The organism is Streptomyces sp. NPDC005483 (assembly GCF_040606035.1).
Classification (GTDB): domain Bacteria; phylum Actinomycetota; class Actinomycetes; order Streptomycetales; family Streptomycetaceae; genus Streptomyces.
Genome location: NZ_JBEXEA010000008.1, coordinates 171,140 through 286,482, shown reverse-complemented (window position 1 = coordinate 286,482; position 115,343 = coordinate 171,140). Strand labels below are relative to the sequence as shown.

Here is a 115,343-nt window from a genome sequence, read left to right as displayed (position 1 = left end):
GTCCGTGACCCTGCTGCCCGCCCTGCTCTCCCTCATCGGCATGCGCGCCCTGAGCCGACGCGAGCGGCGCCGCCTCGCCGAGCACGGGCCCGAACCCGAACTGCCCACCGGGTTCGCCCACCGCTGGTCCGCGTTCGTGGAACGGCACCCCAAACTGCTCGGCGCCATCGCCCTGGTCGTCATCACCGTCCTCGCCCTGCCCACCCTGGGCCTGCGGCTCGGCACCTCCGACCAGGGCAACGACCCGCGGTCCGCGACCACCCGGCAGGCGTACGACCTCCTGGCGGACGGCTTCGGCCCCGGCGTCAACGGCCCGCTGACGCTGGTGACCCATGTGAACGGCGCCGAGGACAAGCTCCTCCTCGACAACCTCGACGCCACCCTGCGCACCACCGAGGGCATCGCGTCCACCACCCCGGTGACCTACGACACCGGCGGCGACCTCGCCTACTTCACGATCGTCCCCGAGTCGGCACCGCAGTCCCAGCAGACCAGCGACCTCGTGGACCGGCTGCGCACCGAGGTGCTGCCGCGCGCCGAGACCGGCACCTCCCTCGACCTCCACGTCGGCGGGATGACCGCCTCGTACGACGACTTCGCGGACGTCATCGTCGGCAAGCTGCCCCTGTTCGTCGGTGTCGTCATCGGCCTGGGCTGTCTGCTGCTCCTGCTCGCGTTCCGCTCCGTCGGCATCCCGCTGAAGGCGGCCGCGATGAACGTCGCCGCCGTCGCCGCCGCCTTCGGAGTGGTCGTCGCGATCTTCCAGTGGGGCTGGGGGAGCGAACTGCTGGGACTGGGGCGCGCGGGCCCGATCGAGCCCTTCCTGCCGGTGATCATGGTCTCGGTCCTCTTCGGTCTCTCCATGGACTACCAGGTGTTCCTGGTCAGCCGGATGTACGAGGAGTGGCTGGAGACCGGCGACAACCGGAGGGCCGTCCGCGTCGGCCTCGCCGAGACCAGCCGGGTGATCAACTCCGCCGCGGTCATCATGATCTCCGTCTTCCTCGCCTTCGTCCTCAGCGGTGACCGCGTGATCGCCATGTTCGGCATCGCGCTCGCCGCCGCCGTGGCCCTCGACGCCTTCGTCCTGCGCACCCTCCTGGTCCCGGCCCTCATGCACCTGCTCGGCGGCGCCAACTGGTGGCTGCCGGGCTGGCTGGAGAGCCGGATGCCCCGCATCAGCATCGAGCCCCCCGAGTGCCGTGCCGCGCATGAAAGGCTGGACGAGGTCGTGCAGGAGCTGGAGAAGGAGCGGGACGAGGATGTACGCGATATCGCTGGGTGACGACAGGGCGGAACTGCGGCCCCTGGAGCCTTGGCACGCGGAGGAGTTCCTGGCCAACCTGGAGCGGGGCCGCGAGTTCATCGGACAGTTCATCCCCTTCGGCTCCCAGGCCGTCGACGTGGCCTCCGCGCGCGAGACACTCCAGCGGTACGCCCGGATGCGCGCCGACGACACCGGCGGCTACCACGGCATCTGGCTGGACGGAAAGCTCGTCGGCGGTGTGCTCGCCCTGAACTTCGACGCCGAGCAGGGCAACTGCGAGGTCGGCTGCTGGCTGGAGCCCGCCGCGACCGGCCGCGGACTGATCACCCGCGCCATGAGGGTGCTGATCGACTGGGTGGTCGAAGAACGCGGCATCCACCGGATCGAATGGGTCGCCGCGTCCGGAAACACGGCCAGCATCAACGTCGCCCGGCGCCTGGGAATGACCCGCGACGGAGTCCGCCGTCAGGCCCACCCCTATCGTGGCGTACGGCACGACCTCGAGGTGTGGTCGATTCTCGCCCCCGAGTGGCGTGAGACACGCGCGCGAGCAGCCCGGAACGATCATTAAGACCCCTCTCAGACAGGATCCGTACGGTGCCCGACATGGGAACGAAGACAGCTGACGAGACCGGCGCCGAGACGGGCGCCGAGGCCACGACCGACGAGCAGAAGGTGAGTGTCGCCAAGACCGACGAGGTGACGGAGGCCGAGGACACCACGGCCGACGACGAGATCACCGCCGATCACGAGGACGAGCTGCCCGGGGCCGCCCAGGAGGAGGGCCCCACCGGCGTCGGCCAGGGCGCGGGCGCCGTCGTCTCCGCCGCGCTCGGCCTGGTCTCGCTCACCGGCAGCTGGATCGGCACCGTGGCCGCCGCCCGCGAGACCCTCGTCGGACAGCTGCAGACCTCGTCCACCGCGACCGTCGCCAAGCAGGTCAAGGAGGTCTACGGCGACGCCTGGCAGACCACCGCGCTCTGGGGCGGCCTCTTCGCGCTGCTCGCCCTGGTCGTCGGTGTCGCCGTGCTGGCCCGGCCCGCCTTCGGCGCCCCCGGCAAGCCGCAGGCCGTGTGGATCAAGTCCGTCGCCTGGGGCGGTGTCGCACTCGGGGTCATCGGCCTGCTCCTGGCCGTCCTCAAGTACACCGGCCTCCTGCTGGACCTGCCCTCCGCGGGCTGAACAACCGCAGGTCACGAGGGGTCTTAGGGCATCCGTAGGTACCTTACGGAGCCCCTGAGGCCCCTCCTGCGCGTCTAAGGCCCCCGCGGCCCCCGAAGATGCGGAACTCTCCCGATGTGGCGGACCCGCCTCGGAGACGAAGGTGGAGGCATCGCAGAAAGCGAAGCCCGAAACCGACTCCGACAAGGACGACGCCATGTATCCCGAGTACGAGATCTCCCAGTACCGGTCCACCGAACTCATCCGCCAGGCCGAGCACGAGCGCCTCGTCCGCGAGACCCTGCGCGGCCGCCGCGCCGCCCGTCGTGAAGCCGCCGAACGCACCGCGGAGGAGGCACATACCGACCGCCCCCGGCGGCACCGGTTCCTCCGCACGGCGTGAGCGCCCGAGGGAGGGAGGACGGCCGCACGGCTCAGCCCCTCCCCGCGGTCACCACCGCTACCGTCCTCCCCGCGACCGGGGCCGGTCGGGAAACCGGGCCCGCTCCGAAAACGGGTGACGTGGTGTCGGACCCGCGTGTAATGCTCGGGCCCGTGGAGACCAGGTCCGTCAGTCCCGTGTTCGTCGGCCGCACCGAAGAGCTGAACAGCCTGAACGAAGCGCTCGCCCGCGCCGAAGCGGGCGAGCCGCAGGCGTTGTTGCTCGGTGGCGAGGCCGGGGTGGGCAAGACCCGGCTCGTCGAGGAGTTCGCCACCGCCGCCTGCCGGCAGGGCGCGGTCGTCGCCCTCGGCGGCTGCGTGGAGATCGGCGCCGACGGACTGCCTTTCGCGCCCTTCTCCACCGCCCTGCGCGCCCTGCGCCGCGCCCTGCCCGAGGAAGTGGCCGCCGCGGCCGCCGGTCAGGAGGAGGAACTGGCCAGGCTGCTGCCCGAGGTCGGTGAGGCGATCCCCGCCCGGGGCGCCGGCCGGCACGACGAGGAGAGCCTGGCCCGCCTGTTCGAGCTCACCGCGCGCCTCCTGGAACGCGTCGCGGCCGAGCGCACCGTCGTCCTCGCCCTGGAGGACCTCCACTGGGCCGACGCCTCCACCCGCCACCTCCTGGCCTACCTCTTCCGCACCCTGCGCACCGGCCGCCTGGTCGTCCTCGCCACCTACCGCGCCGACGACATCCACCGCCGCCACCCGCTGCGCCCCCTGCTCGCCGAACTCGACCGCCTGCGCACGGTCCGCCGCATCGAACTCGGCCGCTTCAACCGGGACGAGGTGAGCCGCCAGATAGCCGGGATCCTCGCCACCGAACCGAACCCCGCCCAGGTCGACGAGATCTTCGAACGCTCCGACGGGAACGCCTTCTTCGTCGAGGAACTCGCCGTCTGCGCCACCGAGGGCTGCGGCACCGGCCTCACCGACTCGCTCCGAGACCTGCTCCTGGTCCGCGTCGAGGGGCTGCCCGAGAGCACCCAGCGGGTCGCCCGGGTCGCCGCCGAGGGCGGCTCCACCGTGGAGTACCGGCTGCTCGCCGCCGTCACCCGGCTCGCCGAGGACGACCTCATCGAGGCGCTGCGGGTCGCCGTGAACGCCAACATCCTCATCCCGGCACCCGACGGCGACGGCTACCGCTTCCGGCACTCCCTGGTCCGCGAGGCCGTCGCCGACGACCTGTTGCCCGGCGAACGCTCCCGCCTCAACCGCCGCTACGCCGAAGCCCTGGAGGCCGACCCCACGCTCGTCCCCGCCGACGAGCGGGTCATGCGCCTGGCCAGCTACTGGTACCACGCCCACGACGCCGCCAAGGCGCTCCCCGCCGTCCTCGACGCCTCCGTCACCGCCCGCCGCCGGCACGCCTACTCCGAACAACTCCGGCTCCTGGAACGCGCGATGGAGCTGTGGGACACCGCGCCCGAGGACGTCCGGGCCGCCCTGCGCCCCGTCGACTACACCGAGGTCTACCCTCCCTGCGGCTGCGACCCCGCCACCACCCCGCTGCGCTACCTCGACCTCATGGCCGAGGCCGCCGTCGCCGGCCGCCTGGGCGGCGAACGCGAACGTGCCCTGAAGATCACCAAGCGGGCGCTGCACCTCCTGGAGGACGACGGGGACCCCCTGCGCGCGGCCTGGTTCTGGGTCCAGCGCTCCCACCTCGTCCAGGGACTGACCCGCGGCGACGGCTGGGCCGAACTGGCCACCGCCGAGGACCTGGTCCGCGGCCTGCCACCCTCCGAGGTGCACGCCGAGGTCCTCGCCGACGTCGCCCACTGGTCCATGATCCACATCCCCGGCCCCGAGGCCGTCTCGGCCGCCGAGCGCGCCGTGGAGTACGCCCGCATGGTGGGCGCCCGCGAGATCGAGATGAACGCGCGGCTCACCCACGCGGGCCTGATCGTCGAGTCCGGCGGCGTCGAGACCGGGCTGGCCGAGATGTTCGAGATCCTGCGGCAGACTCTCCAGGACGGCATCTCCGCCGTCGCCAGCCGTGTCTACGTGAATCTGCCCAGCGCCCTCGAAGCCCTCGGGCGTTCGCGGGAAGCCGTGCCCGTCCTCGAAGAAGGGATCGGCTACGCCCGGAGGTTCGGCCTGTCCGACAAGGAGGCCTGGATCTGGGGCAACCTCGCCGAATCCCTCTACGCCCTGGGCCGCTGGGACCGGGCCGCGGAAGCCGCCACCCAGGCCGAACTCGTCGGCCAGAGCGCCAAACCCCGTGGCTTCCACGCCGCCACCCGCTCCCAACTCGCCCTCGCCCGTGGCGAGCTGTCCGAGGCGGCCCGCCAACTGGCGGCCGCGCGCGGCTACTTCGGCACCCACGACAAGGCTCCGCAACACGAGATCCCCCTCTGTGAACTGGCCATCGCCATCGCCGCCGCCGAAGGCCGCCTCCTGGACGCCCGCGCCGAACTCGAACGCGTGCTGGACTCCGGCTTCCCGCCCGGCACCCAGCGCTACGCCTGGCCACTGCTCCTCACCGCCGCCACCATGGAGGCCGACAGCCTCGGCCTGCCCGTCGCCGAACCGGGCCGCACGAAGGTCCTCGACCGCATCCGGGAGGCCGCCAAGCCCCTCGCCACCAACGCGCCCGTCTGGCTGGCCCATGAACGCTGGCTGCGCGCCGAACTGCTGCGCGCCGAGAGCGCCGACACCCCCGACCACTGGTGCGAGGCCCTCACCGCCTTCGAGCCCCTGGAACGCCCCTACGCCCTCGCCCGCGTCCGCCACCGGCTCGCCCAGGCCCTCCTGTCGGCACCCGGCGGCGCCGAGCAGCCCGAGCGCGACCGGGCCACCGAACTCCTGCGTCTCGCCCACGCCGCCGCCGACCACCTCGGCGCCCGGCCCCTCGCCGACGCGGTCACGCTGCTCGCCCAGCGTGCCCGCCTCGCCCTGACCGCGGCCCCGGCGCACGACCGGGCCGACCCGGTCCGCTCCCTCGGCCTCACCGGCCGCGAACGCGACGTCCTGCGCCTGGTCACCCTCGGCCGCACCAACCGCCAGATCGCCGAGGAACTCTTCATCTCCCCGAAGACGGCCAGCGTCCACGTGTCCAACATCCTCGCCAAGCTCGGCGTCTCCGGACGAGGAGAGGCGGCGGCGGTCGCGCACCGGCTGGGACTGTTCCCCGCGGCGGCTCTCCACGCGCCGATCACGGAGTGAGGCGTACGGTGTAGGAGACCGGCAGGGGAGGCCGCATGTTCAACATGTTCGAGGAACTGTTCGCACCCGGCCGCAAGCACACCCATGACGAGCAGAAGCGGCTCGAGCTGACCCGTGAGGACGTCGGCGACGGCGACCCCGGACGCGGACCGATAGATCTCACGTCCGGGAAGGTCGTCGTCCGCCGGCCCGAGCCGGGCGAGGACGCGGGCGAGGACCTGGACGAGCGTCCGGCTGCGTCCGGCTAGCTGACCTGTATCTCCAGGATCTTGTCGTCCCCTGCCTTGGGGCTGCCGCGGCCGTCGGTGTTGCTGGTGACCAGCCACAGCTTGTCCCCGCCCGCGGAGACCACCGTGCGCAGCCGGCCGTACTCCCCCTTCAGGAACGCCTGGGGGTCGGCCGAGGCCGCGGTGCCCTTCAACGGGACGCGCCACAGGCGCTGGCCCTTCAGACCGGCCATCCAGATGGAGCCCTCGGCATAGGCGACACCGCTGGGGGAGGCGTCGTCGGTGTGCCACTGGGCGACCGGGTTGTGGAACTTCTTGTCGTCCGACTTGCCCTCGGCCGTAGGCCAGCCGTAGTTGTCGCCCGGCTTGATCGCGTTCAGCTCGTCCCAGGTGTCCTGGCCGAACTCCGAGGCGAACAGTCGCTGTTTGGAGTCCCAGGCGAGGCCCTGCACATTGCGGTGCCCGTACGAATACACCGGGGAGTCCGGGAACGGGTTGCCCGGGGCCGGGTCGCCCTCCGGGGTGAGCCGCAGGATCTTGCCGCCCAGGGACTCGCGGTCCTGGGACAGGCCGGTGTTGCCGCTCTCACCCGTGCCCGCGTACAGCATGCCGTCCGGGCCGAACGCGATCCGGCCGCCGTTGTGGATGTAGCCCTTCGGGATGCCCTTGAAGACGGTGTCGGGGGCCCCGAGCTGTTCGCCGGACGCCTTTTGCTCGTCGTAGACCATCCTGACGACGCGGTTGTCCGAGGCGGAGGTGAAGTAGGCGTAGACCATGTGGTCCGAGGCGTAGTCCGGGGACAGGGCGATGCCCAGGAGGCCGCCCTCGCCGGCTGCGGAGACGCCGGAGACCTGGCCCAGCTCCGTCTTCTTGCCGGACTGTCCGTCGACCCGGGTGATCGTGCCCTCGTCCCGTGAGGAGACGAGCAGGTCGCCGTCCGGGAGCGGGGCGAGGCCCCAGGGGGTCTTGAGGTCCTCGGCGACCGTGCGGACCACTTTCACCGAGCCCTTCGCCGGCGGGGTCGCCTCCGCGGCCTGCTGAGTGGGCGACGACCCCGAGGCCGTACCGCTGGACGAGGCGGTGCCCCCTCCGTCCGGCGAGCCGCCGCCCCCTCCTCCGCCGTCGGAGGAGCAGCCGGCCGTCAGCAGGAGCGTGGTCGCGGCCAGCACGGCCGTCACAGCTCGACGATGCACGATCTTGGTCCCTTCGAAGCGGCGGGTTCTACCTGTCATACACCGCTCGCCCCCCGCAGGTTCCCGATCTCCGGGACCCGATGCGCGCACCGCTTCCCGCAAAGCGCGTGACTCGTGTGCCGGTCGGGGGCTGGGATGTCGTGGCGCGGGTGCTGTCGTGGGGCTGAGGGTCCCGTAGCCCGTAGCCCGTAGCCCGTAGCCCGTAGCCCGTGGCCCGTGGCCCGTGGCCCGTGGCCCGTGTGCCGGTCCGCCAGTCCCGTGGCCCCGGCGCAGTCAGCCGGCTCCACGACCCTCATGTGCCGTGGCCTGCCCCCTCGATCCCACCCCCCGTGCCGCGGGCTGGTCCCCCGACCCCAAGCTCCCCAGTGCGGCCGCCGGCTCGCAGACGCGCGACCCCGGCGCAATCAGGGGACCCGTCAGTCCCACGACCCCTGCGCCGACGGCAGCTCCGCCACCTCCGAGAGGTCCTGCGCGGTCAGCCGCAGTGCGGCCGCCGTCGCGTTCTCCGTCACCCAGCGCTCCTGCTTGCTCCCCGGCACCGGGACCACGTGGCTGCCCTGCGCCAGTACCCACGCCAGCGCCACCTGGGCCGGGGTCACCCCCTCCCCGTGCCGGGCCGCGATGCGGCGCAGGCCGGAGACGATCGGCTGGTTCGCGGCCATCATCTCGGCGGTGAAGCGGGGATGGCGCGCACGGACGTCGTCCGGTTCGAAGCCCTCGCCCGGGGTCAGGGTGCCGGTCAGGAAGCCGTTGCCGAGGGGCATCGCCGCGAGGAAGCCGACACCGCGCTCCGCGCACCACGGCACCAGCGTGTGCAGAGCCTCCGGCGACCACACCGACAACTCCGCCTCCACGGCGCTCACCGGGAAGACCTGCTGGACCCGCCGCAACTGCCGGATCGTCGCGTCGTACAACCGTGTTCCCGAGCGGCGCCCACCCCGCGCCCCCATCGCGCACAGCCCCAACGACCGTACCTTTCCGGCCTGTACGAGCTCCGCCATCGCCCCCCAGGTCTCCTCGACCGGAACCTCGGGGTCCTCGCGGTGCAGTTGGTAGAGGTCGATCACATCGGTCTGTAGCCGCCGCAGCGACGCGTCGCAGGCTCTTCTCACGTAGCCGGGGCGGCCGTTGGCCACGATGTGCTGCTCACCCACCAGCAGACCGACCTTGGTGGACACGAACGCGTCCCCGCGCCGCTCCTTCAACACCCGGCCCAGCAGCAGCTCGTTGGTGAACGGGCCGTACATGTCGGCCGTGTCCAGCAGCGTCGAGCCCAGATCGAGCGCCCGGTGCACGGCCCTGACCGACTCGTCACCCCGCTGCCGCGACCCGCTGTAGGCCCAGCTCATCGGCATGCACCCGAGTCCGACGGCTCCCACCGCGAGTGCCGCCGCGCCGATCGTCCTGCGCTCCACCTGCTCGTGACCCTCCCTCTTCCGGCCCCCAACCTAACCTCTGGGCTCCCGGGCACCTGACATAGCCTCCAGAGCATGAGTGCTGACGTGTGGCTTCCCATCCCGCCCGACGACATCGAGGGGCTCCCCGAGGGCCCCGACTACCGCTTCTGGAACGGCCAGGAGGACTTCCCGGCGGACCCGGCCGACTGCGCGTACTACGTCGTCCCCTACATGAAGCCCCTGGACGTGGTCCTGCGGCCGATGCCGCACCTGAGTTCCGTCGAGGTCGTACAGACGCTGTCGGCGGGCGTCGACAACGTGACATCGGGCCTGAAGCACCTGCGTCCCGGCGTGCGGTTGTGCAACGCCCGCGGCGTCCACGAGGCGAGCACCGCCGAACTCACCCTCACCCTGGTCCTCGCCTCGCTGCGCGGGATCCCCGACTTCGTGCGGGCCCAGGACAAGGGGGAGTGGCGCGGCGGGTTCCACCCCGCCCTCGCCGACAAGACCGTCCTCATCGTCGGCTACGGCTCCATCGGCTCCGCCATCGAGGACCGGCTCGTGCCGTTCGAGATCGCGCGGGTGGCGCGCGTCGCGCGCTCCGCGCGCACCACGGAGCGCGGCCCCGTGCACCCCCTCGCCGAGCTGCCCGCCCTGCTCCCGGAGGCGGACGTCGTGATCCTGTCCACGCCCCTCGACGAGACCACGCGTCACCTGGCCGACGCCGAATTCCTTGCCCGTATGAAGGACGGCGCGCTCCTCGTGAACGTCGCCCGCGGCCCCGTCGTCGACACCAAGGCGCTGCTCGCCGAGCTGGAGACCGGCCGCATCACCGCCGCCCTCGACGTCACCGATCCCGAGCCGCTGCCCCAGGGCCACCCCTTGTGGCAGGCGCCGGGCGTACTCGTCAGCCCCCATGTCGGAGGACCCACGTCGGCGTTCCTGCCGCGCGCAAAGCGCCTGTTGGTGGATCAGTTGAACCGTTATGTGAACCAGGAGCCCTTGCGCAACGTGATCCTTACGACGGGACCGGGCGGCGCGTGACGCGTACGAAGCGCGCTGTCGGGCGCGGGCGCGCAACAGGCGTGTAATCCGTTTCCGGTACCCTCCGCAATCTTTCGGACGCGTTCCGTGCTCACATCGCCGCTGGTCGTCACGGAGCGTAGAGGAACTATGTCCCTGAGTGACGAGACTGGTGTATCGTCCCGACAGGGGCTGCGCCGCGCACCGTTCGGCGCCGGGGATGGACTTTGCAGACTGTGAGGGGGGCGACGGGCGATGCACGGCCTATGGACCAACGATCCGACGCGGCGGGACAGCCGGCTCCGACCCTGGCACGCGGCCGCGCGCAGACGCGGCCACCACGCCGGTCACGGCGGTCACCACAGCCCTCATCACCGCAGGCACAGCAGCCGCAGGAGGCATGCGCACCCGGCGCACCCGGACCCCCGGGACCCCGGAGCGGCGCGGACCGGGAGGACCCGGTGAGCTCGCCCCCGTCTCCCACGACCGCCCTCGACGGAGCGCTGCGGGTCCGGCCCGCGAAGGGGGCGCTGCCCTCCCGGCCGCCGGCCGCCCGTGGCGGGTCGACGCTGGTCCACCAACTCCTTCTCGCCGTGGTGTGCGCGGGATACGCCATCGGTGCCGCGCTCGACTGGGGCTCGCGCGAAGTGGCCCTGGTCATGGGCGACTTCGGACTGAGTGCCGCGGCGGGCACCGCCGCCGTGTCCTGCTTCGTCTACGCCCGCAACCGCCGGGTCCGCTTTCGACCCGCCTGGCTGCTCTTCGCGCTCTCCTCGACGATGGCGTCCCTCGGCAACCTGATCTGGGGGTGGTACGAGGTCGTCCTGGACCGGGACGTGCCGGACCCCAGCTGCGCCGACCTGTTCTTCCTCTGTTTCGCGCCGCCCGCCATCGTGGGTTTGCTGGTCCTCGCCAAGCGGCCGGTGACAAAGGCGGGCTGGGTCTGCCTCGGCCTCGACGCCTGGCTGATCGGCGGCTCGCTGCTCACGCTCTCGTGGAGCCTCGCCCTCGCCCAGGCGGCGAAGTCCGAGGGGCCGAGCGTGGCGCACACCGCGCTGTCCCTGGCGTACCCGCTGCTGGACATCGCGCTCGTCAGCATGGTCCTCGCACTGCACTTCCGGCGCTCGGCGGTCAACCGCACCGCGGTGAACACCGCGATCGGCGCGCTCGCCCTGACCGTGATGTGCGACGCCCTGTTCACCTCGCCGCTGCTGCACAACAGCTACCGCTCCGGCCAGCTGCTGGACGCCGGCTGGTTCGCCGGCTCCCTGCTCCTCGCCTACGCCCCCTGGGCCGCACCCCGGCGCCCGGAGGGCGAGCCGCAGCGGCCGGCCGGGCACACGCGCGTGGTGCGCGAACACCTGCCCAGACAGCGGTTCGGGATCCAGCACCACCCGTCCGCGCAGGGAGCGCAGGGCGGTGACCACGGCCGGTATCCGACCACCCGGCCCATCACCGGGTCGCTGGCCGCCCTCACGCCGTATCTCGCCGCCGCGGTCTGCACGCTGGGGATCCTCTACAACGTCCTCAACGGCCGCAGCGTGGACCGGGTGGTGCTGCTCACCGGTGGCACCGTCGTGCTCGCCCTCGTGGTGCGCCAGGGCATCATGCTGCTCGACAACATCACCCTCACCCAGGAGCTCGCACAGAAGGAGAACCACTTCCGCTCCCTGGTGCAGGGCTCCAGCGACGTCATCATGATCGCCGCGCCCAACGGCATCCTCCGGTACGTCTCCCCGGCCGCCGCCGGTGTCTACGGCCGCTCGGCCGAGGAACTCGTGGGCACGGAACTGGCGGGTCTCATCCACCCGGAGGACCTGGGCTGCGTGGTGCACGAGGTGCGGCGCTTCCTCGCCGCCAACCCCCTCGAAGAACCGACCACCCGCATCGAGTGCCGCTTCCGGTCCGGCGACGGCGGCTGGCTCAACGTCGAGTCCACCGTCAACCGCCACCACGGCGGCCTCATCTTCAACAGCCGGGACGTGACCGAAAGAGTGCGTCTGCAGGCGCAGCTCCAGCACAACGCCGAGCACGACCCGCTGACCGACCTGCCCAACCGCGCCCTGTTCACCCGGCGCGTCCAGCAGGCCCTGTCCGGACGCCGTTCCTCCGACCGCGGCACGGCCGTCCTCTTCATCGACCTGGACGGCTTCAAGGCCGTCAACGACACGATCGGGCACCAGGCCGGGGACGAACTGCTCGTCCAGGCCGCCCGCAGACTGCAGGACGCGGTCCGGTACGGCGACACCGCCTCCCGGCTCGGCGGGGACGAGTTCGCCGCGCTGATCGTCGGGGACGGCACCCGCGACCGCACCGCCCGCGAAGGAAACATCCTGGAGCTCGCCGACCGCCTCAGGGTCACGCTCTCGCAGCCCTACCTCATCGACGGCAACGATGTCCGCGTCGCCGCCTCCATCGGTGTCGCCTTCGCCGAGCCCGGCCTCGGAGCGGGCGAGATCCTGCGCAACGCGGACCTCGCGATGTACCGCGCCAAGGCGGGCGGCAAGGGCCGCGTCGAGCTGTACGCGCCCCAGATGCAGCAGGACGTCGTACGCAAGGCGGAGCTGGCCACGCGCCTGCGTGCCGCGCTGCACGACGGCGAGTTCGCCCTGCTGCACCAGCCCGTGGTCTGTCTGGAGGACGGCCGGATCACATCGGTCTCCGCCCAGGCGCGCTGGCGCTCCTCCCAGGGGGTGCTGTTCACGCCCGCGGAGTTCCTGCGGGTGGCCGAGGACAGCGACAGGACGCAGGAACTGGGCCGCTGGATCCTGGAGGAGGCCGTGGAAAAGGCCGCCGAGCGGACCGCGGCCGGGCTCACCGTGCCCGTGGCGGTCCGGATGAGCGCCCAGCGGCTGCTGGACCGCTCCCTGCCCCTGGGCTCGGTCGAGGCGCTGCTGACCCGGCACGGGCTGCCGTCCGGCTCCCTGGTCATCGAGCTCTCCGACGCCGACCCCCGGGTCTCGCTGGACGAGCTGGAGCGCCGGCTGACCGCGATCCGGCGCGTCGGCGTCCGGATCGCCCTGGACGGCTTCGGCAGTGGCTACGCGGCGATCACCGCGCTGCGCAAGCTCCCTGTGGACGTGCTGAAGCTCGACCGCAGCCTGGTCGAGGGCGTCGTGGAGTCCGCCAGACTGCACAAGATCACCAGTGGGTTGCTCAGAATCGCCGGGGACCTCGGGCTGCAGTCCGTGGCCGACGGGGTGGACCTTCCCGAACAGGTCGTCGCCCTGCGCGCGATGGGCTGCACGCACGGGCAGGGCATGGCGTTCTCGGGGCCGCTGGACGAGTACCGGCTGCGCAGGGCGCTGGCTTCGGGGCACTACCCGGTGCCGCACGGCCCCGCCGAACCCGCGTTCGCCGGGGGTGGTTCGGGGGTGTACACCGGAAGCATGACCGCGGTACTCGGTGGTGGGACGACCCTCCGCTCACATAATGAGACTCCCGTCCCACCCACTTGACAGTGAGTGCGTGCCGGGGGGAGGGTCAGTCTCATGCGCACCCGAATTCTCGTACTTGGAAAGCGCGTCGGCTGACGCTGAGCCACAGACCGCTCAGCGATCCCCACCCGGCGCGCTCCCCTCGCTTGCCTTATGGCACGAGGGGTTTTTTGTTGCCCAGCCTCCCCACCTCAGCTTCACACCCTCAGCATCGAGAAGAGAATGACGATGACCGAGCAGGCCACCGGGGCCCATCCGCAGCCGCGGCCCCGATCCGGAGGACAGCAGTCCGCCCCCGAGCACGTCACGGGCGCGCAGTCCCTCATCCGCTCTCTCGAGGAGGTCGGCGCCGAGACGGTATTCGGGATCCCCGGCGGTGCCATCCTTCCGGCGTACGACCCGCTGATGGACTCCACCCGGGTTCGGCACGTCCTGGTCCGTCATGAGCAGGGCGCCGGTCACGCGGCCACCGGTTACGCGCAGGCCACCGGCAAGGTCGGTGTCTGCATGGCGACCTCGGGCCCCGGGGCCACCAACCTGGTCACCCCGATCGCGGACGCCCACATGGACTCGGTGCCGCTCGTGGCGATCACCGGCCAGGTGGCCTCCAAGGCGATCGGCACGGACGCCTTCCAGGAGGCGGACATCGTCGGCATCACCATGCCGATCACCAAGCACAACTTCCTCGTCACCAAGGCCGAGGACATCCCGCGGGTCATCGCGCAGGCCTTCCACATCGCCTCCACCGGCCGTCCCGGCCCGGTCCTGGTCGATATCGCCAAGGACGCCCTCCAGGCGAAGACGGCGTTCTCCTGGCCGCCCGTCATGGACCTGCCCGGCTACCGCCCGGTGACCAAGCCGCACGCCAAGCAGATCCGCGAGGGCGCCAAGCTGATCACCCAGGCCAAGCGGCCCGTCCTCTACGTCGGCGGCGGTGTCATCAAGGCCGGCGCCACCGCCGAGCTGAAGGTCCTCGCGGAACTCACCGGAGCCCCCGTCACCACCACCCTGATGGGGCTCGGCGCATTCCCCGACAGCCACCCGCTGCACGTGGGAATGCCGGGCATGCACGGTGCGGTCACCGCCGTCACCGCGCTGCAGAAGGCCGACCTGATCGTCGCCCTCGGTACCCGTTTCGACGACCGCGTCACCGGCAAGCTGGACAGCTTCGCCCCGCACGCCAAGATCGTCCACGCCGACATCGACCCGGCCGAGATCGGCAAGAACCGCGCCGCCGACGTGCCGATCGTCGGTGACGCCCGCGAGGTCATCGCCGACCTGGTCCAGGCCGTCCAGAAGGAGCACAGCGAGGGCCACAAGGGCGACTACAGCGCCTGGTGGAAGGACCTCTCCCGCTGGCGCGAGACCTACCCGCTGGGCTACGACCTGCCCGCCGACGGCTCGCTCTCCCCGCAGCAGGTCATCGAGCGGATCGGCCAGCTCGCCCCCGAGGGCACGATCTTCGCGGCGGGTGTCGGCCAGCACCAGATGTGGTCCGCCCACTTCATCCAGTACGAGAAGCCCGCCACCTGGCTGAACTCCGGCGGCGCCGGGACCATGGGCTACGCGGTCCCGGCCGCGATGGGCGCCAAGGCCGGCATGCCCGGCAACACCGTCTGGGCGGTCGACGGCGACGGCTGCTTCCAGATGACCAACCAGGAACTCACCACCTGCGCCCTGAACAACATCCCGATCAAGGTCGCCATCATCAACAACGGCGCCCTCGGGATGGTCCGCCAGTGGCAGACCCTCTTCTACAACCAGCGCTACTCCAACACCGTGCTGCACAGCGGTCCGGAGGACATCAACCCGGACGCGAAGGGCACGCGCGTGCCGGACTTCGTGAAGCTGTCCGAGGCGATGGGCTGCGTGGGTCTGCGCTGTGAGCGCCCGGAGGACCTGGACAAGGTCATCGCGGAGGCGAACTCCATCAACGACCGCCCCGTCGTCGTCGACTTCATCGTCCACGAGGACGCGATGGTGTGGCCGATGGTCGCCGCCGGCACCTCCAACGACGAGATCATGGCCGCCCGGGACGTCCGCCCCGACTTCGGCGACAACGAAGACGACTGAGAGCCGTAAAGGAAGCAGATCATGTCCAAGCACACGCTCTCCGTCCTGGTGGAGAACACCCCGGGCATCCTCGCCCGGATCGCCGCCCTGTTCTCCCGCCGCGGGTTCAACATCGACTCGCTCGCGGTCGGTGTCACCGAGCACCCCGAGATCTCCCGGATCACCATCGTGGTGACGGTGGTCGAGGAACTGCCGCTGGAGCAGGTGACCAAGCAGCTCAACAAGCTCGTCAACGTGCTGAAGATCGTCGAGCTGGAACCCGGCTCGGCCGTTCAGCGCGAACTCGTTCTGGTGAAGGTGCGCGCCGACAACGAGACGCGCTCCCAGATCGTCGAGATCGTCCAGCTGTTCCGCGCCAAGACCGTCGACGTCTCCCCGGAGGCCGTCACCATCGAGGCCACCGGCAGCGGCGAGAAGCTGTCCGCGATGCTGAAGATGCTGGAGCCCTTCGGCATCAAGGAGCTGGTCCAGTCCGGCACCATCGCGATCGGCCGCGGCGCGCGCTCCATCACGGACCGCTCGCTGCGCGCACTCGACCGCAGCGCGTAAGGATCGGTAGGGGCGGCTCCGGGCCGCCCGTATACCGAGACCCCGAAACCTCACCTCAGCCCGCCGTCATACGGTGGGACGCAACACCTGCACACAAGGAGAGAACCCAAAGTGGCCGAGCTGTTCTACGACGCCGACGCCGACCTGTCCATCATCCAGGGCCGCAAGGTCGCGGTCATCGGTTACGGCAGCCAGGGCCACGCCCACGCGCTGTCGCTCCGTGACTCGGGTGTCGACGTGCGTGTCGGTCTGCACGAGGGCTCCAAGTCCAAGGCCAAGGCCGAGGAGCAGGGCCTGCGCGTGGTGACGCCGTCCGAGGCCGCCGCCGAGGCCGACGTCATCATGATCCTGGTCCCGGACCCGATCCAGGCCCAGGTCTACGAGGAGTCCATCAAGGACAACCTGAACGACGGCGACGCGCTGTTCTTCGGCCACGGCCTGAACATCCGCTTCGACTTCATCAAGCCGCCGGCCGGCGTGGACGTCTGCATGGTCGCCCCGAAGGGCCCGGGTCACCTCGTCCGCCGCCAGTACGAGGAGGGCCGCGGCGTTCCGTGTATCGCGGCCGTCGAGCAGGACGCGTCGGGCAACGCCTTCGCGCTCGCGCTGTCGTACGCCAAGGGCATCGGCGGCACCCGCGCCGGCGTCATCAAGACGACCTTCACCGAGGAGACCGAGACCGACCTGTTCGGTGAGCAGGCCGTTCTCTGCGGTGGTACGGCCGCGCTGGTCAAGGCCGGTTTCGAGACGCTGACCGAGGCCGGCTACCAGCCGGAGATCGCGTACTTCGAGTGCCTGCACGAGCTGAAGCTCATCGTCGACCTCATGTACGAGGGCGGCCTGGAGAAGATGCGCTGGTCGATCTCCGAGACCGCCGAGTGGGGCGACTACGTCACCGGCCCGCGGATCATCACGGACGCCACCAAGGCCGAGATGAAGAAGATCCTCGCCGAGATCCAGGACGGCACCTTCGCCCGTGAGTGGATGGCCGAGTACCACGGCGGTCTGAAGAAGTACAACGAGTACAAGCAGCAGGACTCCGAGCACCTGCTGGAGACCACTGGCAAGCAGCTGCGCAAGCTGATGAGCTGGGTCGACGAGGAGGCGTAAGCCTCAGGCCACGGGGCCGGAGCGGACTGCTCCGGCCCCGTTGTCCAACCCGTCGCATCACGGACGGGTGATCCTTCCGCAGAGGCGCAAGACGACCTCCGCCGCGCCACTACACTGGCGCACAACATACGCGTCAGGCCCACAGCGTCGTGCGTCTTCCACGCGGCCAGTACCCTCCACCGCCTGCGGCCGTCGGGACGGCCGTCCGCACGCAATGGACTTGTGAGGACTCACGTGAGCTCGAAACCTGTCGTACTCATCGCTGAAGAGCTGTCGCCCGCGACTGTGGACGCGCTTGGACCGGACTTCGAGATCCGGCACTGCAACGGAGCGGACCGAGCCGAACTGCTCCCGGCCATCGCCGACGTGGACGCGATCCTGATCCGCTCCGCCACCAAGGTGGACGCCGAGGCCATCGCCGCCGCGCACAAGCTGAAGGTCGTCGCACGAGCCGGCGTCGGCCTGGACAACGTCGACGTCTCCGCCGCCACCAAGGCCGGCGTGATGGTCGTCAACGCCCCCACCTCGAACATCGTGACCGCCGCCGAGCTGGCCTGCGGTCTCCTCGTCGCCACCGCCCGCCACATCCCGCAGGCCAACGCCGCGCTGAAGAACGGCGAGTGGAAGCGGAGCAAGTACACGGGCGTGGAGCTGGCCGAGAAGACCCTCGGTGTCGTGGGTCTGGGCCGGATCGGCGCGCTGGTCGCCCAGCGCATGTCCGGGTTCGGCATGAAGGTCGTCGCCTACGACCCCTACATCCAGCCCGCCCGCGCCGCCCAGATGGGCGTCAAGGTGCTGTCGCTTGACGAGCTGCTCGAGGTCTCCGACTTCATCACCGTCCACCTGCCCAAGACCCCCGAGACGGTCGGTCTCATCGGCGACGAGGCGCTGCGCAAGGTCAAGCCGAGCGTGCGGATCGTCAACGCCGCGCGCGGCGGGATCGTGGACGAGGAGGCGCTGTACTCCGCCCTCAAGGAGGGCCGGGTCGCCGGTGCCGGTCTCGACGTGTACGCGAAGGAGCCCTGCACGGACTCCCCGCTGTTCGAGTTCGACCAGGTCGTCGCCACCCCGCACCTCGGTGCCTCCACCGACGAGGCGCAGGAGAAGGCCGGTATCGCCGTCGCCCGCTCGGTGCGCCTCGCGCTCGCCGGTGAGCTGGTGCCCGACGCGGTGAACGTCCAGGGCGGTGTCATCGCCGAGGACGTCAAGCCGGGCCTGCCGCTCGCCGAGCGCCTCGGCCGGATCTTCACCGCGCTCGCCGGTGAGGTCGCGGTCCGCCTCGACGTCGAGGTGTACGGCGAGATCACCCAGCACGACGTGAAGGTGCTGGAGCTGTCCGCCCTCAAGGGTGTCTTCGAGGACGTCGTCGCCGAGACGGTGTCGTACGTCAACGCCCCACTGTTCGCGCAGGAGCGCGGTGTCGAGGTGCGGCTGACGACCAGCTCCGAGTCGGCCGACCACCGCAACGTCGTCACCGTGCGCGGCACGCTCGGCAGCGGCGAGGAGGTGTCGGTCTCCGGCACGCTGGCCGGGCCGAAGCACCTCCAGAAGATCGTCGCGGTCGGCGAGTACGACGTCGACCTGGCCCTGGCCGACCACATGGTCGTCCTCAAGTACGAGGACCGTCCCGGTGTCGTCGGTACGGTCGGCCGGATCTTCGGCGAGGCCGGTATCAACATCGCCGGTATGCAGGTCTCGCGGGCGATCGCCGGTGGCGAGGCGCTGGCGGTCCTGACCGTGGACGACACGGTTCCGGCCGGGGTGCTGACCGAGGTCGCCGAGGAGATCGGGGCGACGTCGGCCCGTGCGGTGAACCTGGTCTGACGCTTCACGACAGGAGGCTGGGCGGACCGAGAACTCTCGGTCCGCCCAGCCTCTTCCCATGCGAGTGATCATGCGAGTGACTGCTCAGGTTCCGGCTCCGGTGTCTCCTCGCGCACCTCGACTCCTCGCAGAGTCACCGCCGCCAGGGCCGCCGCCCCGACGAGCAGCACCGCCCCCGTGATCGCCGCCCCCTGCATCCCGCTGGTGAACGCCTCCCTGGCCGCCGTCGCGAGCCCCGGGAAGCGGTCGGCCACCGCCAGCGCCCCGCCCAGCGTCTCGCGAGCCACGTCCGGCGCCGAACCCGGCATCTCGTGGCGGTAGACCGCCGTACCGATGGAGCCGAGGACCGCCATGCCGAGCGCGCCGCCGAACTCCGCGCCGGTCTCCATCAGGGAGGACGCCGACCCGGCCCGCTCCACCGGGGCGCTGCCCATCGCGAGGTCCGTGATCTGGGAGATCACGGCGACGATGCCGACGGCGAGCACCCCGCACGCGGTCAGGACCAGCCACATCGAGTCCGTGCCGGTGAAGGCCAGCAGCGCGTAGCCGACCGCGCCGATCACGAAGCCCGCGGTGATGACGTGAGCGCGGTCGACGCCCTTCTGCACCAGTGAGGTCGCGAACGGGGCCGCGGCGCCGATCGGCACCGAGGGCAGCAGCGCCCACAGGGCCGCCTCCAGCGCACTCTTGTCGAGCACCGACTGCAGGTACTGGGTCGTGAAGTAGGCCGAGCCCATCATCGCGAACGAGGAGATGAGGTTCAGGGCGACGGAGGGGCCGAAACCGCGGCCGCGGAACAGGGCCGGGGAGATCATCGGGTTCGCGGTCGTGCGCTGGCGGTGCACGAAGAGGGCCGCGAAGAGCAGGCCGACGGTGATCGAGACGACGTACCGGACGTTCCACCCCTCGGACGGGATCTCCTTCAGGCCGTAGACGACGGGCAGCACCGCGGCCATCGAGAGGGGGACGCTCAGCCAGTCGAAGCGGCCGGGCGCGGAGGCCTTGGACTCGGGCAGCAGGATCGGGCCGAGGACCAGCAGCAGCACCATCGCGGGCAGGTTGACCAGGAAGACCGAACCCCACCAGAAGTACTCGACCAGGACGCCACTCATCACCGAGCCGAGGGCGATGCCGGCCGTCATCACTCCGGACCAGATGCCGATCGCCTTCGCGCGCTGGCCGGAGTCGGTGAACATCGTGCGGATCAGCGCCATCGTCGACGGCATCAGGGTCGCGCCGCCGATGCCGAGCACCGCGCGGGCGGCGATGAGCATCTCGGCGCTGTTCGCGTACGCCGCCGCCAGGGAGGCCGCGCTGAACGCGACCGCGCCGATCAGCAGCAGCCGGCGGCGGCCGATGCGGTCGCCCAGCGTGCCCATCGTCATCAGCAGGCCGGCCAGGACGAAGGCGTAGATGTCGAAGATCCACAGCTGCTGGGTGCCGCTCGGCTTCAGGTCGGCGCTGATCGCGGGGATCGCGAAGTAGAGGACGGAGACGTCCATCGAGACCAGGAGCAGCGGAAGCATCAGGACGCCGAGTGCGGTCCATTCGCGGCGGCCGGCCAGGGCATGGGCGGGAGTCGGGTTCGTCATGCCGTTGACTATACGGGCGTATTAAACGCTTGTCTATGACGCTTGTATAAATCGCTTGTCTAGATAGGCTGAGGGCATGGGACATCGCGAGGATCTGCTCGAAGGCGCCAAGCGCTGCCTGCTGGAGAAGGGGTTCCTGCGCACGACCGCGCGGGACATCGTCAAGGAGTCGGGGACGAACCTGGCTTCCATCGGCTATCACTACGGGTCGAAGGACGCGCTCCTGGGCCAGGCCTACATCGCGTTGGTGGAGGACGTGTCCTTCGAGGGGGGTGACGGATTCACCAGTGCACCCGGCTCGCTGGAGCGGTTCCGGGAGGTGTGGGCGAACATCGTGGACACCATGCGGGGGCCCGGCTCGATGTGGCGGCTCAGCCTGGAGGTCATGGGCATGGGCGACCAACTGCCCGAGGTGCGCGACCAGTTGGTCCGTGCCCAGCGTGAGGGCGGGCGTGGCCTGGTGGCCATGCTCATGGGTGTGCCGGAGGAGGAGGTGACGGACGAGACCGCCGACACGCTCGGCCGGTTCTATCTGGCGCTGATGACCGGGCTCATCGGCCAGTGGGCCTTCGACCCGAAGAGCGCGCCCGACGCGGACACCCTCACCGAGGGCCTGCGGCAGGTCATCGAGGCCGCCACGCGCGGGTGACCGCCCGTCCGCGTCTTCGGCACCCGGTCCGTTCGGCGGCGCCGGAGCCGGCAGTCGCAGTCGCCGTGCGTGGGCGGCCGGCTCAGGCGCTGGTCGCCCTGCGGATGGCGGACGCGGTGTCGGGGGACGTGAGGGTGGGTTGGTAGTCCCGTTCCGTCCACGGCCGGCCGGCCGAGACCCACACGCTCCGCGCACCGACCCCCTGCGCGCCACGGATGTCGGCGGCGGCCGAGTCGCCGATCATCCACGAGCCGTCGAGTGGGGCGTCGGCGACGGTGGCCGCCGCGTGGAAGATCTCTGGTGAGGGCTTGCGGTGGCCGACCGCCTCGGAGATCACCCAGCCGTTCACGAGCCGGTCGAGACCGGTGTTGCGGATCTTCGTCTCCTGTTGCACGGTCCGCCCGTTGGTCACGATCACGCAGGACCAGCCGTCGGCGAGAGCCGCGACGAGCGTCTCGCGGACCGGGTCGGACAGCGTGACCCGGCCGGCCGCGCCCCGGTCGAGGAAGTCCCGGGCGTCGATGCCGCCGTACCGCTCGGACAGCGCGGTCGCGACCTCCCGCCGCGGTGTGTGACCACTCGCGTCGACGGTCAGCAGCCAGTCCAAGTCCCCTGCGGGCAGCCGGTGTTCGGCGAGAAAGGCGCTCGCGGCCGCGCGGAAGGCGGCGTCCCGGTCGACGAGGGTGTTGTCGAGGTCGATCATCAGCAGACGCATCCGGGAGATTCTCGGTGACGAGGTGACAAGGTCGCCAGTACGGGTTGTCCATGGCTCGCCGAGGGCCTATAGCCGTGCCCCCTTGAGCACCATGTGCAGCAACAGCCGGTCCTCGCCGTCGTCCAGGTCCAGGCCGGTGAGCTGTTCGACGCGGGACAGGCGGTAGTAGAGGGTCTGGCGGTGAATGCCCAGTTCCGCGGCGGCGCGACCGGCCTGGCCCGCGCAGTCCAGGTAGACCTCGGCCGTACGGGCGAGTTCGCGGTGGGCGGGGGAGAGGAGGGGGCGTACGGCGGGGTCGTGGGCCGTCTCCGGGGGCAGCGCGGTCAGCAGACGGTACGGGCCGATGCGCGACCACTCCACGACCGGCCCGAACCCGGGTTCCGCGAGCGCGGCCCGCGCCGCGGCGGACGCCTCCTGCCAGGCGGGGGCCAGCTCGGCGAGGCCCACGCGGGCGGCGGCGATCCCGGCGGCCACGGTGCCTCGGGCCGCCGTGTCCCGCGCCGCGCCTGCCGTCCCGCGTGCCGCGCCCGGGGTGCCCTGGGCCGGCCCGGTGTCGGTTCCGCTGCCCGGCCGGTCGCTGCTGCTGCGAGCGCCACCTGGTCGGTGTGGGGTGCTCGGGGTGTCCTGGACCGACCTCGTGCTGCTTCCGCTCCCGGGCGGGCCGCTGCTGCCGGCGCCGCCCGGCCCGCTGGCCCCGCTCCTGTTCGCCCTGCTGTCGTCCGGTCCGCCGCCCTTGCTTCCGGCCGACCGGCCACCGTCGCTCCCGCCCGACCTGCCCGCGCTCGACTCGCCGCTGCCGTGACCGCTCGCGCCCGCTGTCGCGCCGTGGACGCCCTCGCTGCGGCCGCCCGCGCTCCCCTTCCCGCCGTAGGCGCCCCCGCCGCGACCGCCCCCACCCCCACCCTCGCCATGAACACCACCGCCCCCCTCCACACTCCGCGCCCGCTCCAGCAACCGGGTCGCCGCCGAGCCCGCCGGGGTCAGGGTGTCCGTCGCGCGCAGGCGTACCAGGACTGCCAGTGACTGGGCCGAGGTGCCCCACGGCACCGTGCACAGGGCCGTCGCGTGCGGGACCGTACGGGCCGACGGGGCGTCGTCCGGGTCGGTGGACGGCCACGGTGCGACGCACACCACGGCGTACGGGCCGTCGCCCCGCGAGCCCAGGGCCGTGCGCAGCGTGGCCACCGCCATGTCCGCCTGCCAGCCGGGCTCGGCGGTCAATACCGCCCGCAGCTCCCGGCTCAGGTCGGCCCCGTGCTGCGCCTCGTCCGCGAGCAGCGCGCCGATACGGGCCGTGACCCGCATCGCCGCGTCCAGTTGCCGGTCGGTCGGGCCGGGGTCGGAGTCCAGGAGCCAGACGTAGCCGAGGACGACCCCCCGATGGCGTACGGGGAGGCAGATGCGTCCCCGGTAGACCCCCGCCTCCGGGGTCGGCGGAATCCGTACCGGGCCGGAAGCCCGTGTGATGCCGAAGCCCTCGAACCACGTCCGGACCGCGGCCGTGGAACGCCGGGTCAGGATCGAGCGGGTGCGGACGGGGTCCAGCGCCGACGGATCGAGGTCGCCCTCACTGTCGTACGCACCGAAGGCGATCAGCTCGAAGTCGCGGTTCTCCAGGGTCGCCGGTACGCCCAGGAGTTCCGAGATCTCGTCGACCAGCTCCTGGTAGTCACCTTTGTGGTCCCCTGTCACCCGGTCATTCTCGCGCAAAAACACCCCGCTTCATACATCTGTCTGAGATCTGCGGCACGGATGCGTGACAGCTGTCGATGGCCGACGATCGGAGGGATCCTTAGGTTTCACGGTGGTCCTGTCTGCTGGTTTGTGGAGGTGCCCCGTGCTGGGTCCCGTGATTCTTGCCGCGTCGCGCAGCGACCGGATGCGACGCCTGATCTCGGCGGCCCCGGTGACCAAGCAAGTCGTCGACCGCTTCATCCCCGGCGAGACGGTCGACGAGATCGTGCCGATCGTCCAGGAGCTCACCTCGAAGGGCCTGGAGCTGACCATGGACGTGGTCGGCGAGGACATCACGATGCCCGGGCAGGCGGAGGCCGCCCGGGACGCCTATCTGGCGCTCATCGACCGGCTCAAGGCCCTCGAACTGGGCACCAGGGCCGAGATGTCCGTGAAGCTGTCGATGTTCGGCCAGGCACTTGAGAACGGTCACGAGCTGGCTCTCGCCAACGTCCGGCCCGTCGTCGAGGCCGCCGCCGCCATCGGTACGACCGTCACGCTCGACGCCGAGGACCACACCACCCTCGACTCGATGTTCGCCATCCACGAGGAACTGCGGAAGGACTTCCCGCAGACCGGCTGTGTGATCCAGGCGTACCTCTTCCGCACCGAGGCCGACGCCCGCCGACTCGCCGCGGCGGGCAGCCGGGTGCGGCTCGTGAAGGGCGCCTACAAGGAGCCCACCGAGGTCGCCTACCAGCAGAAACACGAGATCGACAAGGCGTACGTCCGGGTCCTGCGCATCCTCATGGAAGGCGAGGGATACCCGATGGTCGGCTCCCACGACCCGCGCCTGATCTCCATCGCCCAGGAACTCGCCCGGCAGGCGGGCCGCAAGCCCGACGAGTACGAGTTCCAGATGCTCTACGGGATCAGGGGCGACGAGCATCTGCGGCTCGCCGCCGAAGGTCACCGCATGCGCGTCTACACGGCCTACGGCACCGACTGGTACGGCTACTTCATGAGGCGGCTGGCGGAGAAGCCGGCGAACCTGCGTTTCTTCGCGCGCTCGATGATCAGCAAGGGGTGATGCGCTGGATGAGCCGCGACTGTCGGTCTCCGAGAAGTGTTCGGAGACCGACAGCCGCCGCCCCGTGGCCGGCTGAGCCGGACCTGATTCCGTGGCAGGAGTTACGGAACCCGTGACTCCGCCCCCGAAGGGGCTTCTCACGACCCCGCCGAGGCGAGTTCGTGACGGTCAAGCCCTGACCGCCGCTCACCATACGCAACTGCTTCAGCTCCCTCGGGCTGAAGCCCGAGAATCACTCGGAAGAGGTAATCCATGGACGCTGTGACCCAGGTCCCCACCCCCGTCAACGAGCCGGTGCGCGGCTACGCCCCCGGTTCGCCCGAGCGGGCCCGGCTGGAGGCGAAGCTCAAGGAGCTGGCCGACAATCCGGTCGACCTGCCGATGACCATCGGCGGTGAGAAGCGGCTGGGCGGCGGCGAGGCCTTCCAGGTTGTGCAGCCGCACAACCACAAGGCCGTCCTCGGCACCCTCCGCAACGCCACCCAGCAGGACGCCCGGGACGCCATCGACGCGGCCCTCGCCGCCGCCCCCGCCTGGCGCGCGATGTCCTTCGACGACCGTGCCGCGATCATCCTGCGCGCCGCCGAACTGCTCGCCGGTCCCTGGCGCGAGACGCTGGCCGCCTCCACCATGCTCGGCCAGTCCAAGACCGCCCAGCAGGCCGAGATCGACACCCCCTGCGAACTGGTCGACTTCTGGCGCTTCAACGTCAAGTACGCCCGTGACCTGCTCGCCGAGCAGCCCCCGGCCAACGCCCCCGGCGTCTGGAACCGCCTCGACCACCGCCCGCTCGAAGGCTTCGTCTACGCGATCACGCCGTTCAACTTCACGGCGATCGCGGGCAACCTGCCGACCGCGCCCGCGCTCATGGGCAACGTGGTCGTGTGGAAGCCGTCCCCGACGCAGACCCACGCCGCCGTGCTGTTGATGCAGCTGCTGGAGGAGGCGGGCCTGCCCAAGGGCGTCATCAACCTCGTCACCGGCGACGGCATCGAGGTCTCCAAGGTCGCCCTGGAGCACCGGGACCTCGCGGGCATCCACTTCACCGGCTCGACGAAGACCTTCCAGCACCTGTGGAAGACGGTCGGCGCCAACATCGAGAAGTACCGCACCTATCCGCGCCTGGTGGGCGAGACCGGCGGCAAGGACTTCGTCGTCGCCCACCCCTCGGCCGACCGCGCGATCCTCAAGACGGCCCTGACCCGCGGTGCCTTCGAGTACCAGGGCCAGAAGTGCTCGGCGACCTCCCGGGCGTACATCCCGGCGTCGATCTGGAACAGCGGTTTCCGCGAGGAGTTCGCCGCCGAGGTCGACGGCATCGCCGTGGGTGACGTCACCGACCTCTCCCACTTCATCGGCGCGGTCATCGACGAGCGTGCCTTCGCCAAGAACAAGGCCGCCATCGACCGCGCGCAGTCGGACCCCACCTGCACGATCGTCGCGGGCGGTTCCTACGACGACTCGGTCGGCTGGTTCGTCCGCCCGACCGTCGTCGAGTGCACGGACCCGGAGAACGAGGTCTTCACCACCGAGTACTTCGGCCCCTTCCTCGCCGTGTACGTCTACGAGGACGACCGGTACGAGGAGATGCTGACCCAGATGGAGTCGGCGTCCGACTACGCGCTGACCGGCTCGGTCATCGCGGGAGACCGCGCGGCGGCCGCGTACACGATGGAGAAGCTGCGCTACGCGGCCGGCAACTTCTACATCAACGACAAGTCGACCGGCGCCGTCGTCGGCCAGCAGCCCTTCGGCGGCGGCCGCGCCTCCGGCACCAACGACAAGGCCGGCGCCCCGCAGAACCTCCAGCGCTGGACGCTGACCCGCGCCATCAAGGAGACGCTGGTCCCGCCGACCGACTATCCGTACCCGCACATGGGCTGACGGCGCGTAAGTCACCAGGAGGGGCCGGGCTGTTGTCCGGCCCCTTCGCGTGCGCACGTTGTCACGTCCTAGTCCTCTGGCTCCCACTCCTCGAGCAGGGTGAAGACGCGTCGGTCGCCGTCGAGTTCCAGGGAGTCCACGGGGATCCTGCCTCCTGCACAAGACCGAGGAGCAGCACAGCTGACCCCCTCTTCCCCTCGATCACTTCTTTCCGATGCGGAACACCACCCTCGCGCACCCGGTACGGGATGACCGGCTCCGACCTTGACGGCTGTCCGTGCGGGACGTGACGGCTGGATAACTTGCCGCCCCGATCGTCCAGACGACGACGACGCCGCCGTCGGACGGCTCGGCTCAAGGCGGTCCCTTCCCGCTGTTCCCGAAACTCGACCGCACCGCCGAACACGTCCGGACCTTCGCCCCGAGTGCGTTGAGAATCCTGCGGCGTGACGGGAACTACCCTCTGCCCGACGCCCGACGCCCGACGCCCCACGCCCCACGCCCCACGCCCCACGCCCCACGCCCCACGCCCCACGCCCCACGCCCCACGCCCCACGCCCCACGCCCGACGCCCGACGCTTGGTCACTCACGGCGTTCAGCCAGGTAATGCCCTGCTTGAAGTGGTCGTACGGTGGGCCAGGGTGGAGGAGAGGAAGACCCAGGCCGCACTCCTCTGCACCGTGCTTCATTCTGCGAGCAGGCTCAGGATCCGGTTCCAGGCGTCGTCTCGGGCCCACTGGTTGAAGGCAGGCGTGCCAGGCCAGAAGAATGCGTGCTCGACACCGGGATAGGTGACCAGTTCGTGCTCGACGCCGGCCTTTTCCAGCGCGGACCGGATCTGGCCACGGTGACCGGCGTCGATCAGCGGGTCGTCCTCGCCGACCAGGTAAACGATCCGACCGCGTATTTCGGGCGTGAGGTCGAGCGTGGGCGTGGGCCGACTCATCGGGATGTCAGCCGTGGGCAGCCAACCGCCGTACAGCACCGCGGTCCGGCTGACCGGCAACCGGCAGGCCGCCAAGTACGCCAGGTGACCGCCGGCGCTGAAGCCGATCACCGCCGTCCGCTGGATCCCCGGCTGCGCGCCGAGCCGGCCCAGGCAGGCGTCCACGTCGGACAGAGCTTCCTCCCGGCCCAACTGGTGCAGCAGGGCGAATCCCTCCTCACGCCCGGCGTCGGTACGTTCGAACCAACGCCCGGCTTCGGTGTTCCGGTGGTAGAACTCCGGCGCAAGGACCAGATACCCGGCCGCCGCGAGGCCGTCGGCCACGCCGCGGATGTCGGGGTTCACCGCAAACAGTTCGTGCGCCACCACCACCGCGACCGGGGCGGCGCGGCCGACCGGGCGGGCCAGGTAGGCAGGCAGGAAGGTGCCGTCGGCCACGGGGACCGTGATGGTTTCCGGGGTGATCGTCATGGCGCTCAGCATGGATGACGCTGAAACCGGCAACCAGAGCACCTTGATGCTGGTACCGGCCTTACTAGGCTGCGCCGTATGGCAACAACCGGAGATCCGCAAGCCCTTGGACAGTTGCTTCGGTCGCGGCGCGAGCGTCTTCGCCCTGGCGATGTCGGGCTGCCCGCCGGAATTCGTCGGCGCACGGCCGGACTGCGCCGCGAAGAGGTCGCGCTGCTGGCCAACGTCTCCACCACCTACTACACGTTCATGGAGCAGGGCCGTCCCGTGCAGCCCTCGGACCAGGTGCTGGACGCCCTGGCCGACGCGCTGCGGATGTCCGCCGCCGAGCGGCTGTACCTGCGGATGCTGGCCCGCGGAGGCGAGGATGCGCCCAGCGTCGTTGCCGTACCGGCGCCGGACGAGCGGATCGATCCCGAAGTGGTCGCCCTGGTCCAGCGGCTCGAGCCGTTCCCGACCCTCGTCAAGGGACGCAGCTGGGACGTGCTGGCCTCGAACCGTGCCGCGCGTGAACTGTTCGACGACTGGGATGCACTGCCCGCCGGCGAGCGGAACCTCGTGCGCTGGATGTTCACCGCACCGCGCGCCCGGGAGGTGTACCTCGAATGGGAGCCGGAGGCCCGGGCCATGCTCGGCCGGTTCCGGCTCGCTGCGGCCAGGCACCCGGACGACCCCGCCTTCGAGGCGCTGGTCGGCGAGTTGAAGCAGGACAGCCGGGAAGTGCGGCAGTGGTGGCCGCGACATGACGTCACAGCGGTGGCCAGCGGATCGAAGAAGCTACGCCACCCGACGCTCGGGCCGCTCCGCTACAGCCACGTCGTGCTACACCTCGCGGACAACTCCGACCAGACCATGGTCACCTATTCGGCAGCAGACGCCGGCAACTGACCTTGAATGGGGAAATACCGAAACAGGTGGCGATCTGGGTGAGGGTGTCGTGCCGGCGCCGGTACACCCGGCCGACCAGCGCACCTGTGGAAGGCTCTGGCCGAGGTGTTCCCTGCCGCCAGGCATGAGCGCGGCTGGGTTCACAGGGTCCGGGGCCCACCTCGTCGACCTCGTCCGCGCCGGAGCGAGGTTCGAGACCGGCGTCCTGGTCGAGCGGCGGGACAAAGCGCATGAGCCCCTATGGCACCCCGCAGGAAGAGCCGGCCGAGCGTCTGCGTTTCGCGGCCTGCCTTCGCAAGTTGGTGCAGGTCACCGAGGTTGAGGAGACGGCTCTGGTCAAGAAGGTCCTCACCGATCCGCCAGACCCTGGCCCAGTCCGCTGTGCTGCGGCACCTGGAGCGCACGGCCACCGCCCTCCGCCTCGGCCCGCCTTCGAACGGTGGGCCGAGCGTACCTTCGCGGAGAGTCGTGTAATGGTCACCCATTAGGCCCGTTGCAGGGCCTCCAGCCCGTCGAGGATGGCCTGGAGGCCGACCTGGAAAGTGTTGTCGGGCGCCGCGCCGTAGTCGGCGCTGTGGGTGTCCAGGCGAGCGCGCAGCCGAGGGAATTGTGCGGCGGTCTCGCGAGCCTCGGTCTGAGCGTCGCCGATGGCCTGTTCGGCGTCACCGCTACCTTCGCGCCGCAGTTTGCGGCCGAGCGAGGCTGTCGCGGCTGCGCCGAGGGCGTTGCCGAGGACGAAGGTGAAGACGGCGGCCGCGGCCTGGTCGGCTGCGGGGCCGGCGAATCCCGCGGTCTCGTAGATGGCGAGGAGGTGATCGTCGTGGCGGGCCTTTCCGGGACCGAACATGAGGAAGGAGCCAAAGGCCTGCAGCAGCCACGGGTGGCGGGTGAGCATCGCATACAGGTCGTCGGCCATGATGGTGGCCGCCGTGCGCCAGCCGACCTCGTCGGGGTCAGGCAGCGCGATTTCGTGCCACACCTGGTCCCCGGCGAGGGCGATGAGGTTGTCCTTGCTGCCCACGTGCCAGTAGACCGCGGTGGCCGCCGAGCCCAGCCGCTGGCCCAGTGCCCGCATGCTCAGCCCCTCCAGTCCTTCGGCGTCCAGCAGGGTGATGGCGGCGGTGAGGATCTGTTCGCGGGTCAGCGTGTTGCGGGGCATGGATTCACGATAGCCCTCGGCTTGCACGCCGTTCAAGAAAGTTCTTGCACAGTGTTCAAGTCGTTCGCTAGCCTCCACTTGAACAGAGTGCAAGTCGCCGCCACGCCTGATGAGCAGCCCGGCGCCGTACACGAACCACACCGATCGAGGGGGAATCGAGATGTCACACGATGCGCTGGCGGAGTTCGTCGAGGAGAAGGCCAAGGATCTCGGCATTCCGGGGGCAGCGGTGGGAGTCCGGGTGGACGGACGGGAGCTGACCGTCTGCCACGGCGTGACGAGCATCGACAACCCGCTGCCCGTCGACCGGGACACGCTGTTCGTGCTGGGTTCGGTCACCAAGACCTACACGGCGACCGCGATCATGTGCCTGCTCGAGCAGGGGCGGGTCGAGCTGGAGGCGCCGGTGCGCCGCTATGTTCCCGAACTCCGGCTCCCCGATGAGGACGCGGCCACCCGGATCACCATCCTGAACCTGCTCAACCACACCGCTGGGCTGGACACCCGGACGGTCTTCGACAGCGGAGACGGAGACGACGCGCTGGCCCGCGAGGTGACCAACATGGCCGAGGTGGCGCTGATCGGCCCAGTCGGCGGCCGCGCCTCCTACAGCCAGCTCGGCTACAACCTGCTCGGCCGGGTCGTCGAGAACGTCACCGGCGAGACCTACGAGGCCGCTGTCGCTTCACTCGTCCTGGAGCAGGCCGGCATGACCGACAGCGTCTTCACCGCCGGACAGGCCATCACCCGCTGGTTCGCCGTGGGCCACAACCTCAGCGAAGGGGGGCTCAAGGTCACTCGGACGTGGAAGGACACCCGCGGCAACAACCCAGGCGGCGGTCTGGCGTCCTCGGTCTCCGACCAGTTGCGCTGGGCCCGGTTCCACCTCGGCGGCGGTGACCTGGCGCGGCGCATGCAGGAGCCGACGGTGGAGCTGCACGGCTCCACGCTCGGTGACGCCATCGGCCTCGGCTGGTTCCTGCGCGACGTGGACGGCGTGCGCACGGTCGGGCACGGCGGATCGACCAACGGCCAGTTCGCCAACCTGCTGCTGGTCCCGGAGCGGGACTTCGCCGTCGTGGCGGCGTCCAACGCCGGGCCCGACAGCGGGCTGGAGTTCAACCAGGCCGTGCTCCGCTGGGCGCTCGAACACTACCTCGGCGTGGTCGAGCGGGACCCCGAGCCGCTCCCGTACGACCCGCAGCGCGCCCAGGAGATCACCGGGCACTACGCGAACGAATTCATGACGCTGATCATCGATACAAACGGTGACACGATGACGGTTGAATGCCGTATCAAGCCGGAGATCCGCGCGGCGGCCGACAGAGAACTGCCGACCGACCTGCCGCCGGCCGGCCTCGGCCTGCTGCCGGGGAGCGGCGACGAGTACATCGTCACCGGCGGCGGCCTGATCGGGCAGCGCGGTTTTCTCACTCGCGATGCCGACGGCGCCATCATCGGGGCCGACATGGCCGGACGGTTCTTCAACCGGGTCCCGACACCCTCCGGGTGACACCTGGGAATTCCGGAGAGCACCGCAGGCGAGGCCGGTGACAGCCTCCCCAGGTCCACAACATTTGACAATTACTCCCGAATCGCTGGGGCCATGGGTGTCTGCCTTCGCGGGCACAGGCACCGTGATCGTCTCCGATCAGCAGGGGTACGGCCCCATGCCGGACACCTTGGCGACCTGGCGCAGCCGCGTGAGGATCTTCCCGAAGGGTCTGGCCCGAGCCGCCATCTCATCGGTGATGCCATGGACCCAGCGGGCACCGTCGCTGATCGGCTCGGTCGGCTTGACCAGAGTGCCCATCGGCTACCCCGCCCAGGCGGCATCGCCGCCGCGGCGCTGGCACGCCTCCGCGATCAGCGCCCGGGTGTCGGCCTCGCAGCGGGCGGTGAGCTCGGCGACCTGCTGCGGATCGTCCAGATCAGCCCGTGCCGCGACCACGAGGTCGACGGCCTCCTCCATCAGCACATCCGTACGCCGGTGGTATGAGCACTCCGGACAGTTGCGCAGTTCGTGCAGTCGGCCCGGTGTGGACGTCGGGGTGCTGAAGCTCCGCGAGCCGGAGTCGGGCGGCTGATCAGTCGACGACGTGCACGGTGACGTGGTCGGCGAGGCCCGGGCACGGGCTGTGCGGGCTGCCCGGCTCGCTGGGCGCGGAGGGAATCGCGGTACGGGACGCGCCCGACCGTTCGCGGCTCGTACCGGGCAGGGGACCGTAGGTGAAACCGCAGGTCAGTGCCATGTGATCCACTCCACCGTCTCAGATAGTAGGAAGTCCGAGTAATTGTGGAGACAGACCGGCCGTCCTCCCTTAGCTTTGTAGAAGCCGAACGTCTCGCTCGATCAAGCGAATGGCGGTCGTGAGCCGGGCCCCGCGCAGGCAACCCCTGCGGCTCGACGCTCCCCGCCCCTTCCGGCGTCTCGTTGTCCCTTTCCTGGACTTCCCTGGAATGCGAAGGAGTCGATTTCACATGGCCGAGACGACCGCCCGCCGTCGAGTCCGTCACACCTCCCGTACGAGCGAGTCCGACCGCAAGAACGCCGCCGCAGCCCTGCAGCGCGCCCTCGACCGCCGTGACAACGGCGGTTCGACCGGTCACTGACCGGTCCCTCGCAGCCGGGAGCCGCACCCGTACGAGGTGCGGCGCGGGCCCTCAGGACCCGCGCCGCACCTCGAAATGGTCGATGCGCTCCCCGCTCTGCGCGAGCGCCGACACCGTCAGCCGCGGCCGCGCCCCGCTCACCGCCTCCACCGAGAGCAGCGAGAACCCGCGGTAGCGCACCCGTGACCACTCCACCGTCTCCTTCCTGGACTCCTTCGACTTCGTCCACTGGAAGGTCTCGACGGACTCGTGGTCGTGCACGCGCCCCTCGTAGCTCTCCTTCACGCCCGCAGGGAAGCCGTACAGGTCACGGCCGCCCCCGCCCGCCGTGACGTACACGATCCCGTCCCTCGTCGGGTCGGTCGCGCCGCCCACCGGGACCGCTCGGCCGACCTCGCCGCCGCGGATCGCGTCCGTGCGCTCGTACACGTGGTTGTGCCCGTTGATCACCAGGTCCACCTGGTGCTTCTCGAACAGCGGCAGCCACTCGGCGCGCACCCCGCCGTCGGAGGCGTGCGAGGACGTCGAGTAGGCGCAGTGGTGGAAGTAGACGACGACGAAGTCGATGCCCCTGCTCGTGCGCAGCTCACCGAGTCTCTTCTCCAGCCACTTCGTCTGCTTGCCGTCCGTGTAGCCGAAGTTGGCCTGGATCTCGTACGACACGTCGTTCGCGTCCAGTGCCACGACGCCGACGTTGCCGTACGTGAAGGAGTACACGCCCGGCGCCGAGCGCGGGTCGAAGCCGCTCTCGGGGAGGGTCCAGCGGGCGAGTTGGCCGCCGTAGCCGTCGGGGGAGTACCAGGCCTCCATGTCGTGGTTGCCGGTCGTGACCATCCACGGCACGCTCCGCGCGACCTCCTCGTTCTGCTTGAGGAACAGGTCCCAGAAGCCCGGGTCGTAGCCGTCCGACGTCAGGCCCTGGCCGTTGCCGTCGGCGTAGCAGATGTCGCCGGCGTGCAGGTGGAAGGCGGGCTTCTGGCGCAGCAGGAGATTGTCGTTGGCGGCCGCGGCGGTGCCGACCCCCTGGTCGCCGAAGGCGGTGAAGACGAACTTCTCGGGGCTCGCCGGGGCCGTGCGGAAGCTGCTGATGGTCGAGCGGTGGCTCGCGTCCGCCGGGTCGAAGCCGTCGTGGCCGACGCCGTAGTAGTACGTCGTGCCGGGGCGCAGACCTTCCAGGGCCGCGTGCAGGTAGTACTGGTCGAGGGCGAGGCGTACGCCGGTCTGCCCCGGGGTGTGCAGGTCGCGGAGCTCGGCCCCGATTTTGCGGCTCAGGTCGTCGGGCCGCAGGCCGACGCGGACGTACGGCTTCCGCACCGCGAGCGGGACCTGCCACGAGATCCGCATCTGCGTCTTCGGGTCGGCTCCGAAGGCGAGGTGGCGGCCGAAGGGGGAGACGGCGGAGCCGTGCACCCGCGTCGCCGGGGAGGCGGCCGCGCCGGCGGTCGCCCTCGACGATCCGTCGGGGGAGCAGCCGGTCAGCAGGCCGCCCGCCACCGCGCCCGCGGTCACCAGCGTGCGGCGCCGGGACAGCTTCGTCCGCAGGTACTCGTGCTGCTCGGCCATGCTCATCCGGCGCGCGAGGTGGGGCGGAATGCCGAAGTCGGGGAGGTCCATGGTGGTGAACTTCCCAGCGGACACCGACAACCGCCACTCCTGCGGGTGAACAGGAGCCGAAGGGATGACGCGCGGTCCCGCGCGGTGTCCGTATCCCGGACGGGCGATGTCATCCCATGGGACGAGGAGTAGGGTTCCCGCATGTCTCGCAGCATCAATCTCGCAGTGATTCCCGGTGACGGCATCGGCCAGGAGGTCGTGGCCGAAGGTCTGAAGGTCCTCTCCGCCGTCCTTCCGCAGGATGTGAAGCTGGAGACCAAGGACTTCGACTTCGGTGCCCGGCGCTACCACGCCACCGGTGAGACCCTCACCGACGCCGACCTCGACGCGCTGAAGCAGCACGACGCGATCCTGCTGGGCGCCATCGGCGACCCGTCGGTCCCCTCCGGTGTGCTGGAGCGCGGCTTCCTGCTCAAGCTCCGCTTCGCCTTCGACCACCACGTCAACCTGCGCCCGTCGAAGCTGCTCCCGGGTGTCGACACGCCCCTCAAGGGTGAACCGGCCATCGACTTCGTCGTCGTCCGCGAGGGCACCGAGGGCCCGTACACGGGCAACGGCGGCACCATCCGCAAGGGCACCGAGCACGAGGTCGCCACCGAGGTCTCCGTGAACACGGCCTTCGGTGTCGAGCGCGTGGTCCGCGACGCCTTCGCCCGCGCCCAGGCCCGTCCGCGCAAGAAGCTCACGCTGGTCCACAAGAACAACGTGCTGACCTTCGCCGGGCACCTGTGGACGAACATCTTCAACAAGGTGGCCGCGGAGTTCCCCGACGTCACCACCGACTACATCCACGTCGACGCGGCCACCATCTACCTGGTCACCGACCCGGCCCGGTTCGACGTGATCGTCACCGACAACCTCTTCGGCGACATCATCACCGACCTCGCCGCGGCCGTCTCCGGCGGCATCGGCGTCGCGGCGAGCGGGAACATCAACCCCTCCGGCGAGTTCCCCTCGATGTTCGAGCCGGTCCACGGCTCCGCGCCCGACATCGCGGGCCAGGGCAAGGCCGACCCCACCGCCACGGTGCTGTCGGTCGCCCTGCTCCTGCGCCACCTCGGCTACGAGGCCGAGGCCGCCCGTATCGAGGAGGCGGTCTCCGCCGACCTCGCCGAGCGGACCGGCAAGCCCGCCCGCAGCACCGCCGAGATCGGCGACGCGCTGGCCGTACGAGTAGCCGGCTGACCGGGCGGGCCACTCGAAAAGCAATCGAAGCCGCCGGGTCACTCGCACCCGGCGGCTTTCGCATGTCCCCCGCCGGGTGACACCATCATCCCCTGGGTCGCATTTCACGCCGTTTCTTCCCCGGCTCCCCGCTTGCGATAATCGAACGCGGAGCCGCGGAATGAGGGAATGCTCGGACGTCCTAGCACTGGTCACTGACAGTAAAAGGGCGTGAGCGCGGCCCGTCACTACACAACCGGTGAAGGACAACCACTCATGACGACGCCCACGATCGAGCTCAAGCCCTCCGCCAGCCCGCTCTCCGCCACCGAGCGCGAGGCGATCCTGGCCAACCCCGGGTTCGGCCGCCACTTCACCGACCACATGGTGGTCATCAGGTGGACCGAGGGCCGCGGCTGGCACGACGGTCAGCTCGTTCCGTACGCGCCGATCTCCCTCGACCCGGCGACCATGGTCCTGCACTACGCGCAGGAGATCTTCGAGGGCCTCAAGGCGTACCGCCAGCCCGACGGCTCCGTCGCCACCTTCCGGCCCGAGAAGAACGCGGAGCGCTTCCAGCGCTCCGCGCACCGGCTCGGCATGCCGGAGCTGCCCGTCGAGACGTTCATCGAGGCCTGTGACGCGCTCGTGCGGCAGGACGAGGCCTGGGTCCCGGCACACGGCGGCGAGGAGTCCCTCTACCTGCGCCCCTTCATGATCGCCACCGAGGTCGGCCTGGGCGTCAAGCCGGCCAACGAGTACCTCTTCCTGGTCATCGCCTCTCCGGCCGGCGCCTACTTCCCGGGCGGTGTGAAGCCGGTCTCCATCTGGCTCTCCGAGGACCGCGTCCGGGCCGTCCCCGGCGGCATGGGTGACGCCAAGACCGGCGGCAACTACGCGGCCTCCCTCCTCGCCCAGGCCGAGGCCGCCGCCAAGGGCTGCGACCAGGTCTGCTACCTCGACGCGGTCGAGCACACGTGGGTCGAGGAGCTCGGCGGCATGAACCTGTACTTCGTGTACGGCGACCGGATCGTCACCCCCACCCTCACCGGCTCGATCCTGGAGGGTGTCACCCGCGACTCCCTGCTCGCCGTCGCCCGGGACCTCGGCTACACGTCCGAGGAGGGCCGCGTCTCCGTCGACCAGTGGCAGCGCGATTCCGAGAACGGCACCCTGACCGAGGTCTTCGCCTGCGGCACGGCCGCGGTGATCACCCCGGTCGGCACGGTCAAGCGCCAGAGCGCCGAGTGGCGCCAGTCCGGCGGCGAGCCCGGCGAGGTCACGCTGAAGCTCCGCCAGGCCCTCCTGGACATCCAGCGCGGCACGGCCGAGGACAAGCACGGCTGGATGCACAAGCTGGGCTGACCTCCCAGGTCCTGCACGGGCCCGCTCGGACGATGTCCGGGCGGGCCCGCGTTGTTTGAGTAACGCTCGATGTGGTGGGCCCCTGTTCGTCTCAGACTCGATGCCAACCTTGTACTAGCTCGACCCTGGTATTTAGAGTGCTGCTCTAAAGAAGGGAACGACATGCGGCTGACCCCCACCGAACGTGACCGGTTGCTGCTCTTCGGGGCCGCCGAGCTGGCCCGGGCGCGCCGGGCCCGCGGGCTGCGGCTGAACGTCCCGGAGGCGACCGCGATCGTCGCGGACACCGTGTGCGAGGCCGCCCGGGACGGGGCGCGGCTGGCCGAGGCCGTCGAGCGCGCCCGGTCGGTGCTCGGGCCGGACGACGTCCTGCCCGGTGTCGCGGACGTCGTCACCGAGGTCCATGTCGAGGCGGTCTTCGACGACGGATCGCGGCTCGCGGTCGTGACCGATCCGATCGGCGGGGGGCTCGGCGAGCGGGCGCCCGGCGCGCTGCTGCCGGGGCCGGAACACGCCGAGCCCGAGGCGGTCGTACGGCTGATGGTCACCAACACGGCGACCGTGCCCGTCTCCGTCACCTCCCACTTCCACTTCTTCGAGGCCAACCCGCGCCTGGACTTCCCGCGGGCCGAGGCCTACGGCATGCGGCTCGCGGTGCCCGCCGGCTCGTCGGTGCGGTTCGGGCCGGGGGAGTCCGGCGAGGTGGGCCTGGTACCGATCGGCGGCGCCCGCGTGGCCATGGGCTTCGCCGGCCTGGTCGACGGACCACTGGACGCACCCGGGGCTCGCGAGGAGGCACTGCGCCGTGCGGCGGCCTGCGGGTATCTGGGTGTGCGGGACGAGGGGGCCGCCCGATGAGCCGCCCTGCGGACCACCCGGCCGAGGCTCGTCGCCTCACCCTTCATGCGGGCGGTGGCCGCCGGCAGGCGTTGCGTCGTGCCGCGGTCTGCGGGTGCCTGGGTGTGCGGGACGAGGGGGCCGTCCGATGAGCCGCCCTGCGGACCACCCGGCCGAGGCTCGTCGCCTCACCCTTCATGCGGGCGGTAGCCGCCGGCAGGCGTTGCGTCGAGCCGCGGTCTGCGGGTGCCTGGGTGTGCGGGACGAGAGGGCCGTCCGATGAGCCGCCCCGTTCCCTTTGAGGACGCGGTCTGCCACGGTCTCGGCGGGGAGGCGTCCTGGTTGTGCTGCAGCCTGTGGCTGTCTGGGTGTGCTGGACGAGGGGGCCGTGCGGCGAGCCGTCCTGCGGGCCGTCGGGCCGGGGTGCGCCGCCCTACTGAAGAACCTGGGTGTGCTCGGCGAGGAGGTCGCGCGGTGGGCCGTCCGGGCGGGGTGCGTCGCTTGACGTCCTGCGCGTACGCCGTCGGCCGCGGTACCGGCGTGGAGGCGCTGTGCCGTGTGTGCCGCGGCCTGCGGCCGCCTGGGAGTCGCCCCGCGAGCCACCTCACCGGGGCCCGCGATCTCGCTGCCCGCGAGCAGGCGTTGCGTTGTGCTGCGGTCTGTGGCCACGTGGGTGTGCTGGACGAAGGGGGCCGTCCGATGCGCCGCCCCGCAAGCGGTCGTCCGGCCTGGTCGCGCTGCCTGGTCCTTGACGAGCAGGGTGCCCGCGAGCAGGCGTTGCGCTGTGCCGCGGGCTCTGCCCGCCTGGGTGGGCTCGGCGATGGGGTCGTCCGATGAGCCGCCCCGCGGGGCACCCCGCCGAGGCTCGTCGTCTCACGCCCCACGAGTACGCCGCCACCCACGGCCCCCGTGCCGGCGACCGCGTGCGTCTCGGTGACTCCGGGCTGGTGATCCGGGTCGAGGAGGACGCGCAGCGCTACGGCGACGAGTTCCTCGCGGGGTTCGGGAAGACCGCGCGTGACGGGCTGCACCTCAAGGCCGCCGCCGTGCGGGAGACCTGTGACGTCGTCGTCAGCAATGTCGTCGTGATCGACGCCGTGCAGGGGATCCGGAAGGTCAGCATCGGGATACGGGAAGGACGGATCTGTTCCATCGGACGGGCCGGGAACCCCGACACCCTCGACGGGGTCGACGTCGTCGTCGGCACCGGGACCTCCATCGTGTCCGGCGAGGGGCTCATCGCCACCGCGGGGGCCGTCGACACCCATGTCCATCTGCTGTCGCCGCGGATCATGGAGGCGTCGTTGGCGTCCGGGGTGACCACGATCATCGGGCAGGAGTTCGGGCCCGTGTGGGGCGTCGGGGTCAACTCGCCCTGGGCGCTGGGGCACGCGTTCGGTGCCTTCGACGCCTGGCCGGTCAACGTCGGCTTCCTGGGCCGGGGTTCGTCATCGGCGCCGGCCCCCCTGACCGAGGCACTGGCCGAAGGCGGGGCGAGCGGCTTCAAGGTGCACGAGGACATGGGCGCCCACACCCGCGCGTTGGACACCGCGCTCCGGGTGGCCGAGGAGCACGACGTCCAAGTCGCCCTGCACAGCGACGGGTTGAACGAGTGCCTGTCCGTCGAGGACACCCTGAAGGTGCTGGAGGGCCGTACGATCCACGCCTTCCACATCGAGGGCTGCGGCGGCGGACACGTCCCGAACGTGCTGAAGATGGCCGGAGTCGCGAACGTCATCGGCTCCTCCACCAACCCCACCCTGCCCTTCGGCCGGGACGCCGTCGCCGAGCACTACGGCATGATCGTCTCCGTCCACGACCTCAAGACCGACCTGCCCGGCGACGCCGCCATGGCCCGTGACCGCATCCGCGCCGGGACCATGGGCGCCGAGGACGTGCTGCACGACCTGGGCGCGATCGGGATCACCTCGTCGGACGCGCAGGGCATGGGGCGTGCCGGTGAGACGGTCCGCCGTACCTTCGCGATGGCCGGGAAGATGAAGGCCGAGTTCGGCGCGCCCGAGGAGCACGACAACGAGCGCGTGCTGCGCTACATCGCCAAACTGACCATCAACCCCGCCATCGCACACGGACTTTCGCACGAGGTCGGTTCCCTCGAGGTCGGCAAGCTGGCCGACCTCGTGCTGTGGCGGCCGGAGTACTTCGGCGCCAAGCCGCAACTCGTCCTGAAGTCCGGCTTCCCGGCCTACGGCGTGGTCGGCGACCCCGGCGCGGCCACCGACACCTGCGAACCCCTTGTCCTGGGACCGCAGTTCGGCGCGCACGGCGCCACCCCCGCCGAGATCTCCGTCGCCTTCGTCGCCCAGGCGGCCCTCGACCAGGGCAACGACCGGCTGCCGAGCCGCAGGAGAAGGGTCGCCGTACGCGGCACCCGCGGCATCGGCCCGGCCGACCTGCGCCGCAACTCCCGTACCGGAGCGGTGGACGTCGACCAGCGCACCGGCCTGGTGACGCTGGACGGAGAACCGCTGCACTCCGAGCCGGCCGAATCCGTCTCCCTCAACCGCCTGTACTTTCTCTAGGACTTGTAGGACCCCCGATGACCCACGGCACGACCCACCGCGTCACCTACCGCATGCCCCCCGAATGGGCCCCGCACGAACGCACCTGGATGGCCTGGCCCGGCCCCAACCCGACCTTCACCGACGACGGGGAACTGGCCGCGGCCCGAGCCGCCTGGGCGTTCGTGGCCCGCGCGGTCCGGCGCTTCGAGCCGGTGACGATGGTGCACGGACCCGGCCACGCCGAGTCCGCGCGCGCACTGCTCGGACCGGACGTCGAACTCGTGGAGCGCGAACTCGACGACGCGTGGATGCGCGACATCGGCCCCACGTTCGTCAAGGACGAGGAAGGCCGACTGGCCGCCGTGGACTGGGTGTTCAACGGCTGGGGCGGTCAGGACTGGGCCCGCTGGGAGCACGACTCCAAGATCGCCCGCCAGGTCGCCGACCTCGCCGGGGTGCCGGTGCTGAGCAGCCCGCTGGTCAACGAGGGTGGCGCGATCCACGTCGACGGCGAGGGCACCGTCCTGCTCACCGACACCGTCCAGCTCGGCGCCGGCCGCAACCCCGGCTGGACCCGCGAGCAGGTCGAGGCCGAGATCCACGCCAGGCTCGGCACCACCAGGGCCATCTGGCTCCCGCGCGGCCTGACCGGCGACTACGGCACCTACGGCACCCAGGGCCACGTCGACATCGTCGCCGCCTTCGCCCGCCCGGGCGTGGTCGTGGCGCACGTCCAGCCGGACCCGGCGCACCCGGACCACGAGGTGACCAAGGAGGTCGTAGGCCTGCTGAGGTCCGCGACGGACGCGCGTGGGCGGCGTCTGGAGGTCGTCGAGGTGCCCGCGCCCACCGTCCTGGAGGCCGACGGCCACTGGGTCGACCACTCCTACATCAACCACTACCTCTGCAACGGCGGCGTCGTGCTCTGCGCCTTCGACGACCCGCGCGACGAGCTCGCCGCCGGGATCTTCCGGCGGTTGTTCCCGGACCGCACGGTGACACCGGTCGACGCCCGTACGATCTTCGCGGGCGGTGGCGGCATCCACTGCATCACCCAGCAGCAGCCGAGGATCTAGTTCGAGGAGTGGCACATGGCCGGTGGCCGCAGACAGGCCCCGCCCCGCGAGCAGGTCCTCGCCGCGGCCATGGAGATGATCGCCGAGCGGGGCCTGGAGAAGCTCACCATGGCCGCGCTCGGCCGCGAGGTCGGCATGAGCAGCGGCCACCTCCTCTACTACTTCCGCTCCAAGGACGAACTGCTGCTCCAGACCCTGGAGTGGAGCGAGGGACGGCTCGGCGCCGAGCGTGCCCTGCTGCTCACCCGCACGGCGACCGCCCGCGAACGGCTGGACGCCTACGTCGACCTGTACGTCCCCGACGGGCACCGCGACCCGCACTGGACCCTCTGGCTGGAGGTCTGGAACCGCTCGCAGAGCGCTGCCGTCGACGCGGCCGCCCGCGACCGGCAGGCCGCGATCGAGGGCGCCTGGCACCGCGACCTGGTCGCGCTGCTCGCGGAGGGGGTCTCGCGGGGGGAGTTCCACGCGGTCGACGCGGACCGTTTTGCGGCCCGGCTGCGGGCCCTCCTGGACGGCTTCTCCATCCACGTGGCGATCGGGCTGCGCGGGACGGACCGGACGACGGTTCTCGGCCATGTGCGGGAGTTCCTCGACGAGAGCCTCCTCGCTGACGCGTGACCTTCCGCCCGGGTTGTACGCAATAAGGCCGATTGACCCTGTGGTCGCTGGTGCGTTTGCCTCGTGAGCCCTCGGCGCGTGGCCGGGGGCAGTGCGTCAACGGGGATCCCAGGGGGGAACATGTCCAGAGCCGCCGCATGTCTCTTGGGCGCGGCCTTGCTCGCCGCGTTCACCGCAACCACCGCATCCGCCGCACCGCGAGCCGGCCGTGTCGGCACCGCCGCCGACGGCACCAACGGCGTGCACGACGTCTTCCGGTGGGGGGCCCGCTGATGTCCTGTCCCTCAAGAGCCCTGCTGGAGCGGCAGTAGTGCTCGCCCTGGCCGGCACCACCGTCCAGGCCGACGGATCCTCGGACGACGCCTCGTTCAACGCCGACGGCACGGTCGTCGCGTTCGAGTCGGCGTCACCCGATCTGGTGGAGGGGGACACCAACGGGGTGTCGGACGTGTTCCTGAGGACAGTGCAATGACGACGACCGATCACGGGGGAACAACCATGCACAGCAGGAAGCGCCTTGTGGCCGCGCTGGTGGCGGCGCTCGCCGCCGCGGCACTCACGGGGCCCGCGGCGAGCGCCGCACCCAGGGCCCCGTACACCGAGCCGGTGAGCGTCACCCCGGAGGGGAAGGCGGGGAACGGCGAGACGCGTACCGCGGTCATCAGCCGCAACGGCCGCCACATCGCCCTGAGTTCGGATGCCGAGGACCTGGATCCCCACGTGCCGCACGGCGGTATGTACCTGCGCGACCCGCACACCGGCAAGCTCCGCTTCGTGGGCTTCGGGGGCCTGGTGGCCGTCCTGGACGACGGCCGCTACGTCTATGTCGAGTACCGCGCGGACTCCTCGGAGGTGTGGATCGCCGGCATCGACACCGGCAAGCGGGTCGGATTCGGGATCGAGGTCCCCGAGGGCTTCGGCGGGCGGCCCGCCGAGATCTCCGTCAGTCCCGACGGCCGGTCCCCGTCTACACGCTCCAGGACACCACCGAGCACACCGGCGTGGTCTTCCTGCGCGACCGCGTCAGGGGCACCACCGAGCGGATCAGCCGGCCCAAACCGACCTGGGAGCCGCGGAGCGCCTCCCAGCCGACGGTCAGCGACGACGGGCGCCGCATCGTCTACCAGTACCACTACGCCAATGGCCCGCGCGGCGACGACTGGGGCGACGTCTGGATGTACAACCGCCGCACGGGCGAGCACACCCAGATCGACCGCTCCTACGACGGCTCGGGGACCGAGAAGGAGTCGCTGAACCCGTTCATCAGCGGCGACGGCCGTACGGTCGTCTTCGAGTCCCGGGACACCCACCTGGTCCCCGGCGACACCGACGGCAGCTGGAACGTGTTCGTGCACACCCTCCGCACCGGCACCAACCAGCGCGTCCACGGCACCCAGGGCGGTGCCGGCGAGGTCTACACCCGGAACGCGGCCATCAGCGCGGACGGCCGCTACCTCACGTTCACGTCGGAGGTGACCGAGCCCGGCAGCCGGTACGGCAAGGAGTACCCCGTCTATCTGCGGGACCTGAGGAAGGGCACCACCACCCTGGTCACCCCGGACACCACCGGCGGCACCGCGACGGCCGACGTCCTCCCGGGCGGGATCGCCGACGGGGCCCGCCGGATCCTCTTCCGGTCCTCAGACCCGACGCTGATCCCGGCCGGCGACACCAACGACGGTGCCGACGCGTTCGTACGACACCTCCGATGAGCAGCACAGTGCTCGCATCCTGAGACGGAGGGTGAGCACGGGGGCGGTCTGTGCCAGAATTCCCCCGTGCTCTCGTTCGCCATGATTATTGGCAGCAGGCGCGCCGGTCCGCAGTGACCGCCACGTACGACCAGGTACGGGTGGACACCGTCGTCCTCGACCCGCGCGCAGACCTCTCGCACCCGCGAGGGGTTTTTCGCTTTTTCTGGCCCACCCGCAGCCGGAGGCGAGAGCGCGAGGGAATATGTGGGGGCGGTGGAGCCGGTCATTCCGGTACGACCGAGACCAAATCCTCAGGAGCCTTGAGACCATGACCGCAACCAGCGAGCTCGACGATCAGTTCCACGTCTTCGACACCACCCTGCGCGACGGCGCCCAGCGGGAGGGCATCAACCTGACCGTCGCGGACAAGCTGGCCATCGCACGGCACCTGGACGACTTCGGCGTGGGCTTCATCGAGGGCGGCTGGCCCGGCGCCAACCCGCGGGACACCGAGTTCTTCGCCCGCGCCCGCCAGGAGATCGACTTCAAGCACGCCCAGCTCGTCGCCTTCGGCGCGACCCGCCGCGCCGGCGCCAAGGCCTCCGAGGACCCGCAGGTCAAGGCCCTCCTGGACTCCGGCGCTGACGTGATCACCCTGGTCGCCAAGTCGCACGACCGGCACGTCGAACTCGCGCTCCGGACGACGCTGGAGGAGAACCTGGAGATGGTCCGCGACACGGTCGCCTTCCTGAAGGAGCAGGGCCGCCGGGTCTTCGTCGACTGCGAGCACTTCTTCGACGGCTACCGCGCGAACCCGGAGTACGCGAAGGCCGTCGTACGGGCCGCCTCCGAGGCCGGCGCCTCCGTCGTCATCCTCTGCGACACCAACGGGGGCATGCTCCCGGCCCAGGTCCAGGCGGTCGTCGCGACCGTCCTCGCGGACACCGGCGCCCGCCTCGGCATCCACACCCAGGACGACACCGGCTGCGCGGTGGCCAACACCCTGGCCGCCGTCGACGCGGGCGCGACCCACGTCCAGTGCACGGCGAACGGCTACGGCGAGCGCGTCGGCAACGCCAACCTCTTCCCGGTCGTCGCCGCCCTGGAGCTGAAGTACGGCAAGAAGGTCCTCCCGGAGGGCAAGCTGCGCGAGATGACCCGCATCTCCCACGCCATTGCCGAGGTCGTCAACCTCACCCCCTCCACCCACCAGCCCTACGTCGGCGTCTCCGCCTTCGCCCACAAGGCCGGCCTGCACGCCTCCGCGATCAAGGTCGACCCGGACCTCTACCAGCACATCGACCCCGAGCAGGTCGGCAACACCATGCGGATGCTGGTCTCCGACATGGCGGGCCGCGCCTCGATCGAGCTCAAGGGCAAGGAGCTCGGCATCGACCTCGGCGGCGACCGCGAACTGGTCGGCCGGGTCGTCGAGCGCGTCAAGGAGCGCGAGCTCAAGGGCTACACGTACGAGGCGGCGGACGCCTCCTTCGAACTGCTCCTGCGCGCCGAGGTCCAGGGCAAGCCCCTGAAGTACTTCGGCGTCGAGTCCTGGCGCGCGATCGTGGAGGACCGCCCCGACGGCACCCACGCCAACGAGGCCACGGTCAAGCTCTTCGCCAAGGGCGAGCGCATCGTCGCCACGGCGGAGGGCAACGGCCCGGTCAACGCCCTCGACCGCACCCTGCGTGTGGCCCTGGAGAAGATCTACCCCCAGCTCGCCAAGCTCGACCTCGTCGACTACAAGGTCCGCATCCTGGAGGGCGTCCACGGCACCCAGTCCACGACCCGTGTCCTGATCTCCACGTCGGACGGCACGGGTGAGTGGTCGACGGTGGGCGTCGCGGAGAACGTGATCGCGGCGTCCTGGCAGGCCCTGGAGGACGCGTACACCTACGGTCTGCTCCGCGCGGGCGTCGAGCCGGCCGAGTAACCCCGGCAGCGGCCTCGGCGAGCTTCCGAATCGCCGAGGCCCACCGCCCGGTCTCCCACCAGGACCTGACCGGGTCGCAGGGAGGGGCGGGCTGGTGCGCCTGCGACGCAATGGCCGACGCGATGTCTTGACGGACTTGCGTGCTCTCAGTTCACTCACGCCGTGAGGTAAGTCCTGTGTGAACCCTGAGAGCCGAGGGAAGGTCCATGCGAAGAACCGCCCTGCTCGTCTCCGCCGCCCTGCTCACCTCCCTGCTGCCCCTGGCCGTCGCCCGGGCCGCCGACGACCCGCCCCCGGTCCCCGTGGACCGCTTCGAGGGCGAAGTCCCCTTCGCCAACCCGCCGGCAGGCGGCATCTTCCCCTGGGGCGGCGACACCGACGACCCCCCGACTCTGCGGCTGAGCCCCCGAGACGACGCCCCCGAGGGCGACCAGGTCCTCTCCGGCTCCTACGACATCAGCGGCTACGGCGGCTTCACGCACGACTTCGCCTTCGCCGAACCCGCCCACGACTGGTCCGCCCACCAGGGCGTCCGCTTCTGGTGGGACGGCCAGGACAACGGCAGGAAGGTCGCCTTCGAGCTCAAGGACGGCGGCGCGAACGGCGAGGCCTCCGAGCTGTGGACGACCTCTTTCACCGACGACTTCACCGGCTGGAAGCAGATCGAGATCCCCTTCACCGACTTCGCGTACCGGACCGACTACCAGCCCGTCGGAGGGATCGACCACGTCCTCGGACTCACCGGGATATGGGGGTACGCCGTCACCCTCCCCGTCGGCGCGCCCGGTCGGTTCGCCATGGACGGCGTCGAGTTGTACGGCAGGGCCGACCAGTCACTGCGCGCCTCGGTACTCACCGACGCCGCGGTGTACCCCGTGCGGGAGGGCGGCACGGCCCACGTGAAGGTCACCGTCGCCACCACCGGATCCGCCCCGATCGACGAGCCCGTGACGGTCGCCTACGAGACGACGGGCGGCACGGCCTCGGACACCGACCACCCCCCGCTCAAGGGCGAGTTCACCTTCCCGGCGGGCACCGCCTCCGGCACCACGCGGACGATCCAGGTGCCCACCCGCAGGGACAAGGCCGCCGCCGAGACCGCCGAGACCATCCCCCTCAGGCTCACCGTCACCGGCGCCAAGGCCCCCGCCGAGACCCCGCAGGTCGTCATCGACGCGCACGGGCTGCCGTATCTGAACGACAAATTGCCGGTGAAGAAGCGCGTCGCCGACCTCCTCTCCCGCATGTCCCTCGCGGAAAAGACCGGCCAGATGACCCAGGCCGAGCGCGGAGCCGTCGGAACCGGGGCCGACATCACCACCGCCGACCTCGGCTCGCTGCTCTCCGGCGGCGGCTCGACCCCCACGCCCAACACGCCCGGGGCCTGGGCGAGGATGATCGACTCCTTCCAGCTCCGGGCGCGGGCGACCCGGTTCCAGATCCCGCTCATCTACGGGGTCGACGCCGTGCACGGCCACAACAACCTGGTCGGCGCCACGGTCATGCCGCACAACATCGGCATCGGGGCGACCCGCGATCCCCGGCTCGCCGAGCGGACGGCAGCGGTCACCGCCGCCGAGGTCCGGGCCACCGGCATCCCCTGGGACTTCGCGCCCTGTCTCTGCGTCACCCGCGACGAACGCTGGGGCCGCTCCTACGAGTCCTTCGGTGAGGACCCGGCCCTCGTCGAGTCCATGGAGACGGTCATCCAGGGCCTCCAAGGCGCCCGCGACGGACGGGATTTGAAGGACGACGACAAGGTCCTCGCCACCGCCAAGCACTTCGTCGGCGACGGCGGCACCGCGTACGGCTCCTCCACCACCGGCACCTACACCATCGACCAGGGCGTCACCACGGTCACCCGAAAGCAACTGGAGGCGATCCACCTCGCGCCGTACAAGAGCGCGGTGGACCGGGGTGTCGGCACGGTCATGCCGTCGTACTCCTCGCTCGACCTCGTGGGCGACGGCCTGGGCCCGGTGAAGATGCACGCCCGCGCCGACATGATCAACGGGGTCCTGAAGAACAGGCTCGGCTTCGGCGGCTTCGTCATCAGCGACTGGAACGGCATCGACCAGATCCCCGGGGACTACGCCTCCGACGTCCGGACCTCCGTCAACGCCGGTGTCGACATGGTCATGGCCCCCTACGCCTACAAGGACTTCCACACCGCGCTCATCGAGGAGGTGCGGGCCGGGCGCGTCAGTGAGCGGCGGATCGACGACGCCGTGTCCCGCATCCTCACGCAGAAGTTCAGGCTGGGGCTCTTCGAGAAGCCGTACGCCGACACGAGCGGCGCTTCGAGGATCGGTTCCGCCGGGCACCGGGCCGTGGCGCGCGAGGCGGTTGCCGAGTCGCAGGTGCTGCTGAAGAACAGCGGCGGGCTCCTGCCGCTCAAGAAGTCGCAGAAGGTCTACGTCGCCGGGTCCGACGCCGACGACATCGGCAACCAGAGCGGCGGCTGGACCGTCACCTGGCAGGGCTCCTCCGGCGACATCACCCCCGGCACGACGATCCTGGAGGCGATGCGCGAGAACTCCTCGGCGCTGACCTACTCCAAGGACGCGTCCGCCCCGACCGGCGGCTACGACGTCGGCGTGGTCGTCGTCGGTGAGACCCCCTACGCCGAGGGTGTCGGGGACGTCGGCAACGGCCATGACCTGCAGCTGTCCGCAGCCGACCGGGCAGCCGTCGACAAGGTGTGCGCGGCCATGAAGTGCGCGGTGCTGATCGTCTCCGGGAGGCCGCAGCTCATCGGCGACCAGTTGGGCGACATCGACGCCCTGGTCGCCTCCTGGCTGCCGGGGACCGAGGGCGAGGGCGTCGCGGACGTCCTGTACGGCAGACGTGCCTTCACCGGCCGGCTGCCGGTCACCTGGCCCAGGTCGCAGGCCCAGCTGCCGATCAACGTGGGCGACCCGACCTATGACCCGCAGTTCCCGTACGGCTGGGGCCTGACCACGCTCACCAAGGTCCCGGAGGGCGGGGCGGCCACGCTCAGGGCGCTCGAAACCGCCGCCAGGACCGCCGAGCGGGCCGGTGCCGGCGACCGCGGCCGCGCGCTCGTCGAGAAGGCCCGGCTGATCGTCCAGCGGAAGGCGGACCGGCGGATGACGGCCGCCGTCGCGGCGCCCTTCGCCGACGCCGATCACCTCCTTCTGACCGGGCGCTACGCAGAGGCGGTGCGGAAGCTGACGGAGGCGTATCGGGCGGCCTGAGGGGCGGCCGGAGAGGCCGCTTTCGGAGGGCTTCGGGTAGCGTCGAAGTATGAAGGCCACCGCGCAGGCCCTGGTACGCACCCGAAGCCTTCCGGGGCTGCTGTTCGCCCTGGTGGTCGCGGCCCTCGCCGTCCTGGCGGCGGGCGCCCCGCCCGCCTCGGCCACGACGGGCACCGTCACCGACACCAGCGTCTCGGTGATCGGCCAGGCCCTCCGCAAGAGTCCCGTGTACGTCGATCCGGCCGCCGCGGCCCAGCTGTCCGCCAAGGACGCGGACGCCCTCGCGGACCGGATCACCAAGGCGGACAGGCCGCTGTTCGTCGCGGTGCTGCCCGCCGACTACCCGAAGAAGGACCTGTTCACCAAGTTGCGTACGGCGACCGGCATCACCGGCGTCTACGCGGTCCGGCTGGGCGACGCCTTCGACGCCCGCGCCGACTCCTCGGTCCTGCCGAAGGCGGCCGTACGGAACCTGGTGACCACCGTCGGGGGCGAGGACACCCGCGCCCAGCTGAACGACTTCACCGCCGCCGCGGTCACCAACATGGGCGGCTCGGCCCCCTCGACCTGGCGGTCCGCGGACGACGGAGGCGGCGTCTCGTCCACGGCACTGATCACGGTCGGCGCGGTGCTCGTGGCGGGCGGCGCGGGCGCGTACACGCTGGTGCGGCGCAACCGGCGCCGGCACGCGGAGGAGCAGCGGGCCGCGCTGGAGAAGCTGCGGGTGGTGGTGGACGAGGACATCACGGCGTTCGGCGAGGAGCTGGACCGGCTGGACTTCCACCCGGCGGAGGCGGGCGCCGACGACGCGATGCGCGCGGACTACGAGCGCGCGCTGGACGCGTACGAGCAGGCGAAGTCGTTCATGGGGGCGGCCACGAGACCCGAGGACGTACGGGCGGTCACCCGGACCCTGGAGGACGGCCGTTTCTCGCTGGCCCAGCTCGCGGCGCGGCGTGAACACCGGACGCTGCCCGAGCGCCGGGTCCCCTGCTTCTTCGACCCCCGCCACGGTCCCTCGGTCACCGACGCCACCTGGACGCCGCCGGGCGGTGCCCCGCGCGAGGTCCCGGTCTGCGCCGCGGACGCCACCCGCCTGGCCGACGGCCGCGACCCGGTGATGCGCGAGGTCGACACCGACCAGGGCCGCCGCCCCTACTGGGACGCGGGCCCGGCATACGGCCCCTGGGCCGGCGGCTACTTCGGCGGCGGCCTCCTCCCCGGGCTCCTGGTCGGCACGGTCCTCGGCAGCATGATGGCCACGCCCGCCTACGCGGCCGACTACGGCTCCGGTTACGGCGACTTCGGCGGTGGCTACGACGGCGGAGACCTCTCCGGCTCGGACTTCGACTCCGGGGACTTCGGCGACTTCGGTGGTGGCGGCGACTTCGGCGGCGGTGGGGACTTCGGTGGAGGGGGAGGGGACTTCGGCGGGGGAGGGTTCTGAGCGACGGTCCGCACGGTCGTCAGCCAGACGTCTCGGCGTCGGCGACCCGCTCCATCAACTCCGCGGCCAGTTCCAGCACCCCGCGCTCGGTCGGGCTCAAGGACGCCAGCGCCGTTGCCAGCCAGGCGTCCCGCTCGGCCATGTCCCGCTCCAGCGCCAGCCGCCCCGTCTCCGTGACGGACAGCACTGACTGACGCCGGTCCACGGTCCCGGCCTCGCGCGCCAGCAGCCCCTCCGCCTCCAGTTCGGCGAAGACCCGGGTGAGCGACTGCGGCCGCTGCCGCAGCGCCGCCGCGACCTCACCGGGGGTGGCGGGCCCGTGCCGGTGCAGATGCCCGAGCACCTCCAACTGGCTCGGGGGGAGGCTGCCGTCACCGCGCTCCTGCCGAAGCCGCCGGTTCAGTCGTACGACGCCCCGGCGGACGCGGGCGGCGGAGGAGAGGCGATCCATGGAGGGATCGTACGCGAATACTTACTACCTTGGACCGCTAGATGGCCGTAATCTCGCTAGGTGACGGTGAAACTCATACGCAACGCGTACGAAGCCGCTCTGACCATGACGTCGGTGCTGCTGTGCTGGGCCCTCGCCCTCTGCCTGGAGGCGGTCGGCGGGCTGCACACCGACGTCCTCGTCCTCGCGGTCGCCCTGACCCTCACCCTGGCCAGAACCCAGCGCACCGCGGACACCCGCCGCCGTCTCGTCGCGCTCGCCCTGCTGCCCGCGACGGCGGCGGTCTCGATCCTCCTCGGCCGGCTGATCGCGGCGCACTATGTCGTCGGCGCGGCGGTCTTCACGGCCGCGATCTCGGCCCCCGTCTGGATCCGCCGCTACGGCACCACCGCCACGAAGGCGGGCACCCTGATGACCCTCCCGCTGGTCGCCCTCCTGGTCGTCCCCGGACCGGCGCTGCCGCCCAAGGCGCAGGGGGCGCTGGTGAGTTGGGCCTGGGCAGCACTGATCGGGGTGCTCGCGGTGTGCTGCGTGTGGCTGGTGCAGGGGCTGGGAGACCGCTACGGCCCCTGGCGCCCCGATCCCGAGCCGCCGAACCCCGCGCCCCGCCGCCCGACCCGGCTCCGTCCGCGCCCGAGTACCCGCATGGCGTTGCAGTTGGCGGCCGCGATCGCCGCCGCCTTCGTCGCCGGCCGGCTCCTCTTCGGCGACCACTGGCCCTGGGCGGTCCTGACGGCGTACGTCGCCGCGAGCGGCAACCGCGGCCGAACGGACGTCGTGCGCAAGGGGATCGAGCGCCTCGCGGGGGCCTGCGCGGGCACTGTGCTGGCGGCCGGTGTCGCCGCGGCGGGGATCACCGGCCCGGTCTCGGTGGCCCTGATGTTCACGGTCCTGGCCATCGCCCTGTGGCTGCGCCCCCTCACCTATGCCTACTGGGCGGCCGGAATGACCACCGCCCTGTCCCTCCTCCTGGGCTGGTTCGGCCAGGACGCGACAAGCCTCCTGCCCGTCCGCCTCGCGGCGATCGCGGTCGGCGCGGCACTGACAGTGGCATCGGCGTGGTGGCTGCTGCCGGTCCCGAAACGGCGAGCGGCGAGACCGGGTGGCGTACGGCCGAACGAGGCGGGCCGGACCACGGGAGACCCAGCCGAGCCCGGGCGCCCTGAGGTCCGGCGCAGCTCAGGACAGCCGACGGACGAGGGCGTACCGCTCTCCGGCGGCATGCCACCATCCCGGCGGTGAGGGCCCGTCGGCCACGGAGGACGGCTGACCAGGATGCAACCCGAGCCGCCACAGCGCCTCCGCGGCCACCTCCACCGTGAACCACCCCCGCCACCGCCCGTCCTCCCCGGGCCCGCACGCGAGACCGAACCGCACCTCGCGCTCGACGGCGAAGGGCATCCAGTCGATCCCGCGGTCCCGCAGTCAAGCCCGCACGGCGGCCAGGGGAGTCGGGCGGCCGCGGACGTTCTCGTACGACGCGACGGTGATCCAGGCGGGAGCGTTGGTCATACGGGCCATGATGCGCGAGTACGACCGCGCGGCGCACGCCGGTTGAGCGCTACGGCCACCAAGGCCACCGCGACCGGCCCCGCACTCACCCGCATCGGCGACCGGTACCCGCCCCGGCGTCGATCACCGCGCCGCCTGGCCAAGGGCCACACGCGGCATCGGCGTCGAGGTCGCGACACGCGTCTCGGCGTGCTGGGCGGCACCGCGTCCGACCCGACGGCGAGCGCTACCGGCGCGGTGACCGCGCTCACCTTCTGGGGCGACGGACGTACGCTTTCCGTCGCCCCGCGTTTTACCGGCGCACCTGCTGGGTGGGGAGGACTCAGGCGTTCTTGATCGCGGAGATGTCGAAGGTCAGCTTGATCTTGTCGGAGATCAGCACGCCACCCGTCTCCAGGGCCGCGTTCCAGGTCAGGCCCCACTCGGAGCGCTTGATCTCCGCCTTGCCCTCGAAGCCCACGCGCTCGTTGCCGAAGGGGTCCTTCGCGGCGCCGTTGAACTCGAGGTCGATGGTGAGCGGCTTGGTGGTGCCGAGGATCGTCAGGTCGCCGGTGATGCGGTAGTCCTCGTCGCCGAGCGCCTCCGCCTTGGTGGAGCGGAAGGTCATCGTCGGGAACTCATCGATCTTGAAGAAGTCCGCGCTCTTCAGGTGCCCGTCACGGTCCGCCGACCCGGTGTCGATGCTGTCCATCTTGACGTCGATGGAGGCCGTCGACGCGGACGGGTCGCCGCCGTCCAGGTGCAGCGTGCCGCTGAAGTCGTCGAACTTGCCCTTGACGTTGGTGACCATGGCGTGCCGGACGGTGAAGCCGATCGTGGAGTGGGCGGCGTCGATGGTGTAGTCGCCGGTCAGTGCGGTCAGGTCGGTGTTCGTCATGACGAGGCTCCTGGAAGGGATGATGTTGAATGTTGAACTACTCAACGGGAACGACCGTAGACCTATTCCCTACAGGTTTCAACATCATCCGCGAAGTGTTGGCGTGATTGCCTCGCGGTGGTACACGCCCCGGTATGAACCCGCAACGCAGAGCCCTCGTACGACCCACCCGCAGAGCCGTCTTACTCGCGGCGGCGCTCCTGACGGCCGCCCCGCCCGCCCACGCCGCCGCGGCCGACCCCTACGACACCCTCCGCAGGCGCTGGCTCGACATCGCCCTCGGCACCGGCTACGACCCGGCGTCGGAGCCGTACGCCTCCCGCCTCGCCGAGACCGGCGACCTCGCCCGCGGCTTTCGCGCCACCATGGTCCCGACACCCACCTCCCTCTGGGCCGGCCTGCCCTACGACCCCCCGGCCGGCATCACCCACAGCTACAGCCGCCTGTGGACCATGACCCAGGCCTACCTCCAGCGGGGCACCGGCTCGACCGGCGACGAGACGCTCCTCGCGGACGTCCTCGGCGGCCTCGACCACCTCTCCGCCACCGTCTACCACCCCGCCACCACCCGTTACGGCAACTGGTGGGAATGGCAGATCGGCAGCCCCCGCCTCCTCATGGACACCGCGGCCGCCCTCCACGACCACCTCACGGGCGCCCAGAAGGCCGCGGCCTGCGCCGCCGTCGACCACTTCATCCCCGACACCATGCTCACCGACTACTCCGGTACCTCCACCGGCGCCAACCGCGTCGACCTGTGCCGCTCCGTCGCCCTGCGCGGCATCCTCGGCAGGGCCCCCGACCGGATCGCCCTCGCCCGGGACGCCCTCTCGCCGGTCTTCCCGTACGTCACGAAGGGCGACGGCCTCCACGCCGACGGCTCCTTCGTCCAGCACACCTGGGTCGCCTACTCCGGCACCTACGGCCAGGTCGTGCTCGACGGTCTGGGCCGCCTCTTCGCCCTGCTCGCCGGCTCCGAGTGGGAGGTGACCGACCCGAACAGGCAGACCGTCCTCGACAGCGTCGAGCACGCCTACGCCCCGCTGATCCACGACGGGTTGGTGATGGACAGCGTCAACGGCCGCGCCATCAGCCGCGGTTACCTGAAGAGCGACGACCGCCACGTCATGCGCGGCGACCACTTCCACGGCCAGGGGATCATCGCCGCCATCGCGCTGCTCGCGGGCGGGGCGAGCGGGCAGGAGCGGTCCCGCTGGCACGGCCTGGTGAAGGGCTGGATCGAACGGGACACCGTCACCCCAATCCTGACGGCACGTCAGTTCGGGGTGGCCGACCTCGCCCGGCTGCACGCGGTGGCCGCCTCCCCCGTCCCGGCCGCCCCCGAGCCGGTCGGGCACACGCTCTTCGCCGCCATGGACAGAGCCGTCCATCGCCGCCCCGGCTTCGTGGCGAACATCGCCATGGCCAGCGACCGGATCGCCGCCTACGAATGCGGCAACGGCGAGAACCCGCGCGGCTGGCACACCGGTGCCGGAATGGTCTCCTGGTGGGCGGACGGCCGCAGCGACCAGTACACGGACTGGTACTGGCCCACCGTCGACTGGTACCGCCTCCCCGGCACGACCGTCTCCACCAAGCGTCTCCCCGACCGGGCCGGCGGCGAGTGGGGCGAGCCCAAGCCGGACGTCCGCTGGGTCGGCGGCACGACCGACGGCGAGTACGCGGCGATCGGCCAGCACCTCAAGGGGCTGGGGTCGACGCTTCAGGCCCGCAAGTCATGGTTCTGCGTCGCGGACGCGGTGATCTGCCTCGGCGCGGGGATCACCTGTACCGACGGCGTCCCGGTCGAGACGGTCGTCGACAACCGCAACCTGGGGGAGGGCGGCACCCAGTCCTTCGTACGGGGGCGCGGCTGGGCCCATCTGGAGGGACACGGAGGCTGGCTCGTCCCCGCCGGACTGCGCGCCCTGCGCGAGGACCGCACCGGCGCCTGGTCCGACATCAACACCTCCAGTACGACCGAACGGCGCACCCGGCGCTGGCAGACCCTCTGGCTCGACCACGGCACCGACCCCGTGGACGCCTCGTACGCCTATGTGCTGATGCCCGGCGCCTCCCGCCGAGCCGTCGCCGCCCGCGCCGCCGACCGGCACTGGCTGTCGGTCCTCGCCAACGACAGCACGTGCCAGGCGGTCCGCGTCGACCACCTGGGCCTGACCGCCGCGAACTTCTGGCGAGTCGGTACGGCGGGTCCGCTCACCGCGTCGGCGGGGGCGAGCGTGCTGGTCCGCCACAGCGGCCGTACCGCTACCCTCTGCGTCGGCGAGCCACCCCGTTCGGGCGAACCGCTGGAGATCGTCTGGAACCGGCCCGTGCGCTCGGTCGTCCGGGCCGACGACACGGTCGAGGTGCTTGCCACCGGCCGCCTGCTGCACCTGCGTGTCACTCCGGGGACGGCATGCGCCACACACGGATGTGAGGTGGCTCTCACGCGCTGACTTTGTACGACCTCTACAAGGGGCAGGCCCCCTGAGCAGTCAGAACGCCTGCATGCTTCCAGGGTTCTGTTCAGTCGCACCAGGAAAACGGGCCGGAGACTGTGAGGAGTCGACGGCTCGCTTTTCTCGCGGGTGTTCGTATGGTCGCTACATGACCGTTTTGGATGAGGCGCCGAGTGAGTCGACGGGTGAGCCTACGGACGCGCGCGGGCGGGTGGCCGAGCTGCACGAGATCCGTGCGACGGCCCTGGCCGGCCCCAGCGAGAAGGCGACCGAGGCGCAGCACGCCAAGGGCAAGCTGACCGCACGGGAGCGCATCGAGCTGCTCCTCGACGCGGGTTCCTTCCAGGAGGTCGAGCAGCTGCGCCGGCACCGGGCGACAGGCTTCGGCCTGGAGGCCAAGAAGCCGTACACCGACGGCGTCATCACCGGCTGGGGCACGGTGGAGGGCCGTACGGTCTTCGTCTACGCCCACGACTTCCGCATCTTCGGCGGCGCGCTGGGCGAGGCCCACGCCACGAAGATCCACAAGATCATGGACATGGCCATCGCGGCCGGGGCGCCGCTGGTGTCGTTGAACGACGGCGCGGGCGCCCGTATCCAGGAGGGTGTCAGTGCCCTCGCGGGCTACGGCGGCATCTTCCAGCGCAACACCAGGGCGTCGGGCGTCATCCCGCAGATCTCGGTGATGCTCGGCCCGTGCGCCGGCGGCGCGGCCTACAGCCCCGCCCTCACCGACTTCGTCTTCATGGTCCGCGAGACGTCCCAGATGTTCATCACGGGACCGGACGTCGTGAAGGCCGTGACGGGCGAGGAGATCACCCAGAACGGCCTCGGCGGCGCGGACGTGCACGCCGAGACCTCCGGCGTCTGTCACTTCGCCTACGACGACGAGGAGACGTGCCTCGCCGAGGTGCGCTACCTGCTGTCGATGCTCCCGCAGAACAACCGGGAGAACCCGCCGCGGGCGGAGTCCACCGACGCGGCCGACCGGCGCGGCGACGTCCTGCTCGACCTGGTCCCGGCGGACGGCAACCGGCCGTACGACATGACCAAGGTGATCGAGGAGATCGTCGACGACGGAGACTACCTCGAGGTCCACGAGCGCTGGGCCCGCAACATCATCTGCGCCCTGGCCCGCCTCGACGGCCAGGTCGTCGGCATCGTGGCGAACCAGCCCTCCACCCTCGCCGGTGTCCTGGACATCGAGGCATCGGAAAAAGCTGCGCGCTTTGTCCAGATGTGTGACGCTTTTAACATCCCCATCGTCACTTTCCTGGACGTCCCCGGGTTCCTTCCGGGCGTCGACCAGGAGCACGGCGGAATCATCCGCCACGGCGCCAAGCTGCTGTACGCGTACTGCAACGCCACCGTGCCGAGGATCTCCCTGATCCTGCGCAAGGCGTACGGAGGTGCCTACATCGTCATGGACAGCCAGTCCATCGGCGCCGACCTCACCTACGCCTGGCCGACGAACGAGATCGCGGTGATGGGCGCCGAAGGTGCCGCCAACGTCATCTTCCGGCGCCAGATCGCCGAGGCCGAGGACCCCGAGGCCATGCGGGCCCGCATGGTCAAGGAGTACAAGTCCGAGCTCATGCACCCGTACTACGCGGCGGAGCGTGGCCTGGTGGACGACGTGATCGACCCGGCGGAAACCCGCGAGGTCCTGATCCGGTCCCTGGCGATGCTCCAGTCGAAGCACGCCGACCTGCCCTCCCGTAAGCACGGCAACCCTCCGCAGTAACCCAGCGGACCCTCCGCGACACCCTCGCGGAAACCTCTCTCACGGAGACTGTGACCTATGAGCACCCCTGACATCCGCGTCGAGAAGGGCCACGCCGAGCCCGAGGAAGTCGCCGCGATCACGGCGATCCTCCTGGCTCGCGCGGCAGCCCAGCCCTCCGAGGCCCCGGCCCACCGAGGCCGCCCCAAGGCCGGCTGGCGCCGCCTGGAGCGCGAGGGCGGCTTCCGCGCCCCGCACAGCTGGCACTGAGCCGTCCGGTACGGCAGCCAAGGGCCCCCTCTCGAAGGAGAGGGGGCCCTTGGCTTTTGCTTTTGGGGGCGCGGGGCTGTGTCGATGTGCGGCTCCGCCGCGTGGGCGCGACAAACCACTGGGCCGCCGCAGACGGCGTACAACCGTCCGTGGCAGCCCAGTAGCCGCAAGAAGTCCGTGTTACCGCAGGCGAGCCATCAGCGCGTGCTCCACGAGAGTGATCAGCGCCGACTTCGCGTCAGCCCGGTGCCGCGCGTCCGTCGTGATGATCGGCGTGTCCGGACCGATCTGCAGCGCTTCCCGGACCTCGTCCGGGTTGTACGGCTGCTGGCCGTCGAAGCCGTTCAGGGCGATCACAAAAGGAAGCCCCGAGTTCTCGAAGTAGTCGACCGCGGGGAAGCAGTCGGCAAGGCGCCTCGTGTCCACGAGGACGATCGCGCCGATGGCGCCGCGGACCAGGTCGTCCCACATGAACCAGAAGCGGTCCTGGCCGGGTGTACCGAAGAGGTACAGGATCAGGTCCTGGTCCAGGGTGATGCGGCCGAAGTCCATGGCGACCGTGGTGGTCGTCTTGTCCCCGGTGTGGGTGAGGTCGTCGATGCCCGCTGACGCGGACGTCATGACGGCCTCGGTACGCAGCGGGTTGATCTCCGAGACGGCCCCGACGAACGTGGTCTTGCCCACGCCGAAGCCACCCGCCACCACGATCTTCGCCGAGGTGGTGGAGCGGGAAGGACCGCCGCTAGAGCTTGCGAAGTCCACTGAGCACCCTTTCGAGCAGTGTCACGTCTGGCTGGCCGCCGGCGCTCTCGTCGCCGCCGGGCTGATGGATGGCGACCAGTCCCGCCTCCGCCAAGTCGGCGACGAGGATCCTGGCCACGCCGAGGGGAATGGTCAGCAACGCCGAGATCTCGGCTACCGACTTGATCTCTCGGCAGAGATTGCAGATCCGCTGATGCTCGGGCAACTGGCCCTGCATCTGGTGCGGCTGCGCGGTGGTGTGCACCAGCGCCTCGATGGCGAGCTGGTAGCGCGGGCGGGTCCGGCCGCCGGTCATGGCGTACGGACGCACCAGGGGGTTGCTGGCGCCTCCCGCGGGTGAAGGCTCGGAGGAGCGCCGCTGCGGCTGCACGGGCTGGATGCGCGGGGCGGGCGGCTGGTCGTACGGCGACGGACCGGGACCCTGAGGGCCCTGGGGGGCGTACGGCTGCTGACGCCGCTGGCTGGGTGCGGAGGGGAAGTTGTAGCGGTTCGGGTTCTGGGAACCGTCGTTCTGACCCTGGCCAGGGCCGTACGACCAATTGCCAGATGAACCACCTGGGGGTGTTGCCACTCTCTCTCCTCCTCCGACTGTGCCGGGGCACCCATCACGCTGTGTGGAGCCGCGTCCCGAAACCTTACGGCCCCGGGACGCCAAAACGCACCGTCTGTTTGTCAGTTGAGCAGGCTGCCCTGGAGCTCCGCACGCAGATCGGGCGTCAGGACCGAACCGGCACGGTCCACCAGAAGAGCCATCTCGTACCCGATGAGACCGATGTCCGCCTCCGGATGTGCGAGAACCGCGAGGGACGAACCGTCGGATACGGACATGATGAAGAGGAATCCCCGCTCCATCTCCACAACCGTCTGGTTCACCGCGCCGCCCTCGAAGATGCGCGAGGCACCCGCGGTCAGCGAGGTCAGACCGGAGGCGACGGCAGCAAGCTGGTCGGCTCGGTCGCGCGGAAAGCCTTCGGACATCGCCAGAAGGAGTCCGTCGGCGGAGACCACCACCGTGTGGGACACCCCCGGGGTGTTGTCCACGAAGTTGGTGATCAACCAGTTCAGGTTCTGCGCCGCCTGGCTCATCGGGCTCACACTAACGCTCCTGGTTGTAGGTGCTGTCAGAACCGAAGCCCTGACCGTTCGTTTCACTGCCTGCGTTGCGGCCCCGCTGGACACCGCGACGCAGGTTGCTCAGCCTGCCCCGGACGTCCTCAGGAGCACGGGAGACCGATGGGCCCCCCTGTTGGGTGGCTTCGGCGGCTCCCTCGACCAGGTTGGCCTTGGGTACCCGCCGCGGCAGACCGGAGGAGGTGACCCCGCCCGCCTTGGGCTTCCGGAGCTGGGAGGCCTGCTGCCACCGCGCGTCGTTGGCCGAGCGCCAGCTGTCGCCGATGCTGGTGCTCTCCGGCGCTGAGACCGACGGCTCCGGGTTCGCGTTCCGCGTGCCGTTCGAACCGTTCGTGCCGTTGGCGACGCTCCCGGGGGAGCCACGGCGGGGGAGCCCGGCGTCGGTCAGCTCGTGACCCACGGAGGCGGGGGCCGGTCCCGGACGGTCGAAGCCTACGCGGTCACGCTCACTCACGTCAGCGGCCTGCGCAGATTCCGCTTCCGGAGCGTACTGGTCCGGGTAGCCGTTGCGGTAACCGTCGGACTGCGGCCAGTCATCCTGGTAGCGGCGCTCCTCGAAGCCCGAGAAGGGCTCCGAGGCGGCGGCGTGCACCGCCGCGGGCTCCTCCTGGACCGGCTCCGCATAGGAGGGTTCCGGGTAGCCGCCGGACGGGGAGAAGGTGTCGTTCTGCGGCAGGCCGCCGTTCTGCGCGAAGTACGGCTCTTCGTACGCCGGACGGTTCGGCTCTTCGTACGCCGTCTGCCGCTGCTCCTCGTACGGCGCCTGCTGAGCCTCCTCGTACGACGTCTGCTGGTCGTAGGAGGCGGGCTGCTGCTCGGGGTAGCCGTTGCGGCTGTTGTCGTAGCCGGTCTGCGGGGCGGCGCGGGAAGCGTCGAACCCGTCGGCGTACGACGACTCCGCACCCGGCAGGGCCGGCGGCTCGTCCTGGCCCTGGGCCTCCAGGGCCGCGCGGCGCTCCTCGCGCATCAGGGAGCGGCCGACCGGGTCCAGCTCGCGTATGTCGTCCGGGACCTCGGAGTAGCGGCTGTCGTCGAAGCCGAGCTCCGCGGCCGTACGCATCGGCAGACCGTTGTTGAAGTCCTCGCCCTGGTACTGGTGCTGCTCGGGCATGATCTGCGAGACGGTGAACTCGTGCGCGGCGGGCTGCTGCTCGCCACCACCACCGTGGGTGATCGCGTCGGGCAGCATGACCAGCGAGGTCGTACCGGCCTGCTCGCCCGAGGGGCGCAGCTGGACGCGGATGCCGTGCCGGTCGGACAGCCGGCCGACCACGAACAGGCCCATGCGCTGGGAGATCGCGGCGTCCACGGTCGGCGGGTTGGCCAGCTTGTGGTTGATGTCCGCGAAGTCCTCGGCGGTCAGGCCGATGCCCTTGTCGTGGATCTCGATCATGATGCGGCCGTCCGGCAGCCGGGTCGCGGTGACGCGGACCTTGGTCTGCGGGGAGGAGAACGTGGTGGCGTTCTCCAGCAGCTCGGCGAGCAGGTGCACGAGGTCGGTGACCGCGCGGCCGTGGATCTCGGCCTCCGGGACACCGGACAGCTCGACGCGCTCGTACTGCTCCACCTCGGAGGAGGCGGCACGCAGGACGTCGACCAGCGGGACCGGCTGGTCCCAGCGGCGGCCGGGCTCCTCGCCGGCGAGGACCAGGAGGTTCTCGCCGTTGCGGCGCATACGGGTCGCGAGGTGGTCCAGACGGAAGAGGTTCTCCAGCTGGTCCGGGTCGGCCTCGTTGTTCTCCAGGTCGGTGATCAGGGTCAGCTGGCCCTCGATCAGCGACTGGTTGCGCCGGGACAGGTTGGTGAAGATCGCGTTGATGTTGCCGCGGAGCAGGGCCTGCTCGGAGGCGAGTCGTACGGCCTCGCGGTGGACCTGGTCGAAGGCGCGGGCGACCTCGCCGATCTCGTCCTTGGTGTTGATCGGAATCGGTGCGACCCGGGTGTCGACGCGGCCGGGGTCGGTGCGCGAGAGCTGGTCGACCAGCATCGGCAGACGCTGCTCGGCGATGCCGAAGGCGGCGTTGCGCAGCTGGCGCATCGAGCGGGACATCTGCCGGGCGACCGCGCCGGCCAGGATGAAGGCGAGGAGCAGGGCGACCACGACGGCGGCACCCACGATGAACGCGTCGCGCTTGGCGTTGTCGGCGATGGTCGCGGCCTCGTTCACCGCGGTGTCGGCCAGGTCGGTCTCGATCTGCCGGTACGCGTTGTACTTGAGGGTGTTGACCGCCCACCAGTTCTCGGCGGTGATGCCGTCCTTGCCGAGGGCCGCACGGGCGCTCTGGTCCATCGACGGCAGCTGGGCGATGCTGGAGACCATTTGCGTCGAGCTGGACGGCGGCGGGACGTAGTCCGGGTTCTTGGCGGCGGCCTCCTTGGCCAGCGCCGCTCCGTCCGTCTGGATCTGCTTCTTGGCGGCGTCGAGCTTCGCCGCGTCGGCCTCGGTGCCACCGCCGACGTACTCCTCGACGGCGATGCCCTCCAGGTACGCGTACGAGGACAGGGCGACCTTCTGGCTGGCGAAGCTGCTCAGACCCGGGCCGGGCTTGACCAGCAGGTGCATGCCGATGGAACGCTGCAGCGACAGGGCCGCCTTGGTGAGCTCGATGGCGTAGACCGTGCGGCCGTAGCTGGTGATGTTGCCGGTGCCGAGGCCGAGCTCGTTGGCGAACTCCGTCAGCGGGTGCGCGACCTGGGTGTAACCCTCTTCGGTCTTCACACCGGTGAGCTTGGGGGAGGTGTAGGCGCCCGCGCGCAGCGTCTGGAGGGCTCCCTCGCCGTCACGGAACAGCTTGAGGCGGCGTTCGAGGCCGGCCTTCTGCGGCATGTTCTGCGCGGCCTCGTCGAAGGCGTCGGCGGCCTGGTCGGTCTTCTTGCGGGCGGCGACGACCGTGGCGTTGTCCTGGCCCTCCCCGCTCAGCAGGGGGGCGGCGGTGCTGTCGCGCTCCTGGTAGAGGGCGTCGGCGTAGCTGAGGGAGGCCCGCACGAGGCGCGCGGTGTTCTCCGCGTCCTCGGCTTCCCGCCAGGTGTCGATCGAGCTCTTGACCTGGAAGCCGCCCATGACGAGGCCGACGATCACGGGTATGAGCAGGATCGCGTTCAGCCGGGTGGGCACCCGCCAGTTGCGCGGGGAGAACCGGCCACCGCCGGACGGCGGCGCGGCCGTCGGCTCCGGACCGGGCACAGGGGCGGACGCCGCTCCGCGCGGCGGCGGGGTGAAGTTGCCCCGGGCCGACGGCTCGGGACCGTTCTTGCTTCGCCTCACTCGACCAACAACCTCTCGGAGGGGTCGGCACCTACGTTGTGCCGCAGTCTCTCAGAGCCCAGTACGTCATCGACTAGTGAGTACGTCTTTGACTATTGGGCAGTTCAGGCATTCCAGCACGACGGCCTGCACACCTCCAAACAGTGGTACGCGCGGATTCCGTGTGATGTAAGCCCTAGATAAAACGGTCATAAAGAGCGAGCCCCGTCAAAAGACGGGGCTGTTGTGAGCGCAGCGAGACCGGTTGGCAACCACGCGTGGCCGTACCACCCGATTCCTCTGCCGAAACGTTATGAACGCCGGGGCCGACCGTGTCCAAGGCCACAGCCGGCTCCGGGACATCTACGACAACTGCCGTATGACGCTTTTGATTTGGGAGCTGGTCGACACGTCTCTGGGGCGTTACCGCAGACGTGCCATGAGGGCGTGCTCGACCAGCGTGATCAGGGCGCTCTTGGCGTCCGACCGGTGCCGGGCGTCCGTCGTGATGATCGGCGCGTCCGGCCCGATCTGCAGGGCCTCGCGCACCTCCTCGGGAGCGTACGGCTGGTGCCCGTCGAAGCCGTTGAGGGCCACGACGAAGGGCAGGCCGCTGTTCTCGAAGTAGTCGACCGCGGGGAAGCAGTCGGCGAGACGCCGGGTGTCGACCAGGACGACCGCGCCGATCGCGCCGCGGACCAGGTCGTCCCACATGAACCAGAAGCGGTCCTGCCCGGGTGTACCGAAGAGGTACAGGATCAGGTCCTGGTCGAGCGTGATGCGGCCGAAGTCCATGGCGACCGTGGTGGTCGTCTTGTCCCCGGTGTGGGTGAGGTCGTCGATGCCCGCGCTCGCGGACGTCATCACGGCCTCGGTACGCAGCGGGTTGATCTCGGAGACCGCGCCGACGAACGTGGTCTTGCCCACGCCGAAGCCACCCGCCACCACGATCTTCGCGGAGGTGGTGGTCCGCCCCGCGTCAGAGCTTGCGAAGTCCACTGAGCACCCTTTCGAGCAGCGTCACATCGGGAGCGCCGCCGTTGTTCTCGTCGCCGCCCGGCTGGTGGATGGCCACCAGGCCGGCCTCGGCGAGGTCCGCGACGAGGATCCTGGCCACCCCGAGCGGCATGGCGAGCAGCGCCGAGACCTCGGCGACCGACTTCACCTCACGGCACAGGTGGCAGATGCGCTGGTGCTCGGGGAGCAGTCCCATGAGCGCCGCCGGGTCGGCCGTGGTGCTGATCAGGGCCTCGATGGCGAGCTGGTAGCGCGGCCGGGTCCGGCCGCCGGTCATCGCGTACGGACGTACCAGCGGCTGGTCGCCCTCATCCTCGTACGGCTCCGCGTACGGATCATGAGAGGCGGTGGGCGGGGTCATGAATCCTCCGGGCGGGACAGCAAGTCGGTCTGGCTAGCCGTCTGGTGAGGCCGGTGGGGGGATTGTGGCGGCCGGACGGTGATTTGGTGAGACGGGTGGATCCGGTGGGGTCAGTGGAGCAGACTGCCTTGCAGCTCGGCTCGCAGATCGGGCGTGAGGACGGCCCCCGCGCGATCGACGAGCAGTGCCATCTCATAGCCGACGAGGCCGATGTCGCATTCCGGGTGCGCGAGGACCGCGAGCGACGAACCGTCCGAGACGGACATGAGGAAGAGGAATCCCCGCTCCATCTCCACGACGGTCTGGGCCACGCTGCCGCCCTCGAAGATCCGCGAGGCACCCGCCGTGAGCGAGGTCAGCCCCGACGCGACGGCCGCCAGCTGGTCGGCACGGTCGCGCGGGAAGCCCTCGGACATCGCCAGCAGAAGGCCGTCGGCGGACACGACGACGGTGTGGGACACCCCGGGGGTGTTGTCCACGAAGTTGGTGATCAACCAGTTGAGGTTCTGTGCCGCCTGGCTCATCGGGCTCAACTAACGCTCCTGCTGGTGAGTGGGGTTCGGGAAACTGCCCGTCTGGCCGTTGCCGCCGACCTGACGTCCTTGCGCGATACCCCGACGGAGATTGGTCAGCCGACCGCGCACGTCGTCAGGCGCACGCGAGACAGCAGGACCGCTTTGGTGCTGTTGCTGCTGAGCCGTACCCGGGACGAGGTTCGCCCTGGGCACCCGGCGCGGCAGACCGGAGGTGGTGACACCGCCCGCGGCCGGCTGGCGGACACGTTCCGCCTGCCGGACGAGGTCGTCGTTCGGCGAGCTGCGCCAGGCCGCGGAGGCCGCGGGCCGTTGCGGAGCGCCACCGGAACTCTGTGGGGCCGCCGGAGCCTGCTGCTGCCGCGGGGCCTGAGCCGGGGAGGAGCCGTTGCCGTTGGCCGGCTGCTCCTGTGCCTGCTGCTGGCTGCCGTGGAACCAGTTGGTCTCCAACGTGTCGTACAGCGGCGTACGGCCGTCGCCCGGACCCGCGGGCGGCAACGCCTCCGGCTCCTGGCGGACCGGCCGCTGCTGCGGACGCGGCGGCATGGGCGGACGCGGGGCACCGAAGTCGGCGCCGTTGGTCTGGGGGCGCTCGAACTGGCCCGTGGACGCGGGGTCCGGACGGCCCGGCAGGGAGTGCTGACCGGTGGAGCTGCCGTCGTAGCCCGGCATCGCGAACTGGCCCGTCGAGCCGTTGTCGTACGCCTGCGGAGTCGGGAACTGCCCGGTCTGGGATCCGCCGTTCGGTGCGGGCTGAGTGCCGAAGACGTCCTGACGGACGTACCCGCCCGTGTTCTGCGGGTCGCTCGCGCCGGGACGGGGGAACTCGCCCGTGTCCTGGGGGCCGGTGGATCCCGGCCGCGGGAACTGACCGGTGTTCTGCGGGCCGGTGGTTCCCGGCCGCGGGAACTGGCCGGTGTTCTGCGGGGCGTCGAAGTCCGGGCGGGGGAACTCGGAGGTGCTCGCCGGACTCCGGTGGTCCTCGATCCGCGGCATGCGCGACGTGGCGGCCGGGTCCTGCTCGTCGTGCCCGCGCGGGACGTCGAGCGAGGCGCGCGGCACCGGCGGCTGCGCGTTGTCGTCGCTCCAGCTCGGCGTGCGGGGCTGCTGGTCGCCGCCCGGCAGCTCGGCCCGCGGACCACCGCGGCCCGGCAGCTGCGGCCGACGGCGCCGGCCGCCCGGCTCGGGAGCCTGGCCGGCGTTCGGGGCCTGCGCCTGCGGGGGCACGGAACCCCGGCCGCCGAAGGCGTCCTGTCCGCCGCCGAAAGCGTCCTGGCCACTGAAGGCGTCCTGGCCCGGACCACCCGTGCCCGCGGCCTGGAGACCCTGCGGGGCGCCCGGCGCCTGGCCACCGAACCCGGCGCCGGCCGGAGCGGGGCGGCCCTGCGGAGGCATACCGCCACCCTGCGGTCCACGCGGTCCGCCCGGCGCACCGGGGCGACCGCCCTGGCCACTGCCGGGCAGCGCGGCCCGCGGTCCCTGACCGGCGTTGAGCCGCCCGCCCGAGGGGGCACCGGCGCCGAGGGCGCCACCGCCCGCGCCACCGGGCGCACCGCCGAGAGCGCCACCGCCCTGGCCGTTGCCACCGCCACGACGGGCCGCGGCCACACCGGCGGCGGCCTGCGCCGCCGCGGGGGCACCGGGGGCACCCTGACCGGGCTTGGGCTGGGGCTTCTTGCCGCCCTGGGCGACGTCGACGGGCAGCATGACCAGCGCGGTCGTACCACCGGAGTCGGACGGGCGCAGCTGGATGCGGATGCCGTGGCGCTGGGACAGCCGGCCGACCACGAACAGACCCATGCGGCGGGAGACGGAGACGTCCACGGTGGGCGGCGAGGCGAGCCGCTCGTTGATCGCGGCGAGGTCCTCGGGGGACAGGCCGATACCGGTGTCGTGGATCTCGATCAGGACGCGGCCGTCGGGCAGCGCGTGACCGGTGACCTTGACCTTGGTCTGCGGGGAGGAGAACGAGGTCGCGTTCTCCAGCAGCTCGGCGAGCAGGTGCACGAGGTCGTTGACGACCCGGCCGGCGACTTCGGTGGTCGGCACGGAGGCCAGCTCGATGCGCTCGTACTGCTCCACCTCGGAGGCGGCGGCGCGGAGCACGTCGACCAGCGGGACCGGGCGGGTCCAGCGGCGGCCGGGCTCCTCACCGGCGAGGACGAGGAGGTTCTCACCGTTACGGCGCATACGCGTCGCGAGGTGGTCGAGCTTGAACAGCGAGGACAGCTGGTCCGGGTCGGCCTCGCGGGACTCCAGTTCGGAGATCAGCGAGAGCTGGCGCTGGATGAGGCCCTGGGAGCGGCGCGAGAGGTTGGTGAACATCGCGTTGACGTTGCCCCGCAGCAGGGCCTGCTCGGCGGCGAGGCGGACCGCCTCGCGGTGCACGTCGTCGAAGGCCGCGGCCACCCGGCCGATCTCGTCCCGGGAGTGCACACCGACCGACTCCACGGACGTGTCGACGTCCTGCGGGTCGGACTCGGACAGCTGCTTGACCAGCTCGGGCAGGCGGTCCTGGGCGACCTTGGTGGCGGTCTCCTGCAGGCGCCGCAGCGAGCGGATCATGGACCGGGCGACGACGAACGCGCCGACCAGGGAGACACCGAGCACGAGCAGGATCAGCGCACCGGCGATGATCGCGTCGCGTTCGGTGGCGCTGCGCAGCTCGCGCGCCTTCTGTTCCATGTCCTCGAGCAGCGTGTGCTCGATGTTGCCCATCTGCTGGATCTTGGTCGAGCTGTCGTCGACCCAGTCCTTGTAGGAGCGCCGGTCGAGGTCGGCGAGACCCTCGGGCCGGCCGAAGGCACGGCCCGCGTACTGGTCGGACGCCTCGATGGTGGAGCTGCCGTCCTCGATCGGCTTGAGGAGTTCCTCGGCGCCGTCGTCGCCGTAGATGCTCCGGAAGCTGTTGAGGTCGGACTCCTCGCTCTCCAGGGCGCCCTGGGCGTACAGCCGGTCGTTCTCGGTGAGCTTGCCGAGGGACGTGTTGTTGGCCGGCAGGGCCGCGGCGAGGATCGCGCGCTGGATGGAGGCGTACTCCTTGGCGGAGGAGAAGGACGCCAGGGCGCGCGTGCGCTGGATCATGTCCGGGTTGCTGGTGGCCTCGGCCATGTCCTGGGAGAGGTCCAGCAGGTGGGTGATCAGGCGGTGGTAGGACTCCACCGTCTGGGTGGCGTTGCCCTTGGTCTCGTAGGCGTCGCTGCGGATCTTGCTGAGCGTGTCCAGGTCGCGGACCAGGCCGACGAGGCTGTCGCGGACGCCCTGGAGGTTGCCGTCCTTGCTGGAGGTGTCGATGTCCTCGGCGGAGTTGATGAAGTTGGTCGCGGCCCGGTCCGTCTTGTCCCGGTAGCCCTTGACCGTGATGTTGCTCGCCGTGGAGTTGTGCGCCAGCGGCCCGGCCGACTGGTCGCGCTCCTCCTGGAGGGCGGCGGCCAGCTCGGTGGCCTGCTTGGTCATCTCCGTCAGCAGCTTCATGTTGTCGAGCTGCTGGATGTCGTCCATGGAGTCGTTGATGCGCAGCGCGCCCAGCGAGGTGGCCGCCACCACGGGGAGCGCGAGCAGCGACACCAGGCGCGTGGAGATGCGCCAGTTGCGCAGGGCTACGCGCGACCCCGGGCCGGGGCCCTTCGGCGGCTTCACCGGCGGCGTGGCCGCCGGACCCGAGGACGCCGACGTGCCGGGGCGTCCGGGGCCGGAACCACCGTCGGCCGACGGGTTCGGGCCCGGGTTCTGGGCGTGCTGGGGGGAGGAACTGCCGACATTGGGGCCAGTCCCGCCGTGCCGCTCCGGCTCGGCCGAAGCGCTGCCATCCCTCTTGAAACGTCCCTGCACTAGCGTCGCAACCTCTGGACCAGGCGCTCCTCCGCAGAACGGCGGAGCACGGTGTCGGCGTTGTGGGGAGCGCCCTGAATACGCACCCCGGGTGATCGTGAGTGACCGGCGCTGGCTCCCCCTTCTCACCGCCGCTCGGCGCTTCTCAGCGCCCCCTGTGCGCCGGCTCGATCCCGCGGCGGTCCGTGGAATTCCAGCACAGTGCAGGATCTCCAACAAGGTCCGAGGGTCAGACCGTGACCTACGTGACACCACGTGAGGGCCGTGTCACCGGGTGTGGAAAGCGTTCTTGTCGATATCGGACATAGGTCCGCGAGTCACCCCGCGGGGGTGGGTGTCCCAGTCGCCATGATCAGGAGCGGAATGATGGCTTCAGGGAGTCAATGTCCGTTTCGTTGGGGTGAGTTGATGCTGGGAAATGTCCGGTTTGCCCATAGGTCAGTGAGCAAACTCACATGACGATCACAGGGTCTTCGCGCGTTCTGAAGGGAATGGCATGTTTAGCCTGACGCTTTACAAGAAGGCCGCATCTGCCCAACCCACCACATCCGAGGTCGAGTACAACCGTGAAGACGACGATGATGTTCCGCAACATTGCCAACCCGCGGCGCACGACGCTGGCGCACCTCGAGGACGCCGACGCACTGCAGATCCCGGAGCAGCCGGAGCACCCGCTCGACCTCCCCGCCCAGACCGCCAACCCCCGGCGCACGGTGCTGATGGAGATCCCGGTCTCCGCCGCCAAGTAACCCTAGCGCGCCCGGATCACCGCCCTTCGGGGAGGTGGCCCGGGCGCCGCGTGGTCCTGAGCCTCGGGGCACCCCTTCCCGCGTTAGCCTGGAGCGTCAGACTCCAGCCGGCCGAGTAGAGGGGCGCCCAGATCCCGTGCGCATCGCCAGATTCTCCATCGACGGGAACGTCGCCTTCGGCGCGGTCGAGGGCGACAGGCCGGACGAGCTCGTCCTCGACATCATCAAGGGCATCCCGTTCGCGGACTTCGAGCTCTCCGGTACGAAGGTCCCGGTCAACAAGGTGCGTCTGCTGCCGCCGGTGCTCCCCAACAAGGTCGTGGCGTACGGCCGTAACTACGCCGACCACGCGAAAGAACTGGGCAACGACGTCCCCGACGTCCCGTTCGCCTTCTTCAAGCCCTCCACCTCGGTGATCGGCCCCGGCGACGAGATCCAGTACCCGTCCTTCTCCGCGGACGTCCACCACGAGGCCGAACTGGCCGTCGTCATCGGCCGTATGTGCCGCGAGGTCCCGCGTGAGCGCGTCAAGGACGTGATCTTCGGTTACACCTGCGCGAACGACATCACCGCCCGTGACGTCCAGAAGCGCGAGAAGCAGTGGGCGCGGGCCAAGGGCTTCGACACCTCCTGCCCGCTGGGCCCCTGGGTGGAGACGGACCTGGACCTCGAGACGGCCGCGGACCTGACCGTCCAGCTCACCGTCAATGGCGAACAACGCCAGCTCGGCCGCACCAGCGAGATGATCCACGGCATCGAGGATCTGATCGTCAACATCTCCGAGGCCATGACGCTGCTCCCCGGCGACGTGATCCTCACGGGCACCCCGGCAGGCGTCGGGCCGCTCACCGTCGGCGACGAGGTCGCCGTCACCATCGAAGGCATCGGCACTCTCACCAACAAGGTTGTCAAGCGTGGCTAGCGCACCCGTCCGCGTACGTTTCTGCCCCTCGCCCACCGGTAACCCCCATGTGGGCCTGGTCCGCACCGCCCTGTTCAACTGGGCGTTCGCCCGGCACCACCAGGGCACGCTCGTCTTCCGCATCGAGGACACCGACGCGGCCCGGGACTCCGAGGAGTCCTACGAGCAGCTCCTGGACTCGATGCGCTGGCTGGGCTTCGACTGGGACGAGGGCCCCGAGATCGGCGGCCCGCACGCGCCGTACCGCCAGTCGCAGCGCATGGACCTCTACAAGGACGTCGCCGCCAAGCTCCTGGACGCCGGCCACGCGTACCACTGCTACTGCTCCCAGGAGGAGCTGGACACCCGCCGCGAGGCGGCTCGCGCGGCCGGCAAGCCGTCCGGCTACGACGGCCACTGCCGGGACCTGAGCGCCGAGCAGGTCGAGGAGTACAAGGCCCAGGGCCGTACGCCCATCGTCCGCTTCCGCATGCCCGACGAGACGATCACCTTCACGGACCTGGTCCGCGGCGAGCTGACCTTCACCCCGGAGAACGTGCCGGACTACGGGATCGTCCGAGCGAACGGGGCGCCCCTCTACACGCTCGTGAACCCGGTCGACGACGCGCTGATGGAGATCACGCATGTCCTGCGCGGCGAGGACCTGCTGTCCTCCACCCCGCGCCAGATCGCCCTGTACAGGGCGCTGATCGAGCTGGGCGTCGCGAAGACCGTGCCCGCCTTCGGGCACCTGCCGTATGTGATGGGCGAGGGCAACAAGAAGCTCTCCAAGCGCGACCCGCAGGCCTCGCTCAACCTCTACCGGGAGCGCGGCTTCCTGCCCGAGGGCCTGCTCAACTACCTGTCCCTGCTGGGCTGGTCGCTCTCGGCCGACCAGGACATCTTCACCACCGACGAGCTGATCGCGGCCTTCGACATCGCCGACGTGAACCCCAACCCGGCGCGCTTCGACCTGAAGAAGTGCGAGGCGATCAACGCCGACCACATCCGCCTGCTCGACGTGAAGGACTTCACGGCGCGCTGCGCCCCGTGGCTGAAGGCTCCCTTCGCCCCGTGGTCCCCGGAGGACTTCGACGAGTCGAAGTGGCAGGCGATCGCGCCGCACGCGCAGACCCGCCTGAAGGTGCTGTCGGAGATCACCGACAACGTCGACTTCCTGTTCCTGCCGGAGCCGGTCTTCGACGAGCCCTCCTGGACGAAGGCGATGAAGGAGGGCTCGGACGCCCTGCTCCGCACGGCCCGCGAGAAGCTGGAGTCTGCGGACTGGACCTCGCCGGAGTCCCTCAAGGAGGCCGTCCTGGCCGCCGGCGAGAGCCACGGTCTCAAGCTCGGCAAGGCCCAGGCCCCGGTCCGCGTGGCGGTCACCGGCCGCACGGTCGGCCTGCCCCTCTTCGAGTCCCTGGAGGTCCTGGGCAAGGAGACGACGCTGGCCCGGATCGACGCGGCGCTGGCGAAGCTGGCCGCGTAAGTCACGCCCGCGAGACGGGGTGGGACCTGGATTCCAGGTCCCACCCCGTCTCGTATCGGCCGACCGGCCCCGGTGTGCCGGCGGCCGTCGTGGGCTACCGTCGGCACGTGAGCATCCGAGCCGTGGTGTGGGACGTCGACGACACCCTCTTCGACTACACCGGTGCCGACCGCATCGGAATGCGCCTGCATCTGACGGCCGAGGGGCTGCTGGAGGCGTACGAGAGCGTCGAGCAGGCCATCGCGCGGTGGCGGGCGGTCACCGACGCGCAGTGGGCGCGGTTCTCGGCGGGGGAGGTTGACTTCCAGGGGCAGCGGCGGGACCGGGTGCGGGTGTTCCTCGGCGAGGAGCTGACCGACGCGGAGGCCGACGCCTGGTTCCAGCGGTACATCGCGCACTACGAGACCGCCTGGGCCCTCTTCCCGGACGTCCTGCCCGTCCTGGACGCCCTCGCCGCCAGTCACCGGCATGCGGTGCTGTCCAACTCCAGCATCCACGTCCAGGATCACAAGCTGCGCGTCCTCGGCGTCCACGACCGCTTCGAGGTCATCCTGTGCGCCGCCGAGCTGGGCGTCTCCAAGCCCGAGGCCCGCGCCTTCCTCGCGGCCTGCGACGCCCTGGAGCTGGCCCCGCACCAGGTGGCGTACGTCGGCGACCACCCGGAGATCGACGGCCGGGGCGCCGCCGAGGCCGGACTGCTCTCGGTCTGGATCGACCGCGACGGTGGTGTGCACGCCCAGGTCCCCACGCCCGCCGGGCCGCGCCGCATCGCCTCGCTCGCCGAACTCCCCGCGATCCTCGGCGCTGATACCCGTTTTGGAGCCCCGTCCACCTTCGGGTAATGTTCTTCCTGCGCCGCCGGGGAGCGGGCCGAAAGGCCGGAACCGGAGGAGCGAACTAGAACAAGATCCCCCTCGGGGCTTGCGTTCCAGTGGCCTATGGTGTAATTGGCAGCACGACTGATTCTGGTTCAGTTAGTCTTGGTTCGAGTCCAGGTAGGCCAGCTCGCAGAGCTCATCTGCAGGCGGAGATCAACTCCGCGAAGCCCCCGTTGTGTAGCGGCCTAGCACGCTGCCCTCTCAAGGCAGTAGCGCCGGTTCGAATCCGGTCGGGGGTACAGATCCTTCCCGGAGGGTCAGTCCGGGTCGCACCCGCTGACTCTCATGCAGGATCGCTAGGGCCCCCGTTGTGTAGCGGCCTAGCACGCCGCCCTCTCAAGGCGGTAGCGCCGGTTCGAATCCGGTCGGGGGTACGCGTTTCATTGAATCGCATTGGTCTATGGTGTAATTGGCAACACTACGGTTTCTGGTACCGTCATTCTTGGTTCGAGTCCAGGTAGACCAGCTCGACCTGCGGAAACGCAGGTTCTAGGCCCCCGTTGTGTAGCGGCCTAGCACGCCGCCCTCTCAAGGCGGTAGCGCCGGTTCGAATCCGGTCGGGGGTACGAGACGAAGGCTCTTCGCAGTGGCGGAGGGCCTTCGCTGCGTTCCGGGTTCGGCCGCGCCCCCGGTTCATCCGTAACCGTATCTCCGGGTCGACTCCTCCTCCTGGGCCAGTCGGTGCAGTGCCTGGAGCAGCGGTTCCACGAGCACCACGCCCAGCACCGCGACCTCGACCTTCTCCGCCTCCGACAGGTGTGACTCCATGAACCCCATGTCCAGTTCGGCCACCTGGCGCATCAACCGCGCGTAGGGCACGAGCATTTCGGGGCTCCAGTCGTAGCCGAGACGGCGCAGTGCGGCCGCCGCCACCACCAGCGAACGGAACGCGGGGGAGACGTTCGTCATGGTCTGTGCGTTGGTCCACCCCAGCGTCCTGAGCAACTCCTCCATCGCCGCCCGCGCGCCTCGCACGAACTCGTCGTCCGCGTCCGGCTCCGGCACCTGGGGCAATGCCCAGACCGCCGCGCCCAGGCGCATGGCGCGGGGCAGGGAGTCGTCGTCGACGTGCCCCAGCACCTTCCTGACCGTGGCCACCGGCACCTTGCCGACCTGGATCATCGCGCGCACCAGCCGCAGCCGCCGCAGATGCTCCTCGTCGTACTCGGCGGTCGTCGCGTTGACCTGGCGGCCGGGCGGCAACAGCCCTTCGCGCAGGTAGTACTTGATCGTCGCGGTGGACAGGCCACTGCGCTCGCTGAGTTCGGCCAGCCGCATCTCTTGTGCCCCCTCTCGGATACCGGCACTATCCAAGCATCCGCTGTCGGATAGTGCCGCTTGCCAACAAGGGGGTCCCATGTTCGGGAAGAAGGTAGTCGCAGGCCGCACCACCGCGTCCACGGAGGGGGATGTCGTCGTCCTGTTGATCGGGATGCGCGTCAACCACTTCTGGGCCGTGCACCAATGGATCCCGGTCCTGCTGGCCATGCCGCGGATGCTGCGGGAGCTGGCGAAGGCGCCCGAGCGGGGGCTGCTCTCCCACGTACTGCTCACGGCCTCACCGCGGACGTACTACGTCGTCCAGTACTGGGAGTCGAAGGAGAAGCTGTACGCGTACGCGCACTCGCCGGAGATGTTGCACCACGGGGTGTGGGCGATCATCAACCGCAAGGAGAAGGCGGGGAAGGTGCGCCAGCACGTGGGGCTGTGGCACGAGGCGTACGTGGTGCCACAGGGGTCGCACGAGTCGATCTACGTCGACATGCCGGCGTTCGGCCTCGCCGCGGCGCACGGGCAGGTGCCGGTCGCTGCGCGCGGGCGGTACGCGAAGGAGAGGTTCGCTCATCGGGCCGGGAGCGTGTGACGCTCCCAGGTGGGTCAGCCGCCCGTCGGTCCAGAGCCTGCCGCGGCGTTGAGGCCGGCTCTTTTCCGGTGGGCGTACGACGAACCTGTGGCCTCAGCCCGTTCTGCGCAGTGCCTCGGAGAGGCGGGCCGCCGCGTCGATGACCGCCTGGGCGTGCATACGGCCCGGGTGCCGGGTCAGCCGCTCGATGGGGCCGGAGACCGAGACGGCGGCCACCACACGGTTGGAGGGGCCGCGGACCGGAGCGGAGACGGACGCGACGCCCGGCTCGCGCTCGCCGATGGACTGGGCCCAGCCGCGGCGCCGTACGCCGGAGAGGGCGGTGGCCGTGAAGCGGGCGCCCTGGAGACCGCGGTGCAGGCGCTCCGGCTCCTCCCAGGCCATCAGGATCTGGGCCGAGGAGCCCGCCTTCATGGTGAGCGTCGAGCCGACCGGGACCGTGTCCCTCAGGCCCGACAGGCGCTCCGCCGCGGCGACGCAGATGCGCATGTCGCCCTGGCGGCGGTAGAGCTGGGCGCTCTCGCCGGTGATGTCCCGCAGATGCGTGAGCACCGGGCCGGCCGTCGCGAGGAGGCGGTCCTCGCCGGCGGCCGCGGCCAGCTCGGCGAGGCGCGGGCCCAGAATGAAACGGCCCTGCATGTCGCGTGCCACCATGCGGTGGTGTTCCAGAGCCACGGCCAGCCGGTGGGCCGTGGGTCGTGCCAGTCCGGTCGCCGCGACCAAGCCCGCGAGGGTGGCCGGACCGGACTCCAGGGCGCTCAGGACAAGGGCTGCCTTGTCCAGAACGCCGACGCCGCTACTGTTGTCCATGAAACGATACTCACGTCTCACTCTGTGAAACGCAAGTTCCTTTTTCCGTGAGACGCGCAACCCTTGTAGGCACAGCGGCCCGCGGACCAACGGGCCAGGCGGCGGGTGCCCGGGAACAGGGGCCATGGGCGTCGCCTCCACAAGAGCTTCTAGTTGGGTCGGCGCGGCTCTGGCCGACCGGAGGGAAAGCGATGGGTAGGACACTCGCGGAGAAGGTCTGGGACGACCATGTCGTCCGGCGCGCCGAGGGCGAGCCCGACCTCCTCTACATCGATCTGCACCTGCTGCACGAGGTGACCAGCCCGCAGGCCTTCGACGGTCTGCGCAAGAGCGGTCGCCAGGTGCGTCGGCTCGACCTGACCATCGCCACCGAGGACCACAACACCCCGACCCTCGACATCGACAAGCCGATCGCCGACCCGGTCTCCCGCATCCAGCTGGAGACGCTGCGCAAGAACGCCGCCGACTTCGGTGTGCGCCTGCACCCGCTGGGCGACGTCGAGCAGGGTGTGGTGCACGTGGTGGGCCCGCAGCTGGGTCTGACCCAGCCCGGCATGACGGTCGTCTGCGGCGACTCCCACACCTCCACCCACGGCGCCTTCGGCGGCCTGGCCTTCGGCATCGGCACCTCCCAGGTCGAGCACGTCCTGGCCACCCAGACCCTGCCGCTGGTCCGCCCGAAGACCATGGCCATCACGGTCAACGGCGAACTGCCCGACGGGGTCACCGCCAAGGACCTGATCCTGGCGATCATCGCCAGGATCGGCACCGGCGGCGGCCAGGGCTACGTCCTGGAGTACCGCGGCTCCGCCATCGAGAAGCTCTCGATGGAAGCCCGCATGACCATCTGCAACATGTCGATCGAGGCCGGTGCCCGCGCGGGCATGATCGCCCCCGACCAGACCACCTTCGACTACCTCGAGGGCCGCCCGCACGCGCCCAAGGGCGAGGACTGGGACGCGGCCGTCGCGTACTGGAAGACCCTGAAGACGGACGAGGACGCCGAGTTCGACGCCGAGGTCGTCATCGAGGCCGCCGAACTGTCGCCGTTCGTCACCTGGGGCACCAACCCGGGCCAGGGCGCGCCGCTTTCGGCCGACGTCCCCGACCCTGCTTCGTACGAAGACGCTTCGGAGCGCCACGCCGCCGAAAAGGCCCTGGAATACATGGGGTTGGAGGCCGGCCAGCCGCTGCGCTCCATCAAGGTGGACACCGTCTTCGTAGGTTCGTGCACCAACGGCCGCATCGAGGACCTGCGCGCGGCCGCCGAGCTCGTCAAGGGCCGCAAAGTCGCCGACGGCGTACGGATGCTGGTCGTCCCCGGCTCCGCGCGCGTGGGCCTGCAGGCCGTCTCCGAGGGCCTGGACGTGGTCTTCAAGGACGCCGGCGCCGAATGGCGGCACGCGGGCTGCTCGATGTGTCTGGGCATGAACCCGGACCAGCTGGCCCCCGGTGAGCGCTCCGCATCCACCTCCAACCGCAACTTCGAGGGTCGGCAGGGCAAGGGCGGTCGTACGCACCTGGTGTCGCCGCAGGTCGCGGCCGCGACCGCGGTGCTCGGCCACCTGGCTTCGCCCGCCGACCTGTCCGACGCCCCTGTCGCCGCTGGAGTCTGAGAGTCATGGAAGCATTCACCACGCACACCGGCCGGGCCGTCCCGCTGCGCCGTTCCAACGTCGACACCGACCAGATCATCCCTGCTCACTGGCTCAAGAAGGTGACCCGGGACGGTTTCGAGGACGGACTGTTCGAGGCCTGGCGCAAGGACGAGAAGTTCATCCTCAACCAGCCCGAGCGCAAGGGCGCCACGGTGCTGGTCGCCGGCCCCGACTTCGGCACCGGTTCCTCCCGTGAGCACGCGGTGTGGGCACTGCAGAACTACGGCTTCAAGGCCGTGATCTCCTCCCGCTTCGCCGACATCTTCCGCGGTAACTCGCTCAAGAACGGCCTGCTCACGGTGGTTCTGGACCAGAAGATCGTGGACGCGCTCCAGGAGCTCACCGAGAAGGACCCCGAGGCCGAGATCACGGTCGACCTCGAGGCCCGCGAGGTGCGCGCCGAGGGCATCACCGCGAGCTTCGAGCTGGACGAGAACTCCCGCTGGCGGCTGCTGAACGGCCTGGACGACATCTCGATCACCCTCCAGAACGAGCCCGACATCGCCGCGTACGAGGCCAAGCGGCCCTCGTACAAGCCGCGGACACTGCAGGCGTGACCGCACCCCTCCTTCGGAGCAACTGAACAGGTCGAGTTTCGGCCAGCCCAACACCCCTGCCGTACCCCCGATCAGCCCGATCGGGGGTACGGCCGTGTCTGCGCCCGGACGGCCTCGAGCCGCGCGACACGCCCGCTCAACTTCCCACGTTACGGCGGGTGTTGTCGGGGTACGCGTCCCTTGTAGCCGTGACTCCCGGATGTGCCCGGAAGGCCGTTTGGGGCGGCAGTTGCACCCCTAGCAGGCGACAACTCGCCCCAGATGGCACAATCTGTGCATGGAACACGACGGCCAACTCGAGCTCTATGCGGCAGTCGCGGACCAACTGAAGGAAGCGCACGCAAGAGTGCGCGCACTGCAAGTCCCGGAGGGCGTACGGATGGCGCTGACCCGGAAGCTGCTGGTCATTACGGCCGCGGCCAAGCACGACGTCGTCGAAGCGACAAGGCGTCTGGAGGGGTTCATGACCGACCTCGACGCGGGTCGAATCCCGGAAGAGGAACGCTGAACAAGTCCAGAGCAGCCGAGTTTGTTGCGGCGCAAGGGTGATAAGCCCGTTTCGTGTTTGATTTGCGGTATATATCTGCCTAACGTGCGAAAAAGCTTGAACAGTTTCGTTCTGGCAATGTCTCCGAAGGGGAAGACGTGAACAAGGCGCAGCTCGTAGAAGCGATTGCCGACAAGGTGGGCGGCCGCCAGCAGGCCGCCGACGCGGTCGACGCGGTCCTGGACGCCATCGTCCGCGCGACGGTCGCGGGCGACCGGGTCTCGGTCACCGGCTTCGGTTCGTTCGAGAAGGTCGACCGCCCGGCCCGTTACGCCCGCAACCCCCAGACGGGCGAGCGGGTTCGGGTCAAGAAGACCTCCGTTCCGCGCTTCCGCGCGGGCCAGGGCTTCAAGGACCTGGTGAGCGGCACGAAGAAGCTCCCGAAGAACGACGTCGCGGTCAAGAAGGCGCCCAAGGGCAGCCTGACCGGCGGAGCTTCGGCCACGGTCAAGAAGGCGGCCGCGAAGAAGGCCACCGCCAAGACCGCCGCGGCGAAGAAGACCACCGCCAAGAAGACGACGGCCAGGAAGACCACGGCCACCGCCAAGAAGACGACGGCGAAGCAGGCCCCCGCCAAGAAGGCGACCGGCACCGCCGCCAAGAGCACCGCTGCGAACAAGACCACCGCCAAGAAGACGACGGCCAAGAGCGCCCCGGCGAAGAAGGCGACCGCCAAGAAGGCGCCCGCCAAGAAGTCGGCCGCCCGCACCACCACCGCCAAGAAGGCCACGGCCCGCAAGAGGTAAGGGCACAGGGGCACTCACGCGCCGGGCCGGACTCCGCATCGGAGTCCGGCCCGCGGCGTGTGCAAGGGGGTTCAGAAGGTCTGGAGGGTCACCAGGGTGATCTTGTCCCCGGCCATCTCGACGCGCACGCGCTGGCCGGGACGCAGCAGCCTCAGACCCCCCGCGTCGAACGCCGGCGCGTCGAAGGGCACGGGGGTGCCGTCGTCGAGAAGCACCTGCCCACTGCGGCTTTCGGGGTCGTACGTGTACGCGGTCGCCTGCATGGCCGCAGCCTACTGCCCGGGAATCAGCAACCGCGCCGCGGCGGCGGCCGTCCGCGGGCCCACCCCGAGCGCGAGCGCCGCCCGCAGGTCGTCGCCGGTGTCCACGTCCTGTCGTACGGAATCCACGTCGGTGAGGGGGAGTTCCGCCGCTCCCGAGGCGCGATGGCGTGCGCGCGAATCCGGGCCGAAGGCGGGACGCAATTCCGCGCCTTCCCGGGCGGCCAGCAGGGTGGTGCCGATTGCTGCGGCGTCCGCGAGAAAAGCGCGCGGGAATTCCGCGGCGGCGCCGAGGACCCGGGCCAATTCCAGGGGCCGTAGCGCCGGAAGGTCGGCGTTCAGTGCCGCGACGGCGCTTTCGGGACGCGTCGACCGCACGACGGCCGCCGCGTGCGCGAGGGCCGCGTTCAGGCCACCCCGGGGTTCGTCGGCGACGATGCGGGCGCCAAGGGCCGCCAGCTCGCGGCCGGCCAGGGCGTCGTCGGTGACCACCGCCACATCCCCGACCGCCGGGCAGGCCAGCGCGGCCGCCACGGTGTCCTGGGCGAAGGCGAGGGCCAGACCCGGCCGCACCCCGTCGTCCGCGGTGTCCGAGAGCCTGCTCTTGGCCCGCGCCAGAGGCTTCAACGGGATGACCAACGTCCACTGCACGAGCGTTCCGTCCTTCTCTTCTCGCGGCCATTGTCACTCAGTCGTCACGCGCCCCATCTGGCGGTGTCGGTGGCGGGGCGTACGGTGTTCTCGACAGACAGACGGCCTGGGGCGACACTTGTGCGGCCCCCCAGGCTCTAGAGGAAGGTGTCCGAGTGCCCCGCCGCAGAATCGGCTTCTGGTACCGCCTGGCAGCGGTGATCGCCAAACCGCCGCTCATGGTTCTGCTCAAGCGGGACTGGCGTGGAATGGAGCACATTCCGGCTGACGGCGGATTTATCACCGCGGTCAACCACAATTCGCACATCGATCCCTTCGCGTACGCGCACTTCCAGTACAACACCGGCCGCGTTCCGCGATTCCTCGCGAAGAGCCCTCTTTTCAACAAGGGATTCGTCGGTGTCATGATGCGCGGCACCGGGCAGATTCCCGTCTACCGCGAGACCACGGACGCGCTCAGCGCCTTCAGGGCCGCCATCGACGCCGTGGAACGCGGCGAATGCGTCGCGTTCTACCCCGAGGGCACCATCACCCGGGACCCCGCGCAGTGGCCCATGATCGGCAAGACCGGCGCCGCGCGCGTGGCCCTGCAGACCAAGTGCCCGGTGGTCCCGGTCGCGCAGTGGGGCGCCAACGAACTTCTGCCGCCGTACGCGAAGAAGCTCCACCTCCGGCCGCGCAAGACCTCGCACGTCCTCGCGGGGCCGCCCGTGGACCTGTCGCCGTTCTACGACAAGGAGATGACCCCGGACCTCCTGAAGGCGGCCACCGAGGTCATCATGGCCGCCGTCACCGCCCAGCTGGAGATCATCCGCGGGGAGAAGGCGCCCCACACGGCGTACGACCCTCGCCGCGAGCGGATCGAGCAGCGGCGCCGGACCCAGGCCCAGAGCGGTCACGAGGGGGAGAAGAGCAAGTGAGCAAGCCCGTCAAGGCGGCCGTCTTCGGCACCGGTTCATGGGGCACCGCCTTCGGCATGGTGCTGGCCGACGCGGGGTGCGAGGTCACCCTGTGGGCGCGCCGCCCCGAACTCGCGGAAGCGGTCAACTCCACGCGTACGAACCCGGACTACCTCCCCGGCGTCGAGCTCCCCGAGAACCTGAGGGCCACGGCGGACGCCGCGGAGGCGGCGCGCGACGCCGAGTTGACCGTCCTCGCGATCCCCTCGCAGACCCTGCGCGCCAACCTCGCCGAGTGGACCCCGCTGCTCGCCCCCGACACCGTTCTCGTCTCCCTCATGAAGGGCGTCGAGCTCGGCTCCGCCATGCGGATGAGCGAGGTGATCGAGGACGTCGCGAAGGTGGGCGCCGACCGTATCGCCGTGGTCACCGGACCCAACCTCGCGCGCGAGATCGCCGCCCGGATGCCGGCCGCCGCCGTGGTCGCCTGCACCGAGGAGCCGGTGGCCCAGCGGCTCCAGGCGGCCTGCCACACGCCGTACTTCCGCCCCTACACCAACACGGACGTGGTGGGCTGTGAACTCGGCGGCGCCGTGAAGAACGTCATCGGCCTCGCCGTCGGCATCGCGGACGGCATGGGCCTCGGTGACAACGCCAAGGGCTCGCTCATCACACGCGGTCTGGCGGAGACGACCCGGCTCGGCCTCGCCATGGGCGCCGACCCGCTGACCTTCTCCGGCCTCGCCGGTCTCGGCGACCTGGTGGCGACCTGCTCCTCGCCGCTGTCGCGCAACCACACCTTCGGCACCAACCTTGGCAAGGGCATGACCCTGCAGGAGACCATCGCGGTCACCCGGCAGACCGCCGAGGGCGTCAAGTCCTGTGAGTCCGTGCTGGATCTGGCCCGCAGGCACGGCGTCGACATGCCGATCACCGAGACGGTCGTCGGGATCGTGCACGAGGGCAAGTCCCCGGTGGTCGCCGTCAAGGAGCTGATGTCGCGCAGCGCGAAGCCCGAGCGACGCTGAGCCACGACGCCGGTTTTTGCCTCGTTCGCCGCGGGGGTGGACGCTGTCTCACGGCACTACCAACGGGTACTCTCAACGCGATATGAGCACCGAGAACCTCCCCCAGAACCCTGAGCAGCCGCCTCGCAAGCCGCGCGTGGCCGTCGTGTTCGGCGGGCGCAGCTCCGAACACGGGATCTCCGTGGTCACCGCCGGCGCGGTACTGCGGGCCATCGACCGGACCAAGTACGACGTCCTGCCGATCGGCATCACCCGGGACGGCCGCTGGGCGCTCACCACCGACGAACCGGACCGCATGGCGATCACCGAACGCCGTACGCCGAGCGTCGAGGACCTCGCCGAGTCGAGCGAGGGCGGCGTGGTGCTCCCCGTGGACCCCGCGAACCGCGAAGTCGTCTACAGCGAGCCCGGGTCGGTGCCCAAGGCGCTCGGCGAGGTCGACGTCGTCTTCCCCGTCCTGCACGGCCCCTACGGCGAGGACGGCACCCTGCAGGGCCTCCTGGAGCTCTCCGGGGTCCCGTACGTCGGCTCGGGCGTGCTCGCCTCGGCCGTCGGCCAGGACAAGGAGTACATGAAGCGGGTGTTCACCTCCTTCGGGCTCAAGGTCGGCCCGTACGTGGTGATCCGGCCGCGCGAGTGGGAGCGGGACGAGTCCGCGGCCCGCAAGAAGATCGTCGACTTCGCGGGCGAGCACGGCTGGCCGCTGTTCGTGAAACCCGCGCGCGCGGGTTCGTCGATCGGCATCACCAAGGTCGACGACCTGTCCGGCCTGGACGAGGCGATCGCCGAGGCGCAGCGCCACGATCCGAAGATCCTCGTCGAGGCGGCGCTGCGGGGCCGCGAGATCGAGTGCGGTGTCCTGGAGTTCGAGGACGGCCCGCGCGCGTCCGTCCCGGCCGAGATCCCCCCGCCGCAGGAGCACGCGTACTACGACTTCGAGGCGAAGTACATCGACTCGACCCCGGGGATCGTGCCGGCGCCGCTCACGCCCGAGGAGACGGCCGAGGTCCAGAAGCTCGCGGTCGACGCCTTCGACGCGGCCTCCTGCGAGGGCCTGGTCCGCGCGGACTTCTTCCTCACCGAGGACGGCGAGTTCGTGATCAACGAGATCAACACGCTCCCGGGCTTCACACCGATCTCGATGTACCCGCAGATGTGGGAGAAGAGCGGGATCAGCTACCCGGAGCTGGTGGACCGGCTCATCGAGGCGGCGCTCCGCCGGTCGACGGGGCTTCGGTAGCCGGTCCGCGGTCGGTCGGCAGCTAGTCGGCGATCCCTTCGGGGATCGCCTTTTTTATGCCGGGCGCCAGATCGACCAGCGGCGCCATGCCGTCCGCGGTGCGGTCCTTGGGGATCGTCACCTCGACGTATGCCTTCCGGAGGGTCGTGGTGAAGCGGAACGACCCGTCGTCCCGCTTCTCCAGCAGCCACCCGACTCCGTCGGCCTCGACCCCGTCGGCCTCCGGATCGTCCATCTTCGAGGGCCGCTCGACACCGCACCGCAGTATGATCGCCGGGTCACCCCAGCCCGCGGTCAGCGCGGACGCGGGCTCGGGATCTTGACGGTCCTGGTCGTCGACCTTGGACGGCAGTACCCGGTCCAGTTCTCGGCACAGCTTCGCGACGCCCGCCCCCGGCGAGGGAACCGCCGCCGACGCGCTGTCGTCTGCGGAGGAGCAGCCCGCGACCGTGATCAGCAGGGCGAGCGCGCAAAGACCGAGAGGCCGGTGACGGAAGAAGTTCACCGGCCAAGGGTAGACGGGGGCTAAAGATGGACGACCGGGCAGGTCAGGGTGCGGGTGATGCCGTCCACCTGCTGGACCTTGGCGACCACCAACCGGCCCAGGTCGTCCACGGTGTCGGCCTGTGCGCGGACGATCACGTCATAGGGACCTGTCACGTCCTCGGCCTGGATGACTCCAGGGATCTTGCTGATCGTCTCGGCGACGGTCGACGCCTTGCCGACCTCCGTCTGGATCAGGATGTACGCCTGTACCACGGAACCTCCAGGGCGGCCACGAGGATCATGTGGGGAAAAGGAACGCCACGGTATCGCGTCGCCCCTCGTCACGGGGAGACCCGCGGGGCGCGAACGCCCGTGCCGGGGTGCGGACACGACAGAAGTTCACGGTCCCCTCGACCGTATCGAGGACACTGATGACGCGCGACCGGGCACGGCACGGCACAGAAGGGGCGTAGGGCAATGAAGGGCACTGTTGGTGAGCTCGGCGAGTTCGGGCTCATCAGGGAGCTCACCTCCCGTCTCACCACCACCCCGGCGGTCCGGGTGGGCCCCGGCGACGACGCCGCGGTGGTCGCCGCGCCCGACCGCAGGGTCGTGGCGAGCACCGACATCCTTCTGGAGGGCCGGCACTTCCGCCGCGACTGGTCCACGGCCTACGACGTCGGGCGCAAGGCGGCCGCGCAGAACCTCGCGGACATCGCCGCCATGGGCGCCGTGCCGACCGCTCTGCTGCTCGGCCTGGTCGTGCCCGCCGAACTCCCCGTGACCTGGCCCTCGGAGCTCATGGACGGCCTGCGCGACGAGTGCCAGGTCGCCGGCGCGTCGGTGGTCGGCGGGGACGTCGTACGGGGAGACACGATCATGGTCTCCATCACCGCCCTCGGTGATCTGCGGGGCCAGGAGCCGGTCACCCGGGCCGGCGCCCAGCCCGGCGACCTCGTGGCGGTGACCGGCTGGCTGGGCTGGTCCGCGGCCGGGTACGCGGTGCTCGCCCGCGGCTTCCGCTCACCCCGTGCCTTCGTGGAGGCGCACCGGCGCCCCGAGCCGCCGTACCACGCGGGCCCGGCCGCCGCCGCGCTCGGCGCGACCGCGATGTGCGACGTGAGCGACGGGCTGATCGCCGACCTCGGGCACATCGCCGAGGCCAGCAAGGTCCGTATCGACATCCGCTCCGGCGCGATCGACATCCCGACCCAGATGAACGACATCGGGCAGGCCGTCGGTGTCGATCCCCTCCAGTGGGTGCTGACCGGGGGAGAGGACCACGCGATCGTGGCGACCTTCCCGCCGGACGTGAAGCTCCCGGCCCGCTGGAAGGTGATCGGCGAGGTCCTCAACCCCTCGGCGCTGCCCCAGGTGACGGTCGACGGGGCGCCTTGGACCAGCAAGGGCGGCTGGGACCACTTCGGCGGGGACATCGAGTCGTGAAGCCCCTGGTGCTCACGGTCGCGGGCTCCGACTCCGGCGGAGGGGCCGGCATCCAGGCCGACCTGAAGACCATGCTCGCGCTCGGCGTGCACGGCATGAGTGTCGTCACGGCCGTCACCGCGCAGAACTCCCTCGGCGTCCAGGGCGCCTGGGAGCTTCCGGTGGAGGCGGTGCGGGCCCAGTACCGCGGTGTCGTGGACGACATCGGCGTCCAGGCCGTGAAGACCGGGATGCTCGCCTCGGCCGAACTCGTCGAGGCGGTGGCCGAGTTGATCGCCGGCACGGACGCTCCGGCCGTGATCGACCCGGTGGGCGTCTCCAAGCACGGCGACTCGCTGCTGGCTTCGTCCGCCCTGGACTCCGTACGGCGACGACTGCTCCCGGTGGCCACCGTCGCCACCCCGAACCTCGACGAGGTGACCCAACTCACCGGCCTCCGGGTCGAGTCGGAGACCCACCTGCGCGAGGCCGCCGACGCCGTCCTGTCGTACGGACCGAAGTGGGTGCTCATCAAGGGCGGCCACCTCCCGGGCGACGCGGTCGACCTGCTCACCGACGGCTCCGAGGAGCACTGGCTGCGCGCGCCCCGCCTCGACAACCGGCACACGCACGGCACCGGCTGCACCCTCGCCTCCGCGATCGCCTCGCACCTCGCGAAGGGGCGGTCCGTGCCGGAGGCGGTGACGGCCGCCAAGGAGTACGTCACGGGGGCGATCGCCGCAGGGTTCGCGCTCGGCGCCGGGATCGGACCCGTGGATCATGGCTGGGCGCTCACGCGGGGTGCACCCGGAGCCTGAGTTCGCTTCCGGACGTCGCGCAGGCCCGACCGGCTCAGGGCACGGCAAAAAGCCGGCCCACCCTGAGGTGGACCGGCTCAGTGCAGCGAACCAGCAGTGGCCGCGCGCTTAGCTGTGCGTCAGCGCGAGACCTTGCCGGCCTTGATGCACGAGGTGCAAGCGTTCACGCGCTTCGGCGTCCCGCCCACCACGGTACGGACGCGCTGGATGTTCGGGTTCCAGCGACGGGACGTACGGCGGTGCGAGTGCGAGATGTTGTTGCCGAAGCCCGGCCCCTTGCCGCAGACGTCGCAGTTGGCAGCCACGGGTCACTCCAAAGACTTCAGATGCACTTACGGTCGGATCCCGGCGGGCCGGGATCGAGATCGTAGGATCAGAGATCTGAGTGGCGCTGCCAGGGGGATTGGCCCGATCTGCATCGGGCAACCGGAGCAGCATACAACGACTGCGCCAGCAGAACGAAACTACCATGGCTGATCAGGCATCCGCTCCCGGCCCTCTTCCGGCGGACACCCGCCCGGGGTCTACGCTGCGTCCAGTCCAGCAGCCCGAGGAGGCGCAGGTGGCGCAGGTGCCGCAGACATTCTTCGATGCTCTCGCGGTGCGCGCCTGGTGCGGCCTCGCGCTGCGGGCGCTGGGCCGGGCGCGCGAGGAGATCGACGCGATCAACGTCTACCCGGTCGCCGACGGGGACACCGGCACCAACCTGTACCTGACGGCGGAGTCGGCGGCCGCGGCCGTGGAGGCCGTCTTCGAGGGCCACGACGCCCATGGCTCGGGGAAACCGGCACTCGCCGACGCCGCGCGCGCGATGGCGCACGGAGCCCTCATAGGCGCCCGCGGCAACTCCGGCACGATCCTCGCCCAGCTGCTGCGCGGCATGGCCCAGGTGCTCGCCGCCGAAGGTGAGACGGCTCACACGGACGGCGCGGGACTCCGGCTCGCCCTGCGGCACGCCGCCGACTCCGCCCGCCAGGCCGTGGCCCACCCCGTCGAGGGCACGGTCCTCACGGTCGCCTCGGCCGCCGCCGACGCGGCCGGGGCGGCGGAGGGCGACTGCGGGACGGTCGCACGGGCCGCCTACGAGGGGGCGCGCGCCGCCCTCGCCGCGACACCCGGCCAGCTGGCCGTCCTGGAGCGGGCGGGGGTGGTGGACGCCGGCGGGCGGGGGCTGGTGGCGGTGCTCGGGGCTCTCGTGGAGACGTTCACGGGGGACGTGCCCAGGGCGGTGCCGGTGGTGAGCGGGACGTCCCCGGCGGCATCCGCGGGCTCCATTGAACTCTCCGCCGAAGTCCTCGCGGCCTCCGAGGAGTGTGCCGACGCCCCGGCCACCGGAGGCCCCGCCTTCGAGGTGATCTACCTCCTGGAAGCCGACGACACCGCCGTCGCGCGACTGCGGCAGCGGCTCGACGCGCTCGGGGACTCCCTCGTGGTGGTCGGCGGCGACGGGCTGTGGAACGTCCATGTGCACGTCGACGACGCGGGCGCCGCCGTGGAGGCGGGCGTCGAGGCCGGACGGCCGTACCGGATCCGCGTCACCCACTTCGGCCTCGGTGACGTGCACACCACCGGCGCCGAACGGCCGCCGCGAGAGCCCGCCCAGCGGGCCGTCGTCGCCGTGGTGCCGGGCGAGGGCCTGGCGGGGCTGTACTCCGAGGCCGGCGCGACCGCCGTGCTCGCCCGCCCCGGGGAGCCACCCGCGAGCGGGGAGCTCGTGGAGGCCGTACGACGGGCCCACGCGCGCGAGGTCGTGCTGCTGCCCAACGACGCCGACCTGCGCCACACCGCGGCCGCCGCGGCCGAGCAGGCCCGCGCGGAGGGCATCCGGGTCGCGCTGATCCCGACCCGCTCCGCGGTCCAGGGCATCGCGGCGCTCGCGGTGCACGAACCGGAGCGCCGGTTCGACGAGGACGTCGTCCAGATGACCTCGGCGGCCGGCGCGACCCGCTACGCCGAGGTCGCCGTCGCCGAACGCCAGTCCTGGACCATGGCCGGCATCTGCCAGGCCGGTGACGTCCTCGGGCTCATCGACGGGGACGTGGCGGTGATCGGCTCGGACGTCACCGCCACCGCCGAGACCGTCCTGGACCGCATGCTGTCGGCCGGCGGCGAACTGGTCACCCTCGTCCTCGGCGACGAGGCCCCCGAGACCGTCGCCGACCACCTGGAGGCGCGCGTACGGGAGTCGTACCTCGCCGTGGACACGGTGGTGTACCGGGGCGGACGGCAGGGGGCCGTGCTGCTCATCGGGGTCGAGTAGAAACCCTGGCGATCAGCTGTCCGGCCCCGCCATGAGCCCCAGCATCTGCTCCGCCTCGGCCCGTCGCGACCGTGCCGTGTCGTCGGTGCCCTCCGCGTCGCCGTAGGCGTCGAGCACCGCACGCGCGCGTGCCGCCGCCTCCGCCGGGCGGCTCAGGTCGGCCGCCAGCCAACCCGCCGCGAGTTCGGCACCGGTCCGGGCGTCCAGGGCACCGTCCCCGAGCGAGGCGAACACGACGATCGCCTCCACCACTTGGGCCAGCGCCTCCTCCAGCACGGACTGGATCGGATCGTCCTCGGTTTCCTCGGGCACGGAACGGGCCAGCAGGTCGCCGAACTGCCGGTGGGTGTGCCCGAGTTCGCCCACGAGCCGCTGCCGTGCGTCCTCGTCGGCCTCCGCGTCGCCCAGCGCGGCCTGGCACTCGCGGACCGCCTCCGCCATCAACTCCCGTGCCGCGTCCGCCCCGTCCTCCGCGCGCAGCGCGAGCCACGCGCGGGCGCGCAGGGAACGGACGAGGCCGTGCACGTTGCCGAGCTCACGCCACAGAGCGCCCGCGCGCGCGTACGCCCGGTCGGCCTCGGCGGACAGCCCCGCGGCCCCGAGGGACTCGGCGGCGAGGTGGGCGAGCGTGGCGTGGTCGTGTTGCTCCGGCCACTGCCGGGCGATCTCGGCGGCCTGAAGACGCCGTTCGGCCGCCTCCCGGTGCTCGCCCAGCTCGCTCAGACAGTCGCCGAGCCACCACTGCGTCTGTACGACCGCCCCCTCGCCGTGCCGCTCCGCGCTCAGGTCGGGCAGCGCCGACTCCAGCACCTCCGCGGCCTCGGCCCACCGGCCCAGCCGCAGCAGGAACCCGCCCAGCTGGTGCCGGGCCAGAGCGCCCAGCGTGGGCCCCTCCCCGGCCTCGTCGGCCCAGTGCGCGGCCTCCAGGGCATGCTCGGCGGCCTCCTCGGCGAGCCCCCGGCCGCCGACGACCTCCGCGAGCTGGAGATGCAGCTGGGCCCGTCCGATCGCCTCCAGGTGCGGCCCGCCGTGCTCCAGGGCCGCCCGCAGCGCCCGCTCCGTCCCGGCCAGGTCGCCCAGGTGGTGCATGAGTCCGGCGAGCCTGGCCTCGTACTCCACCGCGAACCACGGCAGACCCGCCGCCACGAACTCCGACGCGGCCCCTGCGAACAGCTCCGCGGCGGTCTCCAGGTCCCCCCTCCGCGCGGCCAGTTCCGCCAGCATCGCCCGCGCCTCGGCGACCCGCGCGGCGAGCCGCACGTCGTCCCCGGCCCGCCCGTCGACGAGTGCCAGGACTTCCCGTACGGCCTGATCCGCCTCGCCGAGGACACCGTCGTCCGCGGTCTCGTGCACCGCCCGCATCAGGATCCGCGCCCGCGACATCAGCACCGACGCCGTCTGCAGGACGCCCGTCCCGTCGCCGGAGTAGAGGGCGAGGACCTCGTCACAGGGGCCGGCGACCGCCGTGAGCGCCTCGTCCACCTCGCCCGCCAGCGCGCGTACGTACGCGGCGCGCGCGTGTGCGGCCAGCGCCTCGCCGGGGTCGCCCGCCGCCGCGTACAACTCGGCGGCCCGCTCGAACAGTTCGATGCCCTCGGGGCCCAGGTCCATCGCCTCGTGGTCGGCGATCTCCGCCCGGTCGCGCGGGTCGAGCTCGACGCCCTCGGCGGCCCGTGCGACCGCCGCCCACGCCTCCACGGCGTTCGGCCGGAGGGTGTCCGACAACCGCCGGGCCTCGGCGACCAGCGCGGGCAGATCGGGCTCCTTCGCGAGAGCGGGGGCGGGAGGCGCCACCAGGGGAGCGGCGACCGTCCGGACCGCCCTTACTCCCAGCGGCAGCCGTTCCACCAGCGGCCGCTGCGCCATACGCGCGCGTGCCTGCTCACTCACGTGGGCTGTGCCGTTGCGCTCGTCGAAGCGGGCGGCCAGCGCGAGGGCTTCCGCGCGCGCGTGGTCGGCGAGCTCGGCCGCGGTCCAGGACCGGCCCGTGGGCCCCGGCACCGATCGCTCACCCAGGCCCAGCTCGGTCAGCCGGTCCATCAGCAGAGCCACCACGGCCGTGAAGTCCAGCCTGCTGCGCGGATGGCCGTCGGCCGTGAAGTACGCGGGACGTTCCGCAAGGAGCTCCAGCGCGCGTGCCTCGTTGCCGCTGAGCGCGCAGAACTCGACGTGGTCCGCGTAGGCGCCGCGCATGCTCTCCATGGACCGTACGAGCCGGAAGCCCCGCAGATGGTTGGCGCGCGCCTCGTCGAGGCGGCCCCGGCGCAGCAGCGGCCTGAGGGAGGAGGCGAGGACCGCGTGCGGCTCGTGGGCGCAGGTGAACTCGCCCTCCAGGACCGGCGCCCACAGATCGAGCGCCACCTCGTCCCGCCCGCGCTGCGACTGCCACCAGCCCTGCTCGTGCAGCTCGCAGGCGTGGCAGTCGGCCATGCTGTCCCGGTCGGCGGCCAGCCACGCGGCGTACGCGCGCTCGGCCCGCTCAAGATCCCCGACGTGCGCGGCCACGCTGTACTCGGCGCTGCGCACGGCCCGTTCGGAGTGCCCGGCCAGCCGGTAGCGGTGCTCCATCTCGCCGAGCCATTTCTCCATGGCGGCGAGCGGGATGTGCGGCTGGTCGAGCATGCCGGTCGTCATCCACTTGAAGACCCAGTGCAGGGAGTGCGTCTCGTACTCGTCGAAGTCCTCGGGGTGCTCGTCCCACATGCGCAGCAGCCGCGCGAAGGGGACGAACATCTTGGCCTTCTCGGAGCTGTAGTTGTAGACCTTCAGCTGGTGCCCGAGCGCCTCGATCACCGCGAGCGGAATGTTCAGCTTCTCCGCCTCGGCGAGCAGCTGTTCCGCGCGCGCGTTGCGGGCGGGACCCTCCGGCTGCTCGGCGTTCTCCGCCATCGCCCGGCGCAGTGCGTCGAAGGCCGCGCTCCCGTCGACCTCGCTCATCAGCGGCCCTCCTCGCCGTTCGTGGCCCACTCCAGCAGGCCTATGAAGGCCCGGTTCAGCAGCGCCGAGTCCGCGGGCCTCAGCGGCCGCTGGGCCATCAGCAGCGCCTGCCCGTACAGCGACTCGGTGGCGGTGCCGATCAGCTCCGGATCGCCCAGCGAACCGATCCGCCGTACCAGCGGGTTCAGATGGTTCAGCACGAGACGCGCGCGTGGGGCGCTCCCGCGCAGCGAGCCGAGGATGCCCGCCCACAGGTCGTCCGCCTGGTCCTCGGCCTCCGCGCGGGCCTGTTCGTGCCGGCCGTCCCGGTCGTCCAGGTGCAGCGCGGGCACGGACAGCGGCCGGAAGGAACGCAGGACGACATCGCAGCCCAGCGGGTCGAGCCTGGCCCGCGCGGCCGCCAGGAAGCCCGACAGCGCCAGCTCCTCGGCCGGATCGACCAGGTCCATGTGGGCGGTGACGGTGTCCGCGTCCAGCTCGGCGACGACCGTCCCCGGCCGCACCGAGGGCAGCGCCTCGACCAGGTCGCTGTCGTAGGTGTAACCGCCGTTGACCACCCCGACGCCCTGCGCGGAGGCGATCGGGGCGACCTGCCGGTACTCCTCGACGGTCCGTGTGAAGTGCACGACCGCGTGCCGCTGCGCGAACTCCTCCAGCGACAGCCGTCCGTCGGTCGTCTCGAACGGCAGCCACGGCAGCATCGTGCGCAGCATGTCCTTGTCGTGCCGCGCGAGCGACTTCACACCCAGGTGGTGCACGGACAGGAAGGCCGCGAGCCGGTCCGGGTCACCGGCGGCGAGGCCCGTCAGCCAGGACCGGATCCGCTCCCCGAGCGCCTCCCGTACGGCGGCCAGCGTCTCGTCCTCGTACAGCGACTCGCGCGAGGCCGTGGGCCGCAGACTGTCGGTGTCCAGGACACAGCGCACGAAGAACGCCCAGTCCGGCAGCAGCTGTTCGGCCCGCTCGGTCAGCAGCATGCCCTTGAGGTGCACCCGGTGGGTGGCCCGCTGGGCGGGGCTGACCGCCGAGGGAAGGACGTACGCCACGCCCCGGATCCCGGCCAGCGGCACGTTCAGCTCGATCGAGTCCAGTGGGGTGAAGCCGAACTGTTCGTGGCAGTGCCGCGCCAGGGCCACCCTGCGGGTGGCGGGGGAGGGGTACGGCCGGTCCCAGGGCGCGGGCAGATCGGTGACCGCCTCGTCGCCGACCCGGACGTCGTACGGCAGCAGGGAGCCGAAGTCCCGGGCGAGCTGGAGGACCCGGTCGGGCGCGAGCCACTCGCCGGCACCCGCCCGCGCCACCAGATGCACCGTGGTCCCCGGCTCCGGACGGGCGTCGTGGGGCAGCGTCCGCACCCGGTACGAACCGTCGTCGCTCGCCGTCCACTCCACGGGCGGCGCGTCCGGCGTACGGGCGCTGCGGCTGACCACCCGGATCCGCTCGGCCACCACGAAACAGGCGAGCAGGCCGATCCCGAACTGCCCGAGGAAGTCGGAGCGGACCTCCTGAAGTCCCTCGGCCCGCTTGGAACTGCGTCCGATGGTGGCCAGCAGATTGTGCACGTCCGCCTCGGTGAGCCCGACCCCGGAGTCCTCGACCCGCAGGGCGCCGTCTTCCGCGTACAACCGCACGCGGGCAGGGCACTCCGGCTGCTCGGCCCGCCGGGCCGTGATGGCGTCCACCGCGTTCTGCAGGAGCTCGCGGAGATAGACCTTGGGGCTGGAGTAGAGGTGATGGGAGAGGAGGTCCACCAGACCGCGCAGGTCGACCTGGAACGTATGAGGTTGCTGAGGTACCTGGGGTGTCTGTGATGACTGTGAGGTCTGGGAATCCATCGTCGCAGCGCCGGTGGGGGGAACGTTCGCGCGGCGCGGGGTCGGGCGGTCCCGGGTGGGGCGGTGACCGCGGGCGGATGGCCGGAGCGCGCCATCGTATGCCCCCAACCAGCCGTCTGACCAGGGGTTTCCCGGTATGTATACGGCAATGTCAGTGGTGTGGTGTGCAATGGATCTCGTGCCCGCACTGGAAGAACCGTTGAAGAAGGTGCTCGGCCCCGCCACCGCGAAGGTGATGGCCGAGCACCTCGGCCTGCACTCCGTCGGCGACCTCCTGCACCACTACCCGCGCAGATACGAGGAGCGGGGGCAGCTGACCCACCTCGCCGACCTGCCCATGGACGAGCACGTCACCGTGGTGGCCCAGGTCGCCGACGCCCGTCTGCACACCTTCGCCTCCGCCAAGGCGCCGCGCGGCAAGGGGCAGCGGCTGGAGGTCACCATCACGGACGGCAGTGGCCGCCTCCAACTTGTCTTCTTCGGCAACGGCGTTCACAAGCCCCACAAGGAGCTCCTGCCGGGCACCCGCGCGATGTTCTCCGGCAAGGTCTCCCTCTTCAACCGCCGCCTCCAACTGGCGCACCCCGCCTACGAGTTGCTTCGCGGTGCCGACGACGAGGCAGCGGAGACGGTGGAGACCTGGGCGGGCGCCCTGATCCCGATCTACCCGGCCACCGCCAAACTGGAGTCCTGGAAGATCGGCAAGGCGATCCAGACGGTCCTGCCGAGCGCGCAGGAGGCGATGGACCCCCTCCCGGAGTCCCTCCGCGAGGGCCGCGGCCTGGTCCCCCTCCCCGAGGCCCTCCTCAAGATCCACCGCCCGCACACCAAGGCAGACGTCGCCGACGCCCACGCCCGCCTCAAGTGGGACGAGGCCTTCGTCCTCCAGGTGGCCCTCGCCCGCCGCCGCCACGCGGACGCCCAACTCCCGGCGGTACCGAGGAAACCGGCTCCGGACGGCCTGCTCTCGGCCTTCGACGACCGCCTCCCCTTCACCCTCACGGAAGGCCAGCAGAAGGTCTCCAAGGAGATCTTCGACGACCTGGCGACGGACCATCCGATGCACCGGCTGCTCCAGGGAGAGGTGGGCTCGGGAAAGACGCTGGTGGCCCTGCGCGCCATGCTCGCCGTCGTCGACGCCGGCGGACAGGCCGCCATGCTGGCCCCCACCGAGGTGCTCGCGCAGCAGCACCACCGCTCGATCGTGGAGATGATGGGCGAGCTCGCCGAGGGCGGGATGCTGGGCGGTTCCGAGCACGCCACCAAGGTCGTGCTGCTCACCGGTTCGATGGGCACGGCCGCGCGCAGGCAGGCGATGCTCGATCTGGTCACCGGTGAGGCCGGGATCGTGATCGGCACGCACGCGCTGATCGAGGACAAGGTGCAGTTCCACGACCTGGGCCTGGTCGTGGTCGACGAACAGCACCGGTTCGGGGTCGAGCAGCGGGACGCCCTGCGCGGCAAGGGAAAGCAGCCGCCCCACCTCCTCGTCATGACGGCCACCCCCATCCCGCGCACGGTCGCGATGACGGTCTTCGGCGACCTGGAGACCTCCGTCCTCGACCAGCTCCCGGCCGGCCGCTCGCCCATCGCCAGCCATGTCGTCCCCGCCGCCGACAAGCCCCACTTCCTCGCCCGCGCCTGGGAACGCGTCCGCGAGGAAGTGGAGAACGGCCACCAGGCGTACGTCGTCTGCCCCCGCATCGGCGACGAGGAGGACGACCCGAAGAAGGCCCGGAAGTCCGTGGAGGACGAGGCCGAGAAGCGCCCGCCGCTCGCCGTCCTGGACATCGCCGACCAGCTCACCAAGGGCCCCTTGAGCGGCCTGCGGGTCGAGGTCCTGCACGGCCGTATGCACCCCGACGACAAGGACGTGGTCATGCGCCGCTTCGCCGCCGGCGAGACCCACGTCCTGGTCGCCACCACGGTCATCGAGGTCGGCGTCAACGTCCCCAACGCCACGGCGATGGTCGTGATGGACGCCGACCGCTTCGGCGTCTCCCAGCTCCACCAGCTGCGCGGGCGAGTGGGCCGGGGCTCGGCGCCCGGCCTGTGCCTCCTGGTCTCGGAGATGCCCGAGGCGAGCCCGGCCCGCCAGCGCCTGAACGCGGTCGCGTCGACCCTGGACGGCTTCGAGCTGTCCCGCATCGACCTGGAGCAGCGCCGCGAGGGCGACGTCCTCGGCCAGGCCCAGTCGGGCGCCCGGACCTCGCTGCGGGTCCTCGCCGTGATCGAGGACGAGGAGATCATCGCGGAGGCCAGGGAAGAGGCGACGGCGGTGGTGGACGCGGACCCGGAGCTTGCGGGGCTCCCCGGCCTGCGCACGGCCCTGGACGCCCTCCTGGACGAGGAGAGGGAGCAGTACCTGGAAAAGGGCTGAGAAACTGGACCCGCAGCCATCCCCGAACAAGGACCGAAGATGACCCGCGTGATCGCCGGCAAGGCCGGTGGGCGCCGCCTGGCGGTCCCCCCGGGCAACGGCACCCGTCCCACCTCCGACCGCGCGCGCGAAGGGCTCTTCTCCACCTGGCAGTCCCTCCTCGGCGGCCCTCTGGCAGGGGAGCGGGTCCTCGACCTCTACGCCGGATCAGGTGCGGTCGGTCTGGAAGCCCTGTCCCGCGGCGCGGGCCACACCCTGCTCGTCGAGGCCGACGCCCGCGCCGCCCGCACGATCCGCGAGAACGTCAAGAACATCGGCCTCCCCGGTGCCGAGGTCCGCGCGGGCAAAGCGGAACAGGTCATTCAACAACCGGCACCGGCACAGCCGTACGACATCGTCTTCCTGGACCCCCCGTACCGAGTCACAGATCACGATCTTCGCGAGATTCTCCTCACACTCCGTACGGAACACTGGCTCGCGCCGGAGGCCCTCGTCACCGTGGAGCGCAGCACCAGAGGTGGAGAATTCAACTGGCCGCCCGGTTTCGAGGCGGTCAAGGCCCGTCGCTACGGCGAGGGAACGTTTTGGTACGGTCGCGCCGCCTCTACGTGCGAAGACGCACGATGACCGGACCGGAGAGCGAGGGATCTCAAGTGCGCCGCGCCGTCTGTCCCGGGTCGTTCGACCCCATCACCAACGGACACCTCGACATCATCTCCCGCGCCTCCAGACTGTACGACGAGGTCTACGTCGCGGTGATGATCAACAAGTCCAAGAAGGGCCTCTTCGAGATCGACGAGCGGATCGACCTGATCCGTGAGGTCACCGCCGAGTACGGCAACGTGATCGTGGAGGCCTTCCACGGCCTCCTCGTCGACTACTGCAAGGAGCGCGACATCCCGGCCATCGTCAAGGGCCTGCGCGCGGTCAGCGACTTCGACTACGAGCTCCAGATGGCCCAGATGAACAACGGGCTGAGCGGAGTCGAGACCCTCTTCGTACCGACCAACCCCACCTACAGCTTCCTGTCTTCCTCGCTCGTCAAGGAGGTCGCGACCTGGGGCGGAGACGTCTCCCACCTGGTTCCCCCGCGGGTTCTGGAAGCGCTGAACGAGCGCCTCCGCAAAGGCTGATGGGGCTACAGTCGTCCCGTCCGTCTCCAACACAGCTGTAGAGAGTGGCGAGCACAGGTGGACGTGCAGAAGAAGCTCGACGAGATCGTGGCCACGGTCTCCGGTGCCCGGTCGATGCCCATGTCGGCCTCGGTGATGGTCAACCGCGCCGAACTGCTCGCGATGCTGGAAGAGCTGCGCCAGGCCCTGCCCGGCTCCCTCGCACAGGCCGAGGAGCTGATCGGCGACCGTGAGCAGATGGTCGAGCAGGCCCGCCAGGAGGCCGAGCGCATCATCTCCACGGCGCACGCCGAGCGCGGCTCACTGATCTCCGACACCGAGATCGCCCGCCGCTCCCAGGCCGAGGCCGACCGGATCCTGAACGAGGCCCGCCAGGAGGCCGAGGAGGTCCGCGCGGAGGCCGACGACTACGTCGACTCCAAGCTCGCCAACTTCGAGGTCGTCCTCACCAAGACCCTCGGCTCGGTCGGCCGCGGCCGCGAGAAGCTCCTCGGCACCGGCCCGGGCCTCGACGAGCACGGCTACGAGGACGAGGACGCCCCCGAGCGCAGCCACGACCCGGAGACGCTGCGCAAGGACGCCGACTCCTACGTCGACGTCAAGCTCGGCGCCTTCGAGGCGGTCCTCGCCAAGACCCTGGAGGCCGTCGGCCGCGGCCGCCAGAAGCTGCACGGCCGTATCGCCACCGACGACCTCGGCGCCCTCGCCGACAACACCGCCACCGTCCAGCACTCCAGCGACGCCGACTACCTGGCCGACCTCACCGCCCTCGCGGAGCAGGACGCCCGGGCCCAGGCCCAGTCCCGGGACCAGTCCGGGCAGCCGGACTACGCCCAGCAGCCGGCGTACGGCTACCAGCAGCAGACCGACGCCTACGCCGGCTATCAGCAGCAGCCCGATCCCTACGCCCAGCAGGACCCGTACGGCTACCAGCAGGCTGATCCCTACGCCTACCAGGGCTACGACCAGCAGCAGGCCGCGTACGACCAGCACCAGGCCCAGCAGCCGCAGCAGACGCACCAGCCGCAGCAGGACTACGCCCTCGACGAGACCAGCCTCTTCGACACCGGCATGATCACGCCGGAGCAGTTGAGGGCGTACGAGCAGGGTCGCGGCCAGTAGGAGAGCACCGGATTGGGCCGTGAGCGAAAGGTCCAGTATCCTGGCTCTTCGGTCGCGTGTACGTCCGCGATCACCGCTGCCCGGGAACACCGAAGGGCGGCGTCCCTCTGAGCTCGAAGATCGAAAGCAGGAATGGCTCCCAACGCGCGCCTCGACCACCGCAACCCTCTCGTGTTCGACACACACGAGCTGGGGCGGCGTCCTGGCGCGCTGCAGCGCCTGACCCGCGAGATCGACGCTCCCAAGGATCTCGGCATCCAGGGAGTGATCGGAGTGCCGGAAGGCGCCCCGGTCGTGCTCGAACTCCGGCTCGAGTCGGTCATGGAAGGGGTGCTTGTCACAGGCACCGCCCGTGCACAGGCCGAGGGGGAGTGCGTAAGGTGTCTGGAGCCGCTTGAGCTGGCGCTCGAAGCGGACTTCCAGGAGATGTTCTCGTACCCTGACGCCGACGACCGTGGCCGCCCGAAGGCGGAACCGGCCGACGACGCCGAGGAAGACGAGGACAGGCTCTTCATCGAGGACGGCCTGTTCGACCTCGAACCCGTGCTGCGTGATGCGGTGGTGCTCGCACTGCCGATGCAGCCGGTGTGCCAGGACGACTGTCTGGGCCTGTGCTCCGAGTGCGGAGAGCGGCTCACGGACGACCCGGACCACCACCATGACGCCGTCGACATCCGTTGGGCGGCACTGCAGGGACTCGCCGGTTCACTCGAAGACGGCGAGAAGGACGAGATGAGTGGCGAAGCGCCTCGATCGGCGCCCGCCAACGAGAAGCAGGAGAAGTAGCCGTGGCTGTTCCGAAGCGGAAGATGTCGCGCAGCAACACGCGCCACCGCCGGTCGCAGTGGAAGGCTGCGGTCCCCACCCTGGTTGCGTGCGAGCGCTGCCACGAGCCCAAGCTGCAGCACATCGCGTGCCCCGCTTGTGGCACCTACAACAAGCGCCAGGTCCTCGAGGTCTGAGCGGCTGGTGAGAGGCACTGTGTCCACGCCGAAGAAGAACTCGGGCGACAACCAGGCCTCGTCCCACACGCTGTTGGAAGGGCGGCTCGGGTACAAGCTCGAGTCCGCCCTTCTGGTGCGTGCGCTCACCCACCGTTCCTACGCATACGAGAACGGCGGCCTGCCCACCAACGAGCGCCTGGAGTTCCTCGGGGACTCCGTGCTCGGCCTGGTGGTCACGGACACGCTGTACACCACCCACCCGGACCTGCCCGAAGGCCAACTGGCCAAGTTGCGGGCCGCGGTGGTCAACTCGCGTGCGCTGGCGGAGGTGGGCCGTGGGCTCGAACTGGGTTCCTTCATCCGGCTCGGCCGGGGTGAAGAGGGCACAGGCGGCCGGGACAAGGCGTCCATCCTCGCCGACACCCTTGAAGCGGTGATCGGCGCTGTCTATCTCGACCAGGGTCTCGAGGCGGCGAGCGAGCTCGTCCACCGCCTCTTCGATCCACTGATCGAGAAGTCCTCGAACCTCGGTGCCGGCCTGGACTGGAAGACCAGTCTCCAGGAGCTCACCGCGACCGAAGGGCTCGGTGTGCCCGAGTACCTGGTCACGGAGACCGGCCCCGATCACGAGAAGACCTTCACTGCTGCCGCCCGCGTCGGAGGCGTCTCGTACGGCACCGGCACCGGCCGCAGCAAGAAGGAGGCGGAGCAGCAGGCCGCGGAGTCCGCCTGGAGGTCCATCCGGGCCGCCGCGGACGAGCGGGCCAAGGCGGCGGCCGAAGCGGTTGTCGAAGCCGTCGAAGCCGCCGAGGACGACGACGAAGGTCCGTCGTCCGTCTCCGCCTGACGCCTGGCGACAGAGCGTCCGGAAGAACAGCGCGGCCGAGCGCCTGCCCCTGAACACCGGGGCGGGCGCTCGGCGCATACACCGGTCCGTGACGGGGGAGCCCCATGCCCGAGTTGCCCGAGGTCGAGGTCGTACGGCGAGGCCTGGAGCGGTGGGTCGCCCACCGTACGGTCGGCGAGGCCGAGGTGCTGCACCCGCGTGCGGTCCGCCGCCACCTCGCCGGTGCCGACGACTTCGCGCACCGCCTCAAGGGTCACCGTGTCGGCACCCCGAGCCGTCGCGGGAAGTACCTCTGGCTGCCCCTGGAGGACACGGACCAGTCGGTCCTGGCCCACCTGGGGATGAGCGGCCAGCTGCTGGTCCAGCCGCACGCGGTGCCCGACGAGAAGCACCTCAGGATCCGGGTGAGGTTCGCCGACGAGGTCGACACCGAACTCCGCTTCGTCGACCAACGCACCTTCGGCGGACTGTCGTTGCACGACAACACCCCCGACGGCCTGCCCGACGTGATCGCGCACATCGCGCGCGACCCCCTCGACCCGCTCTTCGACGACGAGGCCTTCCACCAGGCCCTGCGCCGCAAGCGCTCCACCATCAAACGGGCCCTGCTGGACCAGTCGTTGATCAGTGGAGTCGGCAACATCTACGCGGACGAGGCCCTTTGGCGCTCCCGTATCCACTACGAGCGCCCCACCGCGGGCTTCACGCGCCCGCGCACGGCCGAACTCCTGGGCCACGTCCGGGATGTGATGAACGCGGCCCTCGCGGTCGGCGGCACCAGCTTCGACAGCCTGTACGTCAACGTGAACGGCGAGTCCGGGTACTTCGACCGGTCCCTCGACGCCTACGGCCGTGAGGGGCTGCCGTGCAAGCGGTGCGGTACGCCGATGCGCCGGCGGCCGTGGATGAACCGGTCCAGCTACTTCTGCCCGAGGTGTCAGCGGGCGCCGCGCGTCACGTCGTAGTGCTCGCGGGCGGCCAGGACGTCGTCCATGCGGCCCTCGACGAAGTGGATGAGGCCCAGCAGCCGCTCGGCGACCTCGCGGCCCAGCGGGGTCAGCTCGTAGTCGACCCGGGGCGGGTTGGTGGGCTGGGCCTCGCGGTGCACCAGGCCGTCGCGCTCCAGCGCCTGGAGCGTCTGGGAGAGCATCTTCTCGCTCACGCCGTCGACCCGGCGGCGCAGCTCGTTGAAGCGCAGCGAGCCCTCGTGCAGGGCGCCGAGGGTGAGTGCGCCCCAGCGGCCCGTCACGTGCTCCAGGGTGCCGCGCGAGGGACAGGCCTTCGCGAACACGTCGTACGGGAGGTCCCGCGCCTCCAGGGGCTGCTGCGTGGTGTCCATATCACGAGCGTACTGGAAGAAAGCACTAACCGACAGGTCGCACTAACTAGAAGTTAGTGCGACCGCCGTCCGTGGTGTCTAGTACCCGAAGTCCTGGGTCCACCAGGGGCCGCCCGCACCGAACTGCACGCCCACACCCAGCGTCTTGAAGTCGCAGTTCAAAATGTTGGCCCGGTGACCGGGGCTGTTCATCCAGGCTTCCATGACCGCGGCCGGGTCGGCCTGGCCCCGGGCTATGTTCTCGCCGCCGAGCGTGGTGATCCCGGCCTGCGCCGCACGGTCCCACGGCGTGGCGCCGCTCGGGTCGGTGTGGTCGAAGAACCCCTGGTCGGCCATGGCCTTGCTGAAGGCCCCGGCCAGGTCGGCCAGCGTGCTGTCGGCGGCGACCGGACTGCAGCCGACCTTCGCCCGCTCGACGTTGACGAGCTCCAGCACCTGGGCCGCGGCCGCGGCCTCCGTGGAGACCTCCACCGGCGCGGTGGTCTTCTGCTTCGCCGGCTCTCGCTCCTTCTGCGAAGGGGTGGTCTTCGGCTTCTTGCTCGGCGGGGTCTTCGGCTTCTTCGTCGGCTCCTCGGTCGGCGCGGCCGTCGAGGGCGCGGTCGAGGCCGAGGCCGAGGGGGCCGGCGCGGGCGAGGAGGCACGCTCGGCGTCGCGGCTCGTCGACGAGCCGTCCTCACGGCCCTCGGCGCTGCCGGAGGCGCCGCCCTGCTCGGCCGGGGAGTTGGTCGGCGAGCCCGCCGCCTGCACGTCACCGCCGGTGGTGGTGCCGCCGCCGATCCTGTAGTTGTCCAGGCCGGGCACCACGCCCGCGGCTACCGCGACCGTGCCGATCGCGACGGCCGCCGAGACCCCGAGCAGACCGGTCTTGACCGGCGTCACGAGGTTCTTCCTGCGCCGCCGGTGCGAGCCGCCGCGACGCTGACCGTCGGCGGGCGTGTAGCCCTCGCCCCGGTACAGCGCGTACTCCTCCTCCGACGCGAACAGGTAGGCGTCACTGCGCGCGTAGGGGTCGGCGTCGTCGTGGCTCGGGTGGGCCGGGGTGCCCACCGAGGCGAAGTTGTACGAGTCCTGCGGGTCGTGTCCGCTCCCGAAGGAGCCGTATGTCTGTGTGACCCCCGTGGCGCGGCCCGTGGCGGCGCGGCCGGCGGCGGAGCGTCGGTGGCGTCCCATGTCCTTGCCTTCCTCGTCTGTTCTTGAGGTCGACGCGTCCCCCCGGTCAACCAAAGTCACAAAACCCACACGATGGAGTGAGTTTCGTATGAGATTCATTGGCAGCGGACAGTACCGCATGGCGCCAGAGGAGGGAGTGTCGGGAGAGACATTGGCCGGTTAGGTTGCACCCATGAGCGAGGATGTACGACTGGTCGCCTGGGTGCGAGGACGCGTCCAAGGTGTGGGTTTCCGCTGGTTCACGCGGGCCAAGGCCCTCGAGATCGGTGGCCTGAGTGGTTTTGCTCTCAATCTGGACGACGGACGCGTGCAAGTGGTCGCGGAGGGACCGCCCAAGGACTGTCAGGGACTCCTCGACTGGCTCCTGGGTGACGACACGCCCGGCCGTGTCGACGGCGTCACCGAGATCTGGGACACACCTCGCGGGGGTTACGACGGCTTCGCCATCCGATGAGCCGTTTCTGTAAAACGGCCCAGGCGGCAGCGGAGGGACATGCCACGGGCACCTGCCGGAAGCAGAAAGGCGCTGGTGGTTGCCAAGAACCCCGTGTCGTGGCAGGCTCCGCAGCTAAGAATGATCGTCACGCCCCCGGGGTCCCGAGGGAGCCGCAGCGCCGCCGTTCTCAGGCCGCGCCGGCGAGGGTTGCCACCAATACGGGGCGTGATCGTGTTGACCGTCAAACTTTTTGGTGAGACGCTGAAAGCACCCCGCGCACCTTAGCTGTTTGGCATGGAAGAACGGCAGCACGAACTAAAAAGTGTCAAGCACCGCGGGTGCGAATCCCTCACGACCCACACCGCTTCGGTCGGTCACTCAGTGTGGAGGACCATCCATCATGGCAAAGGCGCTTCTCGGTTACGTCGGCGGCTCGGACCCTCGACTCCTCGCCGAGATGCGACGGCTCCAGCAGCGCGTCCAGGACCTGGAATCCGAGCTCGTACGGATCCAGGCGGAGAACGACGCGCTCGCGGCTGCCGCTTCTCACGACAGGATCATGGAGAGCATCGACGCACACCAGGCGGAGCCTGCGCTCACCTGATCACTGCATCGCTACACGACAGCTCACGCAGTGGTCCGGGCGGCCCGTATCAACCGCTAACCGGTATCAATCGCTAAGTTGTCAGAGTTTGCAAGGGACGCTTCGGCGTCCCTTCTTTCTTTCCCCCGTGCACCCTTTCACTCTCTTAACGTTTGGTGTGCCCTCCACGTTCAACGGTGAAACCGCGGGCAACAGCGCGTTCATGGAGTGAGACACCCCCGGAAGGTAGAGTCCAGCGCCGTGCACCTCAAGGCCCTGACCCTCCGAGGGTTCAAGTCGTTCGCCTCGGCGACCACGCTCCGGTTCGAGCCGGGGATCACATGTGTGGTCGGTCCGAACGGCTCGGGCAAGTCCAATGTCGTGGACGCGCTCAGCTGGGTCATGGGTGAGCAGGGCGCCAAGTCGCTGCGCGGCGGCAAGATGGAGGACGTCATCTTCGCGGGCACCACCGGGCGCCCGCCGCTGGGCCGCGCCGAGGTGTCCCTGACCATCGACAACTCCGACGGGGCCCTGCCCATCGAGTACGCCGAGGTCACCATCACGCGGATCATGTTCCGCAACGGCGGCAGCGAGTACCAGATCAACGGCGACACCTGCCGTCTCCTCGACATCCAGGAACTCCTGTCCGACTCCGGCATCGGCCGCGAGATGCACGTGATCGTCGGCCAGGGCCAGCTCGACTCCGTCCTGCACGCGGATCCGACGGGCCGCCGCGCCTTCATCGAGGAGGCCGCCGGCGTCCTCAAGCACCGCAAGCGCAAGGAGAAGGCGCTGCGCAAGCTGGACGCGATGCAGGCCAACCTCGCACGCGTGCAGGACCTCACCGACGAACTCCGGCGCCAGCTCAAGCCGCTCGGCCGGCAGGCCGCGGTCGCCCGCCGGGCCGCCGTCATCCAGGCCGACCTGCGCGACGCCCGCCTCCGGCTGCTCGCCGACGATCTCGTACGACTGCGGCAGGCGCTCCAGGCCGAGGTCGCGGACGAGGCCGCGCTGAAGGAGCGCAAGGAGAGCGCCGAGCAGGAACTGAAGAAGGCGCTCCAGCGCGAGGCCCTGCTGGAGGACGAGGTACGGCAGCTCACGCCCCGGCTCCAGCGCGCCCAGCAGACCTGGTACGAGCTCTCCCAGCTCGCCGAGCGGGTGCGCGGCACGATCTCGCTGGCCGACGCGCGCGTGAAGAGCGCGACCTCGGCGCCGCCCGAGGAACGGCGGGGCCGTGACCCCGAGGACATGGAACGTGAGGCCGCCCGCATCCGGGAGCAGGAGGCCGAGCTGGAGGCCGCCCTGGAGGCGGCCGAGCACGCACTGGAGGACACGGTCGCGCACCGCGCCGAGCTGGAGCGCGCGCTCACCCAGGAGGAACGGCGTCTGAAGGACGTCGCCCGGGCCATCGCCGACCGCCGCGAGGGCCTCGCCCGCCTGAGCGGCCAGGTCAACGCGGCCCGTTCCCGCGCCGCCTCTGCCCAGGCCGAGATCGACCGCCTCGCCGCCGCCCGGGACGAGGCCCAGGAACGCGCCGTAGCCGCGCAGGAGGAGTACGAGGCGCTGAGGGCCGAGGTCGACGGCCTGGACGCGGGCGACGCGGAGCTGGCGGAGCAGCACGAGGCGGCCAAGCGGCAGCTCGCCGAGGCGGAGGCCGCACTGACCGCCGCCCGTGAGGCGGTCACGGCTGCGGAACGCCGACGCGCGGCGACCCAGGCTCGCCACGATGCGCTGGCGATGGGGTTGAGGAGGAAGGACGGCACGGGCGCCCTGCTGGGAGCGAAGGACCGCCTCACCGGCCTGCTGGGCCCGGCGGCGGAACTGCTGACGGTGACGCCCGGCCACGAGGTGGCGCTGGCGGCGGCTTTCGGAGCGGCGGCGGACGCGCTGGCGGTGACCTCGCCTTCGGCGGCGGCGGAAGCGATCCGCATGCTGCGGAAGCAGGACGGAGGCAGAGCGTCACTGCTGGTCGCCGGGGAGTCGGACCGACCCAGGGGCGCGGGGCTGAATCAATCTGCGGCTCCGCCGCGGGGCGCGACCGGCCACGACGGACCCGCGGACGCCACACATCACCACGCCACACATCACCACGCGGCAGATCTCGTCCGCGCCCCCTCCGACCTCATGCCCGCCGTAAGACGACTCCTCCACGGCATCGTCGTCGTCAACACCCTCGAAGACGCCGAAGACCTCGTCTACGCCAACCCCCACCTCACCGCCGTCACCGCCGAAGGCGACCTCCTCGGCGCCCACTTCGCCCACGGTGGCTCCGCGGGCGCCCCCAGCCTCCTCGAAGTACAGGCCTCCGTAGACCAGGCAGCCGCCGAACTCGAAGAGCTGGCCGTGCAGTGCGAGGAACTCACCGAAGCCCAGCACACCGCAGTCGAGCGCCGTAAGACATGCGCCGCCCTGGTCGAGCAACTGGGAGAGCAGCGCAGGGCCGCCGACCGTGAGAAGTCCTCCGTGGCCCAGCAGCTCGGCCGCCTCGCCGGCCAGGCGAAGGGCGCCGCCGGTGAGGCCGAGCGGTCCACGGCCGCGGCCGCCCGCGCGCAGGAGTCGCTGGAGAGGGCGCTCGAAGAAGTCGAGGAACTCGCCGAACGCCTCGCGGTCGCCGAGGAGATGCCGGTGGAGGAGGAGCCCGACACGTCGGTACGGGACCGTCTCGCCGCTGACGGCGCCAACGCCCGCCAGACCGAGATGGAGGCCCGCCTCCAGGTCCGTACCCATGAAGAGCGGGTCAAGGGGCTCGCCGGCCGTGCCGACTCCCTCGACCGGGCCGCCCGCGCGGAGCGAGACGCACGCGCGCGTGCCGAGCAGCGGCGGGCCCGGCTGCGGCACGAGGCCGCCGTGGCCGAGGCGGTCGCCTCCGGTGCGCGGCAGCTGCTCGCGCACGTCGAGGTGTCCCTCGCGCGCGCGGACGCGGAGCGGACCGCCGCGGAGGCCGCCAAGGCGCTGCGGGAACGCGAGTTGACCGCCGCGCGCAGCACCGGCCGCGACCTCAAGGCCGAGCTCGACAAGCTGACCGACTCCGTCCACCGGGGCGAGGTGCTCGGCGCCGAGAAGCGGATGCGGATCGAGCAGTTGGAGACCAAGGCGCTGGAGGAGCTGGGTGTCGAACCGGCGGGGCTCGTCGACGAGTACGGCCCCCACCAGCTGGTGCCGCCCTCTCCGCCCGCCGAGGGCGAGGAGCTGCCCGAGGACCCGGAGCATCCGCGCAACCTGCCGAAGCAGTTCCACCGGGCCGAGCAGGAGAAGCGGCTCAAGGCGGCCGAGCGGGCCTACCAGCAGCTCGGCAAGATCAATCCGCTCGCGCTGGAGGAGTTCGCGGCGCTGGAGGAGCGGCACAAGTTCCTCAGTGAGCAGCTGGAGGACCTGAAGAAGACCCGCGCCGATCTGCTTCAGGTGGTGAAGGAGGTCGACGAGCGCGTCGAGCAGGTCTTCACCGAGGCATACCGGGACACGGCCCGCCAGTTCGAGGGCGTCTTCAGCCGGCTCTTCCCGGGCGGGGAGGGGCGGCTCATCCTCACCGACCCTGACAACATGCTCACCACGGGTGTGGACGTCGAGGCGCGGCCGCCGGGCAAGAAGGTCAAGCGGCTCAGCCTGCTCTCCGGTGGCGAGCGGTCCCTCACGGCCGTAGCTTTGCTGGTGTCGATCTTCAAGGCGCGGCCCAGCCCGTTCTACGTCATGGACGAGGTCGAGGCCGCCCTCGACGACACCAACCTCCAGCGGCTGATCCGCATCATGCAGGAGCTGCAGGAGGCCTCGCAGCTCATCGTGATCACGCACCAGAAGCGGACCATGGAGGTCGCCGACGCGCTGTACGGCGTGTCCATGCAGGGCGACGGGGTATCGAAGGTCATCAGCCAGCGGCTGCGCTGACCTCCTCTGACTTCAAGAAGTGAACGTATGTGGCGGTGGCATGTCTAAGTTCTCACATTTCACCGCGTTTGAATTTGATACTTGAAGGCATAAGGTCAGCAACGTTGGATTTACCTTCAGGTACCACCTATCTGGGGGCTGACCACACCGACAGCGTTGCCGGTGGCCCGAGGAGTAAACGTGACCAGCACAGCACAGGCATCCGAACCAGGAGCCCGGACGGCTCATCCCGATCATCTCGGGCACGTCATCTTCATCGCGGCGGCGGCCGCGATGGGCGGATTCCTCTTCGGCTATGACAGCTCCGTGATCAACGGCGCGGTCGAGGCCATCCGGGGCCGCTACGACATCGGCTCCGCGGCCCTCGCGCAGGTCATCGCCATCGCCCTGATCGGCTGTGCCATCGGTGCGGCGACCGCCGGACGCATCGCCGACCGCATCGGCCGTATCCGGTGCATGCAGATCTCGGCCGTCCTCTTCACCATCAGCGCCGTCGGCTCGGCGCTCCCCTTCGCGCTGTACGACCTCGCCTTCTGGCGGATCGTCGGCGGCTTCGCCATCGGCATGGCCTCGGTCATCGGCCCCGCCTACATCGCCGAGGTCGCCCCGCCGGCCTACCGCGGCCGGCTCGGCTCCTTCCAGCAGGCCGCCATCGTCATCGGCATCGCGATCTCGCAGCTGGTCAACTGGGGTCTGCTGAACGCCGCCGGCGGTGACCAGCGCGGCGAACTGATGGGCCTGGAGGCCTGGCAGGTCATGCTCGGCGTCATGGTGATCCCGGCCGTCCTCTACGGCCTGCTCTCCTTCGCCATCCCCGAGTCCCCGCGCTTTCTGATCTCCGTCGGCAAGCACGAGCGTGCCAAGGAGATCCTCGCGGAGGTCGAGGGCGACAAGATCGACCTCGACGCCCGCGTCTCGGAGATCGAGCACGCCATGAAGAGCGAGCACAAGTCGACCTTCAAGGACCTGCTCGGCGGCTCCTTCCTCTTCAAGCCGATCGTCTGGGTCGGCATCGGCCTGTCGGTCTTCCAGCAGTTCGTCGGCATCAACGTCGCGTTCTACTACTCCTCGACGCTGTGGCAGTCGGTCGGTGTCGACCCGACGGACTCGTTCTTCTACTCCTTCACGACGTCGATCATCAACATCGTCGGCACCGTGATCGCGATGATCTTCGTGGACCGCATCGGCCGCCGTCCGCTCGCCCTGATCGGTTCGGTCGGCATGGTGATCGGTCTGGCGCTGGAGGCCTGGGCCTTCTCCTTCGACCTGGTCGACGGCAAACTGCCGGCCGCGCAGGGCTGGACCGCGCTGATCGCCGCCCATGTGTTCGTGCTCTTCTTCGCCCTGTCCTGGGGTGTGGTCGTCTGGGTCTTCCTCGGCGAGATGTTCCCGAACCGGATCCGGGCCGCCGCCCTCGGTGTGGCCGCGTCCGCGCAGTGGATCGCCAACTGGGCCATCACCGCGAGCTTCCCGTCGCTGGCCGACTGGAACCTGTCCTTCACCTACGTGATCTACACGGTCTTCGCCGCGCTCTCCATCCCGTTCGTCCTCAAGTACGTCAAGGAGACGAAGGGCAAGGCGCTGGAGGAGATGGGCTGAGGGCCCGCACAGTCCCGGGGGGAAGGGCCCCTACCCCGCTGCCCCTCTCCCCGTACCACCCGTCGCCCCCGGTCCGGCAACCGCCGGGACCGGGGGCGACGGTGTGGTGCGCGGGCGTCACCAGATGAGGACGCCGCCGCCGATCTCCAGGGCCTTGCGGATGCTCTCCTCGATGATCCGCAGCCGGGTGTCGATGTTGTCCCGGTGCTCCTCGATGGTCCGCGGCCGCTGCGTGCCGTGGGCTACCTCGTCGAGCCGGGAGCGCAGCAGCTCCACCTCGCTCCGGAACTCCGGCACGTCCTCGGCCTCGACATAGAGGTCGCCTGAGGCCAGCACCGGCAGGAAGCGCGCACCGAGCGAGCGCACGAACTCCGAGCCCCACACCGTCGTACGCCACGACTCGAAGCCGCCGGACTGGTACACCCCCTCCGGCACGTCGAGTATCCGCACCTTGCCGTCCGGCTCCCGGACGAACACTTCCACCAACAGGCTCATGGGGTCAGTGGATCACCGCTGCCCCCGACCGGGCCACCGGTTATCGCCGCAGGTCAGCCGCCCAGTGCCGGAAGCACCTGTTCCGCGAACAGTCGCAGGCTCCGCCACCCCTCCTCCACCGGCATCCCGCCCGCCAGTGGATGCAGGACGAGGTTGTCGAGCCCCTGCTCCACACACTCCTCGGGTGTGAGGATCCGGTACACGCCCTCCGCGCGCAGTTCCTCCACCGACGTGGCCGCCGACCGCACCGCCGAGCGGATGTCGCCGGACTGCCAGGAGGCGTAGGTCCGGGCCTCGTGGAGGAAGTGCTCCCCGTGCCGTGTCCAGACCTCGTCCGGGTTCTCGGCGATGTGCAGCAACGGCGTCTCGGCCGTCGGCATCATGGTCCAGCCCTCGGTGCCGTACTCGACGAGCCGCTCCTTGTAGTACGCCTCCAGCTCCGGCAGATGCGCGCTGGGGAAGAAGGGGAGGCCCAGGCGGGCGGCCCGGCGGGCGGCGGCCTGGGAGGAGCCGCCGACCAGGAGGAGGGGGTGCGGGTCGGTGAAGGGGCGCGGGGTGACCCGTACCGTACGGCCCCGGTACTCGAACTCCTCGCCGGTCCAGGCCTTGAGGAGGGTCTCCAGGAGCTCGTCCTGCAGGCGGCCCCGACGCCGCCACTCCACGTCGAACAGGGCGTACTCCTCGGGGCGGTACCCGATCCCGGCGACCGTCACCAGCCGGCCTCCGCTCAGCAGGTCCAGTACGGCTATCTCCTCGGCCAGGCGGAGCGGGTCGTGCAGCGGGCCGATCACAGCGGAGACGGTGACCGCGATCCTGCGCGTCGCGCCGAACACCGCGCCCGCGAAGGCGAACGGCGACGGCAGCCAGTTGTCGTCGACGCCGTGGTGCTCCTCGGTCTGCACGGTGGTGACCCCGTGCTCGTCGGCGTAGGCGGCCATGTCCAGGGCGGCCCGGTAGCGGGCGCTGAGTGAGGAGGGCGTCGCGCCGGGCTCGACGAGGTTGAAACGGACGACCGTGACGGGCATGAGGAGCCCCCCTTCGTGTGTGGAGGGGGACGATAGCTGACGGTACGTCAGGTGGCCAGGGAGATGACTTCTTGTTTCCAGGGGTTGTGGCAACTCACGTCATGAGCTGCCACAACCCCTGTGTGCGCTTCACGCACGGTACCGGTCCGGTCCGGATACTGGACGGGTTGTGACTCCGCCCCGTGGGGCTTCTCGCCGACGTGAAGTCGAGCGACGGGCCAGCCCGGCCCGCAGAGGCGTACCCCCTGAGCTGGTAACGAACGGTCTGCTGGGAGGTCACGCATACTGGGTGCGTTATGGAAACCGTCATCCTTGCTGTAGTCATCGCCGTGGTCGTGCTCGGTGTGCTCGGCGGGCTCGTCGTCGGCAGCCGACGCAAGAAGCCGCTGCCCCCGCCGCCCCCTTCCGCGCCCGACATCACCGCCCCTCCGGCCGAGCCGCATGTCGGCGACGAGGCCGAGACGCCGCGCGACGAACCGCGCCGGACCATAGAGGAGGTCGATCTCCCGGACGGCTCGGCGCCGCCCGTCACAGAAGAGCTCCCCCCGACCGAGATCGAGATCCCGGAGCCCACCGCCGGACGTCTGGTCCGACTGCGCACCCGGCTCTCCCGCTCGCAGAACGCGCTCGGCAAGGGACTGCTCACACTCCTGTCGCGCGAGCACCTCGACGACGACACCTGGGAGGAGATCGAGGACACCCTCCTCACCGCCGACGTCGGCGTCGCCCCCACCCAGGAACTGGTCGACGGACTGCGCGAGCGGGTGAAGGTGCTCGGCACCCGGACCCCCGACGAACTGCGCGGGCTGCTGCGCGCGGAACTGCTCAAGCTGGTCGGCACCGAGGTCGACCGCACGGTGCGGACCGAGCCCGAGGAGCGCAAGCCGGGCATCGTGATGGTCGTCGGGGTCAACGGCACCGGCAAGACCACCACCACCGGCAAGCTCGCGCGCGTGCTCGTGGCCGACGGGCGGACCGTCGTCCTGGGCGCAGCCGACACCTTCCGGGCCGCCGCCGCCGACCAGCTCCAGACCTGGGGCGAACGGGTGGGCGCCTACACCGTGCGCGGGCCCGAGGGCGGTGACCCCGCCTCCGTGGCCTTCGACGCGGTGAAGGAGGGCAAGGAGATGGGGGTCGACGTGGTCCTCATCGACACCGCGGGCCGCCTGCACACCAAGACCGGTCTCATGGACGAGCTCGGCAAGGTCAAGCGGGTCGTCGAGAAGCACGCCCCGCTCGACGAGGTGCTGCTGGTGCTGGACGCCACGACCGGGCAGAACGGCCTGGTGCAGGCCCGCGTCTTCGCCGAGGTCGTCGACATCACCGGCATCGTCCTGACCAAGCTGGACGGCACCGCCAAGGGCGGCATCGTGGTCGCGGTCCAGCGTGAGCTGGGCGTACCGGTCAAGCTGATCGGACTCGGAGAGGGCGCGGACGACCTGGCGCCCTTCGAGCCGGAAGCGTTCGTGGACGCGCTGATCGGGGACTGAGACGCCGTACCCGCGGCACGCACGCGAAGAAGCGCCCGCCCCCGAGGTGCAGTCGGGGACGGGCGCTTCGCTGTGTACGTCGTACGTCTACGCCCGCCACCGGTGGGCCACATAGGCGAGCGTCCCCAGCAGCAGCCTCGCCGCCGGCGGTTTCGTCGCCGTGTCCAGAGAAGGCGGCCGCAGCCACCGCACCGACCCCAGGCCGCCCCGGTCCGACGGCGGAGCCGTGATGTATGTGCCGGGGCCCAGGCCGCGCAGGTCGAGGGAGGCGGCGTCGTCCCAGCCCATGCGGTAGAGCAGTTCGGTCAGGTCGGACGCGGCGCCGGGGGCGACGAAGAACTGGGCGCGGCCCTCGGGGGTCGCGGTCACCGGGCCGAGGGGCAGGCCCATGCGCTCCAGGCGGACCAGGGCACGGCGCCCGGCCGACTCGGCGACCTCGATGACGTCGAAGGCGCGGCCGACCTGCAGCATCACCGAGGCGCCGGGGAACTCGGACCACGCCTTGGTCACGTCGTCGAGCGTGGCCCCGGCCGGGACGGGGGGCGCGAAGTCGAGGGGATGGGCGCCGGGGTGACGGCAGTCCGCACGGCCGCAGGAGCAGGCGCCGGCCGAAGCCCGCGCGCCCGGGACGACGTCCCAGCCCCAGAGTCCGGTGAACTCGGCGACGGCGGTGCACTCCGAGGAGCGGCCGCGCCTGCGCGTACCGGAACGAATCTCCCGAATGCCGCCGATCGTGAAGCCCATGCCCCCTCCAACGGGTCCAGCGCGCCGGTGGTTACGAGGCGGACGCGACCAGTCACTCTCCGTTGCTCCTCCCGGGCGATGGTGGCGTCCGGAAGTGTCCCGGGTGGTGCGCTGGGTCATGTGCGCCCCTGAGTGCACCGTTCCGCCCACTGCGCTCGGTCTATGTCAAGTGAATCGTGTGGAGGCGACACTGAGTTCATTCGAAGGGGTGGCGAATGGTGGCGTTTCCGGGATCGCCATGGCAGGACGCGTGATCGTAGGATTACGTTGAGTGCACGAGTCCTGGGGGCACATGCACTTGTGGGTATGCCGGAGGCAAGTCGGTTCCCCGTTCGAAGGCTGACAACCGCCGGACGAACGGCCGTATTTACCGGCATTCTGTTAAGGCTTGGCGCACTCGGCGACAAGTGGTCTCAGGGATGGGGGCGTTCCAGTGGGCGGCAACAGCGGAAGCGGGACGGGCGCCGGGAGCGCCGCGCAGAGCTCCTCTCAGCCCGACAAGCGCCCCAACGAGCTGCTCACCTCCTGGTTCGTGCGCAGCGGCTGGTCGAAGGGTGAGCTCGCCCGCCAGGTCAACCGCAGAGCCCGCCAGTTGGGCGCCAACCACATCTCCACGGACACCTCGCGGGTGCGCCGCTGGCTGGACGGCGAGAACCCCCGCGAACCCATCCCCAAAATCCTGTCCGAGCTGTTCTCCGAGCGCTTCGGATGCGTCGTCTCCGTCGAGGACCTAGGACTGCGCGCCGCCCGCCAGTCACCGTCCACGACCGGCGTCGACCTGCCCTGGACGGGCCCGCAGACCGTGGCCCTGCTCAGCGAGTTCTCGCGCAGCGACCTCATGCTGGCGCGGCGCGGCTTCCTCGGGAGCTCGCTGGCCCTGTCGGCGGGCCCGTCCCTCATCGAGCCCATGCAGCGCTGGCTGGTCCCCGGTCCCGCCGCCACCCCGCACCGCGAGCCCGACCCCGCCGCCTCCCGGCGCGTCGGCCGGCTCTCCAGGCCGGAGCTCGAGCTCCTCGAATCGACGACCGTGATGTTCCGCCAGTGGGACGCCCAGTGCGGCGGCGGCCTGCGCCGCAAGGCCGTCGTCGGCCAGCTGCACGAGGTGACGGACCTCCTCCAGGAACCCCAGCCCGAGACCACCACCCGCAAGCTGTTCAAGGTCGCCGCGGAGCTGGCCGAGCTGGCGGGCTGGATGTCGTACGACGTGGGTCTCCAGCCCACCGCCCAGAAGTACTTCGTCCTCGCCCTGCACGCGGCCAAGGAGGCCGGCGACAAGCCGCTCGGCTCCTATGTGCTGTCCAGCATGAGCCGTCAGATGATCCACCTCGGGCGACCGGAGGACGCCCTGGAGCTGATCCACCTCGCGCAGTACGGCAGCCGTGACTGTGCGAGCCCGCGCACCCAGTCCATGCTGTATGCGATGGAGGCCCGCGCCTACGCCAACATGGGCCAGCCCGGCAAGTGCAAGCGGGCGGTCCGGATGGCCGAGGACACCTTCGCCGACGCGGACGAGTGGGACGAGCCGGACCCCGACTGGATCCGCTTCTTCTCCGAGGCCGAGCTGTACGGCGAGAACTCCCACTCCTACCGGGACCTGGCCTACGTCGCCGGTCGCAGCCCGACCTACGCCTCGCTGTCCGAGCCCCTCATGCAGCGGGCGGTGGAGCTCTTCTCCGGGGACGGCGAGCACCAGCGGTCGTACGCACTCAATCTCGTCGGCATGGCCACGGTGCATCTGCTGCGGCGGGAGCCCGAGCAGAGCGCCGTACTGGTGGAACAGGCCATGCACATCGCCAAGAAGGTCCGCTCCGAGCGCGTCAACACTCGTATTCGAAAGACGGTCGACACGGCTGTACGCGATTTCGGTGATCTCGCCGAGGTCGTGGATCTCACCGCCAAGCTCGCCGTGGAACTCCCGGAGACCGCGGAAGCCGTCTGAATCCCCGGAACCCCGGCCGCGGCCGGCCCTCCCGAACTGCCCGACTCGGCTCCCCCATGCCAGGTCATCGGAAGGCCGGCCGCGGCCGGTTTGACTCCTTGAGCGAAGGTTGCGCCACGATAACGATCGGCGCGGCCCAAATCTGCCAGTTCATCGACGCGTAACACGCAAGGCATCTTCGTCACGGCGGCGAAACAACGAGGGGCTTCCACCGAAACCGCGCTGCGCGAATCTCATGGCGCATAACCGGCCCACCCCTCATATCCGCTCTGGCTTCCCGCACGGGGCCGTACCTACGACGAGGAGACGCCGATGGCACCAGCCATCACGCTCGCCGCAGACAAGCTGTCTGTGGCGAACACAGGCTTCATGTTGATCTGTTCCGCCCTGGTGCTGATCATGACCCCGGGTCTTGCCTTCTTCTACGGAGGCATGGTCCGCGTCAAGAGCACCCTCAACATGCTGATGATGAGCTTCATCAGCATGGGTATCGTCACCATCCTGTGGGTGCTCTACGGCTTCTCCATGTCGTTCGGTACGGACCACGGCTCGCTCGTCGGCTGGGAGAACGACTTCTTCGGCTGGACGGGCATCGACAAGGGCGACATCTGGTCCGGGTACACGATCCCGGTCTTCGCCTTCGCGGTCTTCCAGATGATGTTCGCCATCATCACGCCCGCTCTGATAAGCGGTGCCCTCGCCGACCGCGTGAAGTTCAGCGCGTGGTCGCTGTTCGTCGTCCTGTGGGCGACGGTCGTCTACTTCCCGGTCGCGCACTGGGTCTGGGGCACCGGCGGCTGGGCCTTCGAACTCGGTGTGATCGACTTCGCCGGTGGTACCGCGGTCCACATCAACGCGGGTGCCGCGGCGCTCGGCGTGATCCTGGTCATCGGCAAGCGCGTCGGCTTCAAGCGTGACCCGATGCGCCCGCACAGCCTCCCGCTGGTCATGCTCGGTGCCGGTCTGCTCTGGTTCGGCTGGTTCGGCTTCAACGCCGGCTCGTGGCTGGGCAACGACGACGGCGTCGGCTCGCTGATGTTCGTCAACACCCAGATCGCCACCGCGGCCGCCATGCTCGCCTGGCTCCTCTACGAGAAGATCCGCCACGGCGCGTTCACCACGCTGGGCGCCGCCTCCGGCGCGGTCGCCGGTCTGGTCGCCATCACCCCGTCCGGTGGTGCGATCACCCCGATCGGCGCGATCTGCATCGGCGCCATCGCCGGTGTCGCTTGCGCCGCGGCCGTCGGTCTGAAGTACCGCTTCAACTACGACGACTCCCTGGACGTCGTCGGTGTCCACATGGTCGGCGGTGTCATCGGCTCCCTGCTGATCGGCTTCTTCGCCAGCGGCAAGGGCCAGTCCGACGTCAAGGGCCTCTTCTACGGCGGCGGCCTGGACCAGTTCTGGAAGCAGTGCGCCGGTGTCTTCGCGGTGCTCGCCTACTCCCTGATCGCCTCCGCGATCCTCGCCTTCCTCCTCGACAAGACCATCGGTATGCGGGTCAGTGAGGACGACGAGGTCTCCGGTATCGACCAGGCCGAGCACGCCGAGACCGCATACGACTTCAGCGGTGCCGGTGGCGGCGCCGCCCGGACCTCCGCCACGGCCCCGACCGCCGACGCGGGCAAGAAGGTGGACGCATGAAGCTCATCACCGCCGTCGTCAAGCCGCACCGGCTCGACGAGATCAAGGAAGCCCTTCAGGCATTCGGGGTCCACGGCCTGACGGTCACCGAGGCGAGCGGTTACGGTCGTCAGCGGGGCCACACCGAGGTCTACCGCGGTGCCGAGTACACCGTGGACCTGGTCCCGAAGATCCGCATCGAGGTCCTCGCCGAGGACGACGACGCCGAGCAGCTGATCGACGTCATCGTCAAGGCTGCCCGCACCGGGAAGATCGGTGACGGCAAGGTCTGGTCCCTGCCGGTCGAGACCGCGGTACGGGTCAGGACGGGCGAGCGCGG

The 115,343-nt window shown here is 70.6% G+C and carries 101 protein-coding genes and 5 tRNA genes (2 of these 106 running past the window's edge); 70 read left to right on the top strand and 36 right to left on the bottom strand.

The features are described from left to right. The 6 genes from ABZT06_RS18075 to ABZT06_RS18050 form a co-directional block, all read left to right on the top strand. Positions 1-1,285: the 3' portion of an MMPL family transporter gene (locus tag ABZT06_RS18075; protein ID WP_355741304.1), read on the top strand. It extends 944 nt beyond the left edge of the window; only the last 1,285 of its 2,229 coding nucleotides appear in the window; its start codon lies beyond the left edge, outside the window; it ends in the stop codon at positions 1,283-1,285. Beyond that, positions 1,263-1,838 (top strand): GNAT family protein, encoded by a 576-nt coding sequence (locus ABZT06_RS18070; RefSeq protein ID WP_355741302.1) that lies wholly within the window; start codon positions 1,263-1,265, stop codon positions 1,836-1,838. Before ABZT06_RS18075 ends, ABZT06_RS18070 begins: the two co-directional genes overlap by 23 nt. A gap of 35 nt (positions 1,839-1,873) precedes the next feature. Further along, positions 1,874-2,449 carry a hypothetical protein gene (locus ABZT06_RS18065; protein WP_355741300.1) on the top strand — a complete coding sequence of 192 codons (576 nt, stop codon included), beginning with the start codon at positions 1,874-1,876 and terminating at the stop codon, positions 2,447-2,449. 196 nt (positions 2,450-2,645) lie between these two features. Then, positions 2,646-2,831, top strand: a complete 186-nt coding sequence (locus tag ABZT06_RS18060) for a hypothetical protein (protein WP_355741483.1) — start codon at positions 2,646-2,648, stop codon at positions 2,829-2,831. Positions 2,832-2,971: 140 nt separating this feature from the next. Beyond that, a complete protein-coding gene (locus ABZT06_RS18055; RefSeq protein WP_355741298.1) occupies positions 2,972-6,031 on the top strand; it encodes an AAA family ATPase in 3,060 nt (1,019 codons plus the stop codon). Positions 6,032-6,066: 35 nt separating this feature from the next. Next, positions 6,067-6,279, top strand: a complete 213-nt coding sequence (locus ABZT06_RS18050) for a DUF6191 domain-containing protein (RefSeq protein ID WP_355741296.1) — start codon at positions 6,067-6,069, stop codon at positions 6,277-6,279. On the opposite strand, the gene ABZT06_RS18045 is transcribed toward ABZT06_RS18050, so the two are convergent. Together ABZT06_RS18045 and ABZT06_RS18040 are read right to left on the bottom strand one after the other, a co-directional pair. Continuing rightward, the gene (locus ABZT06_RS18045; protein WP_355741294.1) at positions 6,276-7,490 is read right to left on the bottom strand and encodes a PQQ-dependent sugar dehydrogenase; all 1,215 of its coding nucleotides are present in this window, start codon (positions 7,488-7,490) and stop codon (positions 6,276-6,278) included. The genes ABZT06_RS18050 and ABZT06_RS18045 overlap by 4 nt on opposite strands. A 377-nt stretch (positions 7,491-7,867) precedes the next feature. Further along, positions 7,868-8,866: an aldo/keto reductase gene (locus ABZT06_RS18040; RefSeq protein ID WP_355741292.1), complete on the bottom strand. Its 999-nt coding sequence runs from the start codon at positions 8,864-8,866 to the stop codon at positions 7,868-7,870. A gap of 75 nt (positions 8,867-8,941) precedes the next feature. Here ABZT06_RS18040 and ABZT06_RS18035 point away from each other — a divergent pair, with 75 nt between their 5' ends. The 6 genes from ABZT06_RS18035 to serA all read left to right on the top strand — a co-directional run bounded on the left by ABZT06_RS18035 (position 8,942) and on the right by serA (position 18,864). Continuing rightward, the gene (locus ABZT06_RS18035) at positions 8,942-9,892 is read left to right on the top strand and encodes a 2-hydroxyacid dehydrogenase (protein WP_355741290.1); all 951 of its coding nucleotides are present in this window, start codon (positions 8,942-8,944) and stop codon (positions 9,890-9,892) included. Between the two features lie 440 nt (positions 9,893-10,332). After that, positions 10,333-13,329, top strand: coding sequence for an EAL domain-containing protein (locus ABZT06_RS18030; RefSeq protein WP_355741288.1), 2,997 nt, complete (start codon positions 10,333-10,335; stop codon positions 13,327-13,329). Between the two features lie 207 nt (positions 13,330-13,536). Then, a complete protein-coding gene (locus tag ABZT06_RS18025; protein ID WP_355741286.1) occupies positions 13,537-15,381 on the top strand; it encodes an acetolactate synthase large subunit in 1,845 nt (614 codons plus the stop codon). Positions 15,382-15,402: 21 nt separating this feature from the next. Then, positions 15,403-15,930: an acetolactate synthase small subunit gene (ilvN, locus tag ABZT06_RS18020; RefSeq protein ID WP_069766166.1), complete on the top strand. Its 528-nt coding sequence runs from the start codon at positions 15,403-15,405 to the stop codon at positions 15,928-15,930. 111 nt (positions 15,931-16,041) lie between these two features. Further along, on the top strand, positions 16,042-17,040 hold the full coding sequence (gene ilvC, locus ABZT06_RS18015; RefSeq protein ID WP_007384880.1) for a ketol-acid reductoisomerase: 999 nt from the start codon (positions 16,042-16,044) through the stop codon (positions 17,038-17,040). A 234-nt stretch (positions 17,041-17,274) separates the two neighbouring features. Then, positions 17,275-18,864, top strand: a complete 1,590-nt coding sequence (serA, locus tag ABZT06_RS18010) for a phosphoglycerate dehydrogenase (protein WP_007384881.1) — start codon at positions 17,275-17,277, stop codon at positions 18,862-18,864. 68 nt (positions 18,865-18,932) lie between these two features. Here the strand turns inward: serA and ABZT06_RS18005 are convergent, their stop codons facing one another. After that, positions 18,933-20,456: an MFS transporter gene (locus ABZT06_RS18005; RefSeq protein WP_355741282.1), complete on the bottom strand. Its 1,524-nt coding sequence runs from the start codon at positions 20,454-20,456 to the stop codon at positions 18,933-18,935. Positions 20,457-20,532: 76 nt separating this feature from the next. On the opposite strand from ABZT06_RS18005, the gene ABZT06_RS18000 reads away from it, so the two are divergent. Next, on the top strand, positions 20,533-21,105 hold the full coding sequence (locus ABZT06_RS18000) for a TetR/AcrR family transcriptional regulator (RefSeq protein ID WP_355741280.1): 573 nt from the start codon (positions 20,533-20,535) through the stop codon (positions 21,103-21,105). 82 nt (positions 21,106-21,187) lie between these two features. Here the strand turns inward: ABZT06_RS18000 and ABZT06_RS17995 are convergent, their stop codons facing one another. Both ABZT06_RS17995 and ABZT06_RS17990 read right to left on the bottom strand, forming a co-directional pair. Further along, positions 21,188-21,820: an HAD-IA family hydrolase gene (locus ABZT06_RS17995; protein ID WP_355741278.1), complete on the bottom strand. Its 633-nt coding sequence runs from the start codon at positions 21,818-21,820 to the stop codon at positions 21,188-21,190. A gap of 66 nt (positions 21,821-21,886) precedes the next feature. Beyond that, positions 21,887-23,512, bottom strand: coding sequence for a helix-turn-helix domain-containing protein (locus ABZT06_RS17990; RefSeq protein ID WP_355741276.1), 1,626 nt, complete (start codon positions 23,510-23,512; stop codon positions 21,887-21,889). A gap of 145 nt (positions 23,513-23,657) precedes the next feature. On the opposite strand from ABZT06_RS17990, the gene ABZT06_RS17985 reads away from it, so the two are divergent. After that, positions 23,658-24,584 (top strand): proline dehydrogenase family protein, encoded by a 927-nt coding sequence (locus ABZT06_RS17985; protein ID WP_355741274.1) that lies wholly within the window; start codon positions 23,658-23,660, stop codon positions 24,582-24,584. 252 nt (positions 24,585-24,836) lie between these two features. Next, on the top strand, positions 24,837-26,468 hold the full coding sequence (gene pruA, locus ABZT06_RS17980; protein WP_355741272.1) for an L-glutamate gamma-semialdehyde dehydrogenase: 1,632 nt from the start codon (positions 24,837-24,839) through the stop codon (positions 26,466-26,468). A gap of 686 nt (positions 26,469-27,154) precedes the next feature. On the opposite strand, the gene ABZT06_RS17975 is transcribed toward pruA, so the two are convergent. Continuing rightward, positions 27,155-27,886: a dienelactone hydrolase family protein gene (locus ABZT06_RS17975; protein ID WP_355741270.1), complete on the bottom strand. Its 732-nt coding sequence runs from the start codon at positions 27,884-27,886 to the stop codon at positions 27,155-27,157. 78 nt (positions 27,887-27,964) lie between these two features. Between ABZT06_RS17975 and ABZT06_RS17970 the strand changes: the two genes are divergently transcribed. Next, a complete protein-coding gene (locus ABZT06_RS17970; protein WP_355741268.1) occupies positions 27,965-28,774 on the top strand; it encodes a helix-turn-helix transcriptional regulator in 810 nt (269 codons plus the stop codon). Positions 28,775-29,258: 484 nt separating this feature from the next. On the opposite strand, the gene ABZT06_RS17965 is transcribed toward ABZT06_RS17970, so the two are convergent. Beyond that, positions 29,259-29,933 carry a TetR/AcrR family transcriptional regulator gene (locus tag ABZT06_RS17965; RefSeq protein WP_355741266.1) on the bottom strand — a complete coding sequence of 225 codons (675 nt, stop codon included), beginning with the start codon at positions 29,931-29,933 and terminating at the stop codon, positions 29,259-29,261. 160 nt (positions 29,934-30,093) lie between these two features. Between ABZT06_RS17965 and ABZT06_RS17960 the strand changes: the two genes are divergently transcribed. Further along, the gene (locus ABZT06_RS17960) at positions 30,094-31,446 is read left to right on the top strand and encodes a serine hydrolase domain-containing protein (RefSeq protein WP_355741264.1); all 1,353 of its coding nucleotides are present in this window, start codon (positions 30,094-30,096) and stop codon (positions 31,444-31,446) included. A 138-nt stretch (positions 31,447-31,584) separates the two neighbouring features. Here ABZT06_RS17960 and ABZT06_RS17955 read toward each other — a convergent pair whose 3' ends face one another. The 3 genes from ABZT06_RS17955 to ABZT06_RS17945 form a co-directional block, all read right to left on the bottom strand. Next, positions 31,585-31,746 (bottom strand): hypothetical protein, encoded by a 162-nt coding sequence (locus ABZT06_RS17955; RefSeq protein WP_355741262.1) that lies wholly within the window; start codon positions 31,744-31,746, stop codon positions 31,585-31,587. A 3-nt stretch (positions 31,747-31,749) separates the two neighbouring features. Next, on the bottom strand, positions 31,750-31,905 hold the full coding sequence (locus ABZT06_RS17950) for a hypothetical protein (protein ID WP_355741260.1): 156 nt from the start codon (positions 31,903-31,905) through the stop codon (positions 31,750-31,752). Positions 31,906-32,020: 115 nt separating this feature from the next. After that, positions 32,021-32,185: a hypothetical protein gene (locus tag ABZT06_RS17945; protein WP_355741258.1), complete on the bottom strand. Its 165-nt coding sequence runs from the start codon at positions 32,183-32,185 to the stop codon at positions 32,021-32,023. Positions 32,186-32,414: 229 nt separating this feature from the next. On the opposite strand from ABZT06_RS17945, the gene ABZT06_RS17940 reads away from it, so the two are divergent. After that, the gene (locus ABZT06_RS17940; RefSeq protein WP_020121043.1) at positions 32,415-32,546 is read left to right on the top strand and encodes a hypothetical protein; all 132 of its coding nucleotides are present in this window, start codon (positions 32,415-32,417) and stop codon (positions 32,544-32,546) included. A gap of 51 nt (positions 32,547-32,597) precedes the next feature. Here the strand turns inward: ABZT06_RS17940 and ABZT06_RS17935 are convergent, their stop codons facing one another. Continuing rightward, a complete protein-coding gene (locus ABZT06_RS17935) occupies positions 32,598-34,160 on the bottom strand; it encodes a metallophosphoesterase family protein (RefSeq protein ID WP_355741481.1) in 1,563 nt (520 codons plus the stop codon). 141 nt (positions 34,161-34,301) lie between these two features. On the opposite strand from ABZT06_RS17935, the gene ABZT06_RS17930 reads away from it, so the two are divergent. The 8 genes from ABZT06_RS17930 to ABZT06_RS17895 all read left to right on the top strand — a co-directional run bounded on the left by ABZT06_RS17930 (position 34,302) and on the right by ABZT06_RS17895 (position 42,220). Beyond that, positions 34,302-35,345 carry a 3-isopropylmalate dehydrogenase gene (locus ABZT06_RS17930; protein ID WP_355741255.1) on the top strand — a complete coding sequence of 348 codons (1,044 nt, stop codon included), beginning with the start codon at positions 34,302-34,304 and terminating at the stop codon, positions 35,343-35,345. A gap of 255 nt (positions 35,346-35,600) precedes the next feature. Beyond that, positions 35,601-36,689: a branched-chain amino acid aminotransferase gene (locus ABZT06_RS17925; protein WP_355741253.1), complete on the top strand. Its 1,089-nt coding sequence runs from the start codon at positions 35,601-35,603 to the stop codon at positions 36,687-36,689. A gap of 162 nt (positions 36,690-36,851) precedes the next feature. Then, entirely contained in the window at positions 36,852-37,547 is a 696-nt protein-coding gene (ureA, locus tag ABZT06_RS17920; RefSeq protein ID WP_355741251.1) for an urease subunit gamma, read from the top strand. 812 nt (positions 37,548-38,359) lie between these two features. Then, on the top strand, positions 38,360-40,069 hold the full coding sequence (locus ABZT06_RS17915; protein ID WP_355741249.1) for an urease subunit alpha: 1,710 nt from the start codon (positions 38,360-38,362) through the stop codon (positions 40,067-40,069). A 17-nt stretch (positions 40,070-40,086) separates the two neighbouring features. Beyond that, a complete protein-coding gene (locus ABZT06_RS17910; RefSeq protein WP_355741247.1) occupies positions 40,087-41,127 on the top strand; it encodes an agmatine deiminase family protein in 1,041 nt (346 codons plus the stop codon). Between the two features lie 15 nt (positions 41,128-41,142). Beyond that, positions 41,143-41,748: a TetR/AcrR family transcriptional regulator gene (locus tag ABZT06_RS17905; RefSeq protein ID WP_355741245.1), complete on the top strand. Its 606-nt coding sequence runs from the start codon at positions 41,143-41,145 to the stop codon at positions 41,746-41,748. Between the two features lie 120 nt (positions 41,749-41,868). Further along, positions 41,869-42,021, top strand: coding sequence for a hypothetical protein (locus tag ABZT06_RS17900; protein ID WP_355741243.1), 153 nt, complete (start codon positions 41,869-41,871; stop codon positions 42,019-42,021). Between the two features lie 37 nt (positions 42,022-42,058). Then, complete coding sequence (locus tag ABZT06_RS17895; RefSeq protein WP_355741241.1) at positions 42,059-42,220, top strand: hypothetical protein; 162 nt, start codon at positions 42,059-42,061, stop codon at positions 42,218-42,220. A 10-nt stretch (positions 42,221-42,230) separates the two neighbouring features. On the opposite strand, the gene ABZT06_RS17890 is transcribed toward ABZT06_RS17895, so the two are convergent. After that, the gene (locus tag ABZT06_RS17890; protein ID WP_355741239.1) at positions 42,231-42,410 is read right to left on the bottom strand and encodes a hypothetical protein; all 180 of its coding nucleotides are present in this window, start codon (positions 42,408-42,410) and stop codon (positions 42,231-42,233) included. A gap of 339 nt (positions 42,411-42,749) precedes the next feature. On the opposite strand from ABZT06_RS17890, the gene ABZT06_RS17885 reads away from it, so the two are divergent. The 4 genes from ABZT06_RS17885 (at position 42,750) to ABZT06_RS17870 (ending at position 50,040) form a co-directional block, all read left to right on the top strand. Then, on the top strand, positions 42,750-43,460 hold the full coding sequence (locus ABZT06_RS17885) for a hypothetical protein (RefSeq protein WP_355741237.1): 711 nt from the start codon (positions 42,750-42,752) through the stop codon (positions 43,458-43,460). A 310-nt stretch (positions 43,461-43,770) separates the two neighbouring features. Then, entirely contained in the window at positions 43,771-45,375 is a 1,605-nt protein-coding gene (cimA, locus tag ABZT06_RS17880; RefSeq protein WP_355741235.1) for a citramalate synthase, read from the top strand. 206 nt (positions 45,376-45,581) lie between these two features. After that, positions 45,582-48,593, top strand: a complete 3,012-nt coding sequence (locus ABZT06_RS17875; protein ID WP_355741233.1) for a glycoside hydrolase family 3 N-terminal domain-containing protein — start codon at positions 45,582-45,584, stop codon at positions 48,591-48,593. A gap of 49 nt (positions 48,594-48,642) precedes the next feature. Beyond that, positions 48,643-50,040, top strand: coding sequence for a hypothetical protein (locus tag ABZT06_RS17870; RefSeq protein ID WP_355741231.1), 1,398 nt, complete (start codon positions 48,643-48,645; stop codon positions 50,038-50,040). Between the two features lie 19 nt (positions 50,041-50,059). Here the strand turns inward: ABZT06_RS17870 and ABZT06_RS17865 are convergent, their stop codons facing one another. Further along, the gene (locus ABZT06_RS17865; protein WP_355741229.1) at positions 50,060-50,491 is read right to left on the bottom strand and encodes a MarR family transcriptional regulator; all 432 of its coding nucleotides are present in this window, start codon (positions 50,489-50,491) and stop codon (positions 50,060-50,062) included. Between the two features lie 60 nt (positions 50,492-50,551). On the opposite strand from ABZT06_RS17865, the gene ABZT06_RS17860 reads away from it, so the two are divergent. Further along, positions 50,552-51,733, top strand: coding sequence for an FUSC family protein (locus ABZT06_RS17860; RefSeq protein WP_355741227.1), 1,182 nt, complete (start codon positions 50,552-50,554; stop codon positions 51,731-51,733). A gap of 592 nt (positions 51,734-52,325) precedes the next feature. Here the strand turns inward: ABZT06_RS17860 and ABZT06_RS17855 are convergent. Then, positions 52,326-52,880, bottom strand: coding sequence for a YceI family protein (locus ABZT06_RS17855; RefSeq protein ID WP_355741225.1), 555 nt, complete (start codon positions 52,878-52,880; stop codon positions 52,326-52,328). A 134-nt stretch (positions 52,881-53,014) separates the two neighbouring features. Between ABZT06_RS17855 and ABZT06_RS17850 the strand changes: the two genes are divergently transcribed. The 3 genes from ABZT06_RS17850 to ABZT06_RS17840 all read left to right on the top strand — a co-directional run bounded on the left by ABZT06_RS17850 (position 53,015) and on the right by ABZT06_RS17840 (position 57,335). After that, complete coding sequence (locus tag ABZT06_RS17850) at positions 53,015-55,339, top strand: polysaccharide lyase 8 family protein (RefSeq protein ID WP_355741223.1); 2,325 nt, start codon at positions 53,015-53,017, stop codon at positions 55,337-55,339. Between the two features lie 151 nt (positions 55,340-55,490). Then, a complete protein-coding gene (locus ABZT06_RS17845) occupies positions 55,491-57,086 on the top strand; it encodes an acyl-CoA carboxylase subunit beta (protein WP_355741221.1) in 1,596 nt (531 codons plus the stop codon). Between the two features lie 57 nt (positions 57,087-57,143). Beyond that, entirely contained in the window at positions 57,144-57,335 is a 192-nt protein-coding gene (locus ABZT06_RS17840; RefSeq protein ID WP_355741219.1) for an acyl-CoA carboxylase subunit epsilon, read from the top strand. Between the two features lie 180 nt (positions 57,336-57,515). Here the strand turns inward: ABZT06_RS17840 and ABZT06_RS17835 are convergent, their stop codons facing one another. The 8 genes from ABZT06_RS17835 to ABZT06_RS17800 all read right to left on the bottom strand — a co-directional run bounded on the left by ABZT06_RS17835 (position 57,516) and on the right by ABZT06_RS17800 (position 68,214). Continuing rightward, positions 57,516-58,097: an ATP/GTP-binding protein gene (locus ABZT06_RS17835; RefSeq protein ID WP_009314218.1), complete on the bottom strand. Its 582-nt coding sequence runs from the start codon at positions 58,095-58,097 to the stop codon at positions 57,516-57,518. Then, complete coding sequence (locus ABZT06_RS17830; protein WP_355741217.1) at positions 58,078-58,668, bottom strand: DUF742 domain-containing protein; 591 nt, start codon at positions 58,666-58,668, stop codon at positions 58,078-58,080. Before ABZT06_RS17830 ends, ABZT06_RS17835 begins: the two co-directional genes overlap by 20 nt. 101 nt (positions 58,669-58,769) lie before the next feature. Continuing rightward, entirely contained in the window at positions 58,770-59,183 is a 414-nt protein-coding gene (locus tag ABZT06_RS17825) for a roadblock/LC7 domain-containing protein (protein ID WP_007384910.1), read from the bottom strand. Positions 59,184-59,193: 10 nt separating this feature from the next. After that, positions 59,194-62,493, bottom strand: coding sequence for a nitrate- and nitrite sensing domain-containing protein (locus ABZT06_RS17820; protein WP_355741214.1), 3,300 nt, complete (start codon positions 62,491-62,493; stop codon positions 59,194-59,196). A gap of 402 nt (positions 62,494-62,895) precedes the next feature. After that, positions 62,896-63,471, bottom strand: coding sequence for an ATP/GTP-binding protein (locus ABZT06_RS17815; protein ID WP_123991819.1), 576 nt, complete (start codon positions 63,469-63,471; stop codon positions 62,896-62,898). After that, a complete protein-coding gene (locus ABZT06_RS17810) occupies positions 63,452-63,850 on the bottom strand; it encodes a DUF742 domain-containing protein (RefSeq protein ID WP_003973454.1) in 399 nt (132 codons plus the stop codon). Before ABZT06_RS17810 ends, ABZT06_RS17815 begins: the two co-directional genes overlap by 20 nt. A gap of 110 nt (positions 63,851-63,960) precedes the next feature. Further along, positions 63,961-64,374: a roadblock/LC7 domain-containing protein gene (locus tag ABZT06_RS17805; protein ID WP_003993189.1), complete on the bottom strand. Its 414-nt coding sequence runs from the start codon at positions 64,372-64,374 to the stop codon at positions 63,961-63,963. 9 nt (positions 64,375-64,383) lie between these two features. Beyond that, complete coding sequence (locus tag ABZT06_RS17800) at positions 64,384-68,214, bottom strand: nitrate- and nitrite sensing domain-containing protein (protein ID WP_355741211.1); 3,831 nt, start codon at positions 68,212-68,214, stop codon at positions 64,384-64,386. Positions 68,215-68,780: 566 nt separating this feature from the next. Between ABZT06_RS17800 and ABZT06_RS17795 the strand changes: the two genes are divergently transcribed. From ABZT06_RS17795 to ABZT06_RS17755, 9 genes are all read left to right on the top strand, one after another. After that, complete coding sequence (locus ABZT06_RS17795; protein WP_007384915.1) at positions 68,781-68,963, top strand: hypothetical protein; 183 nt, start codon at positions 68,781-68,783, stop codon at positions 68,961-68,963. Between the two features lie 136 nt (positions 68,964-69,099). Next, positions 69,100-69,885 (top strand): fumarylacetoacetate hydrolase family protein, encoded by a 786-nt coding sequence (locus tag ABZT06_RS17790; protein WP_355741208.1) that lies wholly within the window; start codon positions 69,100-69,102, stop codon positions 69,883-69,885. Then, complete coding sequence (gene gltX, locus ABZT06_RS17785; RefSeq protein WP_355741206.1) at positions 69,869-71,353, top strand: glutamate--tRNA ligase; 1,485 nt, start codon at positions 69,869-69,871, stop codon at positions 71,351-71,353. Before ABZT06_RS17790 ends, gltX begins: the two co-directional genes overlap by 17 nt. Positions 71,354-71,460: 107 nt before the next feature. Next, complete coding sequence (locus ABZT06_RS17780; protein WP_355741204.1) at positions 71,461-72,195, top strand: HAD family hydrolase; 735 nt, start codon at positions 71,461-71,463, stop codon at positions 72,193-72,195. Positions 72,196-72,285: 90 nt separating this feature from the next. Next, positions 72,286-72,357, top strand: a tRNA-Gln gene (locus tag ABZT06_RS17775). Positions 72,358-72,397: 40 nt separating this feature from the next. Beyond that, positions 72,398-72,470, top strand: a tRNA-Glu gene (locus tag ABZT06_RS17770). 62 nt (positions 72,471-72,532) lie between these two features. Next, positions 72,533-72,605 (top strand) — tRNA-Glu (locus ABZT06_RS17765). A 20-nt stretch (positions 72,606-72,625) separates the two neighbouring features. Then, a tRNA-Gln gene (locus tag ABZT06_RS17760) sits at positions 72,626-72,697 on the top strand. A 27-nt stretch (positions 72,698-72,724) separates the two neighbouring features. Continuing rightward, positions 72,725-72,797 (top strand) — tRNA-Glu (locus ABZT06_RS17755). Positions 72,798-72,864: 67 nt separating this feature from the next. On the opposite strand, the gene ABZT06_RS17750 is transcribed toward ABZT06_RS17755, so the two are convergent. Further along, positions 72,865-73,509, bottom strand: a complete 645-nt coding sequence (locus ABZT06_RS17750) for a MerR family transcriptional regulator (RefSeq protein ID WP_355741202.1) — start codon at positions 73,507-73,509, stop codon at positions 72,865-72,867. Between the two features lie 79 nt (positions 73,510-73,588). On the opposite strand from ABZT06_RS17750, the gene ABZT06_RS17745 reads away from it, so the two are divergent. Then, on the top strand, positions 73,589-74,095 hold the full coding sequence (locus tag ABZT06_RS17745) for a DUF4188 domain-containing protein (protein ID WP_355741200.1): 507 nt from the start codon (positions 73,589-73,591) through the stop codon (positions 74,093-74,095). A gap of 93 nt (positions 74,096-74,188) precedes the next feature. On the opposite strand, the gene ndgR is transcribed toward ABZT06_RS17745, so the two are convergent. Continuing rightward, positions 74,189-74,905: an IclR family transcriptional regulator NdgR gene (gene ndgR, locus ABZT06_RS17740; protein ID WP_007384919.1), complete on the bottom strand. Its 717-nt coding sequence runs from the start codon at positions 74,903-74,905 to the stop codon at positions 74,189-74,191. A 191-nt stretch (positions 74,906-75,096) separates the two neighbouring features. On the opposite strand from ndgR, the gene leuC reads away from it, so the two are divergent. From leuC to ABZT06_RS17720, 4 genes are all read left to right on the top strand, one after another. Beyond that, positions 75,097-76,521 carry a 3-isopropylmalate dehydratase large subunit gene (gene leuC / locus ABZT06_RS17735; protein WP_355741197.1) on the top strand — a complete coding sequence of 475 codons (1,425 nt, stop codon included), beginning with the start codon at positions 75,097-75,099 and terminating at the stop codon, positions 76,519-76,521. Between the two features lie 5 nt (positions 76,522-76,526). Continuing rightward, complete coding sequence (gene leuD / locus ABZT06_RS17730) at positions 76,527-77,120, top strand: 3-isopropylmalate dehydratase small subunit (protein WP_355741195.1); 594 nt, start codon at positions 76,527-76,529, stop codon at positions 77,118-77,120. A gap of 277 nt (positions 77,121-77,397) precedes the next feature. Beyond that, positions 77,398-77,628, top strand: a complete 231-nt coding sequence (locus ABZT06_RS17725) for a hypothetical protein (RefSeq protein WP_280849110.1) — start codon at positions 77,398-77,400, stop codon at positions 77,626-77,628. 137 nt (positions 77,629-77,765) lie between these two features. Then, complete coding sequence (locus tag ABZT06_RS17720; protein WP_355741192.1) at positions 77,766-78,413, top strand: HU family DNA-binding protein; 648 nt, start codon at positions 77,766-77,768, stop codon at positions 78,411-78,413. Positions 78,414-78,484: 71 nt separating this feature from the next. Here ABZT06_RS17720 and ABZT06_RS17715 read toward each other — a convergent pair whose 3' ends face one another. Further along, entirely contained in the window at positions 78,485-78,676 is a 192-nt protein-coding gene (locus ABZT06_RS17715) for a hypothetical protein (RefSeq protein ID WP_355741191.1), read from the bottom strand. A gap of 9 nt (positions 78,677-78,685) precedes the next feature. Beyond that, positions 78,686-79,324: a 2-phospho-L-lactate guanylyltransferase gene (cofC, locus tag ABZT06_RS17710; protein WP_355741190.1), complete on the bottom strand. Its 639-nt coding sequence runs from the start codon at positions 79,322-79,324 to the stop codon at positions 78,686-78,688. 155 nt (positions 79,325-79,479) lie between these two features. Here cofC and ABZT06_RS17705 point away from each other — a divergent pair, with 155 nt between their 5' ends. The 3 genes from ABZT06_RS17705 (at position 79,480) to ABZT06_RS17695 (ending at position 82,491) form a co-directional block, all read left to right on the top strand. Continuing rightward, positions 79,480-80,244: a lysophospholipid acyltransferase family protein gene (locus tag ABZT06_RS17705; protein WP_355741188.1), complete on the top strand. Its 765-nt coding sequence runs from the start codon at positions 79,480-79,482 to the stop codon at positions 80,242-80,244. Further along, positions 80,241-81,251, top strand: a complete 1,011-nt coding sequence (locus tag ABZT06_RS17700; protein ID WP_355741186.1) for an NAD(P)H-dependent glycerol-3-phosphate dehydrogenase — start codon at positions 80,241-80,243, stop codon at positions 81,249-81,251. The genes ABZT06_RS17705 and ABZT06_RS17700 overlap by 4 nt, the downstream gene beginning before the upstream one ends. Positions 81,252-81,333: 82 nt before the next feature. After that, entirely contained in the window at positions 81,334-82,491 is a 1,158-nt protein-coding gene (locus tag ABZT06_RS17695; RefSeq protein ID WP_355741184.1) for a D-alanine--D-alanine ligase family protein, read from the top strand. Between the two features lie 22 nt (positions 82,492-82,513). Here the strand turns inward: ABZT06_RS17695 and ABZT06_RS17690 are convergent, their stop codons facing one another. Then, the gene (locus ABZT06_RS17690) at positions 82,514-82,996 is read right to left on the bottom strand and encodes a DUF3515 domain-containing protein (RefSeq protein ID WP_355741182.1); all 483 of its coding nucleotides are present in this window, start codon (positions 82,994-82,996) and stop codon (positions 82,514-82,516) included. 20 nt (positions 82,997-83,016) lie between these two features. Then, on the bottom strand, positions 83,017-83,250 hold the full coding sequence (locus tag ABZT06_RS17685; RefSeq protein ID WP_020121007.1) for an Lrp/AsnC ligand binding domain-containing protein: 234 nt from the start codon (positions 83,248-83,250) through the stop codon (positions 83,017-83,019). A gap of 204 nt (positions 83,251-83,454) precedes the next feature. Here ABZT06_RS17685 and ABZT06_RS17680 point away from each other — a divergent pair, with 204 nt between their 5' ends. After that, entirely contained in the window at positions 83,455-84,423 is a 969-nt protein-coding gene (locus ABZT06_RS17680) for a thiamine-phosphate kinase (RefSeq protein ID WP_355741179.1), read from the top strand. Next, the gene (gene thiD, locus ABZT06_RS17675) at positions 84,420-85,220 is read left to right on the top strand and encodes a bifunctional hydroxymethylpyrimidine kinase/phosphomethylpyrimidine kinase (protein ID WP_355741177.1); all 801 of its coding nucleotides are present in this window, start codon (positions 84,420-84,422) and stop codon (positions 85,218-85,220) included. The genes ABZT06_RS17680 and thiD overlap by 4 nt, the downstream gene beginning before the upstream one ends. Before the next feature lie 119 nt (positions 85,221-85,339). Here the strand turns inward: thiD and rpmB are convergent, their stop codons facing one another. Beyond that, entirely contained in the window at positions 85,340-85,525 is a 186-nt protein-coding gene (rpmB, locus tag ABZT06_RS17670) for a 50S ribosomal protein L28 (RefSeq protein WP_003993230.1), read from the bottom strand. Between the two features lie 257 nt (positions 85,526-85,782). On the opposite strand from rpmB, the gene ABZT06_RS17665 reads away from it, so the two are divergent. Further along, complete coding sequence (locus ABZT06_RS17665; RefSeq protein ID WP_355741175.1) at positions 85,783-87,480, top strand: DAK2 domain-containing protein; 1,698 nt, start codon at positions 85,783-85,785, stop codon at positions 87,478-87,480. A 12-nt stretch (positions 87,481-87,492) separates the two neighbouring features. On the opposite strand, the gene ABZT06_RS17660 is transcribed toward ABZT06_RS17665, so the two are convergent. Both ABZT06_RS17660 and ABZT06_RS17655 read right to left on the bottom strand, forming a co-directional pair. Continuing rightward, entirely contained in the window at positions 87,493-90,417 is a 2,925-nt protein-coding gene (locus ABZT06_RS17660) for a tetratricopeptide repeat protein (RefSeq protein ID WP_355741173.1), read from the bottom strand. Then, the gene (locus tag ABZT06_RS17655) at positions 90,417-92,252 is read right to left on the bottom strand and encodes an HSP90 family protein (RefSeq protein WP_355741171.1); all 1,836 of its coding nucleotides are present in this window, start codon (positions 92,250-92,252) and stop codon (positions 90,417-90,419) included. The genes ABZT06_RS17660 and ABZT06_RS17655 overlap by 1 nt, the downstream gene beginning before the upstream one ends. 169 nt (positions 92,253-92,421) lie before the next feature. Between ABZT06_RS17655 and recG the strand changes: the two genes are divergently transcribed. The 8 genes from recG to mutM all read left to right on the top strand — a co-directional run bounded on the left by recG (position 92,422) and on the right by mutM (position 99,643). After that, positions 92,422-94,632 carry an ATP-dependent DNA helicase RecG gene (gene recG / locus ABZT06_RS17650; protein ID WP_355741169.1) on the top strand — a complete coding sequence of 737 codons (2,211 nt, stop codon included), beginning with the start codon at positions 92,422-92,424 and terminating at the stop codon, positions 94,630-94,632. Between the two features lie 39 nt (positions 94,633-94,671). Next, positions 94,672-95,259, top strand: a complete 588-nt coding sequence (gene rsmD / locus ABZT06_RS17645) for a 16S rRNA (guanine(966)-N(2))-methyltransferase RsmD (RefSeq protein WP_355741167.1) — start codon at positions 94,672-94,674, stop codon at positions 95,257-95,259. A gap of 26 nt (positions 95,260-95,285) precedes the next feature. Beyond that, positions 95,286-95,765, top strand: a complete 480-nt coding sequence (coaD, locus tag ABZT06_RS17640; RefSeq protein ID WP_020138732.1) for a pantetheine-phosphate adenylyltransferase — start codon at positions 95,286-95,288, stop codon at positions 95,763-95,765. Between the two features lie 57 nt (positions 95,766-95,822). Next, positions 95,823-96,887 (top strand): ATP synthase F0 subunit B, encoded by a 1,065-nt coding sequence (locus ABZT06_RS17635; protein WP_355741165.1) that lies wholly within the window; start codon positions 95,823-95,825, stop codon positions 96,885-96,887. 132 nt (positions 96,888-97,019) lie between these two features. Further along, the gene (locus ABZT06_RS17630) at positions 97,020-97,673 is read left to right on the top strand and encodes a DUF177 domain-containing protein (RefSeq protein WP_355741163.1); all 654 of its coding nucleotides are present in this window, start codon (positions 97,020-97,022) and stop codon (positions 97,671-97,673) included. A gap of 2 nt (positions 97,674-97,675) precedes the next feature. After that, positions 97,676-97,849, top strand: coding sequence for a 50S ribosomal protein L32 (gene rpmF / locus ABZT06_RS17625; RefSeq protein ID WP_006139588.1), 174 nt, complete (start codon positions 97,676-97,678; stop codon positions 97,847-97,849). 19 nt (positions 97,850-97,868) lie between these two features. Continuing rightward, positions 97,869-98,678: a ribonuclease III gene (gene rnc / locus ABZT06_RS17620; protein ID WP_355741478.1), complete on the top strand. Its 810-nt coding sequence runs from the start codon at positions 97,869-97,871 to the stop codon at positions 98,676-98,678. A gap of 104 nt (positions 98,679-98,782) precedes the next feature. Further along, entirely contained in the window at positions 98,783-99,643 is an 861-nt protein-coding gene (mutM, locus tag ABZT06_RS17615; protein WP_355741161.1) for a bifunctional DNA-formamidopyrimidine glycosylase/DNA-(apurinic or apyrimidinic site) lyase, read from the top strand. On the opposite strand, the gene ABZT06_RS17610 is transcribed toward mutM, so the two are convergent. Both ABZT06_RS17610 and ABZT06_RS17605 read right to left on the bottom strand, forming a co-directional pair. Continuing rightward, entirely contained in the window at positions 99,616-100,017 is a 402-nt protein-coding gene (locus ABZT06_RS17610; RefSeq protein WP_355741159.1) for a helix-turn-helix domain-containing protein, read from the bottom strand. The genes mutM and ABZT06_RS17610 overlap by 28 nt on opposite strands. 78 nt (positions 100,018-100,095) lie before the next feature. Further along, on the bottom strand, positions 100,096-101,187 hold the full coding sequence (locus tag ABZT06_RS17605) for a CAP domain-containing protein (protein ID WP_355741157.1): 1,092 nt from the start codon (positions 101,185-101,187) through the stop codon (positions 100,096-100,098). Between the two features lie 172 nt (positions 101,188-101,359). Between ABZT06_RS17605 and ABZT06_RS17600 the strand changes: the two genes are divergently transcribed. The 4 genes from ABZT06_RS17600 (at position 101,360) to ABZT06_RS17585 (ending at position 107,687) form a co-directional block, all read left to right on the top strand. Next, complete coding sequence (locus ABZT06_RS17600; RefSeq protein WP_355741155.1) at positions 101,360-101,641, top strand: acylphosphatase; 282 nt, start codon at positions 101,360-101,362, stop codon at positions 101,639-101,641. Between the two features lie 382 nt (positions 101,642-102,023). After that, positions 102,024-102,227: a hypothetical protein gene (locus tag ABZT06_RS17595; protein ID WP_016432419.1), complete on the top strand. Its 204-nt coding sequence runs from the start codon at positions 102,024-102,026 to the stop codon at positions 102,225-102,227. Positions 102,228-102,467: 240 nt separating this feature from the next. Beyond that, entirely contained in the window at positions 102,468-106,088 is a 3,621-nt protein-coding gene (smc, locus tag ABZT06_RS17590) for a chromosome segregation protein SMC (protein ID WP_355741152.1), read from the top strand. Positions 106,089-106,268: 180 nt separating this feature from the next. Further along, a complete protein-coding gene (locus tag ABZT06_RS17585) occupies positions 106,269-107,687 on the top strand; it encodes a sugar porter family MFS transporter (RefSeq protein WP_355741150.1) in 1,419 nt (472 codons plus the stop codon). A 117-nt stretch (positions 107,688-107,804) separates the two neighbouring features. Here ABZT06_RS17585 and ABZT06_RS17580 read toward each other — a convergent pair whose 3' ends face one another. Then, positions 107,805-108,182 carry a hypothetical protein gene (locus ABZT06_RS17580; RefSeq protein WP_355741148.1) on the bottom strand — a complete coding sequence of 126 codons (378 nt, stop codon included), beginning with the start codon at positions 108,180-108,182 and terminating at the stop codon, positions 107,805-107,807. Positions 108,183-108,235: 53 nt separating this feature from the next. After that, positions 108,236-109,207: an LLM class flavin-dependent oxidoreductase gene (locus tag ABZT06_RS17575; RefSeq protein WP_355741146.1), complete on the bottom strand. Its 972-nt coding sequence runs from the start codon at positions 109,205-109,207 to the stop codon at positions 108,236-108,238. Positions 109,208-109,503: 296 nt separating this feature from the next. Between ABZT06_RS17575 and ftsY the strand changes: the two genes are divergently transcribed. Next, entirely contained in the window at positions 109,504-110,697 is a 1,194-nt protein-coding gene (gene ftsY / locus ABZT06_RS17570; RefSeq protein WP_355741144.1) for a signal recognition particle-docking protein FtsY, read from the top strand. An 87-nt stretch (positions 110,698-110,784) separates the two neighbouring features. Here ftsY and ABZT06_RS17565 read toward each other — a convergent pair whose 3' ends face one another. Then, a complete protein-coding gene (locus tag ABZT06_RS17565) occupies positions 110,785-111,441 on the bottom strand; it encodes a bifunctional DNA primase/polymerase (protein ID WP_355741142.1) in 657 nt (218 codons plus the stop codon). A 433-nt stretch (positions 111,442-111,874) separates the two neighbouring features. Here ABZT06_RS17565 and ABZT06_RS17560 point away from each other — a divergent pair, with 433 nt between their 5' ends. The 3 genes from ABZT06_RS17560 to ABZT06_RS17550 form a co-directional block, all read left to right on the top strand. Next, positions 111,875-113,380 (top strand): hypothetical protein, encoded by a 1,506-nt coding sequence (locus ABZT06_RS17560; RefSeq protein ID WP_355741140.1) that lies wholly within the window; start codon positions 111,875-111,877, stop codon positions 113,378-113,380. 312 nt (positions 113,381-113,692) lie between these two features. Next, positions 113,693-115,024, top strand: coding sequence for an ammonium transporter (locus ABZT06_RS17555; RefSeq protein WP_355741138.1), 1,332 nt, complete (start codon positions 113,693-113,695; stop codon positions 115,022-115,024). Then, positions 115,021-115,343, top strand: the 5' portion of a protein-coding gene (locus tag ABZT06_RS17550) for a P-II family nitrogen regulator (RefSeq protein WP_003997576.1). 16 nt of this gene lie beyond the right edge of the window; 323 of the gene's 339 nt are visible here — the first part of the coding sequence; the start codon lies at positions 115,021-115,023; the stop codon falls past the right edge of the window. Before ABZT06_RS17555 ends, ABZT06_RS17550 begins: the two co-directional genes overlap by 4 nt.

Coding starts and splice junctions, on each gene's coding strand:
- ABZT06_RS18070 (WP_355741302.1), top strand. CDS start 1,263: ATGTACGCGATATCGCTGGGTGACGACAGGGCGGAACTGCGGCCCCTG.
- ABZT06_RS18065 (WP_355741300.1), top strand. CDS start 1,874: ATGGGAACGAAGACAGCTGACGAGACCGGCGCCGAGACGGGCGCCGAG.
- ABZT06_RS18060 (WP_355741483.1), top strand. CDS start 2,646: ATGTATCCCGAGTACGAGATCTCCCAGTACCGGTCCACCGAACTCATC.
- ABZT06_RS18055 (WP_355741298.1), top strand. CDS start 2,972: ATGCTCGGGCCCGTGGAGACCAGGTCCGTCAGTCCCGTGTTCGTCGGC.
- ABZT06_RS18050 (WP_355741296.1), top strand. CDS start 6,067: ATGTTCAACATGTTCGAGGAACTGTTCGCACCCGGCCGCAAGCACACC.
- ABZT06_RS18045 (WP_355741294.1), bottom strand. CDS start 7,490: ATGACAGGTAGAACCCGCCGCTTCGAAGGGACCAAGATCGTGCATCGT.
- ABZT06_RS18035 (WP_355741290.1), top strand. CDS start 8,942: ATGAGTGCTGACGTGTGGCTTCCCATCCCGCCCGACGACATCGAGGGG.
- ABZT06_RS18025 (WP_355741286.1), top strand. CDS start 13,537: ATGACCGAGCAGGCCACCGGGGCCCATCCGCAGCCGCGGCCCCGATCC.
- ilvN (WP_069766166.1), top strand. CDS start 15,403: ATGTCCAAGCACACGCTCTCCGTCCTGGTGGAGAACACCCCGGGCATC.
- ABZT06_RS18005 (WP_355741282.1), bottom strand. CDS start 20,456: ATGACGAACCCGACTCCCGCCCATGCCCTGGCCGGCCGCCGCGAATGG.
- ABZT06_RS18000 (WP_355741280.1), top strand. CDS start 20,533: ATGGGACATCGCGAGGATCTGCTCGAAGGCGCCAAGCGCTGCCTGCTG.
- ABZT06_RS17995 (WP_355741278.1), bottom strand. CDS start 21,820: ATGCGTCTGCTGATGATCGACCTCGACAACACCCTCGTCGACCGGGAC.
- pruA (WP_355741272.1), top strand. CDS start 24,837: ATGGACGCTGTGACCCAGGTCCCCACCCCCGTCAACGAGCCGGTGCGC.
- ABZT06_RS17975 (WP_355741270.1), bottom strand. CDS start 27,886: ATGACGATCACCCCGGAAACCATCACGGTCCCCGTGGCCGACGGCACC.
- ABZT06_RS17970 (WP_355741268.1), top strand. CDS start 27,965: ATGGCAACAACCGGAGATCCGCAAGCCCTTGGACAGTTGCTTCGGTCG.
- ABZT06_RS17965 (WP_355741266.1), bottom strand. CDS start 29,933: ATGCCCCGCAACACGCTGACCCGCGAACAGATCCTCACCGCCGCCATC.
- ABZT06_RS17960 (WP_355741264.1), top strand. CDS start 30,094: ATGTCACACGATGCGCTGGCGGAGTTCGTCGAGGAGAAGGCCAAGGAT.
- ABZT06_RS17955 (WP_355741262.1), bottom strand. CDS start 31,746: ATGGGCACTCTGGTCAAGCCGACCGAGCCGATCAGCGACGGTGCCCGC.
- ABZT06_RS17950 (WP_355741260.1), bottom strand. CDS start 31,905: ATGGAGGAGGCCGTCGACCTCGTGGTCGCGGCACGGGCTGATCTGGAC.
- ABZT06_RS17945 (WP_355741258.1), bottom strand. CDS start 32,185: ATGGCACTGACCTGCGGTTTCACCTACGGTCCCCTGCCCGGTACGAGC.
- ABZT06_RS17940 (WP_020121043.1), top strand. CDS start 32,415: ATGGCCGAGACGACCGCCCGCCGTCGAGTCCGTCACACCTCCCGTACG.
- ABZT06_RS17935 (WP_355741481.1), bottom strand. CDS start 34,160: ATGGACCTCCCCGACTTCGGCATTCCGCCCCACCTCGCGCGCCGGATG.
- ABZT06_RS17930 (WP_355741255.1), top strand. CDS start 34,302: ATGTCTCGCAGCATCAATCTCGCAGTGATTCCCGGTGACGGCATCGGC.
- ABZT06_RS17925 (WP_355741253.1), top strand. CDS start 35,601: ATGACGACGCCCACGATCGAGCTCAAGCCCTCCGCCAGCCCGCTCTCC.
- ureA (WP_355741251.1), top strand. CDS start 36,852: ATGCGGCTGACCCCCACCGAACGTGACCGGTTGCTGCTCTTCGGGGCC.
- ABZT06_RS17915 (WP_355741249.1), top strand. CDS start 38,360: ATGAGCCGCCCCGCGGGGCACCCCGCCGAGGCTCGTCGTCTCACGCCC.
- ABZT06_RS17910 (WP_355741247.1), top strand. CDS start 40,087: ATGACCCACGGCACGACCCACCGCGTCACCTACCGCATGCCCCCCGAA.
- ABZT06_RS17905 (WP_355741245.1), top strand. CDS start 41,143: ATGGCCGGTGGCCGCAGACAGGCCCCGCCCCGCGAGCAGGTCCTCGCC.
- ABZT06_RS17900 (WP_355741243.1), top strand. CDS start 41,869: ATGTCCAGAGCCGCCGCATGTCTCTTGGGCGCGGCCTTGCTCGCCGCG.
- ABZT06_RS17890 (WP_355741239.1), bottom strand. CDS start 42,410: ATGACCGCGGTACGCGTCTCGCCGTTCCCCGCCTTCCCCTCCGGGGTG.
- cimA (WP_355741235.1), top strand. CDS start 43,771: ATGACCGCAACCAGCGAGCTCGACGATCAGTTCCACGTCTTCGACACC.
- ABZT06_RS17875 (WP_355741233.1), top strand. CDS start 45,582: ATGCGAAGAACCGCCCTGCTCGTCTCCGCCGCCCTGCTCACCTCCCTG.
- ABZT06_RS17870 (WP_355741231.1), top strand. CDS start 48,643: ATGAAGGCCACCGCGCAGGCCCTGGTACGCACCCGAAGCCTTCCGGGG.
- ABZT06_RS17865 (WP_355741229.1), bottom strand. CDS start 50,491: ATGGATCGCCTCTCCTCCGCCGCCCGCGTCCGCCGGGGCGTCGTACGA.
- ABZT06_RS17855 (WP_355741225.1), bottom strand. CDS start 52,880: ATGACGAACACCGACCTGACCGCACTGACCGGCGACTACACCATCGAC.
- ABZT06_RS17850 (WP_355741223.1), top strand. CDS start 53,015: ATGAACCCGCAACGCAGAGCCCTCGTACGACCCACCCGCAGAGCCGTC.
- ABZT06_RS17845 (WP_355741221.1), top strand. CDS start 55,491: ATGACCGTTTTGGATGAGGCGCCGAGTGAGTCGACGGGTGAGCCTACG.
- ABZT06_RS17840 (WP_355741219.1), top strand. CDS start 57,144: ATGAGCACCCCTGACATCCGCGTCGAGAAGGGCCACGCCGAGCCCGAG.
- ABZT06_RS17825 (WP_007384910.1), bottom strand. CDS start 59,183: ATGAGCCAGGCGGCGCAGAACCTGAACTGGTTGATCACCAACTTCGTG.
- ABZT06_RS17810 (WP_003973454.1), bottom strand. CDS start 63,850: ATGACCCCGCCCACCGCCTCTCATGATCCGTACGCGGAGCCGTACGAG.
- ABZT06_RS17805 (WP_003993189.1), bottom strand. CDS start 64,374: ATGAGCCAGGCGGCACAGAACCTCAACTGGTTGATCACCAACTTCGTG.
- ABZT06_RS17750 (WP_355741202.1), bottom strand. CDS start 73,509: ATGCGGCTGGCCGAACTCAGCGAGCGCAGTGGCCTGTCCACCGCGACG.
- ABZT06_RS17745 (WP_355741200.1), top strand. CDS start 73,589: ATGTTCGGGAAGAAGGTAGTCGCAGGCCGCACCACCGCGTCCACGGAG.
- ndgR (WP_007384919.1), bottom strand. CDS start 74,905: ATGGACAACAGTAGCGGCGTCGGCGTTCTGGACAAGGCAGCCCTTGTC.
- leuC (WP_355741197.1), top strand. CDS start 75,097: ATGGGTAGGACACTCGCGGAGAAGGTCTGGGACGACCATGTCGTCCGG.
- leuD (WP_355741195.1), top strand. CDS start 76,527: ATGGAAGCATTCACCACGCACACCGGCCGGGCCGTCCCGCTGCGCCGT.
- ABZT06_RS17725 (WP_280849110.1), top strand. CDS start 77,398: ATGGAACACGACGGCCAACTCGAGCTCTATGCGGCAGTCGCGGACCAA.
- ABZT06_RS17715 (WP_355741191.1), bottom strand. CDS start 78,676: ATGCAGGCGACCGCGTACACGTACGACCCCGAAAGCCGCAGTGGGCAG.
- ABZT06_RS17695 (WP_355741184.1), top strand. CDS start 81,334: ATGAGCACCGAGAACCTCCCCCAGAACCCTGAGCAGCCGCCTCGCAAG.
- ABZT06_RS17680 (WP_355741179.1), top strand. CDS start 83,455: ATGAAGGGCACTGTTGGTGAGCTCGGCGAGTTCGGGCTCATCAGGGAG.
- ABZT06_RS17660 (WP_355741173.1), bottom strand. CDS start 90,417: ATGAGCGAGGTCGACGGGAGCGCGGCCTTCGACGCACTGCGCCGGGCG.
- ABZT06_RS17655 (WP_355741171.1), bottom strand. CDS start 92,252: ATGGATTCCCAGACCTCACAGTCATCACAGACACCCCAGGTACCTCAG.
- recG (WP_355741169.1), top strand. CDS start 92,422: ATGGATCTCGTGCCCGCACTGGAAGAACCGTTGAAGAAGGTGCTCGGC.
- rsmD (WP_355741167.1), top strand. CDS start 94,672: ATGACCCGCGTGATCGCCGGCAAGGCCGGTGGGCGCCGCCTGGCGGTC.
- ABZT06_RS17630 (WP_355741163.1), top strand. CDS start 97,020: ATGGCTCCCAACGCGCGCCTCGACCACCGCAACCCTCTCGTGTTCGAC.
- mutM (WP_355741161.1), top strand. CDS start 98,783: ATGCCCGAGTTGCCCGAGGTCGAGGTCGTACGGCGAGGCCTGGAGCGG.
- ABZT06_RS17610 (WP_355741159.1), bottom strand. CDS start 100,017: ATGGACACCACGCAGCAGCCCCTGGAGGCGCGGGACCTCCCGTACGAC.
- ABZT06_RS17605 (WP_355741157.1), bottom strand. CDS start 101,187: ATGGGACGCCACCGACGCTCCGCCGCCGGCCGCGCCGCCACGGGCCGC.
- ABZT06_RS17600 (WP_355741155.1), top strand. CDS start 101,360: ATGAGCGAGGATGTACGACTGGTCGCCTGGGTGCGAGGACGCGTCCAA.
- ABZT06_RS17595 (WP_016432419.1), top strand. CDS start 102,024: ATGGCAAAGGCGCTTCTCGGTTACGTCGGCGGCTCGGACCCTCGACTC.
- ABZT06_RS17580 (WP_355741148.1), bottom strand. CDS start 108,182: ATGAGCCTGTTGGTGGAAGTGTTCGTCCGGGAGCCGGACGGCAAGGTG.
- ABZT06_RS17575 (WP_355741146.1), bottom strand. CDS start 109,207: ATGCCCGTCACGGTCGTCCGTTTCAACCTCGTCGAGCCCGGCGCGACG.
- ftsY (WP_355741144.1), top strand. CDS start 109,504: ATGGAAACCGTCATCCTTGCTGTAGTCATCGCCGTGGTCGTGCTCGGT.
- ABZT06_RS17565 (WP_355741142.1), bottom strand. CDS start 111,441: ATGGGCTTCACGATCGGCGGCATTCGGGAGATTCGTTCCGGTACGCGC.
- ABZT06_RS17555 (WP_355741138.1), top strand. CDS start 113,693: ATGGCACCAGCCATCACGCTCGCCGCAGACAAGCTGTCTGTGGCGAAC.